At 44.1% G+C, this 115,343-nt stretch carries 110 protein-coding genes and 1 tRNA gene (1 of these 111 cut by a window edge); 41 read left to right on the top strand and 70 right to left on the bottom strand.

Annotated elements, in window-relative coordinates:
- The 4 genes from FLA_RS10465 to FLA_RS10450 form a co-directional block, all read right to left on the bottom strand.
- Window positions 1-2,241: the 5' end (the start) of a gliding motility-associated C-terminal domain-containing protein gene (locus tag FLA_RS10465; RefSeq protein ID WP_076380413.1), read on the bottom strand. Its footprint begins 3,630 nt before the window's first position; only the first 2,241 of its 5,871 coding nucleotides appear in the window; the start codon lies at window positions 2,239-2,241; its stop codon lies off the left edge, out of view.
- A 279-nt stretch (window positions 2,242-2,520) separates the two neighbouring features.
- Window positions 2,521-4,863: a T9SS type A sorting domain-containing protein gene (locus FLA_RS10460; protein WP_084206342.1), complete on the bottom strand. Its 2,343-nt coding sequence runs from the start codon at window positions 4,861-4,863 to the stop codon at window positions 2,521-2,523.
- Window positions 4,864-5,572: 709 nt separating this feature from the next.
- On the bottom strand, window positions 5,573-6,682 hold the full coding sequence (locus tag FLA_RS10455; protein WP_076380411.1) for an acyltransferase family protein: 1,110 nt from the start codon (window positions 6,680-6,682) through the stop codon (window positions 5,573-5,575).
- Between the two features lie 56 nt (window positions 6,683-6,738).
- Window positions 6,739-7,380 carry a hypothetical protein gene (locus FLA_RS10450; protein WP_076380410.1) on the bottom strand — a complete coding sequence of 214 codons (642 nt, stop codon included), beginning with the start codon at window positions 7,378-7,380 and terminating at the stop codon, window positions 6,739-6,741.
- Window positions 7,381-7,494: 114 nt separating this feature from the next.
- On the opposite strand from FLA_RS10450, the gene FLA_RS10445 reads away from it, so the two are divergent.
- Both FLA_RS10445 and FLA_RS10440 read left to right on the top strand, forming a co-directional pair.
- Window positions 7,495-7,568: transfer RNA gene (locus tag FLA_RS10445), tRNA-Pro, on the top strand.
- A gap of 143 nt (window positions 7,569-7,711) precedes the next feature.
- The gene (locus FLA_RS10440) at window positions 7,712-8,044 is read left to right on the top strand and encodes a hypothetical protein (RefSeq protein ID WP_076380409.1); all 333 of its coding nucleotides are present in this window, start codon (window positions 7,712-7,714) and stop codon (window positions 8,042-8,044) included.
- A gap of 132 nt (window positions 8,045-8,176) precedes the next feature.
- Here FLA_RS10440 and FLA_RS10435 read toward each other — a convergent pair whose 3' ends face one another.
- Window positions 8,177-8,857 (bottom strand): hypothetical protein, encoded by a 681-nt coding sequence (locus tag FLA_RS10435; protein ID WP_096510898.1) that lies wholly within the window; start codon window positions 8,855-8,857, stop codon window positions 8,177-8,179.
- A gap of 16 nt (window positions 8,858-8,873) precedes the next feature.
- Window positions 8,874-9,578, bottom strand: a complete 705-nt coding sequence (locus FLA_RS10430; protein ID WP_076380407.1) for a hypothetical protein — start codon at window positions 9,576-9,578, stop codon at window positions 8,874-8,876.
- Window positions 9,579-10,789: 1,211 nt separating this feature from the next.
- Here FLA_RS10430 and FLA_RS32120 point away from each other — a divergent pair.
- The 3 genes from FLA_RS32120 to FLA_RS10420 all read left to right on the top strand — a co-directional run bounded on the left by FLA_RS32120 (window position 10,790) and on the right by FLA_RS10420 (window position 12,123).
- Complete coding sequence (locus FLA_RS32120) at window positions 10,790-10,891, top strand: DUF7151 family protein (protein ID WP_449528471.1); 102 nt, start codon at window positions 10,790-10,792, stop codon at window positions 10,889-10,891.
- 79 nt (window positions 10,892-10,970) lie between these two features.
- Window positions 10,971-11,387: a hypothetical protein gene (locus FLA_RS10425; protein ID WP_076380406.1), complete on the top strand. Its 417-nt coding sequence runs from the start codon at window positions 10,971-10,973 to the stop codon at window positions 11,385-11,387.
- A gap of 358 nt (window positions 11,388-11,745) precedes the next feature.
- Window positions 11,746-12,123: a carboxypeptidase-like regulatory domain-containing protein gene (locus tag FLA_RS10420; protein WP_076380405.1), complete on the top strand. Its 378-nt coding sequence runs from the start codon at window positions 11,746-11,748 to the stop codon at window positions 12,121-12,123.
- A gap of 152 nt (window positions 12,124-12,275) precedes the next feature.
- On the opposite strand, the gene FLA_RS10415 is transcribed toward FLA_RS10420, so the two are convergent.
- The 4 genes from FLA_RS10415 to FLA_RS10400 form a co-directional block, all read right to left on the bottom strand.
- Entirely contained in the window at window positions 12,276-12,980 is a 705-nt protein-coding gene (locus FLA_RS10415; RefSeq protein ID WP_144264084.1) for a hypothetical protein, read from the bottom strand.
- A gap of 149 nt (window positions 12,981-13,129) precedes the next feature.
- Window positions 13,130-13,927 carry a hypothetical protein gene (locus FLA_RS10410; protein ID WP_076380403.1) on the bottom strand — a complete coding sequence of 266 codons (798 nt, stop codon included), beginning with the start codon at window positions 13,925-13,927 and terminating at the stop codon, window positions 13,130-13,132.
- Window positions 13,928-14,041: 114 nt separating this feature from the next.
- Window positions 14,042-14,644, bottom strand: coding sequence for a Crp/Fnr family transcriptional regulator (locus FLA_RS10405; RefSeq protein ID WP_076380402.1), 603 nt, complete (start codon window positions 14,642-14,644; stop codon window positions 14,042-14,044).
- A gap of 90 nt (window positions 14,645-14,734) precedes the next feature.
- Entirely contained in the window at window positions 14,735-15,232 is a 498-nt protein-coding gene (locus FLA_RS10400; protein ID WP_076380401.1) for a hypothetical protein, read from the bottom strand.
- A 994-nt stretch (window positions 15,233-16,226) separates the two neighbouring features.
- On the opposite strand from FLA_RS10400, the gene FLA_RS10395 reads away from it, so the two are divergent.
- A complete protein-coding gene (locus FLA_RS10395) occupies window positions 16,227-18,389 on the top strand; it encodes a DEAD/DEAH box helicase (protein ID WP_231940422.1) in 2,163 nt (720 codons plus the stop codon).
- 22 nt (window positions 18,390-18,411) lie between these two features.
- Here FLA_RS10395 and FLA_RS10390 read toward each other — a convergent pair whose 3' ends face one another.
- Complete coding sequence (locus FLA_RS10390; protein WP_076380399.1) at window positions 18,412-19,242, bottom strand: ankyrin repeat domain-containing protein; 831 nt, start codon at window positions 19,240-19,242, stop codon at window positions 18,412-18,414.
- A 408-nt stretch (window positions 19,243-19,650) separates the two neighbouring features.
- Between FLA_RS10390 and FLA_RS10385 the strand changes: the two genes are divergently transcribed.
- A complete protein-coding gene (locus FLA_RS10385; RefSeq protein WP_076380398.1) occupies window positions 19,651-20,649 on the top strand; it encodes a hypothetical protein in 999 nt (332 codons plus the stop codon).
- A 245-nt stretch (window positions 20,650-20,894) separates the two neighbouring features.
- Here the strand turns inward: FLA_RS10385 and FLA_RS10380 are convergent, their stop codons facing one another.
- Window positions 20,895-22,694: a LuxR C-terminal-related transcriptional regulator gene (locus FLA_RS10380; protein ID WP_197705884.1), complete on the bottom strand. Its 1,800-nt coding sequence runs from the start codon at window positions 22,692-22,694 to the stop codon at window positions 20,895-20,897.
- Between the two features lie 220 nt (window positions 22,695-22,914).
- Here FLA_RS10380 and FLA_RS10375 point away from each other — a divergent pair, with 220 nt between their 5' ends.
- Window positions 22,915-23,241: a DUF4870 domain-containing protein gene (locus FLA_RS10375; RefSeq protein WP_076380604.1), complete on the top strand. Its 327-nt coding sequence runs from the start codon at window positions 22,915-22,917 to the stop codon at window positions 23,239-23,241.
- Window positions 23,242-23,527: 286 nt separating this feature from the next.
- Here FLA_RS10375 and FLA_RS10370 read toward each other — a convergent pair whose 3' ends face one another.
- Window positions 23,528-24,103 carry a hypothetical protein gene (locus FLA_RS10370; RefSeq protein WP_076380397.1) on the bottom strand — a complete coding sequence of 192 codons (576 nt, stop codon included), beginning with the start codon at window positions 24,101-24,103 and terminating at the stop codon, window positions 23,528-23,530.
- A gap of 10 nt (window positions 24,104-24,113) precedes the next feature.
- Window positions 24,114-24,431, bottom strand: a complete 318-nt coding sequence (locus FLA_RS10365; RefSeq protein WP_076380396.1) for a hypothetical protein — start codon at window positions 24,429-24,431, stop codon at window positions 24,114-24,116.
- 42 nt (window positions 24,432-24,473) lie between these two features.
- Between FLA_RS10365 and FLA_RS10360 the strand changes: the two genes are divergently transcribed.
- Complete coding sequence (locus tag FLA_RS10360; protein WP_076380395.1) at window positions 24,474-25,061, top strand: hypothetical protein; 588 nt, start codon at window positions 24,474-24,476, stop codon at window positions 25,059-25,061.
- Between the two features lie 6 nt (window positions 25,062-25,067).
- Here FLA_RS10360 and FLA_RS10355 read toward each other — a convergent pair whose 3' ends face one another.
- Window positions 25,068-26,810 carry a peptidoglycan D,D-transpeptidase FtsI family protein gene (locus FLA_RS10355; RefSeq protein WP_159445137.1) on the bottom strand — a complete coding sequence of 581 codons (1,743 nt, stop codon included), beginning with the start codon at window positions 26,808-26,810 and terminating at the stop codon, window positions 25,068-25,070.
- A gap of 196 nt (window positions 26,811-27,006) precedes the next feature.
- Between FLA_RS10355 and FLA_RS10350 the strand changes: the two genes are divergently transcribed.
- Window positions 27,007-27,978, top strand: a complete 972-nt coding sequence (locus FLA_RS10350; RefSeq protein ID WP_076380603.1) for a glycoside hydrolase family 5 protein — start codon at window positions 27,007-27,009, stop codon at window positions 27,976-27,978.
- Here the strand turns inward: FLA_RS10350 and FLA_RS10345 are convergent.
- Window positions 27,938-28,747 (bottom strand): helix-turn-helix domain-containing protein, encoded by an 810-nt coding sequence (locus tag FLA_RS10345; RefSeq protein ID WP_076380393.1) that lies wholly within the window; start codon window positions 28,745-28,747, stop codon window positions 27,938-27,940. The two genes, FLA_RS10350 and FLA_RS10345, sit on opposite strands and share 41 nt — an antisense overlap.
- 18 nt (window positions 28,748-28,765) lie before the next feature.
- Window positions 28,766-29,737: an aldo/keto reductase gene (locus FLA_RS10340; protein WP_076380392.1), complete on the bottom strand. Its 972-nt coding sequence runs from the start codon at window positions 29,735-29,737 to the stop codon at window positions 28,766-28,768.
- 209 nt (window positions 29,738-29,946) lie between these two features.
- On the opposite strand from FLA_RS10340, the gene FLA_RS10335 reads away from it, so the two are divergent.
- The 4 genes from FLA_RS10335 (at window position 29,947) to FLA_RS10325 (ending at window position 33,335) form a co-directional block, all read left to right on the top strand.
- A complete protein-coding gene (locus FLA_RS10335; RefSeq protein WP_076380391.1) occupies window positions 29,947-31,344 on the top strand; it encodes a S41 family peptidase in 1,398 nt (465 codons plus the stop codon).
- Window positions 31,345-31,432: 88 nt separating this feature from the next.
- Complete coding sequence (locus FLA_RS10330) at window positions 31,433-31,846, top strand: group III truncated hemoglobin (protein ID WP_076380390.1); 414 nt, start codon at window positions 31,433-31,435, stop codon at window positions 31,844-31,846.
- Window positions 31,847-32,060: 214 nt separating this feature from the next.
- Window positions 32,061-32,198 (top strand): hypothetical protein, encoded by a 138-nt coding sequence (locus FLA_RS31460; RefSeq protein ID WP_159445136.1) that lies wholly within the window; start codon window positions 32,061-32,063, stop codon window positions 32,196-32,198.
- A gap of 33 nt (window positions 32,199-32,231) precedes the next feature.
- Window positions 32,232-33,335, top strand: a complete 1,104-nt coding sequence (locus FLA_RS10325; protein WP_076380389.1) for a pepsin/retropepsin-like aspartic protease family protein — start codon at window positions 32,232-32,234, stop codon at window positions 33,333-33,335.
- Between the two features lie 51 nt (window positions 33,336-33,386).
- Here the strand turns inward: FLA_RS10325 and FLA_RS10320 are convergent, their stop codons facing one another.
- Window positions 33,387-33,848 carry an energy transducer TonB gene (locus FLA_RS10320; protein WP_076380388.1) on the bottom strand — a complete coding sequence of 154 codons (462 nt, stop codon included), beginning with the start codon at window positions 33,846-33,848 and terminating at the stop codon, window positions 33,387-33,389.
- A gap of 153 nt (window positions 33,849-34,001) precedes the next feature.
- On the opposite strand from FLA_RS10320, the gene FLA_RS10310 reads away from it, so the two are divergent.
- A complete protein-coding gene (locus FLA_RS10310) occupies window positions 34,002-34,748 on the top strand; it encodes a hypothetical protein (RefSeq protein WP_144264083.1) in 747 nt (248 codons plus the stop codon).
- 63 nt (window positions 34,749-34,811) lie between these two features.
- On the opposite strand, the gene FLA_RS10305 is transcribed toward FLA_RS10310, so the two are convergent.
- Window positions 34,812-36,203: an MBL fold metallo-hydrolase gene (locus FLA_RS10305; RefSeq protein WP_076380602.1), complete on the bottom strand. Its 1,392-nt coding sequence runs from the start codon at window positions 36,201-36,203 to the stop codon at window positions 34,812-34,814.
- A 256-nt stretch (window positions 36,204-36,459) separates the two neighbouring features.
- On the opposite strand from FLA_RS10305, the gene FLA_RS10300 reads away from it, so the two are divergent.
- The 6 genes from FLA_RS10300 to FLA_RS10275 all read left to right on the top strand — a co-directional run bounded on the left by FLA_RS10300 (window position 36,460) and on the right by FLA_RS10275 (window position 42,062).
- Window positions 36,460-37,320 carry a hypothetical protein gene (locus tag FLA_RS10300; protein WP_076380386.1) on the top strand — a complete coding sequence of 287 codons (861 nt, stop codon included), beginning with the start codon at window positions 36,460-36,462 and terminating at the stop codon, window positions 37,318-37,320.
- Window positions 37,321-37,358: 38 nt separating this feature from the next.
- The gene (locus FLA_RS10295; RefSeq protein ID WP_144264082.1) at window positions 37,359-38,120 is read left to right on the top strand and encodes a hypothetical protein; all 762 of its coding nucleotides are present in this window, start codon (window positions 37,359-37,361) and stop codon (window positions 38,118-38,120) included.
- 161 nt (window positions 38,121-38,281) lie between these two features.
- A complete protein-coding gene (locus FLA_RS10290; RefSeq protein ID WP_076380384.1) occupies window positions 38,282-39,580 on the top strand; it encodes an amidohydrolase in 1,299 nt (432 codons plus the stop codon).
- Window positions 39,581-39,625: 45 nt separating this feature from the next.
- Entirely contained in the window at window positions 39,626-40,477 is an 852-nt protein-coding gene (locus tag FLA_RS10285) for an NAD(P)-dependent oxidoreductase (RefSeq protein ID WP_076380383.1), read from the top strand.
- A complete protein-coding gene (locus tag FLA_RS10280; protein WP_076380382.1) occupies window positions 40,474-41,391 on the top strand; it encodes a hypothetical protein in 918 nt (305 codons plus the stop codon). The genes FLA_RS10285 and FLA_RS10280 overlap by 4 nt, the downstream gene beginning before the upstream one ends.
- The gene (locus FLA_RS10275; protein WP_076380381.1) at window positions 41,388-42,062 is read left to right on the top strand and encodes an ATP-binding cassette domain-containing protein; all 675 of its coding nucleotides are present in this window, start codon (window positions 41,388-41,390) and stop codon (window positions 42,060-42,062) included. Before FLA_RS10280 ends, FLA_RS10275 begins: the two co-directional genes overlap by 4 nt.
- Window positions 42,063-42,142: 80 nt before the next feature.
- Here the strand turns inward: FLA_RS10275 and FLA_RS10270 are convergent, their stop codons facing one another.
- Together FLA_RS10270 and FLA_RS10265 are read right to left on the bottom strand one after the other, a co-directional pair.
- Window positions 42,143-42,805 (bottom strand): DUF1579 domain-containing protein, encoded by a 663-nt coding sequence (locus FLA_RS10270; RefSeq protein WP_076380380.1) that lies wholly within the window; start codon window positions 42,803-42,805, stop codon window positions 42,143-42,145.
- 79 nt (window positions 42,806-42,884) lie between these two features.
- A complete protein-coding gene (locus tag FLA_RS10265) occupies window positions 42,885-43,214 on the bottom strand; it encodes a DUF3574 domain-containing protein (RefSeq protein ID WP_231940421.1) in 330 nt (109 codons plus the stop codon).
- A 249-nt stretch (window positions 43,215-43,463) separates the two neighbouring features.
- On the opposite strand from FLA_RS10265, the gene FLA_RS10260 reads away from it, so the two are divergent.
- Entirely contained in the window at window positions 43,464-43,694 is a 231-nt protein-coding gene (locus FLA_RS10260; RefSeq protein WP_076380378.1) for a hypothetical protein, read from the top strand.
- Here FLA_RS10260 and FLA_RS10255 read toward each other — a convergent pair.
- The 3 genes from FLA_RS10255 to FLA_RS31825 form a co-directional block, all read right to left on the bottom strand.
- On the bottom strand, window positions 43,684-44,409 hold the full coding sequence (locus FLA_RS10255; RefSeq protein ID WP_076380601.1) for a phosphodiester glycosidase family protein: 726 nt from the start codon (window positions 44,407-44,409) through the stop codon (window positions 43,684-43,686). The two genes, FLA_RS10260 and FLA_RS10255, sit on opposite strands and share 11 nt — an antisense overlap.
- A 103-nt stretch (window positions 44,410-44,512) precedes the next feature.
- The gene (locus tag FLA_RS31455; protein ID WP_170022676.1) at window positions 44,513-44,674 is read right to left on the bottom strand and encodes a hypothetical protein; all 162 of its coding nucleotides are present in this window, start codon (window positions 44,672-44,674) and stop codon (window positions 44,513-44,515) included.
- Between the two features lie 298 nt (window positions 44,675-44,972).
- Entirely contained in the window at window positions 44,973-45,350 is a 378-nt protein-coding gene (locus FLA_RS31825; protein ID WP_231940420.1) for an alkylphosphonate utilization protein, read from the bottom strand.
- Window positions 45,351-45,765: 415 nt separating this feature from the next.
- Between FLA_RS31825 and FLA_RS10240 the strand changes: the two genes are divergently transcribed.
- On the top strand, window positions 45,766-47,301 hold the full coding sequence (locus tag FLA_RS10240; protein ID WP_084206340.1) for a carbohydrate-binding domain-containing protein: 1,536 nt from the start codon (window positions 45,766-45,768) through the stop codon (window positions 47,299-47,301).
- Window positions 47,302-47,383: 82 nt separating this feature from the next.
- Window positions 47,384-48,451: a saccharopine dehydrogenase family protein gene (locus FLA_RS10235; RefSeq protein WP_076380375.1), complete on the top strand. Its 1,068-nt coding sequence runs from the start codon at window positions 47,384-47,386 to the stop codon at window positions 48,449-48,451.
- 64 nt (window positions 48,452-48,515) lie between these two features.
- On the opposite strand, the gene FLA_RS10230 is transcribed toward FLA_RS10235, so the two are convergent.
- The 7 genes from FLA_RS10230 to acnA all read right to left on the bottom strand — a co-directional run bounded on the left by FLA_RS10230 (window position 48,516) and on the right by acnA (window position 61,564).
- Window positions 48,516-49,928: a SusD/RagB family nutrient-binding outer membrane lipoprotein gene (locus FLA_RS10230; protein WP_076380374.1), complete on the bottom strand. Its 1,413-nt coding sequence runs from the start codon at window positions 49,926-49,928 to the stop codon at window positions 48,516-48,518.
- A gap of 10 nt (window positions 49,929-49,938) precedes the next feature.
- A complete protein-coding gene (locus tag FLA_RS10225) occupies window positions 49,939-52,977 on the bottom strand; it encodes a SusC/RagA family TonB-linked outer membrane protein (RefSeq protein ID WP_076380373.1) in 3,039 nt (1,012 codons plus the stop codon).
- 284 nt (window positions 52,978-53,261) lie between these two features.
- On the bottom strand, window positions 53,262-54,242 hold the full coding sequence (locus FLA_RS10220; protein ID WP_076380372.1) for a YeiH family protein: 981 nt from the start codon (window positions 54,240-54,242) through the stop codon (window positions 53,262-53,264).
- An 84-nt stretch (window positions 54,243-54,326) separates the two neighbouring features.
- Window positions 54,327-55,220 carry a LysR family transcriptional regulator gene (locus FLA_RS10215; RefSeq protein ID WP_076380371.1) on the bottom strand — a complete coding sequence of 298 codons (894 nt, stop codon included), beginning with the start codon at window positions 55,218-55,220 and terminating at the stop codon, window positions 54,327-54,329.
- Window positions 55,221-55,256: 36 nt separating this feature from the next.
- Window positions 55,257-55,868, bottom strand: a complete 612-nt coding sequence (locus tag FLA_RS10210; protein WP_076380600.1) for an HAD family hydrolase — start codon at window positions 55,866-55,868, stop codon at window positions 55,257-55,259.
- Between the two features lie 59 nt (window positions 55,869-55,927).
- Entirely contained in the window at window positions 55,928-58,738 is a 2,811-nt protein-coding gene (locus FLA_RS10205; RefSeq protein ID WP_076380370.1) for a PAS domain-containing protein, read from the bottom strand.
- A gap of 96 nt (window positions 58,739-58,834) precedes the next feature.
- The gene (gene acnA / locus FLA_RS10200; protein WP_076380369.1) at window positions 58,835-61,564 is read right to left on the bottom strand and encodes an aconitate hydratase AcnA; all 2,730 of its coding nucleotides are present in this window, start codon (window positions 61,562-61,564) and stop codon (window positions 58,835-58,837) included.
- A 214-nt stretch (window positions 61,565-61,778) separates the two neighbouring features.
- Between acnA and FLA_RS10195 the strand changes: the two genes are divergently transcribed.
- Window positions 61,779-62,228, top strand: a complete 450-nt coding sequence (locus FLA_RS10195; RefSeq protein ID WP_076380368.1) for a pyridoxamine 5'-phosphate oxidase family protein — start codon at window positions 61,779-61,781, stop codon at window positions 62,226-62,228.
- Here the strand turns inward: FLA_RS10195 and FLA_RS10190 are convergent.
- The gene (locus FLA_RS10190) at window positions 62,225-62,737 is read right to left on the bottom strand and encodes a DinB family protein (RefSeq protein WP_076380367.1); all 513 of its coding nucleotides are present in this window, start codon (window positions 62,735-62,737) and stop codon (window positions 62,225-62,227) included. The two genes, FLA_RS10195 and FLA_RS10190, sit on opposite strands and share 4 nt — an antisense overlap.
- 80 nt (window positions 62,738-62,817) lie before the next feature.
- Between FLA_RS10190 and FLA_RS10185 the strand changes: the two genes are divergently transcribed.
- The gene (locus FLA_RS10185; protein WP_076380366.1) at window positions 62,818-64,332 is read left to right on the top strand and encodes a succinate CoA transferase; all 1,515 of its coding nucleotides are present in this window, start codon (window positions 62,818-62,820) and stop codon (window positions 64,330-64,332) included.
- Here FLA_RS10185 and FLA_RS10180 read toward each other — a convergent pair.
- The 3 genes from FLA_RS10180 to FLA_RS10170 all read right to left on the bottom strand — a co-directional run bounded on the left by FLA_RS10180 (window position 64,329) and on the right by FLA_RS10170 (window position 68,327).
- The gene (locus tag FLA_RS10180) at window positions 64,329-64,778 is read right to left on the bottom strand and encodes a response regulator (protein ID WP_076380365.1); all 450 of its coding nucleotides are present in this window, start codon (window positions 64,776-64,778) and stop codon (window positions 64,329-64,331) included. The genes FLA_RS10185 and FLA_RS10180 overlap by 4 nt on opposite strands.
- Window positions 64,779-64,937: 159 nt before the next feature.
- Complete coding sequence (locus FLA_RS10175) at window positions 64,938-66,626, bottom strand: glycoside hydrolase family 43 protein (protein WP_231940419.1); 1,689 nt, start codon at window positions 66,624-66,626, stop codon at window positions 64,938-64,940.
- A 30-nt stretch (window positions 66,627-66,656) separates the two neighbouring features.
- Entirely contained in the window at window positions 66,657-68,327 is a 1,671-nt protein-coding gene (locus tag FLA_RS10170; protein WP_076380364.1) for a glycoside hydrolase family 28 protein, read from the bottom strand.
- A gap of 151 nt (window positions 68,328-68,478) precedes the next feature.
- Here FLA_RS10170 and FLA_RS10165 point away from each other — a divergent pair, with 151 nt between their 5' ends.
- The gene (locus FLA_RS10165; protein WP_076380363.1) at window positions 68,479-68,688 is read left to right on the top strand and encodes a hypothetical protein; all 210 of its coding nucleotides are present in this window, start codon (window positions 68,479-68,481) and stop codon (window positions 68,686-68,688) included.
- 36 nt (window positions 68,689-68,724) lie between these two features.
- On the opposite strand, the gene FLA_RS10160 is transcribed toward FLA_RS10165, so the two are convergent.
- The 11 genes from FLA_RS10160 to FLA_RS10110 form a co-directional block, all read right to left on the bottom strand.
- Window positions 68,725-69,306 carry a chemotaxis protein CheB gene (locus FLA_RS10160; protein ID WP_076380598.1) on the bottom strand — a complete coding sequence of 194 codons (582 nt, stop codon included), beginning with the start codon at window positions 69,304-69,306 and terminating at the stop codon, window positions 68,725-68,727.
- A complete protein-coding gene (locus tag FLA_RS10155) occupies window positions 69,288-70,112 on the bottom strand; it encodes a CheR family methyltransferase (RefSeq protein ID WP_076380362.1) in 825 nt (274 codons plus the stop codon). The genes FLA_RS10160 and FLA_RS10155 overlap by 19 nt, the downstream gene beginning before the upstream one ends.
- A gap of 5 nt (window positions 70,113-70,117) precedes the next feature.
- Window positions 70,118-70,489 (bottom strand): response regulator, encoded by a 372-nt coding sequence (locus FLA_RS10150; RefSeq protein ID WP_076380361.1) that lies wholly within the window; start codon window positions 70,487-70,489, stop codon window positions 70,118-70,120.
- Window positions 70,490-70,520: 31 nt separating this feature from the next.
- Window positions 70,521-74,162: a response regulator gene (locus FLA_RS10145; RefSeq protein ID WP_231940418.1), complete on the bottom strand. Its 3,642-nt coding sequence runs from the start codon at window positions 74,160-74,162 to the stop codon at window positions 70,521-70,523.
- 9 nt (window positions 74,163-74,171) lie between these two features.
- Entirely contained in the window at window positions 74,172-75,755 is a 1,584-nt protein-coding gene (locus FLA_RS10140) for a response regulator (protein WP_076380360.1), read from the bottom strand.
- A 275-nt stretch (window positions 75,756-76,030) separates the two neighbouring features.
- On the bottom strand, window positions 76,031-77,305 hold the full coding sequence (locus FLA_RS10135) for an NAD(P)/FAD-dependent oxidoreductase (RefSeq protein ID WP_076380359.1): 1,275 nt from the start codon (window positions 77,303-77,305) through the stop codon (window positions 76,031-76,033).
- Between the two features lie 214 nt (window positions 77,306-77,519).
- On the bottom strand, window positions 77,520-78,857 hold the full coding sequence (locus FLA_RS10130) for a DUF58 domain-containing protein (RefSeq protein WP_076380358.1): 1,338 nt from the start codon (window positions 78,855-78,857) through the stop codon (window positions 77,520-77,522).
- A 2-nt stretch (window positions 78,858-78,859) separates the two neighbouring features.
- On the bottom strand, window positions 78,860-79,837 hold the full coding sequence (locus tag FLA_RS10125) for an AAA family ATPase (protein WP_076380357.1): 978 nt from the start codon (window positions 79,835-79,837) through the stop codon (window positions 78,860-78,862).
- Between the two features lie 2 nt (window positions 79,838-79,839).
- Entirely contained in the window at window positions 79,840-81,075 is a 1,236-nt protein-coding gene (locus tag FLA_RS10120; protein WP_076380356.1) for a DUF4350 domain-containing protein, read from the bottom strand.
- A 4-nt stretch (window positions 81,076-81,079) separates the two neighbouring features.
- Window positions 81,080-81,931 (bottom strand): DUF4129 domain-containing protein, encoded by an 852-nt coding sequence (locus tag FLA_RS10115; protein ID WP_076380355.1) that lies wholly within the window; start codon window positions 81,929-81,931, stop codon window positions 81,080-81,082.
- Window positions 81,928-82,869, bottom strand: coding sequence for a stage II sporulation protein M (locus FLA_RS10110; RefSeq protein ID WP_076380354.1), 942 nt, complete (start codon window positions 82,867-82,869; stop codon window positions 81,928-81,930). The genes FLA_RS10115 and FLA_RS10110 overlap by 4 nt, the downstream gene beginning before the upstream one ends.
- Before the next feature lie 65 nt (window positions 82,870-82,934).
- On the opposite strand from FLA_RS10110, the gene FLA_RS10105 reads away from it, so the two are divergent.
- The 3 genes from FLA_RS10105 to FLA_RS10095 all read left to right on the top strand — a co-directional run bounded on the left by FLA_RS10105 (window position 82,935) and on the right by FLA_RS10095 (window position 84,815).
- Complete coding sequence (locus FLA_RS10105) at window positions 82,935-83,669, top strand: RDD family protein (RefSeq protein WP_076380353.1); 735 nt, start codon at window positions 82,935-82,937, stop codon at window positions 83,667-83,669.
- Between the two features lie 24 nt (window positions 83,670-83,693).
- Complete coding sequence (locus tag FLA_RS10100; protein WP_076380352.1) at window positions 83,694-84,128, top strand: RDD family protein; 435 nt, start codon at window positions 83,694-83,696, stop codon at window positions 84,126-84,128.
- Window positions 84,129-84,275: 147 nt separating this feature from the next.
- Window positions 84,276-84,815 (top strand): hypothetical protein, encoded by a 540-nt coding sequence (locus FLA_RS10095; protein ID WP_076380596.1) that lies wholly within the window; start codon window positions 84,276-84,278, stop codon window positions 84,813-84,815.
- Between the two features lie 14 nt (window positions 84,816-84,829).
- Here the strand turns inward: FLA_RS10095 and serA are convergent, their stop codons facing one another.
- The 3 genes from serA to FLA_RS10080 form a co-directional block, all read right to left on the bottom strand.
- Window positions 84,830-86,065 carry a phosphoglycerate dehydrogenase gene (gene serA / locus FLA_RS10090; protein ID WP_076380351.1) on the bottom strand — a complete coding sequence of 412 codons (1,236 nt, stop codon included), beginning with the start codon at window positions 86,063-86,065 and terminating at the stop codon, window positions 84,830-84,832.
- Between the two features lie 108 nt (window positions 86,066-86,173).
- Window positions 86,174-86,422, bottom strand: coding sequence for a type B 50S ribosomal protein L31 (locus FLA_RS10085; protein ID WP_076380350.1), 249 nt, complete (start codon window positions 86,420-86,422; stop codon window positions 86,174-86,176).
- A 128-nt stretch (window positions 86,423-86,550) separates the two neighbouring features.
- Window positions 86,551-87,042: a YajQ family cyclic di-GMP-binding protein gene (locus tag FLA_RS10080; RefSeq protein WP_076380349.1), complete on the bottom strand. Its 492-nt coding sequence runs from the start codon at window positions 87,040-87,042 to the stop codon at window positions 86,551-86,553.
- Between the two features lie 69 nt (window positions 87,043-87,111).
- Here FLA_RS10080 and FLA_RS10075 point away from each other — a divergent pair, with 69 nt between their 5' ends.
- On the top strand, window positions 87,112-87,426 hold the full coding sequence (locus tag FLA_RS10075) for a hypothetical protein (RefSeq protein WP_144264081.1): 315 nt from the start codon (window positions 87,112-87,114) through the stop codon (window positions 87,424-87,426).
- A gap of 8 nt (window positions 87,427-87,434) precedes the next feature.
- Here FLA_RS10075 and FLA_RS10070 read toward each other — a convergent pair whose 3' ends face one another.
- From FLA_RS10070 to FLA_RS10060, 3 genes are all read right to left on the bottom strand, one after another.
- Entirely contained in the window at window positions 87,435-88,100 is a 666-nt protein-coding gene (locus tag FLA_RS10070) for an HAD family hydrolase (RefSeq protein ID WP_076380347.1), read from the bottom strand.
- 101 nt (window positions 88,101-88,201) lie between these two features.
- Window positions 88,202-89,350, bottom strand: coding sequence for an aldose epimerase family protein (locus FLA_RS10065; protein ID WP_076380346.1), 1,149 nt, complete (start codon window positions 89,348-89,350; stop codon window positions 88,202-88,204).
- 40 nt (window positions 89,351-89,390) lie between these two features.
- Window positions 89,391-90,953, bottom strand: coding sequence for an alpha-N-arabinofuranosidase (locus FLA_RS10060; protein WP_084206336.1), 1,563 nt, complete (start codon window positions 90,951-90,953; stop codon window positions 89,391-89,393).
- Between the two features lie 119 nt (window positions 90,954-91,072).
- Here FLA_RS10060 and FLA_RS10055 point away from each other — a divergent pair, with 119 nt between their 5' ends.
- Window positions 91,073-91,264: a hypothetical protein gene (locus tag FLA_RS10055; protein ID WP_076380345.1), complete on the top strand. Its 192-nt coding sequence runs from the start codon at window positions 91,073-91,075 to the stop codon at window positions 91,262-91,264.
- Window positions 91,265-91,283: 19 nt separating this feature from the next.
- On the opposite strand, the gene FLA_RS10050 is transcribed toward FLA_RS10055, so the two are convergent.
- Entirely contained in the window at window positions 91,284-91,640 is a 357-nt protein-coding gene (locus FLA_RS10050; protein ID WP_076380344.1) for a hypothetical protein, read from the bottom strand.
- A gap of 14 nt (window positions 91,641-91,654) precedes the next feature.
- Entirely contained in the window at window positions 91,655-92,083 is a 429-nt protein-coding gene (locus tag FLA_RS10045; protein ID WP_076380343.1) for a hypothetical protein, read from the bottom strand.
- 200 nt (window positions 92,084-92,283) lie between these two features.
- On the opposite strand from FLA_RS10045, the gene FLA_RS10040 reads away from it, so the two are divergent.
- Complete coding sequence (locus FLA_RS10040) at window positions 92,284-92,871, top strand: DUF4142 domain-containing protein (protein WP_076380342.1); 588 nt, start codon at window positions 92,284-92,286, stop codon at window positions 92,869-92,871.
- Window positions 92,872-92,951: 80 nt separating this feature from the next.
- Window positions 92,952-93,740, top strand: coding sequence for a non-homologous end joining protein Ku (ku, locus tag FLA_RS10035; RefSeq protein ID WP_076380341.1), 789 nt, complete (start codon window positions 92,952-92,954; stop codon window positions 93,738-93,740).
- On the opposite strand, the gene FLA_RS10030 is transcribed toward ku, so the two are convergent.
- Genes FLA_RS10030 through rpoN form a run of 4 tightly spaced genes read right to left on the bottom strand, consistent with a single transcriptional unit; the run spans window position 93,737 to window position 99,287 of the window.
- Window positions 93,737-95,194, bottom strand: coding sequence for a hybrid sensor histidine kinase/response regulator (locus FLA_RS10030; protein WP_076380340.1), 1,458 nt, complete (start codon window positions 95,192-95,194; stop codon window positions 93,737-93,739). The two genes, ku and FLA_RS10030, sit on opposite strands and share 4 nt — an antisense overlap.
- A 3-nt stretch (window positions 95,195-95,197) precedes the next feature.
- Window positions 95,198-96,397, bottom strand: coding sequence for a sensor histidine kinase (locus FLA_RS10025; protein ID WP_144264080.1), 1,200 nt, complete (start codon window positions 96,395-96,397; stop codon window positions 95,198-95,200).
- The gene (locus tag FLA_RS10020; RefSeq protein ID WP_076380338.1) at window positions 96,375-97,853 is read right to left on the bottom strand and encodes a sigma-54-dependent transcriptional regulator; all 1,479 of its coding nucleotides are present in this window, start codon (window positions 97,851-97,853) and stop codon (window positions 96,375-96,377) included. The genes FLA_RS10025 and FLA_RS10020 overlap by 23 nt, the downstream gene beginning before the upstream one ends.
- 9 nt (window positions 97,854-97,862) lie before the next feature.
- A complete protein-coding gene (gene rpoN / locus FLA_RS10015; protein ID WP_076380337.1) occupies window positions 97,863-99,287 on the bottom strand; it encodes an RNA polymerase factor sigma-54 in 1,425 nt (474 codons plus the stop codon).
- A 401-nt stretch (window positions 99,288-99,688) separates the two neighbouring features.
- Here rpoN and FLA_RS10010 point away from each other — a divergent pair, with 401 nt between their 5' ends.
- Complete coding sequence (locus tag FLA_RS10010; protein ID WP_076380336.1) at window positions 99,689-100,048, top strand: response regulator; 360 nt, start codon at window positions 99,689-99,691, stop codon at window positions 100,046-100,048.
- Window positions 100,049-100,124: 76 nt separating this feature from the next.
- On the opposite strand, the gene FLA_RS10005 is transcribed toward FLA_RS10010, so the two are convergent.
- A complete protein-coding gene (locus FLA_RS10005; protein ID WP_076380335.1) occupies window positions 100,125-100,424 on the bottom strand; it encodes a hypothetical protein in 300 nt (99 codons plus the stop codon).
- 171 nt (window positions 100,425-100,595) lie between these two features.
- On the opposite strand from FLA_RS10005, the gene FLA_RS10000 reads away from it, so the two are divergent.
- Complete coding sequence (locus FLA_RS10000) at window positions 100,596-101,399, top strand: type 1 glutamine amidotransferase (RefSeq protein WP_076380594.1); 804 nt, start codon at window positions 100,596-100,598, stop codon at window positions 101,397-101,399.
- A 31-nt stretch (window positions 101,400-101,430) separates the two neighbouring features.
- Here FLA_RS10000 and FLA_RS09995 read toward each other — a convergent pair whose 3' ends face one another.
- Together FLA_RS09995 and surE are read right to left on the bottom strand one after the other, a co-directional pair.
- The gene (locus FLA_RS09995; protein WP_076380334.1) at window positions 101,431-101,772 is read right to left on the bottom strand and encodes a hypothetical protein; all 342 of its coding nucleotides are present in this window, start codon (window positions 101,770-101,772) and stop codon (window positions 101,431-101,433) included.
- Between the two features lie 46 nt (window positions 101,773-101,818).
- Window positions 101,819-102,568, bottom strand: a complete 750-nt coding sequence (surE, locus tag FLA_RS09990; protein ID WP_076380333.1) for a 5'/3'-nucleotidase SurE — start codon at window positions 102,566-102,568, stop codon at window positions 101,819-101,821.
- A gap of 85 nt (window positions 102,569-102,653) precedes the next feature.
- On the opposite strand from surE, the gene FLA_RS09985 reads away from it, so the two are divergent.
- Entirely contained in the window at window positions 102,654-103,556 is a 903-nt protein-coding gene (locus FLA_RS09985; protein WP_076380332.1) for a diacylglycerol/lipid kinase family protein, read from the top strand.
- Between the two features lie 8 nt (window positions 103,557-103,564).
- Here the strand turns inward: FLA_RS09985 and FLA_RS09980 are convergent, their stop codons facing one another.
- Window positions 103,565-104,032 carry a hypothetical protein gene (locus tag FLA_RS09980; protein ID WP_076380331.1) on the bottom strand — a complete coding sequence of 156 codons (468 nt, stop codon included), beginning with the start codon at window positions 104,030-104,032 and terminating at the stop codon, window positions 103,565-103,567.
- A 161-nt stretch (window positions 104,033-104,193) separates the two neighbouring features.
- Here FLA_RS09980 and FLA_RS09975 point away from each other — a divergent pair, with 161 nt between their 5' ends.
- The 3 genes from FLA_RS09975 to FLA_RS09965 all read left to right on the top strand — a co-directional run bounded on the left by FLA_RS09975 (window position 104,194) and on the right by FLA_RS09965 (window position 107,535).
- Window positions 104,194-104,712, top strand: coding sequence for a hypothetical protein (locus FLA_RS09975; RefSeq protein WP_197705883.1), 519 nt, complete (start codon window positions 104,194-104,196; stop codon window positions 104,710-104,712).
- Window positions 104,713-104,825: 113 nt separating this feature from the next.
- Entirely contained in the window at window positions 104,826-105,434 is a 609-nt protein-coding gene (locus tag FLA_RS09970; protein ID WP_231940417.1) for a sterol desaturase family protein, read from the top strand.
- Between the two features lie 151 nt (window positions 105,435-105,585).
- Window positions 105,586-107,535, top strand: a complete 1,950-nt coding sequence (locus FLA_RS09965; RefSeq protein ID WP_076380330.1) for a KUP/HAK/KT family potassium transporter — start codon at window positions 105,586-105,588, stop codon at window positions 107,533-107,535.
- Window positions 107,536-107,608: 73 nt separating this feature from the next.
- Here the strand turns inward: FLA_RS09965 and FLA_RS09960 are convergent, their stop codons facing one another.
- From FLA_RS09960 to FLA_RS09930, 6 genes are all read right to left on the bottom strand, one after another.
- Window positions 107,609-108,283 carry a hypothetical protein gene (locus FLA_RS09960; RefSeq protein ID WP_076380329.1) on the bottom strand — a complete coding sequence of 225 codons (675 nt, stop codon included), beginning with the start codon at window positions 108,281-108,283 and terminating at the stop codon, window positions 107,609-107,611.
- Between the two features lie 74 nt (window positions 108,284-108,357).
- The gene (locus tag FLA_RS09955) at window positions 108,358-108,864 is read right to left on the bottom strand and encodes a hypothetical protein (RefSeq protein ID WP_076380328.1); all 507 of its coding nucleotides are present in this window, start codon (window positions 108,862-108,864) and stop codon (window positions 108,358-108,360) included.
- A gap of 117 nt (window positions 108,865-108,981) precedes the next feature.
- Window positions 108,982-109,989 carry an RNA ligase (ATP) gene (locus FLA_RS09950; protein WP_076380327.1) on the bottom strand — a complete coding sequence of 336 codons (1,008 nt, stop codon included), beginning with the start codon at window positions 109,987-109,989 and terminating at the stop codon, window positions 108,982-108,984.
- Window positions 109,990-110,075: 86 nt separating this feature from the next.
- Window positions 110,076-111,599 carry a malate:quinone oxidoreductase gene (locus FLA_RS09945; RefSeq protein WP_076380326.1) on the bottom strand — a complete coding sequence of 508 codons (1,524 nt, stop codon included), beginning with the start codon at window positions 111,597-111,599 and terminating at the stop codon, window positions 110,076-110,078.
- Window positions 111,600-111,927: 328 nt separating this feature from the next.
- Window positions 111,928-113,751 carry an ABC transporter ATP-binding protein gene (locus tag FLA_RS09935; RefSeq protein WP_084206332.1) on the bottom strand — a complete coding sequence of 608 codons (1,824 nt, stop codon included), beginning with the start codon at window positions 113,749-113,751 and terminating at the stop codon, window positions 111,928-111,930.
- Between the two features lie 204 nt (window positions 113,752-113,955).
- On the bottom strand, window positions 113,956-114,201 hold the full coding sequence (locus FLA_RS09930; protein ID WP_144264079.1) for an SDR family oxidoreductase: 246 nt from the start codon (window positions 114,199-114,201) through the stop codon (window positions 113,956-113,958).
- Between FLA_RS09930 and FLA_RS31820 the strand changes: the two genes are divergently transcribed.
- Window positions 114,176-114,331 (top strand): winged helix-turn-helix transcriptional regulator, encoded by a 156-nt coding sequence (locus FLA_RS31820; RefSeq protein ID WP_317043533.1) that lies wholly within the window; start codon window positions 114,176-114,178, stop codon window positions 114,329-114,331. The two genes, FLA_RS09930 and FLA_RS31820, sit on opposite strands and share 26 nt — an antisense overlap.
- 197 nt (window positions 114,332-114,528) lie before the next feature.
- On the opposite strand, the gene FLA_RS09920 is transcribed toward FLA_RS31820, so the two are convergent.
- Complete coding sequence (locus FLA_RS09920) at window positions 114,529-114,840, bottom strand: hypothetical protein (RefSeq protein WP_076380323.1); 312 nt, start codon at window positions 114,838-114,840, stop codon at window positions 114,529-114,531.
- Window positions 114,841-114,848: 8 nt separating this feature from the next.
- Window positions 114,849-115,175, bottom strand: a complete 327-nt coding sequence (locus tag FLA_RS09915; RefSeq protein ID WP_144264078.1) for an RpnC/YadD family protein — start codon at window positions 115,173-115,175, stop codon at window positions 114,849-114,851.
- Between the last annotated feature and the right edge of the window lie 168 nt (window positions 115,176-115,343).

Raw genomic sequence — 115,343 nt, 5'->3', positions numbered from 1 at the left:
AGTTCCGGCACTTTTGCCAGTAACCAAACCGCTGTTGCTTACCATGGCTATAGAAGAATCTTTCACACTCCATACACCGCCTGTAGTAATATGGGTAATCTGGGTAGTGCTACCTGCACAAATACTATGCGTGTACCCGTCAGCTGCCACATAAGGCCCCGCCAGGATAATCACATCGGCAGAAGTGGTATCTCCTGTACCATAACGGTAAACGACATGATAAGTTCCCGCTGTGCTTTGATTGGTATTGATCTGGCCGGAAGCAGTATCAATATTCAAACCGTAGGCAGCAGAATAACTACCACCAGTTACCCCCGTTTGTGTAACAGTAAGCAAACCGGCATTTTTACAGAAAGAAGTGCCACCGTAAGAAATAACAGGTTTATCTGAAGCGGTAATGGTTACCGTGGCACCAGTAGTATCCCCACAAATACCATTACCAAAAGAATACACTACATGATAAACACCAGGCGTACTAGCTGACAGGTTAATAGTTCCTGTAGACGCATCGATAGCCAAACCAACACGAACGGAGTATACACCACCAGTAGTACCCGTTTGGATTACGCTGGCAGTACCCGAAGCCGGGAATGAACTGCTGGCATAATTGATAGTAGCTACAGGCACATCTACCACTTTCAGCGTATCAAATATAATAGCAGAGCAACCATCACCATTGGTTACAGTATAAGATATTTGAGCAATGCCGGCTTCTTTTCCGGAGAACACACCATTAGGATAAATATTGGCAACAGTAGCGCTGTACAGTGACCAGTAGCCATTGGTGGTGGGTGTATGTGAAAAAGTGGCTGTTCCACCAACACAAACTGTTTTAGTGCTGCTGGCACCGGAAATAACAGGTAAAGCCTTTACCACAATGGCGGTATCCAGTTTATAAGTACAGGTACCGTCAGTTACTGTATAGCTGATAATAGCGTTGCCCGGATTACCACCATATACCACACCGGTTGTGGAGTTAACAGAAGCAATAGATGAATTACTGCTGCTGAAAATACCACCAGAAACATAGTTAGGAGTAAATGTGGCATCGCTTCCACTGCAAAGGCTATATGGCCCCGACAAGGAAGGGTAAGTGCCGGCAGGCTTGGATGCAATAGTTACATATGCAGAAGTAGTATCGGTGCAACCAGCTACATTGAAAAAAGTATATAACACCTTGTAGGTTCCTGCTGTACTCAATTGCGGCTTAATAGCGCCGGAGATTGCGTCCAGACTCAGGCCTGCCGGAGCAGAATAAATCCCCCCCGTTTGCCCAACTTGATTTACTGCCACCGTTCCCATCACATTACAAAAAGGGCTGCCGGGATAGGAAATAGTAGCTGCTGGGGCTGCCAGTATCCTTATAATAGTAGAGGCTGTATCACTACAGCCTGCTGCATTGGCAAAAGTATATAATACCCGGTATTGTCCGGGAGTACTTGTCATGGTATTGATCGTACCCGTTGCGGCATTCAGTACCAGGCCTGTTCCGGAAGTATAGGTGCCACCAGTTTGCCCGGTTACAGTTACGCTGATATTGCTGAATGATCTGCAAAAATCGCTGGCTCCATACGAAATGGTAGCTGTGGGTGCAGCATTAATCACTACATTGGTGCTGACAACAGCTTTGCAGGCTCCATACGTATAATTAACGGTATAGCTTCCCGGGATACTCTGTCCTGTACTGAAAATACCAGTGACATTATTGATATCCAGCCCTGAACTAGTAGAGGCAAATGTTCCCCCTTTAACACCGGTAACATTAGGGTAAACAGAGCTGCTAGAACCAGCTTTATTACAAAAAGGACCAGCTCCATAAGTAAAAGAAGTGGACGCAGTGGCCAACACATTTATATACACAGTCATGACTGAGGAGTCAATCCCTTCTTTATATTTCACTGTAAAAGTGTCCTGCCCTGTGTACCCTACATTAGGAGTATAACTGATATTAGCAGGATTGAGATAGGACGACGTTCCAACAACACCCGTATAAGGTAAATTAGAAAGGGTGCCGCCTGTTGGATTTTTTACAATACTCCACGAGTTAGCATTGCCCTGGATCCCTCCATAAACAGTAAGCACTGTATCCAAACTAAACGTGGTATTCTGGCACGCATCTACCATCCAACCAGGAGCATAGACAAATTTAGCCTGGGCAAACACCTGTGAAGTAGCCAGACAAAGCAAAATACCAAACAGCAGCATACAGTGCTTGCCTGTTTGACGTAACAATTTCATCATAAAATATAGAGGTAAATGGGTAAAAACTAAGGTTGAAAGGGGTTTACTGAAGGAAATAGCGATAGCTCGCTTATTTTGATAGCATAGGGCTCAGGAACGGAAATTATGTTCCACAACGCTGTTAAATTCATCATAGTTGCTTTTTACGGGTGGGTTTTCAAAACGAAAATAGTATAAAAAAGGGGGATACTAGCCAAATTTTCACACATAAGGGAGGAAACAGAAAACCCCGGCCACTGGCAAGCCAGCAACCGGGGTTTTGAAAATGGAAAGGTGATATTACTTCAGCACTACCAGTTTTTGCGTTCCATTCACGGCCGAGTTGGCCACTTTAATGAAATACACGCCTGGTGCCAGTGTTTTGGATTTGATAGTAGCTTGCTCTGTGTTAGAGGTTTGCTGTGACATTACATCGCCAGATACATTGTACACAGAAATAACGCTCTTCTCCGCTTTGGGGTTCACAAACCGGATGTTCACCTCATTAGAAGCTACTGCCGGGTTTGGAAACACATCAAAACGTGGGCCTGCACTTACAAAGTTTACCGTTTCGGTATGGGTTGGACCAGTGTATGGTTGCTGGCAATATAACGACCAGTCCATACCTGCTTCTGCATTGTCAGCATTCGCCATTCTGGCGCCTGACAACAATGCTGCCTGATACCACTTGGTGTTTACGCTGGCTGCGCCGGTAGCACCGGTAACCAGTTGTAAACGGTAGTCGTATTTCAGCTTACGGGTAGCTTCGCCATTATAAGTATAATCAGTGCTGGTGATAATAGCAATTACTACATTGCTGGCAGGTGTAGATGCCAGGTTTAGAGTACAGTTACCGGAAGATACCGCCTCGCTGTATACAGGCACGCCTGTGCTGGTCCAATAAGCCAGCTGACAGGTCATGTTAGCGCCTATCGGCTGGAAGTTAACGGTAACAGTGCTACCGGAAACGGTTAATGGAATCTGGTTAGCACCAGACCATCCTGGTAAGGTGGTAGTATCAGGTGTTAACAGACCACTGGCATTAGTAGTTTTTACATAAGGAGTAGCTATCCATGCAGCTGGGTTTAACCAGGAAGGTTGCCACTCTGCTGTAATAGACATACCAAATGAACTGTTCAACAATGCCACACAAGCGCTTTTCCATTTACCAAAATCCACCATCGCCTGTTTAGCGCGATACTCGCTGATGAGCCTGCGGGTAGGAGCATCACCCAGGCCACTGGCTAAACCTGCTAACACACGGGTAGAAGCATAACGCCAGATCCAGGGCACTGCGTTATTACCTAATATATTACCTACGAAGGTTGGGAAGGAAGAGCTGTATTGGTGACCACCCAGGAAAGTACGCCAGGTACAGATTTGCTGACTGCCGTTGAACATGTTTACACCTTCGGCAGAAGGACCGCCAAAGCTGCCATCCTGTAACCAGCCGGAATAACACTCAATAGGCATGAACGGCGCAATAAAATCTGTACCGTTTAAGAAGCCCATAGAGCTGTAATTGTTTTTACGTTTAGCATCAGCAGTTTGCTGAAACCATACGTTACCACCTTCGTGAAACCATGCCGCTTGTTTTACGCCAGGCAGATCGGCCAGCATAGCATGGATACCTTCATGCACCATAGCACTGCGTTGTGCTGCAGTATCACTGTAAGGGCAATTAGGATCGAAAGAATAAATAGGATAATAAGAAGCCAGTACCATTGGCCAGGTTGTACCATTATAGGTAATGGCACTTTGCCAGCCACCTAATGCGTTACTATCGGCCGCATCGGTACACAAACCTGAACCGTACAGGTATACTGCGCTTTTATAACCACTTCTGGCACGTAAGTCCGGAGGCCATCCCATGGTATCGCGGAAATAAGCAAACTCCGCATTCATGCGGGTTAGCAAAGGTGTAATAGCAGCGGTGGTCACCACTGATCTTTTCTTAGAGCCCCAGCGGAACGTCCACCAGTTGGAAGACTGCGTACCTACTACAGAGGAACAATCGTTCAGCACGTTAGCCGGAGTAGCTAAACTTGGATACTCAGAACGGAAATCGTAGCTGATAGTAGGTGAATAAGACGGCCAGGTATAAGCCGCGCCGGTACCAGCAGGTGTGCCAGGCCAGGAGCTGCCACCACCTGTAGAAGCCACTGTACCATATACACGCCACTCCAGTATACCGGTTGACTGCGTAGTGTTTAACATAGATAAACGCAGTTTGGTAGTGCTCACCGAACTAAAAGATAACGTGTTAAAAGCATCTTTTACCTTAGGAACGTTACCCAGGTTTACCCAGGCAGTGCCATTCCAGTATTCCAGGTAAGCAGTAGTGGGCGTAAGCACCCCACCTGCATCATCAAACCAGTACACCTGTACAGATGTAATAGTGGCGGTAGCAGTCCAGTCGTACTGCACCCATTGCGTAGAGTTAGGGTTGTTCCAGTTGCCATACGCTCCATGCGTTTTGTCATTGGAGTTGGCGGGCGTATAGCCATCATTTAAAGCAGCAATCGTTTCCCATGAAGAAACGTACGAGGTAGAAGATAGCGCCTGCGGTGCAATGTTTGTTTGCGCAACAGCAGCAGCCAGCACACCTACCATCAGAAGGGACGTTAGTGTAAACTTTAGCATAGCATAGTGTTTTAACTATTATTAAAAGAATGAGAAAACAATAGGCGGTTAACAATTTACAGTTCCATTAGGTACTGTTAAAGTAGCGCAGATACAGATGAGTGTCTTTCCATATTTTAACTTGTTCGGGCTGCATTTTACCTGTTAGCTAAGTAAGGCAACCATGATGGAACACTTAAAAGAATTAAAATTTAATAAATATTGGTTAATATCCGATGCAAGTTAAAATGCATGATTCATTTAATTTTACCCTTATATACAGTGTAGTATATATACGCACACAATGCAGCCAGATACAGCATTTCAACAAACTGTTGCCAACAAGTACCAGCATGCGGAACACCTGGTTTCTTATATCATTATTATGTTTAAAAGGAACACTTGATCAAACACACCTGCCCTTGACCGGGATAAGAGGATTTGCGCTTTTTTAGCAAAAGAGGTATCTATTATGGAGGGAGTTTTTTTTTCGCCGGATGTTCATTACTACCAGCCGATTGCCATACCATCCGGCCGGCTGCTCATTTCCATATGACTGGTCATCTCTCCGCCTGCACAGGCTGATACCTAATGTACACACCCGCCAACACAGGCATTACAAAGCCCGGGACACGAATTTTCATGCCTATCCATGTTAGGTACAGGCAAGTTTGAAAAATAGTCAGTAGCAAAAAAAGAAATTGGCCGGATAGCAGGATTTGTTCGGAGCCTATTTGCTTTTCTTAGTTAGCCAGGCACGCACCGGCTCATCATACCATTTCAGTGCAGCATACCCAACCAGTATGGTTCCGGCAAAGGTTAACAAAGCATTAGGCAATGCCTCCGTTACCGCAATGCCTTTATGGTTGCTTACCCAACCCGTGTAGATGTATATAAAAGGATAATGGGTGATATATAAGGGATAAGACAGATCGCCCAGCCATTTGCATAACTTAGACGGCTGCCCGCTTTGCCGTCCGCCTGCGCCCACGTATACGATCAATGGAAACAACAGGATAATACTGAGCGAATCGTACAGGCCGTTCATCCATAAATGTTCAAACCCACCTATACGGGGCATCGCCAGCACTATTATCAGCAACACACTGCTGATTAAAAAGGCATGCTTTCTTTCTACCGGCCGGGTAATCCTCGACAATAATAAACCTCCAAAAAAGGGAAATAGCACGCGGGTACAACCAATACGCAGCTGTTCTTCATTCAACGACCAGCCCCCTATTACATCACCCGTTTTACTGGTTACAGCATAATGTATCAATACACCTCCTGCTATGATCACCAATATAGATAACGCCGTTTTTGAGAGCTTACGCAACCCCAGTGCATAAAGGATGTTCACCACATACTCAAAAAATAGCGACCAGCCAGGACCATCCAGCGGATGCATCTCCTGCCAGCCCCTGATATCCATGGAAATAGGTATAGGAATTAACGTACAACCTATCAGCATTACCAGCAACAGCTTCCAAACCAGCACTGTATGAATCAGCGGAAAGGCAGCAGAGCCTGAAAAATAAAAACACACCGCGCCTACAAGCATACCCATTACCACCATGGGCTGCAAACGAATTAAACGACGTTTGAAAAAGCTGCCTATGGTAAGCTTGTGCCACCGGTCGTCATACGCATACCCCATCACAAAACCAGACAGCAGGAAAAAGAAATCTACTGCCAGGTAGCCGTGGTTAATCACCTGATCGATATGACTGGTAGCATGTGCTTCACAAATGTGAAACACTACCACAAGAATAGCGGCAACACCGCGCAAACCATCTAAAACAGGATAATGGGGTTTAGTAGCAAGACCGTTGGTTATCATGGCAAAGCATTAAGGATATGGAAACAAAAACGGAAGATAATTCATTGCGCTTAACATTAGTATGGAATAACATTTTCCAGGTGAAATTGAAAAGAAGTAGCAGTTGTTGACGAGCCACCTCCCGTCATAATGATATCTGCACTCCGTATAGTAGTCTCGGTTATCTCAATATCCAGTAACGATAAATCCGTATAATTACCGGCAAGCATGGCTGCATCTATTACGCGCCCCTCCTCTACCTCAGACAATACACCAATCCAAATGGATGGCTCAAATTGAAACACTACTTTTTTTCCGGGAGACACACCCTTTTGAACAAATAGCAACCTTCCATCCGTATAAATATTAGCGTCAATGGCGCCAAATTCCAAACGATTAACCACCTCTATTGCATAAGGACTGGCTGCTTGGGCTGAATATTTCAAAATGTCCCCGTCAATATCATTCTCTACACTAAATAGCTGACCGGGATAGGCATTTTTTTGGGGCGAATAATTACCCCAGCTATCACTCACACTTATAAATTTTTCCATAGGATATGAAAACGCAAAGTTTTCACCAGGTAACTGCGTATTAAATACCCTCCAGGCAATCACAGCCTGCCTTTCGGGCAAAGTTTTGTTGAATTGCCCTATTACAACCTGCACCTTGCCGGTGTGTTCAGAACGGTTAATTAGATTAAGTCTAACGTCAGGCATATTATTATGATTTGTAATGCAAATAAATTCTGTCTCCTTTTATAGAAAAAATTGGTTTTTTATAAAAAACTATTACATTTGCACCCCTGTTAATCACTTGATTAGCATTTTCGACGGGACGTAGCGCAGCCCGGTAGCGCGTTTGCATGGGGTGCAAGAGGTCGCTGGTTCGAATCCAGTCGTCCCGACAAGCTTTAAGCTCTGATTCATTTAGCAATAAAGGTTTCAGGGCTTTTTTGTTTTTGGTCGCTTCTGTTTCATTTCGCTGGATGATGACCAAAATTCGCCAAAGCGAATGCCCCCATTCTTTTTTATATTAACTCAATGCTAAATGGCAGAAGACGTAAATAAAGTAAAGTATCGTTATTTACTAGTGCATGACTCCTCATTCAACGGCGAACCTATTGGTCGTTTTAATGCGGTTGTATGCAAGGCGAATAGAAACGGAACGAAGAACGATCAATTTCCAGACTACATCCGCATCGAAGCCAACGGAAAGCAAGCAGTATTTAGGGTAAAAAAAGCGGATCAGGGAAAGAATAAAATATTTATACATCCTAAAACACTGCCAAGAGAATATCAGAGAAGTGAAATAGCATTTTACTTTACTCAATTGCTAAAAGTCAAATATCCTAGATTTCACATTCAGATCTCAGCCCGTTAACGGAGTAATTTCATGTCCGGATTTTTGCTCGACTACAACCTGCCAGTAAGCTAATATAAACTATGGCACATATAATAAAAAAGGCAGTATGACTACTACCTCTGTGTTATTAAAGATTTAATTATTACTAAATTAATTGCTACACTTAAATGACTGAAAAAAAGCCCATATAGGATTTCTCTTTTCTGATAATACAGAGTAACTAATCTTTGTTAATGATTCAGAGCCGTTGCTTCCTACCGCGGACATCCATTGAATGCGACGTTTGAATTTGCGTTCCAGATTATTAAAATAAACTCCATCATTTATTGGGTCACCCAGTACAATAGTAATGTTATTGTCTCGAACATTCTGATACCGAATCAGTTTTCTCTTAAATCCTTCAATCAATGTATCCTTTTCATGAAGGGCTTCATTGTTATACAGCGGATGATCTAACGTAATTCCCTCTCTTTTTGAAGTTAATGGAAACCACGATACGGCCATACTGTCTGTTGTTTTTGGCAAAGATTCCAGAAAGCGAAATCGCTGACGCTGCAGGTCAATCATATTGTACCCCTTAAAAATTTCAGTGACCTCTGAATTCTTTTCTGTAATCACCTGCTTGACGCTCACTACTTTTTCCATGATCCAGTTATTGCAAACAAATAAACTATCAGTTGGTACCACCTGCACGTAAGGGGATTCATGATTTTGGCGACCCAATGATTCTACAGCATAAACACTTACTTTTTTACCGGTCCCCAACCGCGTCTTATAAGACACAGACAACAAAAAGAGGCCAGCCAATAGTATAAAAGATAATTTTCTCATAGTAAATATTTCAACTCTATTGATAAAGATTGCCACCGGATTCATAAAATGTCCCGAAATTAATGATACGGTTTACCTCATAAGTAGTATATATGCCTGTAAGATTATAAGTAACTTTCCCAGACGTCTTTAACCAAGCGTCATAATCGGTATACGAATTATTGCTTCCCGTTTCTTGCCAGTAATACTCCGGACCGCCAGTTAGTCCCGAGCCCAAATGTGATAGGGCGACAATAAAGTATCTTCGAGACGGAGGAGTGGAAGTTTGTCCCATATTAATTAACCATACATCTTCATTCACCATTACTTGATAATATCCTGCTGGCGACCGCAGTCCCGTCCATCTATATTTATAATGTTCCCAACCGCTTGTCGGCCCCATATCTTCGAGCCAGTCCGAGAAATCCTCTCCGCTACCGATTAGGACAGGAGGCCCATCCTCTTCCGCTCCCAAAGTTGCTATGCTTTTTGCTTTGCTGCCTATGCTAAACAGACTATTAACCTTGTCGGAAATAATTTTAGAGGAAGAGTAAGAGCAAGTATCGAGGTAGGATAGAATTTGCCTTCTTTGCTCCGAGGACATCACATTTAAATCTTCATAACTTTTCAGCGATTTGATCTGCTCAATAACATCGATACTTTCAGGTATTGTTGTGTAATCAGTTTCCTTTTTGCAAGAAAACAAGAAAAAAACTGCGAGAGGCAGTAATAGTTTTTTCATTTATTAGGTTTTAGTTAATAAGCAATTGATTATGGTGTTTGTTACATTGAACCTCCGCAAAGCCTTTTGTAATCATTTATCAAAGATGACTGTTGGAGAACGGCTTTGATTATTGGTTTCGAAACTACTACATCACTTAGAGAATTGGATCATTGGGTGTATTATTAATATCATTATCTAGAATGCAAATGGTATTATAAATAAAGTAAGTGGTGATTTTACCACATTTTTAGTACACTACCGTCGTATGAATATACGCCATTTGTTGCCTATTGATTGATCTCGATCTAATTTTGGGACTGAGTTTCTTTCGCTGCATGACATAATATTTCAAGAAAGACGCCTTTGAATTAAAAATCACCCCATTACCAGCAATGTTTTTTAAAAAAATTCTGGACGATTATTTTGATAAAATGAACTGTAATGGTAACTCGTACTGAATTTCACTTTAGCACTTCTTTACTTTAGAGGAAGGAGTAAATTACCTTTTTCTTCCCGAGGACTCAAATGGCTGGGGGGGGAAGGTTATGTAACCAATCTGTACACCATCCGTGGCATGGATGATCTAGAGGGGGCATTGGTCATGGAATTAAGAAGCATGCACTATCATCCAGTTCCAGGTTAACTTATTGGTGTCACACGAGGAGAGAAAGGTACTTATATAGCTTATTGCGCCAGTCTCTGTTGAAGGTGCATCTGTGTGCACCTCCCGCGTTCCTCCGTCAGTTTTCGTCAAATTCCGTCAAATTCTTATCTTTAGAATAGCTCTTAACATTTTACCGGTCGAGGTGGCCATGCATTGTATCGTTCTGCCGGGCACAGTTCGGGAAAGCCTACGGGAGCCGCTTACCGGTTTTGGAACATATTAACAGGTCGGAAACGTGGTCTTAAAAGACCATTTTTGGATTGAGTCTTCGGTTAAGTTCTCCTATCAGGGATACCTCAAAGGTAGACAGATCAAGGATCTCAGGACCGAATTCGAATCCAGTCATCCCGACAAGCTTTAAGCTGGTTCAGCAATGGGCTGCCTTTTTTTATTATTATTCAATAACCTAAACTCTTTTCAAAATGAAATTGTACAAACCCCTGTTATTTGCTTCTATCATTGTTGCTATAGCTGCCTGTAAAAAGGGCGACAATGGCATAATGGCTTTAACACCCTAGTTAGTATTGATTCGTTTTCGGCAGGCATACAATGTAGCAACGGCGATTTGAGTATAAAGTCAGGTATTGATAAAAACGGAAATAATACACTGGACAGTAATGAGGAGACAGAGAGCCGTTATATTTGTAATGGCAGCGATGACCACTAAATCACAATGCTGCTGAACGCAACCACACTGGCTGCTTTATAACAGATATAATGGATGTTGCTCACATAAATAAGCTGTTATGAATAAAAATGCACTGCTCAGTTTTTTTAAAATACTCACTGTAGTACTGGCGCTTGTATTACCCTATCCTGTTTCCGGATTCCCTATTCCTTTAGGATTCGGATTTTATCTATTGGCACTTATGGGCTTCCCGACAATTATTTTTTTGATCTTATACTTTGGGGCCATCCTTTATTTTAGCGCATCTGAACTGGGACGGTATAGCAGCCGGGCAGATGCCTGTATTTGCATAGTTATTATTCTTATCAGTTTTATTCTACTGGCATTTTCTCTCGGTGATTTCATTTGCTATGCCAGTGCTTTAATCTGGGCTCTGTTGGCGGCTTATGTTTTAGTAACTGCTACTGTCTTCGCTATTACGCTGAGAAAGATACATACATTGCTGACGTTAAGGCTGATGAATAGCAAAGAATGATTACCCTATCTGTAATACCCGGTCAAAACTTTCCGACCAGTTTCCCTTAATATCCTAAACAAAGCATTACCTGCTGCTTTTTTAGCCAGGTTGTAAGATAGTAAACATTTATTATTCGGAGCTCAAGGCACAAAGTCTTCTTCCAGCCACAATGTTCTCCTGCGTCTGTACAGCCAGCTACGCCGTGCTTTTACAACCTGGTACACTAATACCATTAACAGGATCGTTGCCCCATCCGGCCATAGAATATACTTTATAGCGATAGCTGACAATAACAATTTAATTTATTTATGAGGTGATCAGAGAGATTTACTATATTTACCTACCAAATTAATAGACTTTATTAAACATCCCAAATATGATCCGTAAATACTTCCTTTTACTCCTGTTATTTTCTGCACTGTTCCTGCATAAAAACGAAGCAGCCGGCCAATCCGGCAAGCGTACTATTACAGGTTCGGTAACGAATGAAGGAACGCCTTTAGAAGGTGTACTGGTATTGATAAAAGGAAGCAGTTATTTCTCGGGTACACAACATGATGGCGTGTATTATATCCCGGTAGCAGACTCTGCTACTGTGCTGGTATTCAGCCTGGAAGGCTACCAGTCGAAGGAAGTAATGCTATCAGATAAGGATGAATATAATATTGAATTGAAAAAGAAATCCCCATCCCTCTCAGAGGATAACCGCATTACCGCTGCTACCCCTAAAAAAACGTTATACCCCCATCATTGATACCTTATGTTATTACTAATCATTATACTACTAAAGCATATAAAGCTTCGCCGGCAAAAGCAGGCTTTGAAGCTTTACCGGACAGCCACTTCCCTATAAGCACTGTTTAAGTTCTACAGAAGCCAGATACTCCTGTCATGGTATTGACTTTATCAATTCCCGGGTTCCTTAAAGAGAAAGGGATAAAGATGAAGCGCATAAGCCAGCTGCCTGATTCCGTTACACCCCCTGTCAAAATCCATTATTTCTTTCAAACCAGTCCGTTTATAATACTCCAAAGTACAATGATGCTGCAGATATTTAAACCGTTTTGCATCTGCAATCTCCAGCGTGTAACTATCACAGTCTGTAAAACCAATGCTGTCCGCGATTGGCAACTCACTTTGCGATTTCAACAACCAAAGACTATCACAATGCAATTGCGTAAAAGCTTTTTTATTCAACTGCATCGTAACAGAAAAAACACTGTCCACTTTCGGATCCTTCATAGGATCCCATCTATTGTCCTGGCTATTGTTATCAAAATTGTAAGGCCGGGGATATACCTTGTAATAAGAAAGAAAATAGCTGGTATCATATACTTTTATAGTAAACAGATCCTCAGTACTGTTAAAGGAAGAGCGATACCAAAGCCTTACTTCCAAGGTATCCACGCCTTGTAGCAAATCTGTCAGCCCTAACTGTTTTTCCAGCTTCGCCCTATACTGCCGATCTTTCCAATCCCATTGCGCATTCCTGTATTGATTGGTATCAGGAAGCAATATTTGTATTGCATTTACAGCAGTAGCTTTCTCCTTTTTTTGTTGGCAGGATAACAAGGCAATGGCCAGGGTTGTGATGATCAGAAAGAGACGCATAAAGACATATATCATTATCAAATATACAAAACTCCTGCCTGGCACTATTCACCCCCAACCTATACATCAGCGCTAGTGGTTTGATAATTCCAGTAGTAAAAGTTAGCTGAAGTGTGGATTGACTACTGAAAGCAAACATGTAAGCTGCCTTAGTCCGGTAACCGGTCCAATAGCTTTTGTACACGATCAGCTATTCTGGGACCGATATTTTTTGCCTTTTCGGCAAATCCACGTATAGCAATAAAGTCAGTAGTTGTTTTGTTATATTCTATATGGCTCAATACTACCAGCGTGTTATAAATACCATTCTGATTATCTAAATTCTTATTAGCGTAGTCTAATAACGCAGGAATAAGTTCAGGGGCGCCATCGTAGTATTTCATAATAACATTATAAGCGTTTCCCCTGACGGAAGCTTCGGTACTAAAAAGATCTTTTATGGCACCGCTCAAAGATTGCTTAGCTTCTGCATTTTGCTGGTTCGTTGTTGTAGAAGCCCGTAAATTGATCGCTGCCGCATTAATATCAGCTTTAATTAATTGAATGCTCTCGTTTCCGCCAGCCTGTAGCTTCGATAATTTATCATTTATCTGTTCTAACTCTTTAAGGGCAACCAATTTTGCAGCTTCCAACGAACTTATTTCAGTCCTTAACTGAGATGCCTGTTTATTGGCTGATTCTACTTTTTCGTTGGCTTCTATTAAATCCTTTTCTGCGTTGGCACTCTTAATCTGGTATAAAACTCCTTGCGCAACAATGCCGGTAACAGCCACAGCAATGGCTACAACACCCGTCCACGTACTTATCTTTTTATACTCCGGCTTTTCAAGCCCGGTAATTTTTAGTTCAAGTTCTTTTATCCGAAGCGCCTGTTCTTTTTCGTCCAGCGCCGGAGATTGTTTTATAGCAACCGTATCACCTGCTAATTTTTCATTTTGATCTGCCATACATACATATTTATAGTAGAATCAGGTCAACTACAATTTATCAGGTAGTTAATAACTTATCTACGATAAATATAACTTTTTCCGTCACCAATAGCTGCAAAATTTGCGTCGCATTTATTTCCGCCCCTCCTGTATCCTCTTTTTAATCCTGCTCAACGAGGGATTTTTAATACCCAGAAAAGAAGCGAGATGAAAAGATGCTACCCGTTGTACAATGTTAGGATGCTGCTTTAGCAGGTTCAGGTAACGCTGTTCGTGTGTGAGAAACAATAACTCTTCTGTACGTCCCTGCGACTGGTTAAAAAAATGCTCTGCCAGTATTCTGCCAAAGCGTTCCCAGGACTTATGATTTTTATAAAGGTTTTGCAGATCAGGGTAAGAAACATACAAGATCTCTGCATCTTCCAAAGCTTCAATATAATAGTTGCAGGGATATTCATAAATGAAGCTACGGAAGGATACAATAAACTGCCCTTCTGAAAAAAAGAACACATTCTTTTCCTCGCTTGTTTCCGGATCGTAGTAATATACCCGGAAAATACCTTTTACCACTATACCCAAATCCTTACAAACCACATTCTGTTTGTTGTAAAAGTCTCCTTTTATAATATCTCTTTTACGCCAGAAAGAAAGACTAACAGAAACATCCGCTTCCGTTAGTCCTGCAAAAGGGGCTACTATGCTTTTTAAATAACCAGCTGCATCTGTTGTTTCCATATTCAAATGTCTGAAAATTCCCGCACTTCGTCCAGGCCGGCATCCCCTGCCATAAAACCAGCCTGTAACTCCCCTTACTATCGTTGTTTTCTATTGAACAGGCACCTGATGATTGACTTTGCGCTGTCTTATAAACTGATAAACAGAGCCTACTATAAAAAGGATGAATAACAGCAATAATGTTCTGGTAATAACAGGATCAGCCGGGCCTGTTGCCAACGGATGGCTTAGCGGCAGCCGTGTAAAAGTTTCATTCACTGTAGGTACCCATGAAAAGAAAAAGGTAAATGAGAGCAAGAAGTTCTCAAAATAACGGGCAGTTTTACTATTCCCCAGTTGATAATGCAGGAACAAAGAAACCAGTAACAACAGGAAGACCACTACTGACAATCCATGCCCGGCATTAAAACCACCGTGTTTAGAAATGGCTAATGCCGTTAATGCAGTAATAGAAGTACCGTAAAAATAGATTTTACCCCAACTGGTCGACAAATTAATTCTACCCCACTGCACATAAGAAATGATTGCTGCAACTAGAGAACCCAAGCCAACGATGGTGTGAAATATCCCAATGGATGAAAGTGCCATATACTTAATTTTAAGACACCAAATTCCACCAAAAAACAACGGAAAATTTTCACTTAAGTTAAAATCTGTACAGCCAGATGTACCTTTAGTATATTTGGTATTGAAGTAAAACCAACACTCCTTGATTGCAAATGACGCTATGTACCTAAGAAAATGGCTAACTTATTGGAAAAAAAGTTTGTCAGATTCCCTTTTTGGAGACATTGACATTGACAAACTAAAACATTTCGAAATTGAAAACTTTTCGATAGATGCTATACAGATAGCAGACCTTACCCAGGTAAATAAACTAATTGATTTTGAAGAAGAACGGATCAATAAAAAGAAAGGGATTTTAAAAAAAGATAGTAAAAGCTGGACAAAACTGGATAGCGCCCTGCTACTAATTGCTCCTTTCAAATTGGTGCCAACACCCGAACGGCTGGTTTTCCTGAAGGACAAAAAAACTAAATTTCCTTTTTGGTATTATATCCATGTAAACAGGTCGGGCAAGACCTCTGTTCCTGAAGATTATTTTCCTGTCTTTCAAAGAAAGTTCCTGGAACCGCTTGCGGATGAAAAAACTGAATTCATATTTTCTACCGTAGAAAAAGTGGACATTGCCACTGCTCCCGGTAAAGAAAAGTATAAAATAGTACAAGAGTACATCGACTATCTCAGAACTGTTTTTACAATTGCAACAGATCAACTTATTGAGAATTATACTACAGAAGGTTATTCAACCCTATCCAATGCGATAGTGCTGCTACCGGATGAAGAAATAAACGCAGCAATAGGTATCATACAACTATATGAAAAAATAGTAAGCAGTCAAAACACCCCTCCTCTTCTTTCGCATTTTATCTCGCTTAAAAACGACATCTGCCGCCCTCCACTTTCAGCAGAAAAATTAATGGAAGCCAATTATCTGCATATAGGACAAATGGGCTTTAGCTTTCCGCTTTCTATTTCTCAAAGAAAAAGCCTGTATACTTTTCTTACATCAGACGATAAAGTGTTTGCTATTAACGGACCGCCAGGAACAGGTAAAACCACTTTATTGCAAAGCGTTGTAGCAAACATGATTGTTGACAGTGCTATTAAAGGTGGCGCCCCTGCCATTATATTAACATGCTCTACAAATAACCAGGCTGTTACAAATATCATTGACAGTTTTTCCAAATCCAATACCCAGGAGGGAGCATTACAAGGCAGATGGCTACCCGATATTCAGGGCTATGCCACCTATTTGCCATCTGCCCTGAAATCAGAACAGGAATTAAAAGGAATAAATTATAAGAAGCTGAATGGTGAGGGCATTTTCAGTAAAATAGAAAACCATACCTATTTAGGTGAAGCAAAAGACTATTTCCTTGAAAAAGGTAAAAACTACTTTAATGGTCCATTACAAAATACCCATGACATAATAAGTCTATTACAAGAAGAAATACAAAAAATACAAGCCTCCATAAAACTCGCCGGAGAGCTTTGGCAGAAGTTTACAGCAGTTGAAAGCGATTTCCATCACTTATACTGTCATGAAAACACTGAAAAGGACAGGTACTATAAAAGCGGTATTCTAGATGAAGCAGCTTTTGAAATAGATATACCGATCCTTACTACTTTAGAAAAAGAGGTGATCCATTATTTCAAAAACGAGTCATTCTTTCGTAAGCTTTTCTGCTTTTTAAATATAAAATCAGCATTAAGAAAGCGGGCCGCCGAGTTAAAGATCATTCTGCGGTACTCGCATATTCCCGTTATCAACAATTTCCAGTTTACTCAACATGAAATATTAGAACAGATAGGAGAAAAGATACGTTTTGCTAAAAGGGCAATCAAAGAGATGAAAGAATGGAAAAGCTGGAAACAACAACATCATATAAAAGGCGATCCTCCTGTAAATGAAAAGGCATATTGGGACAAAGAATATATTAAAATTGAAGGACTCCGAAAAAACGATCCGGTACAATCCAGACCGAACTGTTTTTTTGATGAATTGGACATTTCTTTAAGACATAAAGCATTTCAACTGGCGCTACATTATTGGGAAGGCAGATGGTTGCTAAAATTAGAAGAAGATTTAGCCTCTGATATTTTTACTGGTAACAATGAGGAGAAGGCCAGGAACAGATGGACGCGTCAAGCTATGATCACTCCCTGCTTTGTAAGCACTTTTTACATGGCGCCTAATTTTTTTACTTCTTCCAGGTTTCTTCAAAAGTCAGACAATGGTATTTCCCTATTCGACAATCCCCCACTTTACGAGTTTATTGACCTGTTGATTGTTGATGAAGCAGGACAGGTTTCGCCAGAAGTAGGCATAGCCACTTTTGCTTTAGCCCGAAAAGCAGCTATCGTAGGGGATGTAAAACAGATTGAACCTGTTTGGAACATCACAAACAAAATAGATGTTGGCAATCTAAAACGGGGCGGATTGATTAAAGATTACGATGACCTTATCTACGAAAAGGAATTCGACCCCAAAGGCTTCCTGGCCTCAACAGGCAGTATTATGAAAATGGCTCAAAATGCTTGTTGTTACCAGGAAGACGGGCTATCTGAAAAAGGAGTATTACTAATAGAACACAGGCGCTGTTATGATGAAATTATCAGTTACTGTAATGTACTTGCTTACAATGGCCTGCTAAAGCCACTCAAAGGCAAAAGCAGCAAGGCTAATTTATTCCCGCCTATGTATTGTATACATGTAGAAGGCCATTCCAATATTGCCGGCACCAGCAGAAGCAATATGAATGAAGTAAACGCCATTGTATACTGGTTAAATAAGAACAGGCAGATAATTGAGAATAAATATGGCAAACCGGAGCTGGCAATCGGCATTATCACACCATTCACAGGACAGAAGGCCGCTTTATCTAAAGCGCTGAAACAGGCAGGCTTTGATACATCATTAATAAAACTGGGAACAGTACATGCTCTCCAGGGAGCTGAACGGCCTGTCATTTTATTTTCGATGGTGTATGGTCCGGGAGATGCCGGCGTTATGTTTTTTGATCGTGATAATAAGCCTAATATGCTTAATGTAGCTGTATCAAGAGCACAGGATAGTTTTATTGTATTTGCAAATACAGCTATACTTAATAAAAGCGCCAGAACGCCATCTGGCATTCTGGCTAATCACCTGGTTTACTCAAATGCAAACAACCATTTATAAAGTGACAAATACTATATACCCCCTACTCCATACACAACCCATCATTACCAGGCAGGCGATTGTTATAAGAGCCCGTAGCAGACGTCCATCGCTCCAACGATTTACCTTTATGCAAGGTACGCGCACCATAGGGCCGCTGCATGGTTCTTAACCAGATGGCAAACGGATTATTGTTTACAAAAATGGCATGATCAGAGATCGTCCACTTTCTGTAATCAAGTACATTGATATCGGCTCCGGCTTCCAGCAACAGTTCGGCTTTCGCTATTATATCGGCCAGCTTATCCTGCTCCATTACCTTTTCTGTACGGGCCAGGCTTGTGAGGGGTGTCCAGCCTTTCTGGTTTTGTGCATGCACATCCGCTCCACTTTCCAGGCAATACTTCACCAGCTCATAGCTTCCATACATACTGTTATGCAATATGCTGTTGTGCTCATTATCACGTTCATTGATGTTCAACCCAAGATCCACCAACACTTTCGCTTCTTCTACGTCTGTAGCAAAATGTAGTGGCGTAGCTCCCTGATTGTTTTTCACTATTACATTGGCCTGGTTTGCCAGCAATAGCTGTAATACTTCGCCCCTGGCCAGGAACACCGGGGTGCAGCCATCTGCCCTGCGGCAATTGACATCAGCACCATAAGCAAGCAGTAATTCTACAATGGCAAGCCGGGTGTTGGTGTTGTTGGCCATAACAGAAAAAAGCACGTGCTGGCCGGTTTCATCTATTGCGTTAGCGCTATAACCGTTTTCCAGCAATTCTTTTGTCAGGTCGTTTTTTTCAGTAGCTATTGCTTGCAATAACTTACGAGCTGGCTTAGGTTGCAGTATTTTTTTAAGGAGGTCGATCATACGAAATCCAATTTAATACATTAATTGTTTCCATGTATTTATTTCATAATATCAATACAAAAAACCTCCCCCTTATTTTAATGTTCACGCTCCCTTAACCAGTTGATTGGCATCCGCTTGTAATTTTTTAATAATTTTGCCACGTAACTCAAAATGGACCAGATACTGGAAGTATATGACCGGATGCGCCAGGGCAAACTAAAAGGGCGTGCTGTAATGGTACCTTAATATATCCCTATTCAGAAGGCGCGGGTTTGCGCTTCTGAATAGGTTATCACGCTTCTTCATTTTCCCCGCCTTGTTTATCCTCTTCATCCAGCTTTATCATCAGATCGCGTGGATCAGATCGCGCTGTTTGCCACGAATATTTTCTATTTTTCCGTTCCATTAGCATTAAAAAGCGATAACATGTTCCATACCTTAAGCAACCTGATTGGCCTTCCCGTTAACGATAGCAGTATTGTTGATTTTATAGAAAAGCATGGCTTCAAATACCCTAAAAAACCTTTTATCTCCAACAGATCCAGTGATACCAGTTACTGGGTACAACATAAAAAGCTGGGAATAGACCTGCTATTTAAAGCAGAAACTTTCCTCAGCAGCTATCCACTGATAAAAGGCGATAAAAAAGGCATTTTTGTGCCGGTGCTGGCTAGTGTAAGGTGGTATAATAACACCTCTAAAAGTGACTTTCCTTTGCAGGTAGATTTTGATGACAATTACAACACCCTGCAACAAAAACTGGGCGATCCCACCTTAAAAAGCAGCGACATCTCTCCTACCTGGTTAAACGATGATGGCACCGAAAGCTTTTACAGATGGGAAAAGTGGCTGAACGAAGAAAAAAGCCAGGTATGGGGACTGGAGTATACCGACGATCATACTATCAAGTACGTTAGCCTGGGATTAAAGTATCATAACCCACTCTTCCAGCTGTATTACGAATGGCTCCATGAAACCTTTGAACATCTGTTGCAACGGAACGATTTTTACAATACCGCGCATTTGTTGTTCCTGCAATGGGCTATAGAAAACAACCTGGTCAAAACCAACGCAGCCACCGCCGGAATTATGCAGGACGTTAAAGCAGGTACACAACCCATAACAGCATGGGTTGAGTCCATTAACCGCGGCTATATTCTTGCAGATGATTTTGCAGCAGAAGAACGATTTGTGAGTGCCTATATTAATAACCTCAGCTCTTACGACATTCTTTACCCCCGAGATATTGCCTATACCTTTTTACCCACCAGTGAACTCAAAAACAATTACATGGGACAGGAAGCTACACAGTTGTTAAATCAAATACCCTGTAATGAAGTCACCTATGCACTGGTAAAACCTGTGCTGGATAAAAGGCTGGCCGAATACCAGGAGCACCGGTTTAAGAACAGTAAACAGTTATAATCTGCATCACCTGTCAACAATCTTCTTATACATTTAGCTATAGTGGTAGATGCCCATAAAAACTTTATAAACCATAGCGAAGTATTTGACGAATACGGCATAACATACAATGCTCATCAACTTCGGCAGCTGGCAGCTAAAGCCGGGTAACAATATAAATGATACATTCCCCTTCAGTTGTAAAGCTACAGGGGATGTATCCATAAGATATATCTACCGGGGTAATAGCAGCACCCATTTATATACTACCCTAACGCCCTGATAAAATGATCCAGACTATCCTCTTTCCCCAGCCCCAGCTTTTGCTTAATACGATACCTTGCCATCCGGATGCTTTTGGGCTCAATGCTTAACCGTACAGATATATCCTTATTAGAAAGCCCCATAAGTATATAAGCGCAGTATTTCATATCCAGCCTGGTGAGGGCATCACCCGACCGCTGCCGTAAACACTCGAAAAAGCTGGCGTGTACTTCTACAAAGTCGGTTTTCAAGCCTTCATATTCTTCATCCATTTGCTGTTGCCGCTTCACCAGGCGTTTTACCTGGTCGTCTTGTGGGGAGGTTTTATCTGCCAGTAGTTCCATCAGCTGGCTTTTCTCCTCTTTTTGCAATTGCTCGGCCAATAATTCTTTTTCCAGTCGTTGCTGCCGTTCGCGCAGTAATGCCTGTTCGGCCAATAGCTGGTTAGTTTCGGCTTCTTTCAGTCTTACTTTCAGCTCCGCTTCTTCCTTTTCTTTATCTGCCAGTTCGTGCTTACGCAGGGAAGCTTTTAATCGGTAGTTATAAGAAACAAGCAATAACGCCAAGGCAGCCAGCACCGCTATTCCCAGGCCGGTATATAACCAATTGCGTTTGCTGGCAAAAGCAGCTTCCTGTTGCAACAATACAATCTTTTGCTCCTGCTGTGCAGCACGGTAACGTGCATCTATCCGCTGGGCGTTGGCCATTCTTTCCTGACTGATGGCTTCTTCATTACTCGAGACATAGCTTTTAAGGTACCCTAATGCAGCTTTAGTATCATTGCGTTGTTCCGCCACCCTTTCCAGGGCTTTAAAAATGCGCGAACGGGTGAGCGGCATTTTTACTGTGGCTGCGTCTACCTGTAGTAAGGCTGTCAGCAACAACTGCTCAGCCCCGGCAGCGTCGCCGCTTTGCAAGGCATATTCACTGCGCATGCCATAGCAGTTCACCAGCACTTCGGTAAGATGCGTTTCTGTGGCTATTTGTTCGGCAATGGCTAAGTAATGGAACACACTGTCCCGGTCAGCGGCGGAAAAATGTTGAAAATAGATATTAGCCAGGTTCAGGGCAACCCCTGCCGTATTGCTGCGCACCAGCACCAGTCCTTTTTGCTGGTTGCTGATAGCGATGGACTGACGATAATAGTAGCACGCAGAATCCAGCAGATTACGCTGGCTGCTATGTAATTTATAAGCATCGTAAAAATGCTGCCCCATAGTATAATAAGCCGTGTTAAGTACATCCGGCTCACCACTTTGTTGCGCCAGCCGGTAACCTTGCAGGGCATATTCTGTTTGCCGTTTTTCATCGGCCCCATAACTGTAAATGCTGGCCAGATAGTGGCAGGTGATGGAAGCATAGCCATATTGCCGGTTAGCGGTAAACAACTCCAAAGCTTTCAGCAGCTTGGTTACCGCCATATCGTTTTCGTTCTCCACCAGGTCAAGCCAGCCATTCCTAAACCAGACCATCGCCCTGGCTACAGAATCGGTTGTTTTATTTATATATAGTAAAGCACTGTCCAACGCGGCGTAAGCGGCCGGTTTATTTTTCTGCTGCACCAGTAAATGTATGCGGGTAGCATACACCCAGGCTTTGGCGTTTGCCCCGGAAGCCTGCTGCCCACTACCCGTTAATGCCAGCGCTTTGTTGATATCCGTTTCAAAACAGGCCCGCGCCAGTTGGCAACGAAGTATTGTTTTCTCGTAATCAGGTAGCGCGCCCCTGCCTAAAAGCTGTTGTAAAGAGTCGATATAACGTTGCTGCGCAAAAGCAGATGGTGTACAAAAACAGAGGTGCAAGAATATGGTTAGTATATTTCGTAGCATCGGCGGAAGGAAAGAAAGAATCAGGCCAAAAAACGGCGCGCCCTGTAAAACATTCATTATCAAACATTACCCGTATACAGTAGACGCTTTGTAGACGCACATTTCCCCACCTGTAGACCCGTTGTAGCCGCCTGTTTTATGGTGTAGCGCCCTGCCTGTGCATATGTTTGCCCTGAACCAAAAATGTATTACTATGACAAATCGCACCATGGCTATTGTAGCCTACATTACGCTGATCGGCTGGATTATCTCCTACGTGAATTACCGCCAGTCTAACGAAAAAAGCGCCTTTGTGCAATATCACCTGACACAATCACTGGGCGTGATGATCCTTTCTATTATACTGAGTGTAGCCAGCGGCATACTGGTAGGTATACTACCTTCCTTAGCCACCCTATTCTATATCGTTTCCCTACTGCCACTGGTATTAATGCTCATGGGCATTATCACCGCCAGCAATAATGCAGAACGCCCCGTTCCCTTAATAGGCAAAATGGTGGAAGGCAAGTTTAGCCTGTAATCATTTTACAAAAAGATCTGCTCCGGCATCAACCGGGCAGATCTTTTATCAGGTTGTTTTGCACAACAAAAAGTATGTCTGATCACGCATCCTATTCTTCCTCCGGCAACGCAATGATAGCATTCGCTACAGTAACGTTACCATTTACTATAATTTCGGCACATCCTGCCGCTAGACTTGTACAGGTTAACGGATCCATATACTATTAAAAAGGCCGAATAAGTGTCCAGTTCAAAATCAATAACAGGAGCATGCACCGTAAGAGAGCCGTTAACGATAATGCCAACTATTTGTTCTTCGTATCTATAGAAGCATTCCTGTATTGTTCCCAGGAATCACAGGAATAACCTCCTCCCGCATCTCTCCACTCCACCATATTGCGCTCGGATAAATTCACACGAAAACGCAAAGTTCTAAGCCCCTCATGATGCCCGCCGTGATATATTTCAGTTTTCCACTCAGGAAAGTTGCTCTTAAAACAAATGCCTGCTATTATTTTCTGATGATTGCTATCTTTAAAAGGAAAGTATTGTCTTTTATACTTCACCAAATCAATCATCAAGCATTCCAAAGGCAGCACTTTATTAAACTCCTGGTAAAGCAATGGCGCTCTTTCTTTATTATGAAGCTTCACTTCTTCATCTACCAGGCTATCCACAATTCTAATATCATCATTCAGAAGCGGCAAAGGATCAGCACTCTTTGCAAAAACGTACATCGTTGTATCCCGGTTAAAAATGATAACATGGCCGGTATCGTAATGTAATGCACTATAATCCAATGTACCAGGATAATGTTGCTGGCAGCTTACACCAATAACAGCTATCAAAGAAGCCCAGTAAACGATGCTCTTTTTACGCATAAAACATTCCTTACATTGAACCGTAATAATCTATTTCCCCTTTGGCAGTTCTTGTAAATTGCACACCTTGCACCTGTTCAAATGTGATAGCGCAGTGTTGACTACAAAACCAACCTAAATTAGGCACAGGCACATTACCTGCTTCATAGCAGGCCTGTGCATCCGGTTGCATATCATTTTCCTTAACGGATGCTATCCATTTACCACAACAACTACAAATAATGGATTCATTATCAGAATGATTTTCAGAAGAATGTGCGGCTGAATACAAAACAGAAGATTTAATGGAAAGATAATCAACATCTACAGCTGCCGGAAAAATATTCACTATATTAGTGACTACAAATCCTCACTGTTTTAACCTTACCAGATGACGCCGGCAAGTGAACTTATAAAACAATATATAGCAGATGAAACTGCAGGGCTGAGCAAGCTTCAAAAGTTCTTTGGCGCTACTCCTAAGGTAATAGACACCCACGATATGGTAGCTGCCAGCTTTAAACCACCGCCCAACAACGAAACCGTTATTAAGCCCTCCGCATCCAACAAAATCTTTTCTGTTTTTATTATCCTATTCCTGCTTTTTTGGGCAAGCTCTATCTCCAAAACACTACTGGCGCAAAAAATACCTTTACCCATTGGCCTGATACTGATAACCTTAGCCGCTATTTTCATTTTTGTGGTGCTGAAATACAGCGCTTTTAATGAAAAGCTATGGTATAGTATTACACTAACTCCCACTGACATAGCCCTTGGCCAATCCCATATTTTATGGAAAGACATTGCCGCAACGGCTATCATGAGCCAAACAGAGGGCAAAAACACAGAATCCTACCTGCTTCTTTTTTTGCACGATGATACAGTGGAAAAGCTGGACCTGGCTAAATTTAACACCTCGGCCAAACAGCTGTCAGCGGCCATTGAGTATTACAAAAACACTCAGCCAGCTATTGTTTAATATCCCCTACCGGCCGCCCAGGTATTTACTAATCAACTGAGTTACCACAGGTGCTGCTACCGTAGCCCCAAAGCCCCCATTTTCAACAAGGCATACAATCGCAATGCGTGGGTGCGCACGCGGCGCAAAGGCTGCAAAAACCGCATGATCCTTTTCCCCTTTTCCATTTTCTACTGTACCGGTTTTACCGCAGATATCCAGGCCGTTGATGCGGGCGCTGTACGCTGTGCCATATTTAGCCTGTACTGCTTCGTACATGCCCTGATGTACCCTATTCCAGGAGCTGTCGGGTAAATCAAATGCTTTTATCCTGGTGTGTCGTTGTAAATAGCCGCTGTTGGTAATTCCGCCAATACTATCTGCTACGTGTGGCGGATAATACCAGCCTTTACCTGCAATGATATTGATAGCGTTAGCCAGTTGCAGTACCGTAGTACTTACTTCGCCCTGGCCTATGGCATTGGATAAAATAGTACACCGGTTCCATCCGGCTTTATATCGTTTGTTGATGAGCGAGGTATCCGGCACAACGCCTGCTTTCTCGGCCGGCAGGTCAATACCGGTTAAACGGCCAAAGCCAAATAGCTTTACCGATTCGGCCCAGGCAGTCAGCCCTGACTGCGGCAGCAAACCAATGACTTTCCGGTACACGTCTGCAAAATAGCTGTTACAACTAATAGCCAGCGCCCGCACCATATCGGGCTTATGCCAGCCCGTTACATGACACTTGGGTTTGGCCGGGGTGCCACACAATGTAAAACCTCCGTTACACACCAATGTGGTGCCGGGGTCGATAACACCTATCTGCAAGGCAATTAATGCCTGGAATAATTTAAATACCGAACCGGGCGCGTTGAAACTGGTAATGGTACGATTGAGAAAAGGACGATCCCGGTTATTACGTAAAGCCTGGTAATAGGTATTACGGTTCATAGCCAGCTCAGTGGGACTATATCCAGGACTGCTTACCATAGCCAGAATACCACCGGTTTCGGGATCAATAGCTACCAGGCTACCTCTTTTGCCTTTCATGAGTTTTTCGCCCAGTTGCTGCAAAGGAATGTCTATGGTAGTATACACATCGCGCCCTCTTTCCGGCAACACGTCCAGCGTTCCCCCCTTCCATCTTTTTACAGGCATGCTCTTGTGATCGCATTGAAAAAACTGTAAGCCGGTAACACCCCGCAACACCTTATCATAACTTTCTTCCAAACCGGTTTCTCCGGTATTACCTGTTTTTACATATCCCAGCACATGCCCGGCCGTATTGAAAGGATAACGCCTAACCGCCCGTTTTTCGAGCGTAAATGCAGGCTGTAGTTCCGCCATCCTCTTTAACAGGCTGGCGGTAATATCCCGGGATAGCAGGCCTTTAAACGGAGCAGGACTGTCGAATGTTTTTTTCGCGTTGGGATGCCAGGGATCAGACCAGTTCAGTGCATATTTCAACCTGTCGTGGTATTCCTTAGCAGTAATTTTCAGAATGCTGCAAATAATAGCTTCATCCTGCCGCTTTACCTTACCGGGACGCACCATCAGATCGTACAAAACAGAGTCCGATGCCAGCACCCTGCCCCTCCGGTCGTATATAGTGCCACGTTGCGGAAACACCTGTAATGCACACACACTATCCTGCTGGTTATGCTGCACATAGGGCAACAGATCTGTTATAGGAAAACTGTAGTTCTGGCCGGAAGCAGTAACAAACAATAATTGCAACAATATAAAAACACCTGTAATTTTTTTCATGCTTACTCCCCACATTACCCTGGCAATACGCCGCTAGTGATGATTGGTAAAGGGGCGAAGTTAAGGGGATTTACAGAAGCAGATATACCATGTGCAAAACAGCCATTTCCTTACCGGCAAAGCTAAAAAAGCACCACTATTGGCTGGTATTGTATTATTCCCGCTAGAACGATTCTGTTATTTTTACCCCGTTAATATGAAAAAGTACATTCTGACTATTGCCTGCCTTTACAGCCTGACGCTGTATGCTCAAACGGTTGCACCCTTACAGGTAACCGGCACACAACTATCCGACTCCACCAGCCAGCCGGTAACATTATATGGAATGAGTTTTGGCTGGAGCTGCTTTCACCCCCGGTTTTATACAGCCGAAACGGTGCAATGGTTGAAAAACGACTGGAAGGCAAATGTAGTAAGGGCAGCCATGGGCATAGAACCCGAAGATGGCTACCTGAAAAACCCGGAAGGCAATATTAAACGCATTACCACCGTAATAGATGCCGCTATTAAAACAGGTATTTATGTTATTATAGATTGGCACAGCCACAACATTTTCACCCGCGAGGCACAGGTATTCTTTGATAGCATGTCTGCCCGGTATGGGCATTATCCCAACGTGATTTACGAGGTGCTCAACGAACCCATGCACCAATCGTGGCAGGATATCAAACAATACTCCGCAACCATTATTGCCACCATCCGCAAAAACGATCCGGATAATATTATTCTGGTAGGCAATCCTGAATGGGATCAACGGATTGACCTGGTACAAAAAGATCCGATAAAGGGCTATTCCAACATCATGTACACCATGCACTTTTATGCCGGCACACACAAACAGTGGCTAAGAGACAGAACCGACGAAGCTATCAGAAATGGCATACCTGTATTCATTTCAGAATCAGCCGGCATGGAAGCCACGGGTGATGGCCCTATGGATTACCCCGAGTGGCAGCGCTATTATGAATGGATAGTAAAAAACAAACTCAGCTGGATCACCTGGTCTGTTTCAGATAAAAAAGAAACCTGCTCGGTATTACTGAAAAGCGCATCCTCTAAAGGCCAATGGAAACCCGGCGACCTGCGGGAGTCGGGCATAGCCACCCGAAACTATTTACGCCAGCTGGCTACCCCATCTCAGAAGGCGCCTTCCCAAACATCTTTTTAAAAGAATGGGAGAAATGCGAAAGGCTTTCAAAGCCTAAGTCGAGATAAATAGCAGAAGGCTTTTTGTTCTTATGTTCTATGAGGTGACGAGCTTCTGTCAATCGCCTTTCTTGCAACCATTGCCTGGGCGAAGCAGCGAACAAGGTTTTAAAGTCACGCTTAAACCCGGCCAGGCTTCTGCCGGTAAGCTGGGCAAACTTCTCTACCGGAACGTTGAAATGAAAGTTGCTAAGCATGAATTTTTCCAGGTCAATTTTATAAGGCTCTGAGAAGTCGAACAGTAAATCACGGAGTTCAGGCATAGTGTGCAGCAGCAGCTTCACCCCTTCTTTCACTTTTAACATGCCCATAGATGCTCTTATTTTTTCATCGGCATTGCGCACATAAGGTATCACCGATTGAAAATAACCCTGCAGGAAATCATTAGGTGGAATCAGCACATTGGGCAGGCCGGTATATTTATGCCGCGCCTCCATCTGCTCTTCCAACGCAATAGCCCGTAGTAAATCTTCCTGCAGGGCAATCACTATAGTTTCATAATCCTCACCAGGTAAAGGCGTTTTGGTCAGTTGCCCTAACTGGTTTTTACCAATCAGCAGCATCTGACCTCTCCGTGTTGAAATTTTCTGGCTGGCTGTTTCCAATGTCAGCTCACCCGCCACCTGCAACACCAGGGCGCTATGCGTAAGAAAAGCATGATGCTCTTTTCGCATAGTGGCGAGGTAAGAGAAAAAGATAACTCCTGGAATAATTTCGGTAGGATTTGTCATTACCTAAAATTACAATAATTAACGTTGCAGGTAAGTGCCACCCAGAATGGCTCCGGGTGCAAACTCCGTGTTCAACACCTTCATTTCCTCCGGTGTAAACACAATATCCATAGCCTGTATGTTTTCCGGCAACCTGGTTCTGCGACTCATGCTTACCAACGGCATTATATGTTCGCCCTGCGCGTTCACCCAGGCAATAGCCAGTTGCGTAGGAGTATATCCTTTTTCAACGGCCATTTTCTTTAACACATCTACCTTCTCCAGGTTTTTAATAAGGTTATCACCCTGGAAGCGGGAGAAGTGGGTATGGTAATCATTAGCCGCAAGCGGGGCTTTCATATCACCTGTCAACAGCCCCTCTGCAGTGTTGGCAAAAGCTACCACTCCAATACCCAGTTCCTTAGCAGTAGGCAGCAGCTCGCTTTCAATCTGGCGATCAGCCAAAGAATAGCCTATCTCCAGCGCACTTACCGGGTGCACGCTATGCGCCTTACGCAGTTGATCTGCCGTAATTTCCGATACACCCAGGTAACGCACCTTCCCTTCTTTAATCAAATCGGCTACCGTTCCTATTATATCTTCTACAGGCACACTATTATCCATCCGGCATGGCTGGTATAAATCGATGGTATCAATGCCAAGGCGCACCAGCGAATAGTTGATAAAGTTTTTTATAGCCATGGGACGCAGATCCAGTCCTAACCATTGGCCGCCATAGAAAATAGCTCCAAACTTTACACTGATAAAAGCATCATCCCTTCTGCCCTTAATAGCCTTACCCACCAGCAGCTCATTGTGGCCATGGCCATAGAAATCACCTGTATTTAAAAAATTGATGCCGCTATCTAATGCCTGCTGAATAGTAGCCACACTTTCGTTCTCATCATTGGTGGGCCCGCCCCAAACAGACGACATTCGCATGCAACCTAATCCCAGCTTCGACACCAGCGGGCCATTATTACCCAATGCTATTTTTGTTATTGCACTCATAGATCATTCATTTAATACTACAAAGCTCCCCATAATATAATAGCCTCGCATTTCCCTGATGGCTCAATTTACTTGTCTGTACGGCTCACTGTTTATCGGGAACCGGAAACAGATTAACATACCCTTAATAAGCTAACCTACGAGTATTACTTATTTTAGAAAAAAAGATGCGAGCAACCAGCTTCTGCCTTCTGTATTTACTACTCCCATTGGTAAATACAGCACAAACCACCACACCACGCTTTAGTGCTGACACTGTGATTCATCTGCTACAGGACACCTATCTCGAACTGGCAGCCAAACACCCGGGATTTTACCGGTATGTTTCCCGGCCTGAATATCAACAGTACATCGATTCTCTAAAAAAAACGATCACAGATTCTTTAACAGAAGTGGAAGTATATCAAAAATTAAAACCTTTTACCGCAAAGATGGGCTGCCTTCATACCGGAGTGAGCCTGCCGGCGGCTTATACAGATTCTATCAACCACCTGCCTAATTTATTCCCTTTCCAGGTAGCCATTCAAAACAACCGGATGTATGTGATACAAAACTTTTCAGGCGATACTGCTATTCATCCGGGCGATGAAATTGTTCAGATAAACAGCCACACCATCCCCCAACTGCTACAGGTAATACTACCTGCAATACCATCGGATGGCAACAACACCACTCTTAAATACCGGGCAGTGTATCATTTGTTTCCTACCCTGTACAGAAACCTGGTGCAAACCACCAACAGCTTCCAGGTGCAGGTGCTACATCAAAGCAACAGCCATACATTCACCCTACCTGCTAAAAGTTTTGATGCCATTGCCAGTAATGGCTTTTTAAAAGAAGTTAGCCCTGCACAACAACTCCATTTTTCTATTACTGACAGCATAGGCGTTTTAACCATCCATAGTTTTAGCGTATCGGATATAAAAAAAAGCAAGCAGCAATTTAGCAATTTCATCAACGCCGCCTTTCAAAACCTGAACCAGCAACATATTCCTCATTTAATAGTGGATCTGCGTAATAACACCGGCGGTTCGGATGGCAACGCTGCATTGTTGACCAGCTACTTTTTCGACACCGCTTACAGGTACTGGGATAGAATTGAGGTAACAGAAGCCATTGCCAAAGATATTAAAGGCGCCACTACCCTGTTTTATCGTAAACCCATACAAAAAGACAATACCTGGCTGTGGCAAAAAGCCAGAACAGTACGGGACTTTGATTATTACGAAACACAAAAACCGGCCAAAAACCATTACACAGGTAAAGTATACGTGCTTATCAACGGTTTTTGCATGTCGTCATGTGCCGATGTAACAGCTGTGCTGGCACACCACCAAAAAGCCACCTTTATAGGAGAAGAAACCGGCGGCGGATACCAGGGCAACAACAGCGGGCTCATGCCGGTTACTACTTTAGCCCCCACCCGGCTAAGGCTAACCGTGCCCTTACAAGCATACTACAATGCAGTAAACCCAGCCGTATACATGGGCAGAGGCACTATGCCCGATTATACCATTAACGAAACCATCAACGACTACATAACGGGCAACGACCCTGTTATGAAGGCAGCAATAGATACCATAAAAAAAACTCCGGCTGCATTATGATCCAGATCATAAAACAAAACCCAAACACTTTGTTCCTTTACCCTGTCGATCACCTCTTATTATATAACTTGCTACAATCTGATTGAAAATGAAAAAGGATATAGAAAATAGTGCAGACATTCAATTACTGGTAAATACCTTTTATGATAAAGTAAAAGAAGACCCCAATATTGGTTTCTTTTTCAGTGAGATAATACCTGTTAACTGGAATACCCACCTGCCACGTATGTATAGCTTCTGGGAATCTGTATTGCTGGGCGAAGCGTCTTATAAAGGCAACCCCGTGCTAAAGCATGTGGAAATAAACCAAAAGCACCCCTTGCAGCAAGCGCATTTTGGCAAATGGCTGGAATTGTGGAAACAGACTATTGATGAACTTTTTGAAGGCCCTACTGCTTTATGCGCGCAAAAGAAGCCGGAGCAGATGATTGCTATTATGATGAGCAAGATAAACCCGATTTCCATTTCTGTGCTTTCCGGTAACCGGCAAAATAGCCTGTAACTCCATTATATCCTCCCTTCCGGAGACAAAAAAGCCAACAGAAGACAGCCCTGCTGTATCTTGTTGGCTTTTTTGTCTCCGATATGTGCCGACGAAACCCATGCCGTGAAAGATGTCATGCTCCTGTTCATCGTTCTTTAGCCTGTCACCCGCAAAAGGGGCACAATTTTACGCTCTCCCGCTACGTTTCAATACCACATAAACTTGTTTATTTATGAAAATGGCAAAGGTCATCCTCCTGATGTTGCTGGTTAGCCAGGGCATCACTACCGTATCGGCACAAATGATACGCAACAAAGCTGTATTCTTTAAAAGACACCGGATTACCCATCACCATCACATTAAACACTAATCAGCTCCTTTTCCCTCACCACAATTACCCCTCATGAATATCCGTTTCCATATCCTGCTTAGCGCAGGTCTTCTGCTTTTATTCGCTTCCTGTAAAAAAACGGAAGTAAACAGTTCAGCCACTACCAGCAGCAACAGTGCCGTGAAGCTGGGACTGTACGAAGCAGATTCTTCCATTTACAAACTATTGTTTATCCCTGTGCCTAAAATAGGCACCCAAACGGTAAACGAATATTTGATATTTGATACCGGTTCGGGCGGCATGGTGATAGATGCGCACGAAGTATTGCCCGCTTCTATGATCACCAGCAGCGGGTTTAATTTCACCGGCGACTCTACGGTAGTCAACGGCATCACCATTACCAACCAAACCTCTTCCATTACCTATGGGGCCGATAACAGCACCACCGAAAAAGTATATGGCAACTTGGCTTATGCCAATGTTACCGTTGGCGATCATGGCAATACGGTTACCATACAACGGCTGCCTTTCTTTTTGTATTACAAAGGAGTAGACAATGCCGGCAACATGTTAAGCACCGGCTCCTTTGACATTTTTGGAGTGAATACAGAATATGATGTCACCTTTTCCAATGGGGGTTATGTAGCCAGCCCGTTCAGCACTTACACCCCTGCTGCGGGACTTACCAAAGGATTTAAGATGGAAGCATTGGGAACCAGTAATTTTTCGCTGGCAGGCACCTATGTGCCGGATGTGATTACACTGGGACTGAGCGCTACAGACCTGAATGAATCGGGCTTTACCCAGCATACCCTTACCCCCGTAAGCGGTTACGGGTATTCGGTCATCATTCCTTCCAGCTACACTTACGGCAGCAAAACAGTGAATACCGCTTATGCAGTATTTGACACCGGAACCGAACCTTATTCGTACATGGAAGACAACACCGCTTCCACCACCCCTACTTTATTACCGGTGAACACTGCAGTTTCGGTTACCACCAAATCGGCTGGTTTTAACTATAACTATAGCATTACCTCTTCCGATTACCTTACTTATATAGAAAACCCCATCGCATCGGGAAGTGATATTTCCATCATCAGCCTGGAGTATTTTTTAAAGAACGGCTATATGCTTGATTACGAAAATCACCGGCTGGGGCTACGCAATTATTAAATCCTTCCAACTATATCATAGCAAAACGGCCCCGATGGGGCCGTTTGTATATTAGTCTCTTTTTTTCTTTTTCACCGGCTCCACCTCTTCTTCTACAAAAAAGGTAATAGATTGCCTTTGCCGGTAAATGACAGGTTTATCATCAACTATGGCCGGGTTCCAACGGGGCGATTTTTTAAAAACCCGAAGCGCTTCGGCGGCTGTTCCAAAACCAGGGTCTTCTTCCACTTTCACTTCATACACCTTGCCATCTTTACCCACCAGAAAGCTCAATAACACTTTGTACAACCCTGCCGGGGCCTTTTTTCTCACCGGCACATCGCCATCGAGGTTATTTTCCAGGAACTTTCTCCAGGCATCATCTCCACCCGGAAAAGAAGCCTGCACCTGTACCGTATCAAATCTTTTAGGCCTGGTGGTATCCTTCGCCGGTGCAGCTACAGGCTGTTGGGCAAATAAGGAAGTGCAGCCGCAAAAAACAACTGCCAATACTAACTGTTTAGGGATTTTCATAGGGCTAATGTAATATGTATTATGCTATTATCAGCAGTAGCCTGGCAGTTTTCCCCCTCCTACACAGCTTTCTTGAGCTGTTTTTAATACATTTGAAAAACAAACATGTTTGTATACTGCAAACAGCCCCTTAACCAACCAATAATTCCGGCAATGAAGCTTTGCTTTCCTGTATTGTTACACATATGCCTGTTCCAGGTCGTCATTGCTCATGCCCAGATACGAAGGGATACCACCCGTCCCAATCCTTTCATCAATTATGCCAAGGTAAATATGCACCAGTGGGCCGGGTATAAACCTGAAAAGGCCGACCCCGGAAAAAACGCCCAAGAGCTCACTTTCTTTCAACGCATGTTTCATGGCCGCAATAATGGCCTGGATGGGAAAAAGGGATTTCGCGGCCCCGATCTGCTGGTAAAAATTGATGCTTTACGCTCTGGCGACTCCATTATCCTCCATTTTATAGTTGGAGTTCCCGGCGATGCACAAAGCACCATAGAGTATTTTGTAAACCCCCGTTACGGCAAAATTAAAATAGTATCGGATGGCGGTGATGGTGGCGACGGCGGCAAAGGCAGTAAAGGTAAAATAAAGGCCAGCTACCGCAACATGTGCGGGGGGAATGGTGGCGATGGAGGGGATGGTGGCGATGCCGGATATATTACCGTGCATGTTGACTCTACGGCTATCCCTTATGTCAATAACCGGTGCATGACCTTTTCCAACTTCGGTGGTATTGGCGGCCAGGGTGGCGACGGTGGCAAAGGCCGCTCTCTTACCGGCTATAAGAAAAAACCATTGCCACATGATGGCGAAGATGGCCTCGACGGTGTGGAAGGCAACAGCAGCAACCGTATAGTAATGATCGGTCCAAACGGTAACATGATTGGCTGGAAGTAGCACTAAAAAAAGGCATATGTAAAAACATATGCCCTCTTTCTGTACTCGTTCTTAAAACTATAATTATTGCAATGTAAACCTGTTGGTTGCTTTAATAGCTCCCATTCCGCCCTGAACGTCAATCAGGTTATGATATCCTCTCGCTTTTAAAATAGAGATGAAGATCATAGAGCGGTAACCGCCCTGGCAATGAACATAATATCCTTTGTCTTTATCTAACTGGTTCATGGTATCGTTGATGAAATCCAGCGGCATACTTTCTGCTGTAGGAATATGTCCGGAGTTATATTCATTCGGCTTTCTTACATCCAATATTGCAATACCACCATCTGCATCCAATGCATCCGCAAAAGAATCAGGGGTAATAGATACTACAGCGTCCACTTCTTTACCAGCTGCCTTCCATGCGGCCACACCGCCTTCCAGACAACCAATAGCGTTATCATAACCTACACGGGCTAAGCGGGTAACCACTTCTTCTTCCCTGCCTTCATCGGTAATTAATAAAACAGGGTGTTTCATATCCAGTAACAGCGCGCCTACCCATGGGGCAAAACTACCGTCAATACCTATGTTAATAGAGTTTGGCACATGCGCTGCTGCAAAGTCCTGCGCCTTACGGGTATCCAGTAATAACGCACCGGTTTCGTTGGCGGCTGTTTCAAACAGATCAGGACTTAATAAACGGGTGCCGTGTTGTACTACCACATCAATATTCTCATATCCCTCTTTGTTCATCATTACATTGATGGGGAAATAAGCAGGTGGCGGCATTAAACCGGTAGTTACTTCTTTAATAAACTCTTCCTGTGTCATATCCGCACGTAAAGCATAGTTGTTCTGCTTTTGACGGCCTAATGTATCAGAAGTTTCTTTACTCATGTTTTTGCCACAGGCGCTACCGGCACCGTGTGCAGGATAAACGATAATATCATCGTTCAAAGGCATAATTCTGTTACGTAAAGTAGTAAACATCAAACCAGCCAATTGCTCTTTGGAAGTACCGCCCATGTTCTGAGCCAGATCGGGGCGCCCCACATCGCCAATGAACAAGGTATCGCCGGAGAATAAAGCTTTAGGTGTACCATCAGCATCGCTTAACAGGTAACAGCTCGATTCCATAGTATGGCCAGGTGTATGTAATAAAGTAACGGTGATATCCCCTACTTTAAAAACTTCGTTATCTTTTCCAATGTACGAATCGAAGCTCGGCTTTGCTGTAGGGCCGTATACGATAGGTGCACCGGTTGCTTTACCTAAATCCACGTGACCTGAAACGAAGTCGGCATGGAAGTGAGTTTCAAATATATACTTGATAGTTGCCCCGTTAGCCTTTGCTTTGGCTATATAAGGTTTTACTTCACGCAATGGGTCAATAATTGCAGCTTCATTACCTGACTGTATGTAGTAAGCTCCCTGAGCTAAACAACCAGTGTATATTTGTTCAATAATCATAAGTCTGTTTTTTCCTGTTTTTAATCCGATGCAAATGTGATCTTTTGCATTTACATACACAGTGACATTTGTTACATTAGAAAAAAAACCGGTATTCACCGAACTCTACTACCACTTATCCGGCTTTTTACCGGTTTTAACAACATTTTTCCATAGTTCGTCGCCTTACTCACACATATTTATTTAATAAATACATTTACTTTGCGCCAATTCTAAACAGGTCAGCTAACGACTGGCAGCCTTAAAAACATTAAACATGAAGAACGTTTTCCTACCAGCCCTCCTGCTGGTAATGATGGCAATTGCCTGCACCAAAAAAGATAGCAGCCCTACTGATGAAAATGGTGGCACAGGCACCGACACAACAGCTACCCCAGGCACAAACAATCCCGGCAATACTGACACCATAAGCAAATTGTATCGCATTGTAAATACAGGTGAATATCCCTATGCAGAGATCTATAACTACGATGGAACGAAACTGCTGTCAGTTTTCGATTCTAGCTATAATGGCAATTATTTAGATACAGCTTATTACACCAACAACGTATTAACGCGGCTGGTTACCACCTACAATGGTAAAGTGGAAAGAGATTATACGTTTGAGTATAACAACAGCGGTAAAGTGGTGAAAGTAATTACCAACAACCAGGAAAGGAGATATGACTCGCTGGCCTACAACCAGGCAGGGCAACTCAGCACTATTTATATGTACACTTCATTTGTAGATACCGTTTACGAAACAGATGAATTCAAATGGGACGCCAACAACAACATTACCCAAAAAATAAGAAGGCAGGGCTCTTCTATGAATGGCGTTGCATCCAACTACTTCTATGATACAAATACTAACCCCCGGTATGAACTAAGCGCAAATATTGTATTCTGGCTATATGTACGCGATGCCTATTACGGAAGCAAAAACAATCTCACAAATGAAAACTTCACTCAGTTGCAAGATGGTGTGATGAGCACTCCTTCTTTCTTCTACCTGTATAACTATACTTATAACAAAGACAAGACTCCTACTACATGTGTATTTAAATCAGGAGAAATACAATCAGATTTAAAGTTGTGGGAGAACCTCACCTATCAGTATAAAACAACCACTAAATAAATCCATATTAAATCATTCAAAAAATAAAACAACACTATATGAAACGTTTCTTTGTCCCCGTATTAATGCTTGCAATAGCCACTACTTCCTGTTCTAAAAATGACAGCACACCGGAGACAGGCACTTCTGTGAACAAATTATACAGAGTGGTAAATTCAGGCCCTACAGGAGCATATGCACATACTTATAACTATGGCGCCAACAAAATGGTAATAAAAGATTCTACAGAAACAGGAACCTGGGCGGATTCTGTTGTTTTTACGAATAACAGGCCATCTGCACTTATTGGCGCAGATAAGAATTACACTTTTGAATACAACGCCAATGGCCAGGTACTGAAAGCTGTTTTATTTGAAGATCGCTATGACTCTTTAGTATACAACCAGGATGGCACAGTAGCCACTGTATTTGAATTCCAATACGGTACTGTTCGCGAATCCAGACAATTTACCTGGGCCAATGGCAACATTACCCAAATGATAAGATTGTATAATGGCAATACGCCTCAAACTATTTATAAGTACTCTTATGATGACAAAATCAATCCTTATTATAATGTAGCCAGTTCTTTATTATGGTATTACATTGACGACTTCTACTTTGGCAGCAAGAACAACATCACTAAAATAACATTATCTGATGCAAATACACCAAACGAGATTTACGAAGTGAATACCTACACCTATACTTACAACTCAGATAATCAACCTGCAACCTGTATTTTTAAAAATGGTGATACAGAAGCAGAAATGAATGTACTCGAAAACCTCGTTTACCAATATAAAACCTCTACCAACTAAAACAGATATTGATACCATTAAAAGGCGTTTAGTGACATTTGAACACTAAACGCCTTTTTTGTGCCTGCCACTTCCCTACTGCTCCGGCAAATGGATACTGCTTCCCATGCATACTATTTCCCACCTTTTTAGTATATTACTCCAAATTCAGAACTCCTCTTATGAACTACCGGCTTATGATACTGCTGGCAATGCTGCCTGTAATGGCTATTGCCCAACCAAAAGACTTAGAGAAAAATGTAGCCCACATTAAAGACTCCGTGATAGCCTGGCGTCGCCAGATACACCAGCACCCGGAACTATCTAACCGGGAATTCCATACCAGCGCCTTTATAGCCGCCCATTTGAAAAAACTGGGACTGGAAGTGCAAACCGGTATTGCCAAAACCGGCGTGGTTGCTATATTAAAAGGGGGGAAACCCGGCCCCGTGATAGCCCTGCGTGCCGATATAGATGCCCTGCCTGTGTACGAACGCGCCAACCTCTCTTTTAAATCGCTGGACTCGGCCGATTACCTGGGACAGAAAGTGCCGGTAATGCATGCCTGTGGCCACGACACCCATATAGCCATTCTATTAGGCACCGCCGAAGTATTAACCGCCATGAAAAAGGATATTCCCGGCACGGTGAAGTTCATTTTCCAACCTGCAGAAGAAGGCCCACCCGGCACGGAAGAAGGTGGCGCTCCGCTGATGATTAAAGAAGGCGTGATGGATAACCCGAAGGTGGATGCCATATTTGGTTTACACATCAATTCACAAACGCCTATAGGCCATATAAAATACAAATCGGGCAGTGTAATGGCTTCCAGCGACTGGTTTACCGTAAAGGTAAAAGGCAAACAATCGCATGGCTCACAGCCCTGGAGTGGCATTGACCCGGTGGTGGTGGCTGCACAGATCATACAGGGCTTTCAAACCATTGTAAGCCGGCAGAGCGAATTAACCAAAGCCCCGGTAGTAATTACCGTTGGCAAAATACACAGCGGTGTACGCAGTAACATTATTCCGGAAGAGCTGATTATGGAAGGCACCATACGCACACTGGACACTAAAATGCAAAAAGATGTACATGCCCGCATGAAGCTGACCGCCGAAAAAATAGCCGAAGCATCCGGTGCAACAGCCGAACTCAGCATTGATACCAAAACCAAGGTTACCTATAACAATCCTTCCCTGGTAAGCGCCATGCTGCCTTCTATTGAAGCGGCTGCCGGAAAGCAACAGGTAGCAGAAGCCGACTGGACCACCGGTGCCGAAGACTTTTCGTTCTATGGCGATAAAGCCCCGGCCTTTTTCTTTTTCCTGGGTGGCATGCCCCTGAACCAGGAGCCCTCCAAAGCAGCCGCCCACCATACACCGGATTTTTATATCGACGATTCCCGTTTGGATGTGGGCATCCAGGTGTTTTGCCAGCTGGTATTTGACTACGCAGGCAAAAGCGCGCTGGTAACCAAATAAATAGCTTTTTTCCTTTTCCTGTACCTTTATGCAAAAGGTATAACCATGATAGCATTTTTAGGTACAGGATTGCTGGGTGGCAATTTTGTAAGGGCGCTGATAAAGAAAGGAAATGAAGTACAGGTATGGAACCGCACTGCCGCCAAAGCTACTGCGCTGGAAGCAGATGGCGCTAAAGCATTTGAAAATGCTGCGGATGCCGTAAAAGGCGCAGCCAGAATACATATCACTTTAAAAGACGACGCATCGGTGAACGAGGTATTGGCTCAGGCCCTTCCTGGTTTACAACCGGGAGCTGTTATCATTGACCATACCACTACCTCTATAGAAGGTGCCGTGGAAAGAACACAACATTGGCAACAGCAGGGCTTCACCTATTTGCATGTTCCGGTGTTTATGGGCCCTGCTAACGCACTGGAAGGTACCGGCTTTATGCTGGTTTCGGGCAACCAGGAGGTGATACAGCAATGGGAGTCTACGCTGGCTGGCATGACGGGCAAGGTTTTGAACTTTGGCCCCGAAGAAGGTAAGGCAGCAGGGATGAAATTAACAGGCAACGCTTTCCTGGTAACACTTACGGGCGGCCTGGCCGACACTTTAACCCTGGCTAAAAGCATGGGTGTTTCCCTCAGCGAAGTAGCTACTTTATTTGATAACTGGAACCCCGGCGCATTGCTTCCGGCCCGTTTACAAAGAATGGGTGGCGGCAAGTACGATACACCTTCCTGGGAACTGAATATGGCCCGCAAAGACACACAGTTATTTCTTGATGCTGCACAGCAAGGTGGCGTAAACCTCACTGTGATACCCGCAGTAGCCGCTTTAATGGATCAATTCATCGCCCGTGGCCACGGCAATAACGACTGGACCGTGATTGGCAAAGACGCAGTTTCATGAAAACATATTTCACCCTACAATGGCTAAGAACCATACGGGGACTAAAAGCATTCGGACTACCTCCTTACCTGGGGGTAGCCCTGATTGTTTGCCTGTTTCCTGTATTATCCTGGATGCTGTTTAAAAGCTCGCCCTATGTCTCTTATGCCTATGCCGCTATACCTGCATTACTGGTATATCCATTAGGCAACAGCACACGTAATGATTTTTTACAGCAATTGTTCAACACCAGGCTATACCCGCGTGTAAGGTTAACAGAGAACCTGCTGGTAGCATTGCCCTTTGTAATACTATTACTTATCAGGCAATACTATATACCTGCTGCTATTGCATTAGTGCTAAGCGCAGCGCTATCCCTGTATAACAAAGCCGATAAGTCAGGTTTGGTTATCCCCTCCCCTTTCTCGGCCCGGCCTTTTGAGTTTACCACCGGTTTTAGAAAATCATATGGCCTGATACTAGCGCTATATGCGTTGTCTGGTATTGGCCTGTGCGTGCAAAATGGCAACCTGAGCCTGTTTGCACTGGCGGGAATATTTTTAACCTGTATTAATTTTTACAGCATTCCCGAACCGGAACTGTACGTTTGGGTATACGCATTAACACCACGTGCGTTTCTGTTGCAAAAGATAAAAACCGCTATCTGGCAAAGCTTTTTACTCACCTTTATACCGGCACTGGCCATCAGTATAATAAGCCCCTTGCCATGGTATATAGTTCCATTCATAATGCTGGCAGGCTTTGCAGTAATATCGCTTACGGTTGCTGGTAAATACAGCAGCTATCCACAAGTTCCTGGCCTGCCCGTGATCATTTGCCTGGTAGCGGGTGTTGTGTTTCCCCCGGCAGTATTGGTGCTGACTCCTTATCTGTTTAAAAAATCTGTTCAACAACTAACACCCTATCTTTCATGATACAGGTTCAGTCTTTATCCAAATCATACGGCAAGCACGCTGTGTTACAAAATATCAACCTCACCTTTAAACGGGGCGAGGTAAATGGCATTGCAGGCGAAAACGGAGCCGGTAAAACCACCCTGTTTAAATGTATTGCAGCGTTGGAAACCTACGAGGGGCAAGTGCAGTACGATGGTGGTGTGCTTAAAAACGTAACCGGCTTTTTACCCGCAACGCCTTTTTTCATGAGCCGCTTAACCGGCTATGAATACCTGAAACTGGTAAGCAATGCAAGGGGCGTTGATAAAAACATCAATGAAAGCAACCTGTTCGATCTGCCTTTGCAGGAATATGCCGAAAACTATTCTACCGGCATGCAAAAGAAACTGGCGTTGACCGGACTGCTGCTACAGCAAAACGAACTGTTTATACTGGACGAGCCTTTTAACGGAGTTGATATTCACAGCAACATTATTATCCGTGAAATTATAGAGCGCTTAAAACAGTTAAACAAAATTGTGATTATGAGCTCACACATTTTTTCTATGTTTAACGAGTCGTGCGACTATCTGCACCATTTAAAAGGTGGCGTAATTAAACAGAGTGTAAGCAAAGGCCAGTTTGCAAAAGTAGAAGAAGAAATGAAGGGCGAAGGCATTGGCAACCGGATAACACAATTATTGGGTTAATAGAAAATGCCCCTGACAGGCGTGCAACCTGTCAGGGGCATTTTCACTTGGCCGGCCACTCCCTGCACAGCCTTGTTTTGTTATTTCTTTTTGGTTAACACAATCTCCATGGTTTTATACTCCTTGCCTGTTTTAGAATCAGGCCCGTACATTTCCATTTTATGATTATTTTCGTCAACCATGGTAAACACTTCACGCATAGTATACTCTTTACCATTAGCCGGGTTGGTGCATTTGCCGGTAAAAGCAATGGTTTTGGTAGTGGCATCCCAGGTACCTTCCATATTCATAATACCGGTTCCCATATTGTCAATCCAGCTGCTGAGATATTTCTTTTTATAATTATCATAGCCAGTAATGCTCATACCTTCAAAAGGCATTCCCATAAAGTTACCGCTGTAAGTAGATTGCTGGTAACGGCCACCCATAATCATTTTATTTACCATAGTAGAAGTGGAAGTCATAGGCGGCGCATCCATCGACATCCACATAGTGGTTTGCCCTGTCCAGCTACCATCGGATTTAGCCATCTCTTTATGTGATTCACCCGGTGTGGAGTATTCCATCCAGGCTTTCATTTCGGTGGCAGAGTCAACCGGCTGCCAGGCTTCTTCTTTTTTCTCTACGGCCACGGGTGCCGCACTGGCAGTAGTATCTGTTTTGTTTTCGCTGGTAGAAGCCCCTCCACCACAGGAAGCTAATAACAATACAATAGCACTTAATGCAAACATTCTTTGTTTCATAAAACTCGCAATTTAAAATGAACGATAATACGATAGCTATTTTGTAAAGCCTTAGCAGCACTCACTCCCGCTACGGCTTTTATTTATTATAGAGAAACTGTACACCTGGCTTAGAACACAATTGCAGCACCGCCTGTTGTTGAAAGCGTTGCATATATGCCCGCACCACTGTATCTACAACTGCACGATGCGCTTTACCTCTTTTGCCAATAAACGTAACTACTTTGGTATCTTCTGCAATGGTTTGATGGGTTTGTGTATCCATCCATTTACCCTGGGCCGCCCACTCAGTATACCCATCCGGAAAACGGGGTGTAATAACACTGTCAGCGAAGTTTTTCCAATCTTTGTCAGATACATGGCCTCCGCCGGGAATATCTCTTCCCAAAAACAGATCGGTTCGTTGCATAACAGTACACGAACCCAGTATTACACAAGCAAGCAACAGCCCGAAGGCCCTGTTTATAGTTTTCATATGTACATACCAATAGCGCTGTGGCGCTATCTATCAGGAATATACATCCATATTTTCAAAAACCGCAACTGTCGCACTCAATTAAAAAATTACTATATATACATTATTACCTGCTAACACTTCATATAAACAAAAGGATGTGTATGTGTGCCCGGTGCCCTCCCGTTTTTGTACCTTAGTTGCATGAACCGTTCCCGTAAAACCATACCACCTTATATACGTAACCTGGCGCCTTCCATATCAAAACCCGGCTTGTTTGATATTACCTGGGAAGGCATTACCTATACCATGCCGCTGGCATTAGCCATGAAACTAGCGGAGTATTTTAAAGATGTTCGCAATAAAGAAGTATCGGTATCGCACTGGCGGCAGCAATTGCCGGCGGCCGAGCAGCAACAGGTGCTTATAAACTAACGCCTATCATCACTCCAAAGTCCCCATCTGTTTGTATCCAGTTTTGTGCGGGTAAATAAGTACGTGACACATAGCCATCCAGGTATAAAGCATGCACGCAGCCCAACGACTGAAAGAAAGCAGCAAAATCATAAAAATTAACGGGCTCTTTACTCATCACAAACACCAGCCTGTTATCTGGCAATATACCCACCCCGTTACGGATGTTTACATTTGCAGAGCCTTTGGTAAATACGGGTAGCATTTGCCGGTTCACAAGCAGCATAGGCCCTGACTGGGTGGCATACCGCACTTTTGCCTGCTTTGCAAAACTTTCTGTAGTACAAATGCCCGCTATGCTGTCTTTAGTGATATAAAACACGCCGTTAGGCCTGATATAAAAATTACCCGCTCCGGAAGCGGTATCCAATGGCGTTACCAGCTTAGCATCTTCTATATAAACACCTTTAGGAATGTTACCTGCAGCATACATGCCGCCATTCATGGCAAACAACAGGCGTTGATTTTTACCCTTTACAAAATCAGCCAGCCTTTGCAAGGTTTTCAGCGGCTTACCCGCATCATCTTTCCAATATAAGCGTATATCCTGTTTTTTAGTATCGGCGTAATAAGTAAGAAATCTGTTATCTCCATCCTGTTTACGGGAGAAACATACGGTTAACGCTGCCAATGCAAGCATTACCATGATGGGTGTTAGAAAGCGGTTATTGTTCATGTTGGGTTGAGTATTACTAAATATAGTTATTTCATACATAAAAAACATTGACAGCTTTGTTAATAAACTGCATGTTCCTGATCTATTTATAGAGCAAGGCATCTCATTTGTACACTGGTATGGTTACTTTGGCCAAACTGACCAATAGCCCATTCACAGACAAGTCTATTCCAGCCAGCCATACCAGCATACCGCCTGCCGGTATGTCTGGGTCAGTCAGACATGCCTGTTCTGCTCCATTCAACGGCTGTTCTGCCTGGTTCAATGATTTATCTGTTCCACTCAATAAATGCGCTGCACAGCTCCATAAACACTCAGCTCCGTTGAATAGAGGCGAATGTTTGCTTACCCTGATGGATGCTCCACTGAATGGGATAAAGACAAAGACGCATGCGGAAACACATACATTTCAACTAACAGGCATTCCCTTCCGGTTATTAGTACGCATCATAACTGTATAAAAACCTCCTGGCATTATGCCAACGCAATAACAGGCTATTTTGCCCATAAAAAACTGCCTGCAGTTGTTGCAGGCAGTTTTTTGTTCCAAAAGCAAAAGAAATTTATCCCTGCTTTCTTACATATTTAGTAAGAATTACAATTACCTGTCCTTCTATTTTACCTTCAATCTGCTCAGTATTTTCTTCTACCAGGCGAATATTTTTTACCACAGTGCCCAGTTTAGCATTCAGCGTAGTACCTTTTACATCCAGCGATTTGATTAACACTACGGTGTCGCCGGTTTGCAGCACAGTGCCATTGCTATCTTTATGTAGCGCTACCGCGTCATCGTTGTCATGGTCGCCGGTGGCTTTGGCCCAGGCGAGCATATCATCTTCCATGTATATCATGTCCAGGTTGTCTGCGGCCCAGCTTTCTTTTTGCAAACGGCTTAATAAACGCCAGGCCACTACCTTAATACCAGGCACTTCGCTCCACATAGCTTCCCCCAGGCAGGCTTGCCAATGAGCGCTATCCAGCTCTTCTTTTTTGTCAATCTGTGCACGACATTTATCGCAGATAGCTATTCAGTTATCTTCCGTAGTTCTGTCCACAGGTGGCACTTCATATATTTTTAAAGCACCGTTGGCTTTACACAATTCACACTGTCCTTCACTTCTTTGTAATACTTGTTCGTCCAGTTTCATATATATACTGTATAAAATGGCGGCGAATGTAACATTTTTATTTTCGATATATCCTACCCCTTTTCTGATAGCCTGATTTCTTAATGAAATGATAAAAGGATATTGACACCCTTTTCATCGATTCAAATCCCCCTTTCATCCTTACCTGGCTTATCATAGGCAACAAAACATCCACGTGTTATATCATTATTTTATAAAAGATCAGGACATGCGAAAGAAACAACACTGCACCCCATTGCTTAAAAACGGCCTGTTATTATTACTGGCTACCACATTCATTACAAGCTGTTCTAAATCAGACCAGCAGGCAGAAATAGTTACCAGCGGCTCCAGCGCTATTGACAGCACTTATACATCCGGTACGGCCGAAGGCAGCAAAGAAACCGGCTATGATGCAGATGACCTGGTAGAGAATAGTTCCTTTTCCAATACCGTTACCATCACATTCGGCACCACACTCAGCATCAGCAATCCGCTTGCTGCCAGTGGCGTTATCATTACAGAAAGCGGGGATGATGTAGTAATTACCTCTACTGCAAAAGCAGTAGAATATGTGCTGGCCGGCACCACCAGCAATGGCTCGGTAAAAATATACAGTGATAATAAATTCAAGGTAACCTTAAACGGTGCCAGCATCACCAACAGCGACGGACCTGCCTTAAACATTCAATCATCCAAGCGCGCCTTTATTGTGGTGGCAGATAATACTACCAACACCCTCACAGATGGCAGCAGTTATACGGCATCGGGCAGTGAGGATATGAAAGGCACCATCTTTAGCGAAGGGCAAATGATATTCAGTGGCACAGGCAGCCTTAGTGTAAAAGGTAATTACAAGCATGCCATTTGCAGCGATGATTATATACGCATACGTAGTGGCAACATTACCATTACGGGCAGCGCATCGGACGGCATTCACACCAATGACGGCTTTATTGCCGATGGCGGCACATTGGCCATTACTGCCGGCAGTGACGGCATTGAAGCAGAAGAAGGCTTTATCATTATCAACGATGGCACATTTACGTTGAATACTGCAGATGATGGTATTGCCGCTTCTTACGACGAAGATGATAGCACCATCACCCCCTATGTAACTATCAACGGCGGCACCATTACCGTAAAATCCACTGCCGGTGAAGGCATTGAAAGCAAAAGCGTACTAACTATTAATGGCGGGCGCATTCAAACCACCACAGCTGATGATGGGTTAAATGCAGGTACAGCTATTTACATTAATGGAGGTTATGTATATTCTTACAGTACCGGCAACGATGCTATGGACTCTAACGGTATATTCACCATTACCGGGGGCGCTGTAGTAGCCATAGGCGCTAAATCGCCGGAAGCCGGTATTGATTGTGATGCACGCACCTTAAAAATCACTGGTGGCACGGTAGTGGCTATTGGTGGTGCCACCAGCGGCCCCAGCAGCACACAAAGCACTATTCATTCTGTAATTATGGGCAGTGGAAGCGCCAACCAGGTAATACATATTCAAGCTACAGATGGTATAGAAGCCTTAACCTTCCTGGCTCCTGTTGCATACAGCACCCTGCTGTTCGCCAGTTCTAAACTGGAAGCCAATACCAGCTATGTGGTATATACCGGTGGCAGTGTGGCATCAGGCACCAGCTTTAACGGCCTGTATACCAGCGGCACTTACAGCAACGGCACCATTTCCAGCACCTTTACCACCAGCAGCATGGTAACTCAAATTGGCGGCACCATTAGCAAAGGATAATAGCACAGCACACATATCCCCGTAAACAGGCCCTCAGGGGCCTGTTTTTTTGCCTGTAACGCATTCTTTTGTACTTTACCCCATGCAACAGAATACTTTTTTGCTTTATGGTGCCAATGGCTATTCCGGTGAAATGATAGCCCGCTATGCCACGCAGTACGGTTTACAGCCCACTTTGGCCGGCAGGCGTAAAGAAGCCATTGAACCACTGGCTAAAGAATTGCAATTGCCTTACCATATTACAGACCTGGCAGATACAGCGACTTTAATTGCGCTGCTACAACAATTCCCACTGGTAGTGAATGCCGCCGGCCCTTACGATATTACCGCCCGGCCTATGATACAGGCCTGCATGCAAACGAACACCCATTACATGGATCTTAATGGCGACCTGGAAGTGTTTGAAATGCTGCACGCTTTTCACCAACAGGCACTGGACAAAAATATTATGCTATTACCCGGAGCAGGCTTTGATGTAGTACCCACCGACTGCCTGGCTCTCTGGTTAAAGAACCGCATGCCCGATGCACATTCACTTACCATTGCCTTTGCTATTGTAGGCAGCAGCCTGTCCCGCGGCACCTCTATTACTACTTTACAAAAACTGGGCTTACCCGGAGCGGTAAGGAAAGATGGGGTGATAACACCTGAACCGGTTGGTAAAAGAGGACGAAGCGTTCACTTTCCCGGGTTACCCAAACCCTTGTTTACCATGAGCATTCCCTGGGGCGATATCAGCACGGCTTATTACTCCACCGGCATTCCCAATATTGTTACTTATACCGGTATTCAAAAAGGCGTATGGTTGTTTTTGAAAACACAATTGCTGTTTAACTGGTTGCTGCGAAAACGCTTTGTACACAAATGGATCACCAGCATTATTCAACGCAAGCCTGCCGGACCAGATGCCCAAACACGCCAAAAAGCTTTTAGTGTGATACAGGCAGAGGTCACCAACCTCAAAGGCGAACAATTATCCGCTACCCTGCGCTGTGCCGAGGCTTATGAGCTTACCGCACATACCATGCTGCTGATAGCGCAAAAAATAGTGAATGGGCATTACAAGCCAGGCTACCAGACACCCGCCAGCGCTTATGGGGAAGATTTGATTATGGAGATACGCGGAGTATCCCGTAACACTCACTTGTAAAAAGCGTTTACAAAAAAGGCTGGCCTTAAAAAAGACCAGCCTTGTATTGAAACAGGAGAAAACATTATTTGGTATCCCACCACACGCGGTCGGATATTTTAGCACTTTGTACAGATTGTGGATTAGAAGCCAATTCCAGCAAAGGATATAAAAAGCGCCTGGGTATTTCAGTGATACCCGCTGCCGCCCCATTGGCCTGGCTAATTACGGTTAATGCAGGATACCCTGTTCTGCGCCAGTCTGTCCAGCCTTCCAGCGAAAAGAAATTAGCAGTGCTTTTCTCTTCCATAATGCGCTGTAAGGCAGTAGCAGCAGTAAGCGTGCCTCTGGCAGCCAGGTATGTTTGAGCTGCTGTACCATTGGTATCTATGCCATATTTCAACATATTATTAGTAATAGCATTGCGGTAGATAGGTGCCGCCGCCGCATAGCCCGATAAACGGTAAGTGGCTTCGGCTTTCAAAAACAGGGCTTCATCGGCATTAAAAACATACCCATTAGAAGCTGCATCCCCATAAAAGTTACCGGCAATAGAATAATCTTTTTGCGTACCAATGCCTGTACCGGGCACATATCCTGTATATAATCCTGTGTTTTCCGATTTGCTCAGCAAATAAGAGATCCGGGGGTCGTTACGCGCCTTTAAACTGTCCACATAATGAGATGCCATAATATTAGTGCTGGTAGGATAAAAGTTCCAGTACCAGGGAGCCGATGAAGTGTTTGCACCGGTGTAAGGAAACAAACAGTCATCTGCATAAGTCGTCATACCATTGGCCAATGCGGTCAGCGCCAGTTGGGCCTGCGTGGCTTCGCTATATCCTGTGGCTTTTACCAGGTGGATATAATAGCGGGCTTTCAGGCTGTAAGCCAATTTAATCCATTTAGTACCATCACCACTGTAAAAAAAATCATCCGATCCCGGCTTAAGGCCCGATGCGCGTGTTACCTGTGCAATACCGCTATCCAGTAATACCTGCAGCGTGGTATAAATATCAGCCTGCTTATCATAGACAGGCGTGGCATTGGTAGTGCCCTGGAAAGCCTGTGAATAAGGCACATCTCCCCACACATCGGTTGCAGCGCCTAAAGTATACGCCATTAATATTTTAGCGATGCCTGCATAAGTGCTGTTTCCGTTGGCAGTAGCTATTTTATTAAGTGTATACATATTGTTCATACACTTTACATAAAAGTTGTTCCAGGTATCGTTAAATGACGAGTTATATACCTGGTAGGTAACCTCGTTGGGTGCATTCTGGTTTAACGACATATTCTGCATCCAGTAATTGGATAAGATGGCGCAATAACCGCCTGCTACATAATTAGTAACAGATTCTTCCAGTGGCGCCAGTAACAGGTTTTCCGATGCATCACTTAAATTGTTGGGATTGGTGTTTACATCCAGGTATTTTTTACAACCGGAGAAAGAGGCTATCGCAACAAGTGATAATATAATGATGAAACTTTTCTTCATGACAGTAGATTTAAAAAACAAATTTTAATGAGCATCCATAAGAACGGGACGTAGGCGTTCCGAACGTGTACACACCCATGTTTCCATTACTGGTGCCGAAGGTGTTGGTTGATTCCGGATCCGATCCCGTAAAACCAGCTGCTTTATGAATCCATAAATTGCGACCGGTAAATGTAATAGTGGCCTCTTTAAAAGGTGTTTTCACCAGCAGGGATTTGTTGAGCGAATAACTGAAACTTACATTACGCAGTTTGATATAAGATGCTTTCTGCATCTGCGATTCGGTAATACCACTGATAGTGGTAAAATAGCTTTGTGCCGTAACAACAGTGGTATTAGCTGCACCTGTAGCCGCATCTATACCTTTAATAATTCTATCTGCCCTGTTTTCTGTGGCTTTAGATACGCCGTAGGTTAAGTTATAATATTCATCAACGTTTTGCAGCATACCTCCCTGCCTGGTATCAATGAAAAAGCTGAGTGCGAAGTTTTTATAGTGAAACTGGTTGGTAATACCACCTGTCCAGTCAGGAGTGGCCGTACCCAGGTAATCATTACTTTCGCTGTAAGGCAAACCATTCTTTAACAGCAGTTCGCCCTGTGCATTACGTGCATAAACCGATCCGTAAAACATACCATAAGGCATTCCTTTCACTGCATAGGTAAAACCAATCTGCGTTTCGTCCAGTTTACCCGGAGCCACTTCTTTTACCTTCGTGTTCAGCTTGGTAAAGTTTACCGTTACATCCCAGCTGAAATTGCGCGTTTTAACGGGTGTGCCATTCAGTAATAATTCAACGCCTTTTGTATTAATTTCTGCCGAGTTAATAGTAGTGGTGGAATAACCTGTAGAAGGCGCCAGCGAAATGCCGCTTACAAGCCCCTGGCTCATATTACGGTTAAAATAAGATGCTTCCAGCCCTAACCGGTTGCCCAATAACTTTGTTTCCAATCCTACTTCAAACTCTTTCTGCAGTTCGTTTTTCAACTGGCTGTTGCCCAGGTTGCTGCTTAATGCAAAACCGTTTACACCGGCGTAAGGAAAGGTAACATTGGCACCGGTATTAGCATTGGTAACCTGTACATAAGGCGTACTATTGGCATATACAGTTACGTTATCGTTTCCCACAGAAGCATAGGAAGCACGCAACTTACCAAAGTTGATAATCTTTTTGGTTTGCGCATCCAGCAGTTCTGAAAAGATAAAGCCTACAGCAGCCGAACCGTATGGGTAAAAGGCATTGCTGGTAGACAATACAGAACTGCCATCATACCTGCCGCTTAACGACAATATCAGCAAACGGTTATAATCCACTTCTGCCTGCGCATAAAAACCTACTTTACGCTGATCGTATTTAGATTCGGCATAAGACACCGAAGCGGCACTGGCCATATTATAATACCCGGCCTTAGACAACCCGGTACCAGTAGCGGACATATAATTGTAATAACGGCTCCATACGTTATTACCCAGCATCAGACTGGTGTTAAACTTACCAAACTGTTGCTTTAACTGCACTATCAGGTCGTGGTTAAACTGCTTAAAAGTAGTATTATTGGTATATACCTTGCCATCGCTGAATGAAATATCGCCTTTGTTGATATGATAGTTCAGCAGATCCATATAAATATCTGCGCCTACTCTTTCAGTAACCGATAACCAGCTGGCCGGTGTATATACCAGGTTTACCTGGGGCATAAACCTGTTTATGTTAGAATGGTTACCTATGTTATTGAGCACCCAATAAGGGTTATTCCTGTTATAACGGAATAAACGCTGCGTACCGTCTGCATTTAAATAGTTCTTTAAGTTGTAAGATACCGGTGATATATATACGTTGGTAATAGGGTTTTGCAAACCATACCCTTCATCAATAAAGTTTTTGGTAGCATTGGAATAGGTTAACTCAAAAGTGGCAGACAGCTTATCATATACCTGCGTATGATATTTGGTAAACAAGCTATGCCTGCTTAAGTCAGTGTTAGGCACTGTACCCTTCTGTTTAAAATAAGAATAGGATATAAAGTAGTCTGACTGGTTATTACCTCCTGCAACGCTGATGGTGTTATTGTTGGTAATACCTGTTTTAAAAAACTCTTTCATGGGATTATGAAACTGCACTTTATTGCCACTGGCATCGTGCAGGGTATCCATTCTGGCTCCCCAGGAATAACTGCTTTTCTGAGTTTCGCCATCTATGTACTGGCCATTGTTGCCTTGTGAATATAATAACTGGCGGGGCGCAAGATGTGGCGTTTCCAATGAAAGTGAAGAGGAAAGCGTTACAACAGGCTTTTTGCCTTTGCTGCCGCCTTTAGTGGTAATTAATACTACCCCCCTGGCTCCTGCCGAACCATACAGCGCAGTAGCTGCAGCACCTTTCAGAATGTTGATGTTATCGATAACAGAAGGGTCCAGATCGCTCAGGCGGTTACCGCCTGCCCCACCACCACCACCGCCATCGGTTTCATCGTTGTTCATTGGCACCCCATCCAGCACAATCAATGCCTGGTTGTCTCCACTTAGTGAAGTAACACCCCTGATAACAATTGCAGCACTGCTACCCGGTGCACCGGTAGTGCTGGTAATTTGCACACCTGCCGCCTTTCCGGTTAATGCATTCAGCACGTTGGGTTCCTGTGCTTTGTTCACTTCTGCTCCCTGTACTACCTGGCTGCTAAATGTAAGATTGCGCTTGTCACGCTTTACACCTAATGCAGTTACTACAATATCAGACAACTGTTCTGTTGAACGTTGCAGCATTACCACTACATTGGCTTTGCCTTGTACAGGTACTTCCTGTTCTTCATAACCAATACTGGAAATAATCAATACCGCGTTGCTACCCGAAACTGAGAGCAGAAAACTACCGTCATCTTTACTGGTAGTGCCTCGTTTTTGGTTTTTCTCTTTAATAGACACGTTGCCTATGGCAACACCTGTTGAATCTGTTATTTTACCTTTTACAGAAAATGTGCTCTGTGCAAGCACATTCACACCAGTACATAGCAATAACAGCAACATAAGCATGTTGGGGGACTTTCTCATAATTGTGCATTATTTAGTTTTCTCCTTAATAGAACCGCCTTCTCTGTAAAGTTAGAAGCCCTCTTAACAGCATCTTGCACGCATTTTAACGCGTTATGTTACGATATTAACAGTTGAATATTGTTTAATGTGTTGTCACAGTTACAACATTCATCCAATAACTACTGCACTCCAAATCCCTTACCAAATAAGGGCTTCAGCAACACAATGCTACCAAACTGTAAAACATATAGATGAAAGGAAGAAACTTATCGCTATACATCACATGCTTAAAAAATGCTTAATCATGGTAACATTACAATTATTACCCATAAGTTAACCAAAGCTATCATTACCCATAATATGCCCCCCTGTATAAAAGACTTTGCTCCTACCTTACGCAAGGTGGATACTGACAAGCCGCTACCTATTAAAAATAGTGTAAGGGTTAAGCCTGCTTTTGCTACATGTACAATATAACCTGCATACGGCTCTACCGCCGGAACATAGGTATGTATGATCATGGCAATGATAAACAAGGCAATAAACCAGGGAACGGTTACCTTGCCTGCCCCCTGTTTAAATACCAGGCCCGACAAAAAAGCTACTGGTATAATCCACAACGCCCTTGCCAGTTTTACAGTAGTAGCTATTTCCAGTGCATGTGTGCCATACCGGGCGGCTGCACCTGTTACCGAGCTGGTATCGTGTATAGCCACGGCACACCATACGCCAAACTGTGTTCCAGATAAATGAAGCAAATGTCCCACCACAGGAAACAGGTACAAGGCAACAGCATTTAAAACAAAAACCACACCCAGGGCTACTGAAATTTGTTTTTCTTCTGCTTTTATTACCGGGGCTATGGCAGCAATAGCACTGCCGCCGCATATAGCTGTGCCTGCTGCCACCAGAAAAGCGGTTTTCTTTTCTATAAGCAGCCATCGGCCTAGTAAAGTGCCCAATAATAAAGTAATGATGATGGAAACAATAGTGATTGCCAGGCTTTGTTTACCTGCCTGTAAGGCACTGGTAACTGTCATGCCAAACCCCAGCCCCACTACAGACAACTGCAACAACCAATGGGTGGCCTTATAAGCCTGCCTGGCAAAAGGCTGTCCGGATACCTGTGCCACTATAAGGCCCAGTAATAAAGCAACCGGAGGAGTAATAAAGGAAGTGCAGCATAAGGCTGCTAATAGTATAAAAATGGTTTTTTGTGCAAGGCTGTTCCTGATGAATAACTGCCTGCCTGTAATAGCTGTTGCCGCGTGTGTTGATTGCATAACCGGTTCGTTTCTTTGTTTGTGTTACCACACAAAGCTCCGGCTATCGGCAGCAATACTGTTATTGCTATTGGTAATGTGTCATTACCGGAAGTTATAACGCAGGGCAAATTGCATAAACAGTTCCTGTAAGGCATCCGCTTCGCCATGGGGGCGTATAAAGAAAAAATCCCGTTCAATGGCCAGCCCCTTTACATCAATAATGCAGCATTCATTATGTTCCAGCTCTTTTACCACAGAATGCACAGATAAGAAAGCCATACAATCGGAATGCATCACGTATTGCTTCGCGCTTTCGGTGCTTTCCAGCTGCATTTCCTTTTGCAGCTGTGCTATTTTAATACCCAATGGTTTTAAAGCATGTGCCATCACTTCCAGCGTGCCCGAACCCGGCTCGCGCAAGAGTAAGGGAATACGTAACAGCTCTTCGGGTTTAATCACACCTTTTTTGGCCAAAGGGTGTTTGGCTGCCGCAACCAGCACCAGTTCATCTTTAATAAAGGGCGTGTATTTAAATAAAGTGTTCTTGCTGCGGCCTTCAATAATACCCAGGTCAATCTGCTGGTTTTGTAAATCCTGCTCTACCTGCTCGGTATTTTTTACCGTAAGCAGCACTTTGGCCGCGGTGAATTTTTTATGAAAAGCAGCCAGCACGGGTGGCAGCACATATTGCGCCACGGTGGTGCTGGCTCCTATACGTATTTTACCGCTGTGCTTTTGCGCCAGGTTGCTCATTTCAAACTCCAGGTTGCGGTATATGCCAAATAGCTGCCCGGTATATTGCAATAATGTTTCGCCCGCTGCAGTTAACTGTATTTTAGTGCCGTTGCGGTGAAACAGCTGCACCTTAAAATGCTGTTCTATTTCGCGGATATGTTTGGTTACGGCCGGCTGTGTAATACACAACTCTTCGGCTGCACGCGTAAAGTTTAAACGCCTGGCTACCGTGTCAAATACCTGGAGTCGAAAATCAAACATGTGGTTGTTTCATTTTATAGTATACCGCCCCGCTGCTTATTTCAGACCCAGCCCCGCAAGATGGGCACGCGTGGCTTCGTAGGTCTGATGCTGTAAGCCGTTTATGCCTAAGCCTTCCGCTACCGACACAAACAAGGCACGGTCATCCACATACAATACTTCCTGTGGCTGCACCAATGCTATATCCAGCGCCATGCGAAAAATATCCGCATCCGGTTTACGAAAATGTACAAAGCAGGAGGAAATAAAAAAGTCAACAAACTTATCCAGCCCGAATGTTTTGATCCGATATTCATTCAACTCGCGACCTTCATTATTCACCACTGCCACCTTTAAGCCATAGGTGCTTTTTAGGTAACGTACCAGCTCCAGCATCTCGGGGTAAGGCGTGGTTTGGGCATACATGAAATGCTTGAAATCATCCCTGCTAAAAGAGCGTGGTTCGTAAAAAACAGTACGGTCTAAATATTCGTCTAAAGTAAGCTTACCTTCTTCGTAGGTATCAAAAGTGAGGTGATGACGTTCGTCCAGTTCGGCCAGGTCCAGTGCAAAGTCTGCTGCCGCTCTTCTCCGTGCATTCCTGTCCCATCCGTTCGTTAACAACACACCGCCAATGTCCAGGAAAAGTGTAGTAATTTTTTGTTCCATAGTATATAAAGCCTTATGGCCAAATATACCCAATAATATGCTTACATAGCCATCAGCAGCTATGCAGGCAATACCGAATCGGTTTGTGTTTCGGGTAATACAAAGGTGATAGTAGTGCCCACGCCTTCTTCGGACTGCACTTCCAGCCAGCCGTTGTGGTTTTGTACAATTTTACGGCACAGCGCCAGACCAATGCCAGAGCCGGGATAGCTTTCACGCGTGTGCAGGCGTTTAAATACTTCAAAAATCTGATCGGCATAACGGGCATCAAAGCCAATACCATTATCGGCAACCGAAATAGCGTAATATCGGATGTCCTGCCTTTTGACATCTATATGCCCCGCTACTTCTTCGCGGCTTAATTCACGGGCAGCAATGTTAATATGTGGCGATGCTTCTTTGCGGGTAAACTTTAGTGCGTTGCCCACCAGGTTAAAAATAAGCTGGTTCATTTGCAGGGGTTCTGCTTCCACAGCCGGCAAATCGTTATAGGTAACCACTGCCTGTTTTTCCTGGATAATCATTTCAAAGTCGCTGAGTATATTCAGCAGTATGGTGTTTAAATCCACCACCCCTAACGTTCTTTCATTACGCAGCAACCGCGAAAACTCCAGCAAGTCGCGAATAAGGATGCTCATACGCTCGCCCGAATGCATGATCTTGCCCAGCATGGTTTTGGCATCATCGGGCACATTGCTGTTATTGTGCATCATACCTGCATACAACCTTATTTTACGTAAAGGCTCCTGCAAATCGTGTGATGCCACAAAAGCATATTGTTCCAGCTCTTTATTAGAACGGTTTAATAACAGGTTGGCTTCATTCAACTCTTCATTGGTGGTGATCAGTTCTTCGTTGGTCGATTGCAGTTCTTCCATAGTAGCCTGCAACTCTTCTGTAGCAGCCTGCAATTCCTGTGTACGGTCATGCACCTGCAACTCCAAACGCACTTCGGCTTCGGCCAGTATCATTTTCGCCTGCACCACATCGGTAATTTCTACCGCTGTGTTCATAATGCCATATACCTTTCCCTGCTCATCCAGCAAAGGCGTGTAGGTAAAATGATAATAGGTAGGCGATAATATGCCCTTACGCATCAGGTATACCATCTGCTCCCTGGCCTCATACACTTTGCCTGTATCAAACACCTGCTGCAGTATGTGCACAAAAGGCTGCCCTTCCATTTCGGGTAAAGCCTGCAAAAAGGTTTTGCCTACTACGCTGCTATCTTTTTCCCAGGTGTTCAGTAAGGCCTGGTTTACCAACTCTATGCGCAATTCGCGGCCTATATATACAGCAATGGGTACCGGGCATGCCATTACCAGTGTTTTAAACCGGCGTTCGCTTTCTTCCAGCACGCGGCGGGCAGCCAGCTCTGGCCGCAGATCGCGCAGGGTGGCGCCCCAGCCTATAAAGGTTACCCCATCGTAAATTCGTCTTATTTCTGCATGGCAGGTAATGCGCTCCCCGTTTTGCAGGTGTTTAAAGATCATATAACCCGACCAGGATTCTTCGGTAAACACGGGATGGTCTTCTGCAAAAAACTGGTGCATATGAATAGGCGGCATAGAACCATCCAGGTGTACCCCGGTTAGTTTTTTACCCGCATTGTTCATGTAAATGATAGTGCCGCCGGCGTCAGATACTGCCTTGCAGTTTTCACTGTTTTCTACCAGTGACAGCAGTTTGCGCTGTTCACGTCTGCTTTCCATTTCGGGCGTGATGTCTTGTATAATGCCATAAAAATCCACTACCGCCCCCAAAGCATTATATCCATACATGCCTATTACCCTGGCAGCATGTACCGATCCATCATCCCATATAAAACGGCTATCGTATTGCACATACCCGGTTTCGTCTGCTTTTTCATAAGCCTGGTCGCGGAGGCTGCGATCATCGGGGTGCACATGCTGAATAAGTTTATCCCGGCTCATATGTAATACTTCCGAGCCGGTTAATATTCTGGCGCCTAAAGAAGAATAGGTCACCTGTTGTGTGCGCATATCTACATAAAACGTTCCCACACCCGACCTTTCCACGGCCAGCTTGGCTATACGTTCTACAGAAGCCACTTTCTCGCGTGCTGCTACCTGTTCAGTAATATCCTGCGCAGTACCTGCAAAGCGATAGGCCACGCCTTCCTTATTAAAATAGGTTTTGCCTTTACAATGCAGCCAGCGTAATATTTTATCTTCTGCCCCAACGGTTCTGAACTGTATATCGTAATCCCCACCGTTTATAGGGTCCAGCGCCGCCTGTATCGATGCATTCACTGCCAGCACATCCTCTTCATGTATATATTGCATCACCAGGTCGAACGATACAATGTCTGCTTTGGAAAAGCCGAACAGTTTTTTACAGCGGGCATCCCATTTTACCTGTCGGGTAAGCGGGTAAAACACCCAGGTGCCTACTTCTGCCGCTTCCAGGGCAAAACTGCGTTCCTGCTCCTGCTCGTGGCGCAACTTTTCTTCCTGTACCCGCTCGGTGATATCCTGCATATACCCCACCACACGCACCGCTTTGCCATTTTCGTATACGATGTGCCCGCGATCGTGCACATAGGCATATAAACCATCTTTACGTAAAAATCTATATTGTCCTTCCCAGGTGGTGGCACCGGAAGCCAGCACAACATCCATGTCCCGCATCAACCCTGTCATGTCATCAGGATGTACGCGTTCTTCCCAGGCGCTGAGCTGGTTGGTATCGGCTGCTGCCACACCCACCCATTCCCGGAAATTATTGTTCCACCATAATGTATTCTCCCTGATATTCCAATCCCAGATAAGGTCACAGGTGGCCTTAGCCGCCAGTTCATACCTTTCCAATGCCGCCTGATCGTTTGAAGAATACAGCTTTTCAGCCATTATAGTTTTCCCTCGTTTTAGTTATATGCAATATAACATTTGTACACTATGCTTGAAACTAAAAAAGGCCTGCTTTATAAGGCAGGCCCTGATTATTTATGCTTTTTTGAGAAAGTCGCGTACTACATACTGCAATATTCCACCATGCCGGTAATATTCCAGCTCAATAGCAGAGTCCAGCCGGGCTTTTACCTGGAAGAGAATGGCCTCCCCTTCATCCGGCTGCGCTTTTACCGACAACAGTTTGCCGGCCTTTAATTCCGAAGCAATGCCTTCGATGGTATAGGTTTCGTACCCGGTCAGGTGTAGCGATTCGGCATTCTGGCCATCCACATATTCCAGCGGAATAATACCCATACCCACCAGGTTGCTGCGGTGTATGCGCTCGTAGCTTTCGGCTATCACCGCCTTCACCCCCAGCAGGTTGGTGCCTTTGGCCGCCCAATCGCGCGACGAACCGCTGCCATACTCCTTACCAGCCAGCACCACCAACGGTACCTGGCGGGCTGCATATTCACGGGAAGCATCAAAAACAGATAACACCGTGCCGGTAGGAATAAAGGTGGTAAAACCACCTTCTTTGGGTGAAATCTGGTTTTTGATACGCACATTGGCAAAAGTGCCGCGCACCATCACCTCTTCATTACCCCGGCGCGAACCATAGCTATTGAACATTTTTGCATCAATAGCATGATCGGTCAGGTATTTACCGGCAGGCGTATCGGCCTTAAACGAGCCCGCAGGTGAAATATGATCGGTGGTAACAGAATCGCCCAGCTTCAGTAACACACGGCCATTCACTACATCCTGCAAGGCCGCCGGCTGCTCGGGCAGATTTTTAAAAAAGGAAGCTTCTTTAATATAAGTAGAGTCGTTGCTCCAATGGTAATCTTTGCCGGCAGGCGCATGCAGTCCCTTCCATTGTTCATCACCATCAAATATTACCTTGTATACTTCTTCGTAATCTTTTTGTTGTACGGCTTTCAGCACCGCTTCGTTAATCTCTTCCTGGGCAGGCCATATATCCCGCAGAAAAACCGGCTCGCCATTAGGGTCGTTACCCAACGGATCGGAAAACAGGTCTATATCCACCCTGCCGGCTATGGCATAGGCTACCACCAGCATGGGCGAAGCCAGGAAGTTCATTTTCACCTGCGGATGTACCCGGGCTTCAAAGTTACGGTTACCCGAAAGCACTGAAGCCACCACCAGCTTGCCTTTGTCTACCGCTTCGGCTATATGTGGCGGTAAGGGACCGCTGTTGCCAATACACGAGGTGCAACCATACCCCACGGTATGAAAACGCAAGGCTTCCAGGTCGCCCAGCAACTCGGCACGCTTCAGGTATTCCGTTACCACGCGCGAACCCGGGGCCAGGCTGGTTTTTACCCAGGGCTTTACATCCAGGCCGCGCTTAATGGCCTTTTTGGCCACCAGGCCCGCACCAATCATTACGGTGGGGTTAGAAGTGTTGGTACAACTGGTAATAGCGGCTATTACAATAGACCCATCGCTTAACACATACTCCTCATTCTTTAACTTTAAACGCACTGTTTGCAAACTATTTTCTACTTCTACAGCCACCTCCTCGCTTTGTTTGTTCACTTCATACGTGAACGTGCTGCCCGAGCCGCCTTCCGATAACCAGGCATTATCGCGTCTTTTACCTTCGGGCGTGTACATACGCTGGTATTCCTTATCCAATAGTTCACTAAACCGTGTGTGCAGTTCTTTTACCGGAATACGGTCCTGCGGACGCTTAGGGCCCGCCACCGAAGGTTTTACTGTATTCAAATCCAGCTCCAGTATATCAGAATAGGTGATCTGTTCCTCGCCCTGGCGCCACAGCATATTCTTTTTGCAATAATCTTCTACCATCGCGATTTGTTCGGCACTGCGGTTGGTGCGATGCATGTATTGCAGGGTTTGGCTGTCGATAGGGAAATAAGTGACCGTACAACCAAACTCGGGCGACATATTAGAGATGGTAGCCCTGTCGGGAACTGTTAAATGATCCAGCCCATCGCCAAACACTTCTACAAACTTGCCCACTACCCCGTATTTGCGCAGCACCTGGGTAATGGCCAGCACCATATCTGTAGCGGTAATGCCTTCTGTTAACTTTCCGGTAAGCTTCAACCCTATCACCTGCGGGCAGGTAAAATAAATAGGCTGTCCCAGCAAAGCGGCTTCTGCTTCTATACCGCCTACGCCCCAACCCAGCACGCCAATACCATTGACCATAGGCGTGTGCGAATCGGTGCCCACCAGCGTGTCCGGAAACCGCCAGCCATCCCTTTCAATTACCCCTTTTGCCAGGTATTCCAGGTTCACCTGGTGGCATATACCCATACCCGGCGGCACTACGGTAAAATTATCAAAAGCCTGCTGCGCCCATTTCAACAGCTGGTAGCGTTCTTTATTGCGCTCGTATTCGTAGGTAACGTTTTTGGTGTAGGCATAATCAGTGCCAAAAAAATCAACCTGCACACTATGATCTATCACCAGGTCAACGGGAATGGCGGGGTTAATTTTACTGCCGTCTTTTCCCCTGCGCACCACCTCGGCGCGAATGCTGGCAATGTCTACCACAGCAGGTACACCGGTAAAATCCTGCATCAGTACCCGGGCCGGTTTAAAGGGAATTTCCTTTTCCGTTCCCTCCGGGTTCCAGTTCACCAAAGTGTTCAAATGTTCTTCTGTAATAGCAAAATTATCCCGGTTACGCAGCACGTTTTCTAATAAAATTCTGATAGAAAACGGTAGCCGGGCTATGTTCTTTCCTTCCTCTTGTAGTTGTGTCAGTGAAGCGATGGTTGATGGCATGGTGTATTATTTTTATCATCAGTAATGGGATAGCACCTTGTTAGTGCATGTGACTACATCAATTTGTAATCCAAACTAATACACCGGCCCGTTAAAAACAATAGTCCCCCCGCGAACATACAATAGATTATTCCTGATATACAACAACAAACGGGCTGACCATCATCATGTTCCAGCCTTTTACCGGCTTTTAATTTTGTTGAAAAAGCAAGAAATGACAGGAATACTCAGTCAAATAGAAATAGACCAGGTATTAAACGGCCAGATACTGGGCCGCCTGGGTTGCCATGCAGATGGCTTAACCTATGTGGTGCCGATAAGTTATGCCTTTGATGGAACCTGGTTATATGGCCATTCGGGCGAGGGTATGAAAATAGCCATGATGCGTAAAAACCCGGAGGTATGTTTTCAGGCAGATGATATGCAAAACATGGGCAACTGGAAAAGCATTGTTTGCTGGGGACGTTTTGAGGAACTAACGGATGATGCCGACCGTAAAGTGGCCGTTCAGTATTTGATGGCGCGTAACTTTCCGTTTATTACCAGCAGCAATGTGCGGCTATCGCCCAGCTGGCCTTTCCAGTCGTCGGATATCAGTGATGTAAAAGGTATTTTATTTCGTATATTATTAACCCGCAAAACCGGCAAATACGAAGCCAGCTAAAGCTGCTGCAATACCCGAACGGTTACCAACAGCTGGCCATTATGGCGCATGGTATGCTCTGCTGCATGAAACAACAACCCGCACACAGTGGAAGGCAGTTGCTTGCGCCCTACTGCACGAAACTGTGTAAGGCTTTGCTCCGGCACCTGGTGTAATGCCGCCACAAAACTATGGATACGCTCCACCAACGTTGTTACCAGCATAGCCGTTGTTACGGTTACATCTTCCTTTCCTTCACTGCGCAAATAAGTAAATTGTGCTTCGGTAAGCGGTTGTTCATGAGCATAGCTGTACATGCGATCCAGCACACCGGTAATATGCTGCAGGTGAAAACCGGCAGAAGCCAGTTGCGCAGGCCGCTTCCATAACAATACATCCGGAAAATCTTTCATCATTGCCTGTATCTCTTCACTGGCCTGCAATAGTGCATGCGCTGCCGGTTGCAGCAAAGCAGGTATTCCGTTAATGGGCCCTCTGAGCCATATTTCAGGCAGTTGTTCCGTAGCCATATCTGTCAATTGTTTTGCTGATAATGATCATATTTTTTGTTAAGCATGCCTGGTAGCTTTGCCTGTATAACATACAATATATGTACAATCACAGAATAAAACATCCATCCTTACTAGATAAAATCATCACCGCCCCACAAGCGGCCGCTTATATACAAAACAACACCGTGGTAGGCTCCAGCGGCTTTACACAATCCGGCGATAGCAAGGCTGTGTTGCCGGCCCTGGCCGAGCGTGCCGCTACCGATCCTTTACAAATTACGTTAATAACCGGTGCATCGCTGGGACATGGTACGGATGGCTTACTGGCTAATGCACATGTATTAAAACGCCGCCTGCCTTTTCAGGTAGACCCTACTTTGCGTAAAGACATTAACAAGGGGGAAGTGCTGTTTATTGATCAGCATTTATCTGAAACAGCCGAGCAGTTAAAAAGCGGCCACTTTCCCGAAATGGATATTGCTATATTAGAAGCCGCCATGATTGAAGATGATGGCAGCATTATACCCACTACCTCTGTGGGCAATTCAGCCGCCTTTGCGCAACTGGCCAATAAAATTATCATAGAGCTGAACATGAGCGTGCACCCGAATGTAAAGGGTATACACGATATCTTTTTCACCGGCAACTTTCCCAATCACCGCATCATCCCCATTACCAGGCCGGATATGCGCATTGGCTACCATAGCATTCCTGTAGACCCCGATAAAGTCATTGGCATTGTGATTACTAATGAAAAAGACAGCCCGGCAGATATTGCGCCACCGGATACCTGCACTACTGCTATAGCCGGACACCTGTTGCAATTTTTTGATGACGAAATTAAAAAAGGACGCCTTACCCGCTCATTGTTACCCTTGCAGTGTGGTATTGGCAAGGTGGCCAATGCCGTGTTAAGCGGGTTGCTGGATAGCGACTATGAAAACCTGACCATGTATTCGGAAGTATTGCAGGATAGTACTTTTGACCTGATCGATGCCGGTAAAATGCGCTACGCTTCAGGCTCTTCCATTACCGTATCGGAAGCTTATTATGAAAAGATATTCAATAACATAGATCACTACAAACAACACATGGTGTTGCGTCCGCAGGACATTAGTAACGCCGCCGAAGTGATACGCCGCCTGGGTGTAATAGCTGTAAACACGGCGCTGGAATGTGATATTTATGGCAACGTAAACTCCACCCATGTAAGCGGTACCCATATGATGAATGGTATTGGCGGATCGGGCGATTTTGCCCGCAATGCTTACCTCAGCATTTTTGTAACCAGCTCTACTGCGAAACACAATGACGTTTCGTGCATAGTGCCGATGGTTTCGCATGTGGACCATAGCGAGCATGATGTAGATGTGATTATTACAGAAAACGGGCTGGCCGATTTGCGAAACCTGGCGCCCCGCGAAAGGGCCCGGTTAATGATAGAGCATTGCACGCATGGCGACTATAAAGAAGAGCTGATGGATTATTTTAAACAAGCCTGCAAAGCAGGTGGGCAAACCCCACACCTGCTGCACAAAGCATTTAGCTGGCACACCCGGTTTAAAAACACCGGCAGCATGAAAAGCGATGTGCTGCAACCGGAGATATACTAAACCGTTTCGGATTGTAACTCAAAAAACTGCTGCGCTAATTCTGCCACCATTTCAGGGCGCAGTGGTTTTTTCATAAATTGTATTACGTCCTGGCTTTTTAAAGCACGCAGTTCGTCATCGGGATTTAAAGAAGTGGTAAGCATTACTACAATAATACGGGCCTTTTGAACGGTGGTTAACCGGGCATACGCTTCCAGAAACTCCCAGCCATTCATACCCGGCATATTAATATCCAGCAGAATAATGCCCGGACGTGGCAAATCGCTTTCTTCTTCTGTGGAAAAAATACCGGAATTGGTTAAAAAAGCAAGGGCATCTGTAGCAGTTTCGGCTACCTGAACATGTGCAGCAATATTTGCACGGGCTATCGCCTTTGTGTGTATAAAATTAGTTACATGATCATCGTCAATGAGCAGTATACAATCTAAATCTTTAAATTTTTTCATAACGTAACCAGTCAAGACTGATTTCTTTGTTAGGGTAAACGGATAATTGTTTATAGAATTACCCTACAAAAATATAGAATTGGAAATTATCCCAACCAAAAGAGCCTGTATGTTTTAACAAAACAACAGGCTCTTCTTAACTATTTAAATGATAGCTGACTAACGCACCGCTTCTACCCTAAACCAGTCTACATCTACATAGCCTGCATCATTAATCTGGGTGGTTCGGGTGCAATACAATCCTACTTTAGCGCCTACCCAGCGACCTGGCTCTGCGGTAAACACTTCTCCGGCGTTAATAAACTGCTGTCCGTTAAGGCTGTAGCTAAAACGGCACTGTGCACCGCTGGTAACTGTAACACGAAAATACACTTCTTTACCGCTGAGCTTAGCTAGCTCAGTTTCCAGTTCAGGACGCTTTTTCTCCGCATCCTTGCAAGCGTTATATACCAGGTATAAACCGTCTTTTTTGCTTTTTACCGCCAGTCCGGCATAGCTATATCCCAACACTACCAATCCGGCTTTTTCGTTCACCAGTTTTTCGTTAGGCGTAAAGGTGAACTTAGTAGTAGCCATAAATGCATCTGCCGGCGTTTTCTGAAATAAGATATTCGGCACCTCCCACAAGTTCACAGCACTATCAGGCACTTTATCGGAGAATAAACGCAGGCTGCCTTTGGTGGGGTTTAAAAAGCTCCAGGTAGCCTTGGGATTGGCCTGCCATTGCCATTGCAAACCCAATGTGACATCATTGAATTCATCCGACTCAGCCGGTGTTTCAATAGGCCAGGTTTTACCTACGTTGGGCTTTTTATAGTTCAGTACCGGCTCGCCCTTGCCATCTAAATTGCGATCCAACCCAATTACCGGCCAGTCGTTCAGCCAACGCATCGGCTGCAAATGCACTACACGACCATAGGCTTCCTTATCCTGGAAATGTAAAAACCAGTCTTCCCCGGTTTGCGTGGTTACCCAGGCGCCCTGGTGCGGGCCATTGACTTTAGTAGTACCCTGGTCCATTACCACCCTGCGTTCGTAAGGGCCGTAAATGTTTTTACTCCGTAATACAATCTGCCAGCCGGTAGGCACGCCACCTGCGGGGGCAAATATGTAGTAATACCCTTTGCGTTTATACAGCTTAGGGCCTTCTACGGTAATATCTTCTGTACCATGCCCATCATACACCAGCACACCGGCCGAAGTAGTGGCGGTACCTTCTGCATTCATTTCCTTTACTACCAGCACACTTTTAATGCCGGCGCGGCTTCCTGCATACGCATGTACCAGGTATGCCTTACCATCCTCATCCCATAACGGGCAGGGATCTATCAGCCCCTTGCCGGCTTCTACCAGCACCGGATCGCTCCAGGGACCAGTAATGTTTTTGGCTTTGGTGAGATAGATACCAAAATCCGGATCGGGGTAATAAATATAGAATTCGCCATTGCGGTAACGGATAGAAGGCGCCCATACACCGTTACCATGTTGTGTTTTAGCAAAATGGTCAAAAGGGGGCTGGCGCAATAAAGCATGCCCGGCTATTTTCCAGTTCACCAGGTCTTTTGATTGCAGGATAGGCAAGCCTGGCACCGCATCAAAACTGCTGCTGATTAAATAATAATCATCCCCAACACGTATAGCATCCGGATCGGAGTAATCGGCATTCAGCACCGGGTTTTTAAAAGTACCATTGCCATTGTCGGGCACCCACACTTTGGATATACCAGAAGCCTGGTTATCCCTCACCGGCGGCCAACCTCTCAGAGGCTGTGCCTTTACCACTTCATAGGTAAGGCCAAGCAACATAGCACTACATAACAGGCCTTGTACAGCCAATCTATTCATCATATCGCAGCATTTTACAGTTAGATAAGTGGATTATTTTTTAGCAGTGTTCATCAGCAACGCCTTTTCGCTGGCATCGTGGCTGTATTCCACCGCTTTTTCTGCTTTAGTAGTATCAGTATTCAGTACACGCACATTCGCGGTTCTTTTGCCACTGATACCCAATAACACAGGCACCTGTGACTGATAAGTAATGTTATCAAATGTGATAGCATCACTGTTTTCAACATACATCACGGGGTTGTTGAGCGTGGTTTGCAGTTGAATGTTCTGTAAGCTGATGCCGCTGCTTTCAATCAGTTCAATCCCTTTCTTCACCTTTAGCACCATATTACTCAGCTGCACATTTTTTACATGCATCTCGGGCAGGCCCCGCATAAAAATGCCCTTGCTGGCACCATTGCACACAATGTTGCTGATATAAAAGTCTTTAAACTGTGGGGTGGCTTCTGTAACCGCAGGCACTTCCTCTGCCGAAACACCGGCCGGGGGCCTGGTAAAATAATACATATCAAAGAAGATGGCTTCTTCTACAATGTTGCGCATGCTAATGTTGCGGCAGTATATCTTTTCCACCACACCACCACGGCCACGGGCAGTTTTAAACCGCAAGCCTTTATCCGAACCTATAAAAGAGCAATTCTCTACAAAGATGTTACGTGCGCCGCCACTCATTTCGCTGCCTATCACCAGGCCGCCATGTGCATGATACACTATGTTATTACGAATGATCGCATTCTCTGTAGGCGCCCCTCTTTTGCGGCCTTCTTCATCCCTGCCCGATTTAATACAAATGCCATCATCGCCCACATCAAAAGTGCAGCCTTCCACCAGCACCTGGGCGCAGCTTTCCAGGTCTAACCCGTCGCCGTTGGGAGCAGTTTCGGGGTTTTTCGCAAATACGTTACGCAGAGTAATGTCTTTACATAATAAAGGGTGAATGCACCAGGCAGGGGAATTTTGAAAGGTAACTCCTTCCAGCAATACCTTTTTGCAGTTGGTAAGCACCACCATATTCGGACGCAGATAATCTTTCACGTCTTCAAAATCTGCCAGCGTTTTACCGTCTTTTAAAATACCGTTGTTTTTGGTTTCATGTCCCCTGCGGGTTTTCTCCGAAGGAAACCATATTCTGCCATCTTCACTTACCGAACCGCCGGCGGCAATTTTCTTCTTCCACTGTGCTTCGGTAAAGCGGTCGCGGTAGCCCATGTGCCAGGCAGCCCCATTGCCATCCAACACCCCGGTTCCGGTGATAGCCACATTTTCCAGGTTAGTGCCTGAAACGGGCGATTGGTTGCGCGCACTGCGTAAACCTTCATAATTACCTTCTACCAGGGGGTATTGGTTAAAATCGTCGGTAAACTGTATAATAGCAGCACGCTTTACATGCAGGTTCACATTGCTTTGCAAAACAATAGGCCCGGTAAGCCATAAGCCTTCCGGTACCAGCACTACGCCCCCACCCTTTTTGCTACAGGCGGCAATGGCTTTGTTAATACTCTCGGTGTTTAACGTAACGCCATCTGCTTTGGCTCCAAAAGCCACAATGCTCAGGGTATCTTTTTTAAACGCGGGTTGCGCCACTACCGGTAAATGATTCCACGAATACGCAGGAGAAGAAACTTTTTGCGCTTTTACATCTACATCGGCCCACAAGGCGCTTGCAATTCCTAATAGCCCTATCACAGATAATCTGTTCATGACAAGCAATTTATAAATCAGTCAATAAGCAATGCTATATCCTTTTTAGCAAACACTCCCCCCACCGGCTCCCTTTTTTTACGCAATCGTTTCCATACTGTTGCAGATGTCTGGCATGCGCCTTGAATTAGGGATAACAAAACCATTAATCATGAAAACACTGGGTATTGTATTGATTATTATTGGAATAGTCATGATTGTAATAAGAGGCTTTTCCGTAACCACGCAGGAAAAAGTGGCCGATATAGGCCCGGTAGAGATCAACAAAAAGGAAAACAAATGGATAGGCTGGCCTACTTATGCCGGTGCCGCTGTTGTAGTGGTAGGCGCTGTGCTGGTGGTAAGTGGCAAAAGAAAGTAACACAAGTGCGCGGCAGTGCTTATAACCGCGCACCTCTTAGCTAAACTGGTTAATGTATTCGGCCAGCCCCTCTGCATCCAGAATGGCATCCATAGGAATGGCAGTAATAGCAAACTGTGGCATATAAGGCGCTGTAGCAGTAGAAGGATCTTGCGCTATGGCTACTCCCTTATGTTCTTTTACCGCTTTTAAGCCCTCGGTACCATCTCCATTACCACCGGATAATATAACAGCTGTGAGTTGTGTGTTATAGGCAAGCGCCGCCGATTCAAAGGTGGCATCAATACTGGGACGGCTATAGTTGATTTTTTCGGAAGCATCGAGTGATAAGCCACCATTTTTCTCTATTAATAAATGATAGTCGGCTGGTGCTACATATACAATACCAGGGGTAATAATATCCCCGTCTTCCACTTCTTTTACGGGAAGTTTGGTTTTAGCGGCAAGCAATTCCACTAATATGTTGTCGTCACTGGTTTTGCGGTGCAATACTATGATAACAGGAATCAGCAATCTTTCACTTAACAATGGCAATACCTTTAAAATAACGTCCAGGCTACCGGCCGATCCTCCTACCACTACCAATCCGCTTCCCCGTGTTATTCTATTTTCCTCCATATCTTTTGTCTGTTATCCAGCTGGCGAAATTTTTTGCCAACCGGCGAAAACTTGAGATTTTCTTTTGAGCCCAATGCCAGAAAGCCCAGCTTTTCCAGGCTTTCTTCAAACAACTGAAAAGCTTTGTCTTTTAATGGCTTGTCAAAATAAATAAGCACATTCCGGCAAACAATTAACTGAAACTCGTTAAATGATCTGTCCGAAACCAGGTTATGGGTACTTACAATAATATTTTTACCCAGGTTGCTGTCAAACTTGGCCCGGTCGTAATTAGCAGTATAATAACTGCTAAATACTTCCTTACCTCCCGATGCAATATAGTTTTCAGAATATTGCTTCATCTGGCTAAGCGGAAAAATGCCTGCACGCAATTTTTCCAGCACCTTGGGGTTGATGTCAGTGGCGTATAACAACGATTTATGCAGCAGGTTAGCTTCCTGCAACAATATCGCCATAGAATATACCTCTTCCCCGGTAGAACAACCTGCATGCCATATCCTGATAAAAGGATGCGTTGCCAATACCGGCAACACTTCTTCCCGTAAAGCTTTATAAAACAACGGATCGCGAAACATCTCTGTTACATTCACCGTAATCTCTTCTACAAAATGACTAAAGTAGTCCGGGTCGGTTTTTACCCGGTAGCGCAGTTCTGCAAACGAAACAAATTTATCCAGCACAAACAACCTGTTTATGCGGCGACCTAAAGAAGCCCTGGCATATTCAGAAAAGTCGTACCCGTATAAACTGATGATATCGTTTAAAAGAATGTCAACTTCATTATCATTGATATATATGTGTTCCAATCCGGCTAATCAGTTAAAGCGTTCATTAATCGTATCAGTTCATCCACATTCACCGGTTTGCTTACATAGCCATCTGCACCTGCCCGCATGCAACGTTCCCTGTCGCCCGCCATGGCCTGTGCGGTAACCGCAATAATAGGTATGCCCTGGTATTCTGGCGCTGCCTTCATATCGGGTAAAGCTTCATAGCCATCCATATCCGGCAGCATCATATCCAGCAATACAACTTTTATGCCCTCCTGGGTGGTGATCTTTTGCATTGCTTCCTTTACATCGCCCGCAGCAATGCAGGTATAGCCCCTCGACTTTAATACCGCCGAAAGCGCAAAAATATTACGCGCATCATCATCTACAATTAACACCTTTCCTTTGTCCATAATCAAAGTTCTAGCCTTATAGGTAATACAGTTAATTCCTGTCGTACAACCATACCCTCAGCAACGATAACAACTGATCTATATCTACCGGCTTGGTAATATAATCCGATGCTCCTGCGCTGATACACTTGGCCCTGTCGCCCGTCATAGCTTTAGCCGTTACTGCTATAATCGGCAAGTTACGGAAAGCATGCGTTTCCCTGATAAGGCGGGTACTTTCATACCCATCCATTTCCGGCATCATCATATCCATCAACACAATATCTGTATCGGGATGTTGTTCCAGTTGCTTCAACGCTTCTTTGCCATCCATAGCCGAAATTACATTCATATGGAAAGTTTCCAGCGCTTTTGTAAGAGAATAGATGTTACGTACATCGTCATCGGCAATCAGCACCTTTTTACCTCTCAGCACATCCTGCAGTTGCCCCAGGTTACGGTATTGACGCGGATTTTCCCCATTCTCTTTTTTCTCTTCTACCAGGTGTAAGAACAGGGATACCTCATCCAGTATGCGCTTATAGGAATGGGCGGTTTTAATAACGATAGAATCTGCATACTTTTTAATGCGCAGCTCTTCCGATTTACTCAGGCTTTTACCAGTGAAAATGATAATAGGCAGGTTTTCCAGTCCGGGACGCTTTTTCACTTCTTCCAGCGTGTCGTAGGCATTCTGGTCGGGCACGCCCATATCCAGTATCACACAATTCACCTGTTGCTTGTTCAGCGCAGCTACACTATCATTTACATTGTCTTTGATCTCTGCATTTACCTGGTGGGTTTCCAGGAAGTAGGCCAGTGCTTTAGCATGCTTGGGGTTTTCTTCCACAATCAGCACCTTACGCGGGTTGGCCGTTAATACCTCTTCAATACGGTTAAAGATATCTTTCATCTGTTCAAAAGCCACCGGCTTATTGATAAAGTCTACCGCCCCCTTGCTTAAACTCTGGTAACGGAACTCATGCGACGACATAATATGCACCGGTATATGCCTGGTTAATGGCGAACCTTTCAACACTTCCATCACTTCCCAGCCATCCTGTACGGGCAGCTGAATATCCAGTAAAATACCTGCCGGCTGGTACAACGCAGCCAGCTCCAGCACCTCATCCCCCCGCACACACACAATGCCCTTATAGCCTTTTTTGCGGGTGTAGTCCAGCAGCGACTTGGCAAAGTTGATATCGTCTTCTACTATTAAGATACAGTTATCGCCTGGTGCTGTACTATCCCTGTCGTCCGGGATATTGTCCGGAATCACTTCTGAAATATAGCGTTGTGTATGGTTCGCTTCTACAGCAGGGTTTTCTTCGCTTACTACAATCGCATCTTCTATTTGCGACAACGATTTGGAGCTGTTTGCCTGTGTTGCCGAAGCTGCCGCTTTGCTCACGGGTATATACACCGTAAACTCGCTACCCTCGTTCACTATACTTTCCAGAGCTATTTCGCCACCCAGTAGTTTTACCAGTTCGCGGCTGATAGAAAGGCCCAGCCCCGTGCCGCCAAACTTGCGGCGCGTGCTGCCATCTGCCTGCTGAAAGGCTTCAAATATCAGCTGTTGTTTATCTTTTGAAATACCTATACCGGTATCTTTTACCGTAAAGGCCAGTTGCGATTTATTTTCTGTTACCACATGTACATCCATTCGTACATAGCCATGCGTGGTAAATTTCAGCGCGTTGGATAACAGGTTTTTCAATATCTGCTCTACCCGCATTTTATCTGTTTCGATAGATACAGGCACTTCCTGGTGTATGGTTACAATAAACTCTATACTTTTTTCTTTGGCCACCGGCATAAACAGGCTTCGCATATCCTGCGCCAGCTCTTCCAGCATTACCATCTGGTAATCCAGTTCCATTTTGCCCGCTTCAATCTTGCTCAAATCCAATATTTCGTCAATCAGCGCCAGCAAACCGTGGCCTGAGCTCATGATTACATTCGCGTATTCAATCTGCTCTTTGGACAGATTGCGGTCGTTGTTTTCCGACATCAGCCTGGATAATAACAAAATAGAGTTTAATGGTGTACGCAGTTCGTGCGACATATTGGCCAAAAACTCCGATTTGTATTTGGTACTTAACGCCAGTTGCTCAGCCTTCCGCTGTATTTCAATATTGCGTTCAAATATCAGGTTGTTTTTCTCTTCCAGTAAACGCGTTCTTTCTTCCAGTTCGGTATTGGCTTCTTTCAACTCTTCCTGCTGCACTTTCAGCTCTTCTTCCGATGCCTGCAGTTTTTGCGTTTGGGTTTCCAGCTCGGCGTTGATGTTTTCCAGCTCACTGTGCTGTGCCTGCAATTCTTCGGCCTGCGACTGGGTTTCTTCCAGCAGCTCCTGTAAACGCTTCCTGTTTTCAATGCTGTTGATCACCACCCCAATGTTGTGCGATACGGCTTCTACAAAAGCCAGATCGTTGGCTGTGTAGGGCGTTAACGAAGCCAGTTCTATTACGCCTACCACATTTTTCTCGAACATCAATGGAAAAGCCAGCACATCTACCGGACGCACTTCGCCTGTTGCATAACTGATAACCACCTGGCTGCCCGGCATATCTTTTAAACGGATGATAGACTTACTGGCAGCAGATTGCCCGGTAATGCCTTCGCCCACCACAATCACTTCCCTGTCTTTAGAAGCCGTGAAAGCATACCCGTTTACATAACGCAGGCGCTTATCATTCTCCTGCACATAAAAAGCGCCTACCTGGCTGGCGGTATATTGCGTAATAAACTCTATTACATTATAGGCCAGCAACTGCAGGTTATATTCGCCCAGCATTTTATCATTTAAAGTAGCGATACCTGTTTGCAGCCATTCTTTATCCGATAACGTAGTAAACGACACCTCCAGCGACTGCGCCATTTTGTTGATAGCAACAGACAGCTCTCCCAATCCATCCTTGCCTTCATCAGCTGCCCTTGTATTATATTCTCCATCAGAAATTTTATCGGCAATGCCGCTGATAATATTAATTCGCCGGGTAACATCTGCATCCTTCTCTTCCAGTGCCAGTTGCAATTCTGTGCGCTTTTCAAAATCACTATTTACTTTTATCAGCGATACTATAGTAATGATAAAAGCCAGCGCGGTAGCCACCAGTATAATATTAGGCGTATACTCAGCAAACCTTGTCATGCTACCGGTACGTTCTGCCAGCAGGCTTTGTTCCAGACGCCCCATCCTGTCAACCAGCCTACGGGCTTCATCCATCATTTTTTTGCCCATCTCCAGGTCTTCCATTCCAATAGTGTCATGGTTGGCCTTTTTATCAATCAGCACTTTCAGTTGTACCAGGCGGTTATCAATTAAATCCAGCAACAGGTCACAGTTCTTTTGCTGCTGGTCGTTATCAGCAGTTAATTCCTTTACCCGTCGTACACTGGCATGCGCACTGTCATAAGCGCCTTTATACGGACCTAAAAAGCTTTCCCTGCCAGTGAGTAAATAACCACGTTGGCTGGTTTCTGCATCTTTCAGGTAACTCATGCTTTTTTCCAGGTTTTCAATTACCCGGTGTGTATGTGTAACCCAGTTAGTGCTGCTGATTAATCCTGAAATGCTATTGTAACTCGCGATGGCGCTTACTATTAACAGCAATAAAGAAATACCGAAACCCACCAACATATTTCTTTTAAATGCCGATTTCATGGCCTTTGCTTTTTGTTGCATGAAACTGTATTATGATAAATGATGATCGTTCTGATGAACGGGTAAAACAATAACAAAGCGGCTACCTGCGCCTTCGGTGCTGGACGCGGTAATAATGCCCTTATGTGTGTCTACAATCTTTTTTACAATGGCAAGGCCAATACCCGTGCCTTCGTATTCTTCTTTGGAATTCAGGCGCTGAAATATCACAAAAATCTTATCCAGGTATTTTTCATTAAAGCCAATACCATTATCGGCTATTTCAATACGGCAATAACGCCCGTTTTCACAAGGCGGGCTATCTGCAGTTTTATCCGCTACCAGGCAGGCTTCCACGGTGATTAGTGGCGGCACATGAGGGCGGGAAAATTTGATGGCATTGCTTAATATATTCTGAAACACCTGCCGTATCTGGGCCGGGTTTACATCCAGCTGCGGAATATTTTGTACTTCAATCACCGCCTGTTTTTCTGTAATCAGCATTTCCATATCGGCCAGTATATCGTTGATAATACCGTTGATATTGGCAGGCTCAAAAGTGTCGGGTACCGATACTTTGGAATAATCCAGTATGTCCATAATTAAACTGCGCATCCGCTCAGAAGAACGGATGATCTTATCCATATCGGCTATGGCATCGGGATTCTCTTTTAAATGGCGCGTTTTAATAAGGTCGCTGAAAAAATGGATCTTACGCAGTGGCTCCTTTAAATCGTGTGAAGCCACATAAGCAAATTGCTGTAGCTCATGGTTGGTGGCTTCCAGCTCATTGTTCATATTCTGCAGCTGCACTGTTCTTTCGGTTACCCGTTGCTCCAGCAACTGGTTGGCCATTTTCTGTTCATGAATATCGGTAAACATGCCTACCCACTTCACTATTTGCCCGTTCTTGCGTATAGGCGTCATAGTAAGTGTATGAAAGCGGTATTGTTGCTGATCCAGTGCCCGGATGCTTATTTCCGACACAAAAGCATTGCCCGATGCAATGGCTTCGCGTATACAGTCGGCCACACTAACCTCGCCCGGCGCTGTTTTAGGCAGCACTTCCTTGCCACGGCTGTATTGATACCAGTGTTGGTTAATAAATTCTATTGCACCGCCTGCATTGGCGGTAAAAGCGATCTGGGGAATAGATTCCAGTATACTGCGAAGCTCGTCTACACTTTGGGAGAGGTCACTTTCGGCCTGCTTACGAAATTCAATTTCTTCGCGCAGGGTTTTGTGAATGGCGTTGAGTTCGTTGGTTTGCTGCTGTAAACGGCAAAAGGTTTTTACTTTCAGCAGTAATATATCGGGATCGAAAGGCTTGGCTATGTAATCAATACCGCCCGAGGTATAGCCTTTGGCTATAAACTTCTTTTCAATGTTTACGGCCGATAAAAAGATAATAGGCACATCCTTGCTGCGGCTATACCCTTTAATAGCTTCGGCTACTTCAAAACCATCCATGCCCGGCATTTGCACGTCGAGGATAATGAGTTCATAGGTATTCTTCAGTATCTTTTTCAACGCATCTTCACCCGAAGTAGCAGAATCAACCTCAAAATGGTTTAACTCAAGTATCTTCTGAAGTGAATAAATATTCTCCTGCCGGTCATCAACAATCAATATCATAGCACATCCTGGGGGTTGATGTTAAAAGAAAGGTGTACCCTGTGGAGGACACACCTTTTGCCCGGGTATCATCTTTGTTTTTTTACCTACCCATCACTAAGGACCGGTTAGTGGCAAAATTCTCAGAAGAATCAAATGACGGACTTGTGCATATATAGTAAAAAACTATGCCACGTTACAGCGTGTACTACAATAACATTAACCCCTACATTTTCAATTCTTTATCGCCCCAATAGTAGCAACAAACTCCACATATGCATAAAAAAAGCGGGGAGTTAATTCCCCGCTTTTCTATTCTTATAAAAATCCTGGAACAGTAATCGTAAGCTCTGGTCAAAAGTAAAATACTTGTAAATCCAGTTCAGGAAAATCTGCATCCGGTTTTTCACACCTAAAATCAATACTAAGTGCAAGCCCATCCACACCAGCCAGGCAAAGAAGCCGCCGAAGTGAATTTTGGGTTTTGGTAAATCAACTACCGCTTTGTTACGGCCTACAGTAGCCATATTGCCCTTGTCTTTGTATTCAAAGTCAATTAATGGCGCGTTAGGGTTTTTAACACGGTTGAGAATGTTGGTGGCCAGTGTTTTACCCTGGTTGATAGCTACGTTGGCTAATTGTGGATGCCCGTTAGGGTACTTAGGCGTTTCCATAGAAGCGATATCACCAATAGCGTACACATTGTAGTAGCCCAGCACCTTGTTCTGTCTGTCTACCTTAATACGGTTACCTCTTACCACCAGGTCAGGATCAATGCCCATAGGCACATTACCTTTAATACCGGCAGCCCAGATCACCGTTCTGGTAGAAATTCTTTCGCCATTGGTTAAGGTTACGTGACTGCCATCGTAGTCTTTTACAATGGTGTTCAGTTGCACGTTCACACCCAGTTGCTCCAGGTAGCGCTGACTTTGCTCTTTACTTTTGTCGCTCATGTTCAGCAACGTGTGGTTCGAGCCTTCCAGCAGGAATATCTGCATTTTGCTAAAGTCTATTTCAGGATAGTCTTTAGGTAAAATATCATTCTTCATCTCCGCCAGGGTACCGCTCACTTCCACACCGGTTGGGCCCGCGCCCACTACCACAATGTTTAAGATCTGCTGTAACTCATCAGGCGTAGCGTTTAATGCGTCTTCGAAGTTATGAATGAGATGGTGGCGTAATTGCAGCGCTTCGGTGGTAGATTTCATCGGATACGCATGCTTCTCCAGGTTGGAATTACCAAAGAAGTTGGTGCCTGCGCCCGTTGCCACTACCAGTGTGTCGTACTCAAAATCACCGATGTCTGTGTGAACAGTGTTGGTGTTGGGACTAATGTTTTTTACTTCAGCCAGCCTGATACGTACGTTCTTGCTGTTATGAAATACTTTGCGCAAGGGGAAGGATATGTTACTGGCATCTAAACCGCCGGTAGCTACCTGATAGAATAAGGGTTGAAACTGGTGATAATTAAATCTGTCAATCAGTAAAACCTCTACGCCCTCTTTGTTATTCAGACGACGGGCCAACTGTAAACCAGCAAACCCACCCCCTATAATTACCATTCTCATACAATACTTCCTGTTTTTTTCAGGGCGCAAAAGTAAACCAGATAAAGGGGAAACCAACATGAATTATAAGTTATTTTGACCAAAAACCCTTGAATAAGTGGCTTTTACAGGCAAAAACGCACAATATTCCATCAAAATCACTTTAAAACGGCACAATACAGCACTCACATTAAACATGCTTGTAGTAGCGGGTACTACACTACTGTAGTAGTATCTACATCACCTGCCGTGCCTTCAGTTCAAAATACTTGTTCAACGCATTTACGGTGAGTTTTTGCGGAGTGGTGAGCATAGCCATAATACCGTGTTTATTTAACTCGCGCACCATTTGTCTTTTTTCAAAAGCAAACTTGCTGGCAATGGTTTGCTGGTAAATCTCCTCCAGGTTTTGGGCCCGTTGGTTGATCAACTCGCCCAGCTCGGTGTTTTCAAAAAATATCACTAGTAAAGGATGGTTGGTAGATAGCTTTTTTAAATAAGGTAATTGCCTTTCCATACCATACATACTTTCAAAATTGGTAAACAAAAGCAACAAGCTTCGTTGCTTTACCCGGTATCGTATAGTGGAATACAGCGCTTCAAAATCGCTGTCCATAAAATTGGTTTCCTGACGGTACAGCGCTTCTAATATATAGCCCAGTTGCGTGGCTTTTTTATCGGGGGCTATATATTGATCAACCGTACTGCCGAACGTTAACAGGCCTGCTTTATCCTGCTTATGCAATACTACATTGCTTAACACCAGCGAAGCATTAATAGCATAGTCCAGCAGGCTCATACCTTCAAAAGGCATTTTCATGGTACGGCCCTTGTCAATAACACAAATCACCTGCTGGCTGCGCTCATCCATAAAGTTGTTCACCATTATGGCATTCTTGCGTGCCGAAGCCTTCCAGTTAATAGTGCGGTAATCATCGCCCAGCACGTATTCCCGTATCTGCTCAAACTCTAAGCTGTTACCCAGCTTACGCATTTGCCGCGAACCTGCTTCCTGTAACTGGTTGGTAGCCGCCATCAGTTGAAAGCGACGCATTTGCATATAAGAAGGATAGGTTGCCGCCTCTTTCTCCTCCCCGGTTCTGATATGGCGCACCACCATACGCAGCACGCCTGTTACAAACACGTTCACGATGCCAAATGTATATACCCCTCTTTCCAAAGGCTTGAGTGTATACTCAATAGCCGAGATGCCTGTTTCTGCTACTCCCCTTCGCTTCCAGTTACGTAGCTGAAATTGAAAAGGCAGCTCGTCAATAATTTCTAACGTTACCTTATAAGGCAAGTGGTTGTTTATTTCCAGCACCACCTTGTTTTCATCACCATTGCTAAACCGTTCGGCACATAACCGGTTCACCGTTACCGGTTGTTTTTTAGAATACACAATCACCAGATCCAGCAACACGGTAATACCTACACATAAAGCCGCTATACTACCCACCTGTTGCAGCTTCGGAAAAAAGAAAGCCAGGATGAACAGGCACACAATTACACCACAGACGATATAAAAAAGGCGGGTGAAATAAAAGGAAATGCGGTACAGCAGTTTTTTCATAATTAACGCGGAATCTCTATCGAATGAACAATCCTTTGTATCACCTCATCTTCCGTAACACCTTCCATTTCTTTTTCCGGTGTTAACACCAGGCGATGCCTTAATACAGGTTTGGATACATACACTATATCTTCCGGAGTAATAAAGTCGCGTCCCAGGATAGCCGCGGTAGCCCTGGCTGCATTCAGCAATGCCAGCGAAGCACGGGGCGATGCGCCCAGATATACCGCCTTATCGTTACGGGTGGCTACTACTATTTTAGCAATGAACGACAACAGCTTTTCATCGGCAATTACCTGTCGGGTTAAAGCACGCAGCTTTAACACATCGTCACCGCTGATAACAGGTTGCACACTCTGTACCTTTTCTTCGTTATCCATCTGCTGGAAACGTTGTAAAATGATGATCTCTTCCGCTTCTGACGGATACGGTACTTTTATCTTAAATAAAAAGCGGTCTAACTGTGCTTCGGGCAGGCGGTAGGTACCTTCCTGCTCAATGGGATTTTGTGTAGCCAGCACCATAAAAGGATGCAGCATTTTATGCGTTACCCCATCTATAGTCACCTGCCTTTCTTCCATTACCTCAAACAAAGCCGATTGCGTTTTTGCAGGGGCACGGTTCACCTCATCAATCAGCACTACCTGGCCAAAGATGGGGCCTTGTTTAAACTCAAAGCGTCCGCTGCCGGGATTGAATATATTGGTGCCCAGCACATCGCTCGGCATCAGATCGGGCGTAAACTGTATACGGCTAAAACCCACCTGGATACTTCTGGCCACCAGCTTTGCTGCCAGTGTTTTGGCTACGCCCGGCACGCCTTCAATCAGCACATGCCCGTCTGATAAAATAGCGGTGATCAGCAGCTGCACCATTTCATCCTGCCCCACTATCACCTTCTTAATCTCCTGCTGTAGCCTTTGTACGCCGGCGCTTAATTCGCTTAAATTCAGCCTTTGTTCAAATAAAATATCTTCCATAATCAGGTTGTTTTATAAAATGTATCTAATAGCCCGTAAAAAGATGCTAACCGGTCTGCTGTTATAGACCCCATCTGGGCTTCTGTAATATAATCTACCAGTTGTCCGGCCATTTCAGGAGTAATGCCTGCTTTAGCAGCCAGGTGCACCGCAAAGGAGCTGTTCACATACTGCGTATCAAGGTGATATTTGGTGCGTACATGCTCCAGGAAAAACTGCGCCAGCTTTAAACCCAGGTTGGCATGGTCGCCCTTCTCGTAATACAACTTACCTATCACCGATACAAACTCCAGCGATTCATTCACCGGTTTGGCCATTTGAGGAATCATGCGCTGCCGGCGTTGTATACCCGTTACCAGGTACAAGCCTATCACTATAATTGCCATCCAAAAGGCCCAGCGGAAGTTTTCATAACTCAACAGCACGCCTAACAGGTTGCCACCATTGTTGTGGCTATCCTTTTGCACATTGTTTAAAAAATATTCATCCCACACTATACGTGTAGGTTTAAACGGAGCTAACGACACCAACTGCTGCAGATACCTGTAATTACTTTCGTAGAGCAGGAAAAAATTAGAAAAAGTAAGCGGCGTGGAGTGCAGCAGTATCGAGCCTTTGGAAGCATGAATACCTACCAGGTTCACCTGAAAACTCGCAGTATAACCAAGGGCGTGGGCAATGCTGGTATCTATATCCTGGAACTCATTCCCATATTTCAACCCCGGATAAATAAACCAGCTGGCGCCGTGCACTACGTTAGTGTCCATGCTCACCCCAAACTGATGCGAAACATTCAACATAGGTTCATCTGCAATAGCCTTATCCCCCTTGTCCACATCCAGGAACTGCTCGTGTACTTTAAAAAACTTCTTGGCATCATAGCTCATTTCCACCGCACTAATCAGCACACAGTTACCCTTTTGCGCCAATGCAGTTAAATAATCCAGATCACTTTCCGAAGGGTCAAAGAATTTGGTTACAATCAGCAACACCTGTCCCGAAGAGTCCAGACTCACCTCTTTCCAGCTACCCGGCTCGTTACGGTTAAGCTCCACCTTTACACCCGGAAACAGATCGGGTAATAGATGATAAGAAGCATAACAGCCATAAGGAATTTTATCACGCACATTTAATGTTACCTTACCATCAAACTGTGGTTGCTTTTTACGGGCAGGCATCAGCACCAATACCAGCACTATCACTACAGCCCCTGCAATAAAAGGAATAAATTTCTTCATACCGTTAACCAATCTTGCTTTGAAGGGTGATGAAATCCTGGCTGATTCTTTCATACAACTCCTTACTCACTTCAAACTTACCATACCACACATATTCATAGTGACTGGTAACAAGTGAAAACAGCCGGGAACGGTCGCCCGGAGCATTGGACTGTACCTGTAGTAAATAATCAATATTGGTATAATCAGGTTGATACCTGATCAGGTCGCTATCGCTTAATTTCCGCAACGTTTGTAAAAACCATATACGTACGGCCAGCCTGTAGTTGCTTTCCTGCAAAGCTTTTTGCAGCCGTTCTTTAAATTGGATAGAGAACAGGTCTTCCTGCTCCTCCCCTGCACCTTCGCCTTCTACCAGTGCATTCTTAGGTGCAAAAAAGCCGATCTTATTAGCATACATGAAATACCCCAGCAACACCACAAAAACGATCACAATCACCATGGCAAAAGTCAGACTGCCACCCGCTATTGTTGGCACCTGGAATGTTCTGTCTATTACTTCATCGGGAGAAATCCTGCTTTTTACCTTTTTCTTCTTATTGGTCTTTACCATCGAATCAAGAAAATGGTTAAAGTCCTGGGCCTTGTTTACATACCAATAGTCCTCCTCACTACGCCATTGTTTCACCTGCTTATCGGCGTTATTGGCCGGCCACAGCAATGGGTTCGCCTTCCACGATTCAACCGACCATTGGTTAAAATAGCGCTCCGAAGAATCATAAATATGCTTTTCTTCAGCAGCTGGCGCCGCCACCTCTTCATCCACCACTGTCTGCGAACCACTGTCCTGTGCCATTGCACGGGACCCCATCAGGCAAACCAGTAACCATACAAATCTCACCAGGGTATGCCTCATTTTCTTCTTCTTAATATTATAGGATATACAACAAAATACCCCAGCATTAATGTAAGTGAAGCGCCTATTATCAATAGCTTCAGCCATATAGGCATACCAGCATGCCTGGTAACAAAGCCTTCGAAAAATGCAGCAATACACAACATCGGAAAGTTAGCCATAGCTATAATCACTCCCTCTTTAGCACCGGTTTTAAAAGCCTGTTTACGGCTTAACGTACCAGGAAACAGCCAGCTTTTGGCCAGTACCAGGCCCGATGTAGCCGCCACTACCAGTGTGCTTAATTCAATGGTGCCATGTATCATAATAGTTAACAAACTATCCGCCATTAACCCTTTGCTGTAAAACATATACTCAAACGCGCCCACCATAATACCATTGTACACGACCATGAATATAGTAGGAATGCCCAGCAGCAGGCCGCCGCCAAACGCACGCAGCCCCACTGATACGTTGTTCATAAACAACTCCAGAAATGACACCAGTTCATTGCCCTGGTCATATACCCCAAAAGGACGACCGCTTTCTATATTACGCTCCGTCATATTCACATAGCTATCTCCTAAAATCATTCGCACAAACGACTCGTCGCCTTTAGCCGAGAAAAAGCCGATCAATACAAACAATAAAAACAGGATAAAAGAGATCAGCAACATGCTATGGTGCTTGCCTACTATCAACGGCAGGTCGGTTTTGAAAAAACGCACCACACGTTTCCAGCTATGCTTCTGATTCACGTATATATGTAAATAGCGCTTGGTGGCTTCTGTGTTCAGGTATTTGACAACGCCGGTGGAGGGGTAAAAGGTTTTACTATACCCCAAATCTTCTACCAGTTGAATAAACTCGTTGGCAGTTTCATCAGGATGATTACTGGGATTATTCTGCATCTCCTGCCAGCGGTCTTTATTCTTTTTAATAAATTGCGCTTCTCTCAAGTTTGAGGGTTTTGATTTGGAAAATTATAATTACTTTACGTACAAAACAATATCTACTCCCCTAAATGCAAAAAATAACTGTTCCAACTGCTTTTAATATAGAGCTGGAATTTGAAACCGCTGAGTTATTGAACCGTTTTTGGGCCCTTCTGTTTGATTTTTTTGTTATGGGGGCTTATGTACTGGCCGTTATTATTATTCCCTTATCTAATGCTTCAGAAAGAGGGGAAACCTTCAAAGACAGTCTTACCGTTTTACAAATACTTCTTTTTATTCCTGTACTTACCTATAGCCTGTTATGCGAGGTGTTTTTGAACGGGCAAACATTAGGCAAAAAAGTAGCCCGCATTAAAGTCATCAGTGAAACCGGCGGCAAACCCCAGTTACACCAGTTTTTTATACGCTGGCTAACCCGATGGATCACCTACGCATTTCCTTTTACCATTGTAGACCTGGTAAGCTACCTGTCCACTAAAAAAAATCAACGCCTGGGCGATGTGGCTGCCGGCACTATGGTAATTAAAACAAGCCTGAGCAGCTCCTTAAGCACTACCGTATTCCAGGAAGTAGCGGATAACTACCAACCCCGCTATCAGTCGGCCCTGCAATTGAGCGACCGCGATATGAACACGATTAAAACCGCCCTGGTTAACTATCGTATAGGCAAGGCCTCCCTGCAACGTATTGACCGCATAGCGGATACCATACGCACCGCACTGCATATACAGGAGTATGAAGACAATATATACTTCCTCGAAACATTACTAAGAGACTACAACCACTTATCTAATCAATCCTAAACATACACACGTTAAACAAAGTTTATGCAACAGCAACAAGATATCCTTTCTGATTTTAATCAGGAGCAAACATCTGTCTATGGCGTAGATAAAGGTACCCGCTTCGTAAATGCACTCATCGATGGTGTTGTTTTACGATTTATAGATTGGATTCTATTGGGCATATTCAGTATCTCTTCTCCCACCAGCTTTCTTGATATGTGGCCCAGTATGCTGGCTGGCAGTGTTATTGCTATCGCTTACTATACTATTATGGAAGGCGCAACCGGCCAAACAGTGGGCAAAATGGTTACCCGCACCAAAGTAATCAGAACTGATCTGGACAGGCCTGTTAATTTCACGGATGCACTGGTAAGATCTATCATACGTACTATCCCTATCTTGGATGCCATCAGCATTTTCTGGGGCGAGATCTGGCACGATCAATTTTCCCGCACCCGTGTGGTGAAAAAGATTTAATCGATTATCCCCTTACAACCCTGGAACAACAACCAGACATTTTAAGCATGCTGGATGGCAGGTATAGCTAATCCATCAATTAGCATACGTTATATTTTATAAAAACAAGGTAAGGGAGTATCCTTTACCTTGTTTAATTTTAAGCCTATGTCGTACAAAGCGCTTGCAGCCAGTATCCTGGCCAATTCCGTTTTTTCCAAAGAAGCTTCGCGCGCTGTTGCCACTAAAGCCGCTTCTTCTGCCCAACAGTTTGCGTTATTAATGCAATGCTTTTTAAGTGAAGACAGCAGGTTGATACAACGATCGGCCTGGTGTGTGAGTCAGGCTGCACGCCTGGCGCCTGATTTAATCAAGCCTTACATCCCTCAATTGGTTCAACAGTTACAACGCCCCGATGCCTCCGGCACTGTTATACGTAATTGCGCGCGCATACTGGAAGAAACAGAGATACCTGAAGCTTTTCATGGGCCTGTTATGAACACCTGTTTTCAGCTGGTAACCACGCCGGGTACAGCAGTAGCCATCAAAGCTTTCAGCCTTACTATACTATATAACCTCAGTAGCGGATATCCCGATATATTGCCCGAGCTGCAATTGATTATAGAAGAACAATGGGAAACAGAAACGGCTGCATTCCGCAGCCGTGGTAAAAAAATATTAGCAGGCATTCAAAAGCAAAAGCGTTGAATGCCTGTATATCATTAATATAACATTCTCACTTTAATAGTGCCTTTCACCTCTTTCAGCAATTCAACCGCCTGACTGCTCAGCTTATTATCTACGTCTAATACCACATAACCAATTTCATCGTTGGTTTTCAGGTACTGGCCCAGGATGTTGATATTGTTTTGAGATAACTGAGTGTTGATAGCACTCAACACACCCGGTATGTTGCTGTGAATATGCAATATACGGTGTGCCCCTTCCATAGCCGGCAGGCTGATTCCCGGTAAGGTATGTGAACCGTTGGTAATACCTTTTTCCAGGTAGTAAAACAGTTTATTACTTACATCTTCGCCAATGTTCTGCTGTGCTTCTTCTGTACTGCCACCAATGTGCGGCGTAAGAATTACGTTGCCTAAACCTTGTAAAGGTGTTTCAAAACGATCACCGTTTTTCTCAGGCTCCCATGGGAACACGTCAATGGCTGCGCCACCCACGTCACCGCTTTTCAGCGCCTTAGCCAGTGCTTCCAGATCTACCACTTCTCCCCTGGCGTAGTTGATTAATAAAGCTCCCTTTTTAAAGTTTTTAATAACCGACTCGTTGATCAGGTTTTTAGTAGCAGCGGTTTCCGGCACATGCAGTGATATAATATCGGCTTCCCCTACCAGCTCATTGATCGTTTTGGCCGCAATGGCATTACCCAATGGCAGTTTGGTTTCTGCATCATAGAACATGACGCGCATACCTAACGATTCGGCCATTACACTCAACTGTGTACCAATGTTACCATAGCCAATAATACCTAATGTTTTACCACGCAGCTCAAAGCTACCTTTCGCGTCTTTTAACCAAATACCTTCATGAGCCGCTTTGTTCTTGTCCGGAATACGGCGAATAAGCATAATGCTTAAACCAATTACCAGTTCTGCCACGCTACGGGTGTTGCTGTAAGGGGCGTTAAACACCACCACACCGCCCTGCGTAGCAGCCGCTAAATCCACCTGGTTTACACCAATACAAAAACAACCAATGGCCTGCAGCTTGGTAGCATGCTTCAGTACCTCGGCGGTAACCTTGGTTTTGGATCGGATACCCAGCAAATGCACATCTTTAATTTCCTTAATCAGTTCCTCTTCACTAAGCGCCCCTGACAATTTAACTACGTTCACATAGCCGTTGTCTTTAAAACGGTTCACAGCTTTATCGCTGATGTTTTCTAAAAACAGAATCTTAATCTTCTCCTTGGGATAGCTGGTGGTAGCCTGGCTCATATGGTATTGCTTTTTATAAAAAATAACGAATGTACGTATGCCCTAAAACACAAATCCCTCCGAAGCTTTTGACACTGCGGAGGGATCGTTTGAATCACTTTCAAGAAACTATTTTTTCGCGTAACGTTTGTTGAATTTGTCAATACGACCGGCAGTATCAACTAACATGTTTTTACCGGTGTAGAAAGGATGTGAAGTGCTTGAAATCTCCAATTTGATTACTGGATATTCGTTACCATCTTCAAACACGATAGTTTCTTTAGAAGCTGCTGTAGAGCGGCCCAGGAAAGAATTACCGTTACTCATGTCCTTAAACACTACAAATCTGTAACTTTCTGGATGGATACCTTGTTTCATATAAGAAATTTTTTAGGCCGTACGGTTTTTGCCGTACTGTTTAATTTTTATGGAACTGCAAAGGTAAAGCATTCCATGTAAATTTCAAAGCAAGTTTGCAACACGTTTCTCCTATGAAAATCAATCTTTTAGCTTTTCATATTCACAAACTGCAGCGGCATGCCCAGGTTGCCCGCCTTACAGGCTGCAATCACATCCTGTAAATCGTCGATCTTTTTGCCGGTAACCCGTACAATATCGTCCATAATGGCCGCCTGCACCTTTAAACCGCTATCTTTTATCAGTTTTACTATTTTCTTGGCATCTTCCTGCTTCAGGCCGTTTTTTACCGACACTTCCTTTTTTACCACTTTTCCGCTGGGGTAAGCATCTTTTTCAAAATCAAACGCACTGGCATCAATGCCCTGTTTCATAGCACGGCTGATAATTACATCAATTACCTGCTTCATTTTCATGTCGCTTTCCACTTCCAGATTTACGACATAATCTTTTTTGTTCAATTCAATAGACACGGGCGAATCTTTGAAATCAAAACGGGTACTGATCTCTTTTTTCACCGTATTAATCGCATTATCCAATGTCTGGAGGTCAACTTTGCTGCTGATGTCGAAAGACGGCATAGGCTACAATTTTTTTTGCAAAGATATGTGATTAAATCCCTTACTTTTAAGGCTGTACAAAAGTGCTTTATGCAAAAAGTATACAACAACCTTATATCCTACGAACAGGAAATTGAAAAAGCGACGTATTCCTCTAAAGAATCCATTTTTGATCTGGTGTTTATTGCACGCCGGGTAGCGAATTATCTGCTTGACCAGCCTTTTACCGAACCGGACAAAGCCGTAACCGTTACTACTTTAAAAAAGCTGGCAGCCGATTTAAACGGCGTAACCAACACCACCACCAAAACCAAAGAACTGAAAGAGCATTTCGAGAAGAACAAACAGGAAATACGCACCGCCCTGCAGCAGTTTATTGCTATGCTACAGCCGGTAGTAGGCTAACCCCTGCTTTATTGTTGAAACAAGGCATTCAGTTTAGGATCAGTGTAATCAGCTACACAGGTGATCACATTTGGATAAGCAGCAAATTCATGTGCCGGGTGCATGGTGGTAATAACAACCGCCTTCATTCCGGCATTCAATGCCGCTTCTACCCCCTTAGGTGCATCTTCAAACACCACACAATCCAGGTAAGGTACTTTCAGTAAATCGGCACATTTGGTAAATGTTTCCGGGTGCGGCTTGCTGGTGCTTACATCATCTGCCGATACAATCACCTCAAAATACCGCCTGATATCCAGGTTATCCAGCGTAAAATCTACATTAAAAGAAATAGCAGCCGTGCCAATGGCCATAGCTATATCGTGCGCCTTTGCCTTTTTCAAAAAAGCATCCAGCCCGTTTATCAGTTTCAGATGCGGTTTGTAAGCCGCCTGGTATCTTTTTTCTTTTTCTACACTTAACGCACTTACCTCTTCGACACTAAAACGTCCTTTACCAAATAGCCGGTCTAATACTTCCTCGTTCTTGCCATACATCTGCTTATCCACCTCTGCCCTGGTAAAGTTGGCCTTTACATCATTCGTAAGCACATCAAACCAGGCAAGGCCATGATAAAACATATCATCAATCATCGTCCCGTTCATGTCAAACAAAAATGCCTTTGGTTGTATCATATCCTTGCTGTTTTAATGCTCAAATATAACACCCATAAAAAAAGGTAACAGCAATAGTTTGCTGTTACCCTCTGAAAAAAAAGAAGTATGGAAGGTATCCCCTATTGCTTGCCTAACACCAGTTTGTAAGTAGTGAAAGTATGATACTTCTCACCTGGCTTTAAGATAGTGGTAGGAAACTCAATTTTGTTAGGAGAATCCGGAAAATGTTGTGTTTCCAGGCATAAAGCAGTATGCTTGTTTATTTTGCTTCCGTTGGCAGCAGTAAAAGTGCCATCCAGGAAATTGCCTGAATAAAACTGCAGGCCAGGCTCAGTAGTGTATACCTCCAGGCTTCTGCCACTTAAACTGTCGCTTAAAATAGCAGCCAGTTGCAGCTGGGTGCTGTCGCCTTTCTTGTTCAGCACATAGTTGTGATCGTAACCACCTGGCACATCATTAATGCGGCCCCCGATCTTTTGCTTCACAGTAAAGTCGAAAGGAGTACCGGCTACCGGCTTAATTTCACCGGTGGTGATTAAGGTGCTGTCTACCGGAGTGTAGTTCGCAGCATCAATCTGCAAACCGTGGTTCTCGATAGTGTTCGCCACATCACCGCTCAGATTAAAGTAGCTGTGGTTGGTAAGGTTTACCGGGGTTGGTTTATCCGTATCGGCTGTATACTCAATTTTCAGCTCGTCATCGTCTGTCAGGGTATACTTCACAATTACTTTTAAGTTGCCTGGGTAACCTTCTTCACCATCCTTGCTTAAATAGGTTAATATTAAAGTAGGGATGCTGTCCGATATTACCGTACCAGTCCATACCACTTTATCAAAACCTTTATTGCCACCATGTAAATGGTTTTTACCATCGTTGGTAGCCAGCTTATAGGCATCACTGCCAATTTTAAACTGACCATTGGCTATACGGTTGCCATAACGGCCAATGATAGCGCCAAAATAAGGCGGCTTGGCCAGGTAACCCGATAAGCTGTCAAAACCCACCACTATGCTGGATTTGTTGCCGTTTTTATCCGGTGCTATCCAGGAGGTAACTGTTCCACCGTAGTTGGAAATTTTCACCTGCACCCCTTCCTTATTGGTAAGGGTATACAAGTATACAGGTGCACCATCCACCTGCCCCCAGTCTGCTTTGGCAATTCCTGCTTTAACACCTGATTCTTCTTTTTTACCAGCATCGCCACCGCATCCGGCTAATAAACCGGTAAATGCCAGCACGACAACTGATATACGAAATAGTTTCTTCATATAGCTTATTATTATTTAATGCTTCAAATTAACCTATTTTCTATTTCAATTCCAATACCACAGCAGATAATGCAGGCATTTGTACACTTACCGTGCTACCAGATACAGAGGCTCCTTTAAAAGCAACAGGCTTAATTTTATCCGGCTGGTCAAAAGAGTTGACATCTGTGTATTTGGCGGAAGTAAGGATACGACCGTCCACCGATTTAAAGCTATAACCGCTTAACTGAAGGTTCACGTCTATCTTTTTGGTAGGATCGCAGTTAGAAAGGGTTACATGCACCTTACCATCTTTGTCTTTAGAAGCAGAAATGCTGATAGCATCTACACGCTCTTTACCATTGCTATATTCAGGGCTTTTAAACTGCACCGGCAACAACATGGCATCGTGGTGCACCTTGTACATATCAAAGATGTGGTAAGTAGGTGTTAACAGCATCTTTTCTTTATCGGTCAAAATCAACGCCTGTAACACGTTAATAGTTTGCGCCAGGCAAGCCATACGCACACGATCACTATGGTTGTTGAAAATGTTCAGTGTGTTTGCCGCAATGATAGCATCACGCATACTGTTTTGCTGATACAGGAAACCAGGGTTGGTGCCAGGCTCCACATCCGTCCAGATACCCCACTCATCCACTACCAGGGCAACTCTTTTCTCCGGATCGTATTTGTCCATGATAGCACCATGGCGGTTGATCAGGGTTTCCATAAACTGGCAGCTTTTCATAGAACCGAAATACTGCTCTTCAGAAAAACCGGTAGCAGGGCCTTTTTTCCACCAGCCACCTGCCAGTGTATAATGGTGCAGGGTAATACCCCACATACCACGGGGACCAATATTGCGCATACAGGTTTCTGTCCAGTTATAATCGTCCACGTTAGCACCGCTGGCAATCTTTTTCAAAGGCGCATTCGGATAGCTTTTGGCAAAAGCAGAATAGCGCTTGTATTGATCGGAATAATAATCCGGGGTCATATTACCACCACAGCCCCAGCTTTCATTACCTACACCCCAGTAAGTTACTTTCCAGGCGCTGTCCCTGCCGTTTTGCTTACGCAGTTCGGTCATAGGACTTACACCATTGAAGTTCAGGTATTCAATCCATTTACTCATTTCTTCCACCGTGCCGCTACCTACGTTGCCCGCCACATAAGGCTCGCACCCCAGCAGGCTACAGAGTTCCAGAAATTCGTGTGTACCAAAGCTGTTGTCTTCTGTTACACCACCCCAGTTGGTATTCACCATTTTAGGACGCTGGTTGCGTGGCCCGATACCATCTCTCCAATGGTATTCATCGGCAAAACAACCGCCCGGCCAGCGCAGGTTGGGAATGTTGATCTTTTTCAGGGCATCCACTATATCCAGGCGGATACGGTCTTTTTTGGGCACATTCATCCCCTCATTTACCCAAAAGCCATCATAGATACATCTTCCCAGGTGTTCGGAAAAATGACCATAAATATGTCGGCTGATTTGTTGTGTTGGATTGTAGCCATTTACTACCACCTGTACCTGTGCAGAAGAATGGGTTGCACTAAAAGGTAAGGCTAACAGGCATAATGATAATTTGGAAATTACCCGTTGACAAGCTCGTTTCATTAAAGTTTCGTTTTAAAATGCTGGCGTAAATTAAAGTGTAATACTTACAATTAAAAGAAATGCGGCATGCTTTTTTTGTATATCTTTTTAATTAATCTGTAAACTGTAAAGCATAACGTATGAAAAATCCTAACAGTAAGAAAAAAGGCAACACCTATTTTGAAGGCACCGGAAAAGATAAAAGCAAGGAAATCAGCGCACAACGCCGCACGTATAACAAGGGAGGTTATAGTGAAGATGTAAAGGATGTAGTTCCGGAAAAAACAGAAGTAGCGGCCAGCAACACCATTAAGCAATCAGCAAAAAAATAAAATTCCAGGTGCAGCCCAACTACACCCGGTTTTTCTGGGGAGATATTGCATGTGCAATTTCTTCGCATGCATTAGAGCAGGCGCGGCAGGCAGCCGCGCAATCGGCACAATGCTGCATTCCATGAATAGCGTGCTTTTCACACTCTTCGGCGCAGGCAATGCACATATTACTGCACAACTTAGCCATAGTGGTAGCGTCCTCTCCCGGATAATTCAACAATTTAGCAGTTACTGTGCACACTTCGGCACAACGTATATCCAGCGATATGCAATAACGGAGATCAGCTATATTCTGTTCGTGTAAACAGGCTGCTGCACAGGCATTACATGCCGCTGCACATTTCAGGCACAGTTCAATACATTCAGATGGCGTCATAAGTAAAATTTAAATCAGGCGGCTACAGGTTCAGGTTTGAATAAAAAAGATACATTTTCACGCATCCATTGATTTACAGAGCCCCACCAGCCAGCTTTAACCATTTTAGAATAAGACAGTTCATAATCGCTCATTTCATGTTGAGTAACCTGTACTTTAATTACAGCAATATTACCTGGCAAATAAGCCAATTGCCCCACCCCCTCAATTTTAATGAAGTGTGGAATGCCTTTTTTGTAGTAATGTAATTTCACAGGAAACTTCTCATCTACGTTAGTCCAGCACTTTTTCACCATCAGCCACAAAGTGCCCCCTTCCTCATAACGTATGGTTTCAGCAATGTTAGTAGGCATGTCAATGTTTTCGCTTAACGAACTGTACATCAAAGCAGTGCGAATTTTTTCCACGCGCTCTTTCAGGTTCATTTCATAATTCTCTTCCATAGGTTCAAACTTTGGTTACACCTGATAAACCAAAGTTCGTTCCATTCTTCTTTATGGTTGTGCCATTACATTTACGCTGCTGTTTCCCCTCTTTTACAGCCTTCCTGTGCGGAAAACCTTCCACAAATACCCCTTAAAAGCAGGGAAAATATCCTATGGAATGGTTTTTCCTTATAATACATGGAACAAACAAGATAACTATGAAAACAACAACCGTATGTGTAGCGCTGCTATTGTTAGGTGGAACCATGCTATACACCTCGTGCGACAGCACACCCAAAGAGGAGAACAAAGACAGTAAAGAAGTAGCAGAAGACGCTAACAAGCAAAAGTTTACAGAGGATTCTACTAAAAAGAATGCGGAATTACTGGTAGATATTACCGCCGCCAACTATCACGAAGTAGCTTTGGCTTCTGTGGCAAAAGAAAAGAGCACAGATAAAAACATCAGAACGCTGGCCGACTCACTGATCTCTGATCATAAAAGGGTGATTTCCGATTTGCAATCCCTGGCAGCCGGTAAATCAGTAACCCTCCCCGCTGCTGAAACAGAAGACGCGATGAAGGATACAGAAAAGTTTAAAGCAAAAAACAATACAGAATTTAATAAAGATTGGACGGATGAGCTGGTAAGCCTGCATAAGAAAAGCATTTCTAAATTTGAAGATGCAGTGAACAACAATGATGTAAACAGCGACTTTAAAGCATGGGCAGGTGTTACCCTTCCTAAACTCAGGCACCACCTGGATATGCTGGAGGCATTGCAAGCCAGCTATGCTAAAAAATAATGTTGTTAGAGTGGACATATTCTACGGCCTGCCTGCGTCTGCAGGTGGCCTTTTTTATATAACACAAAACCCATGTAGTTATGAGATCTTTATGGAAAGGCGCTATTGGCTTTGGCCTGGTAAACATTCCCGTTAACCTGTACAGCGCTATCGAAAACAGTTCGTTAAACCTGGATATGCTGGATAAAAAAGACCATTCACGTATACACTTTAAAAGAGTGAATGACGCAGGAAAAGAGGTACCCTGGAAAAGTATCGTAAAAGGATATGAATTGAATGGTAAATATGTGATACTGGAGGATAAGGATTTTGAAAAAGCCAGTCCCGAAAAAACACAACTGATTCAGGTAAACGAATTTGCCAATCAGGAAGATATTGACCCAATGTTGTACGAAACACCTTATTACCTCGAGCCCCGCGCCGAAGGTAAAAAAGCCTATGTGTTACTACGTGATGCTATTAGCAAAACAGGCAAAATTGGCGTAGGCACCTTTGTGCTGCGCAATAAAGAACATTTATGCGCCCTCACTACCAGTGGCAATATTATGCTGTTATATACTTTACGTTTTCCCGAGGAGATAAGAGACTCCAGCGACATTAAGGTGCCGACATCTAAAACCACTGCTGCTGAAATGAAAATGGCTATGGCGCTTATCGCCAACCTTACTCCTTCTAAATTCAACATGAACAAGTATAAAGACACTTATACCGATGCCTTACTGGACATTATCAAAAAGAAACAAAAAGGGATAAAAACACCGCCTGCCAAATTGAAGGTGGTACATAGAAACACCAGCGACCTGGTTAGTCAGCTGAAGGCCAGCCTGAGTGGCAAAGCCAAATCTAAATCGCAGAAAAAAGCGTCTTAATTCTCTGCAGCTTCTACCGGCCAGGGAAACAGGATACTGAATGCAGTGCCTTTGCCTACTTCTGATTTCACCTCAATAGTAGCATTGTGCGCCTGTAGTATGTTTAAAGTAGCCACCATGCCCAGTCCCATACCATTGCGCTTAGTGGTATAATAAGGTTCAAACAGGCGCCCCAGGCTTTCGGTAGATATGCCCATGCCATTATCCTGTATTTTCACTAATACGCCATCCTTGCTTTTCTCAGAGCTTAAGGTAATAAGCCCTTCGTTATGCTCTATGGCTTCAATAGCATTGGTCAACAGGTTTAAAAAGGCAGAGTTCATTTTCTCCAGGTCAATCTGCACATGCAAATCTTCCTGTGGCAACAATACTTTTACCTGAATCTTCTTAATATCTAAACGGTCTTTTACCTTGGCAAGCGACAGGTAAAAAATATCATGCACCGGCCACTTCTGAATATTCATTTCTGTGTGCCGTAAGGAGTGCAACAGTTCTGTAATAAGTGAATTAATATACCCAGAATTGCGCTTTACAATTTCCAGGTAAATAGCCAGACCTTCATCGGTAAACATTTCCTCCATCTGGTCTACCGAAAGGTTTATATTATTCAGCGGGTTTCTAACCTCATGTGCCAACGTGCGCACCAGCCCTCCCATGGCATTCAGCTTCTCTATCTGAAACAGGTTACGTTCACTCTTTTTCAGCTCCGTAATATCATGTAAAAAACATTGAAAAAAGCTTTCGCCGTTTTCATTAGTGCTGCACGAAATACTTAACAGCCCTGTGCGAATGTCTTCACCCGCATACAGCAGTTCCGTTTCCATATCTTTTATCTCGCCACAATGCTCAATAACATTGGCCAGTATGTTTTTTTGCTGTTCCGAAGTAACCAGGTCGGTAAGATTTAAGGCAGGATTATCATCAATGGAAACACCCAGCAACTGGATAAACACCGTGTTGGTTTGTATAATGCGCCCGGTATGGTCTGCTATAAAAATACCATCTTTCGAGTTTTCAAATACATTGCGGTATTTGGTTTCACTTAAACGCAATGCGGCAATCACCTTGCTTCTTTCAATAGCATACCGGATACTTCTATCCAGTTTCTCTTCAGTCATCTCCCCTTTTACCAGGTAATCGGTAGCACCAGCTTTTAAAGCCAGCGCATCAATTTTGGCACTGCCTGCACCTGTTAAAAAAATAAAAGGCGTATCAAAATGAAACCGGGCCGCATCGGCCATTAAATCAATACCGGTTTTACGTCCCAGGCGGAAGTCTACAATAATAACATCGTATGCACCGGAACGGATATGCTCTAAGGCATCGTTATAAGAGTAAGACCAGGTAGCTTTTACAGGATGGGATATTGCCTGCAGCATGTCTTTTAAAATCAAAAAATCATCTTCATCATCATCTACTACCAATATCCTTACAGGCTGTTGAACACCACTCATAATCTACCTTATTTCGGGTATCAGTATAATGAAAGAAGCACCTTTACCAGGCTCGCTTTCAGCATAGATTACCCCGTTATGAACTTCTAAAATTCTTTTGCAAATAGAAAGACCAATTCCCGACCCCTTATATTCCGCCTTACCATGTAAACGCTGGAATATCTGGAAAATACGGATAGCATCTTCCTGGTCAAAGCCAATACCGTTGTCTTTGACCGTAATCTTATACACCGGCATATTGCTCAGCAAAGGCCATTGCAACAACTCTTCCGGCTGGGGCCTTCCGGCCTTTATCTGTATCAGCGGCGATGGCTGGTTATTACTGAACTTAATGGCGTTGGAAATAAGATTGGTGAAAAGCTGCTGCATTTGCAATGGAATAGCTTCTATCTCCGGCAAAGGCTCTACCTCTACTACGGCATTCGATTCTTCTATCTGTAATTCCAGGTTGCTTAACACATCGGCTATTACGCGGGGTAAGGATACACGGCTAAATTCGTGGTTATTACCACTAATGCGCGAGTAATCCAGCAGGTTATCTATCAGCTCGCGCATTACCTGCGCTGCCGCCATCATACGGTCCAGGTAAAAATTACCATCCTTTTCCAGTACGGCACTGTACTTTACCTGTAGCCGCTCGCCAAACGTATTAAACTTGCGCAAAGGCTCCTGCAAATCATGTGAAGCGATATAAGCAAACTCTTCCAGCTCTTTATTGCTACGGTTCAGCTCCTGTATTTTAGCTTCCAGCCCACGCTGGTAAGTACGCAAATCGGTAATATCACGCGTGGTGCCAACTACTTTCACCAGTACCCCGTTGGCATCCCGTATCATGCGCGCATTGCTTTCCAGCACCTTTATATTGCCCTGCCTGTCTTTAATGCGAAAATCCCATGAATAATATCCCGGAAAGCTTTCCCAGCTCTGCCGGATCTTCTGCGCCTGCTCCACATCCTCGGGATACATATGACTGTAGTAAAAATCAGTGGAAATATGCAACGTTTCTTTATCGGCAGGATCGTAGCCAAATAGTATATACATACCATTCGACCACCAGAAAGTTTGATTTTCCAGGTAATTTTCCCAGGTGCCATATTTCAGAAACACTTCTGTATCACGGCTTACTTCCGAAGCAGTGGAAACACGGGAGGTATTATCATTAAATACAGCAGGCATAGGGTTACCGGTTGTTATTCTCGTCAAATTGTTTAATCTTATTGTACAGGGTCTTCCTGTCTACGTTTAGTAATCGGGCTGCCTTGCTTTTATTAAAGTTTACTTCCTTCAACGCTTTTAAAATAGTAAGGTACTCTGCATCTGCTGCTGCATCTTTCAGGCTGTTTTCGCCCAGCGAATCTTCCCGCTTAGGCAACACAATACCTGCTTCTACCTTACTGGCTTTTTCTGCGGGCGCTTCTTCAGCCTCATCAAAATTCAGCTTGGAATAGTTGATAATTTCAAATGGCAGGGAGGTCACTTCAATCATATCACCATCCGTTAATAAAGAAGTACGCTTAATTACATTCTTCAATTCACGCAGGTTACCATGCCATACATATTTGCGGAAGATATCTTCCACCTCTGGCTGAAAGCCCTTGATATGTTTATTCAGTTCTTCATTGGCTTGTTGTAAAAAGTGTGTGGCAAACTGCATCACATCTTCCTTACGATCGCGCAATGGCGGTATTTTAATGCTGAACTCATTAAAGCGGTGAAACAGATCTTCTCTGAACTTACCTTTTTTCGCAGCTTCCCATAACTCTTCGTTACTGGCTACTATAATGCGCACATCAAAATCAATATCCTTGGTACCGCCTACCCTTCTTATTTTACGTTCCTGTACGGCACGCAACAGGCTTACCTGTATATCATAACTCAGGTTGGCTATTTCATCCAGGAACACTGTTCCGCCGTTGGCTACTTCAAATATGCCCGTCTTCTGGTTCAATGCACCTGTAAAAGCACCTTTCTCATGCCCGAACAGCTCACTGCCTGCCAACTCGCGCGATAAAGCGCCGCAATCCACAGCCACAAACGGATTTTTAGCACGCTTGCTTTGCATATGAATTTCATTGGCCAGCACTTCTTTACCACTACCACTTTCGCCATATATGATAACACTGTAGTCAGTAGGCGCTACACGTCGTATCTGTTCCAGTATATTCTTAAATAAAGGACTTTTGCCTGCTACAAACCTGTCGGAATGCAAAGCAATCTGCTTTTCTTTAACACTGCCATTCTGATGATCGGCTTTAGCGCCATCCACAACAGCACCGTTGGTATTGTGGGGTGCCACACCGCCACTCTTCAGCGCCTTTTCAATGGTCAGCAAAATCTCATCCGGGAACAAGGGTTTGGTTACATAATCAAACGCACCCTTTTTCATAGCATCAACCGCCGTTTTAATATCACTATAGGCCGTGATAATAATTACCGGCAAATCAGCATACTCTTTACGGATAGAAGTTAACAACTCCGCGCCGGTTACATCTTCCAGCTTGTAATCACAAAGCACCAGGTGCACATTGTTCCTGAACAGGCAGTTCAATGCCTCTTTTCCGGAATTAGCCACTACTACTTCATAATTCTTCTTCCTGAGAAATCTTTCCAGCAAAAGACACATGTCTTTATCATCATCAACGATGAGAATCTTAGGCATAGGTATTGTTTAATGTTGTATTTGAGCAGACAGCTTCCTTAAATGGGCAACAGGTATCTGCAGCTGTTCCCTGTACTTTGTTACCGTTCTTCTTGCAATCATTATTCCATTTTTTTTCAATGCGTCTGTTATCTGCTGGTCCGTAAACGGGTCCTTTCTGTCCTCTCCCGCAATAATGTCTTTAATATGATCGCGTATAATACGGTTGCTGATTGTTTCCCCTTCCGTATTATGCACACCTTCCGTAAACAACGCTTTCAAACTCACCATTCCAAATTCTGTTTCTGCGTATTTATTGGCAGTGGCACGCGATACAGTTGAAATATCCATGCCAGACAATTCTGCTACCTGCTTCAATATCATCGGTTTTATCTGTGCCGTATCCCCTTCTTCAAAATAAGCCCTTTGTAAATGCACAATGGCCTGCATAATTTTTACCAGGGTATGCTCCCGTTGCTGCACCGCCGATATAAACCAGTTGGCCGCAGTTGTTTTGCTTTTGATATACTTTTTAGCCTGCTTCTGTGCCCTGTCGGCCGCCCCTTCTACATGCAGTTCACTCCCGTAATTATTTATCATCAACCTGTCGGAATAAGCATTATTCAAAGTGATCACAAAACGCTCTCCTTCTTTTAACACAAACACATCAGGCACAATCACCTGCTGTTTTTCTTCTTCCGAATCTGTTACTATTACCGGGTGTGGACTCAGCTTGGCTATATAATGTATCACAGCCTGAAACTCTTCTTTATCCAGCTGCATCTGATCCATTATGCGGTCAAAACTGCCGGTGTACAGGTAATCATAATAATGCGTCATCAGCTCTATGGCCTTGCGGCAAACCGGACACTTCTTCTCTACCCGGTTCAACTGTGTGAGCAAACAATCTTTTACCGAAAAACTGGCAATACCAGGCGGGTCCAGCGTTTGCAACAGCTTTATCACCTGCTCCAGCTGCTCCGGCTCGGTAACACGCTGCTGATTAAAGGAATATTCTTCTGCCAGCGTGTCTATATCTGTATCCAGCATACCATAGTCATTCAGGCTGTCTATAATATACACCGCCAGATCATACATCCTGGCGTCAGTTTCCAGCAAGCCCAGCTGACGGCGTAAATCGGCCCTGAAATCAGGACGCTCTTCCAGCGGCCTGTCTACATGCGCGTTGTCAGGCAAATAATTATGATACTCATATTTATAGTCAGGTATATCGTCATACATGTATTCCTCTACCCCCTTAAAATCAGCTATCACCTCGTCATTCTCTTTCTCGCTCTCCCCGTTGTCTTTCAATTCCAGCAACGGGTTTTCAATTAATTCATTCTGTATGCGCATTTCCAGCTCCTGTCTGTTCAAATACAGAAAGTTGAGAAACTGTATTTTTTGCGGTAATACCTTTAACTGGCCCTTCTGTTCAATTCTTTGATTTATCATAGGTAAGACGGTTAAAAACGGACAATCACCTCCTATCTAGCAAACACCAAACCCAAAAAAAAATTATTTGAACCGTTTTCTATTCTCCGCCTGAACGCATGCGAAGAAAACAAATATGGGTATTAATTTCCACAATAACCGCTATTTTACGCAACTACTTGCCGTTTAACCATTGTTCAAAAGTGTTCCCTATTTCTCATTTTACCCGGCATTCCTCCTCCCGTTCGTGCAAATCCTTACCCGGTTACTAAAAAGCACCTTTGTGTAATTGCCCCCTTAATTGTAGGTATTTTTGACCTTTTTGCCCTTTAAAAGTCCATATTCAGTCGAATCTGGCATTATGGAATACATATTGTACAATACTTAAGAAGAATAGAAATTTATAATCAACTCTCTTGGTAATGAAAAACTACCGGATTTTAGTGATAGATGATGAAGCTGATTTTACCCTGTTGTTAAAGAATTACTTAACACGCTTAGGCCACACGGTATCTACAGCCGGTACAATTACCCAAGGTTTGGAAGAAGCTGAAGCTTTTAAACCAGAGGTCATTTTCCTGGATAACCACCTGCCCGATGGCTTAGGCTGGCAGCAGGTGCCTTTATTAAAAGAAAAATATCCCGATACCACCATTAATCTCATGAGCGCTTATTACACGCACCTGGCCCATTTGAAAGAATATCCGGATGTGCAATTTATTGAAAAGCCCCTGGGTTTAAAGGCTATTTCCAACTTACTGGCCAATCCCGCCAACGCTTAATATACGCGTTGCCTGAATATATGTATGCAAAAAGCCTCTGTAAAGAGGCTTTTGTTTTTTATCAACTGTACTACATCTATAAACTGCTTTGCTGTTGCCGGGCATGTGAATGAATGGCCTTACTGCACCATTCCTGCCATTCCTCTTCTACTATAGCCGGGCTGTTTTCATCCATTACATACGCTTCACTTCCTTTTTCCTTGTTCAGGTAAAAGGTTTGCAGCCCTTTATCAGGATGCAATAACACAACCAGGTACCTGCCGGTAACAGCATACTCCTGCTTGCTTATATCTACTTCGGGGTGAAGCCAGGCATACACTTCTTTGTTGTTGTGGGCTTTCACAACTTTAAACACATGGGTGGAATAGTTTATCATAGTGGTGTTTTATTATTACTGACTATAAAAGTTCAAAAACACTGCCATACCAGCGCAGCCGTAATCATACTTGTCTAATGGTAATATTCAGCCGTATTGCCTGTAGAATTACATCTACATTACCTAATATGAGCAGCTTTTTTTATGTTTGCGCAAAACGCAGCTGTATTCATGCAAATAAAAATAGCGATACTGGACTTGTACAACGGACAACCTAACGAAGGGATGCGCTGTTTGCAGGAAATTGTAACCAACTGGGCACAACAGCAACAGCATGCGCTTGTGCTGAATATATTTGAAGTTAGACAACAGGTTCAACTACCTGATTTATCTTACGACATCTATATATCCAGCGGTGGCCCCGGCTCGCCCCTTTCTGGTGCTGACAGCAAATGGGAAAATGCATGGATCAACTGGTTGCAAAAACTGGAAGCCTGGAACAACACTTCCGGCAACAAGCCCAAGCCCGTGTTCTTTATATGTCACAGTTTTCAGCTGGCTTGTAAATATTATAAGGTAGGCCAGGTGTGTAAAAGGCATTCTGCTGCTTTTGGCGCTTTTCCGGTGCACCAGCTTCAGGCAGGCAAACAGGAAACCCTGTTTCAGGGCCTGCATGACCCTTTTTATGCAGTAGACAGCCGCAACTACCAGGTAGTTCAGCCCGACTTAAACCGTATACAGGAAATAGGTGGCCAGTTACTGGCTATTGAAAAAGAGCGTCCGCACGTACCTTACGAACGGGCGATAATGGCTATACGCTTTAATAAGTACTTTATAGGCACCCAGTTTCATCCGGAAGCAGATGCCGAAGGCACCAGTAAACATTTACAACGGGAAGATAAAAAAGCAGCTATTATAGAAAGTTATGGCGAGGAGAAATGGCATAGTATGATGGAGGCCATGATAAACCCGGAAAAGATCAACCACACACAACAACATATTTTACCGGCATTTTTAAACAATGCGTTGCTGTAAACAGCAACGCATCTTGTTTTTTACATCAGGTTTATAATTCAAATAAAAGCTGTTCTTCATGCCCTTTTACCGACACCTGCCTGATAAAATTATCATACCCTGCTTCATGTTCGCTGTAGGTGCCATAAGCATCCAGGCTATAGCCCTGTAATCCATCCTTGGCTTCAATAATATATACAATAGACATATCGGAAGGGTCTGACGGACCTTCAAAGCGGAAGACCTTCGTTATTTCAAGGTCTTCGGGCTGGTACACCTTACCCTTGCCTGCGGTAAAGCCTTCTTCTGTATACCTGAACTCGTTGTCCATTTTTTTAACACGTAGCTTTTCCAATACCTGGGCTACTGTTGTCATTTCATGAGGAGTTTCCATACAAATGTGTTTTTAATAATGTTATTAATAGACATACAATGTTATATCACCTGGAAAGAGCCGCCTGTAATTGCTGTGCTTTAGCCAGTGCCTTTTCATCTGTTAAGTCTAAGCGCAAAGGAGTGATAGACACCAATCCCTGTTCTACTGCCCACCTGTCTGTTCCTTCTTCTGCTGCTTCCAATGGTATCACCGTATACCAGTAATGTTTACGGCCCATAGGGTCTGTACCCGGCACCACCTGGTTATCGTAAAACCGTACCGACTGGCGTGTCCATTTCATTCCTACCGGGTTAGGCGGCAGGTTAATATTAATCAAATGCAAATCCGGATCATCATGTTGTAAAGCCATCGTTAACGCTTCGGCTACAAAAGGCTCCAGCGTTGCAAAATCAGGCTCGGTTTTATCTGCTACCGTACTCACGGCTATTCCCCGGCACCCCAGCAATACAGCCTGTTTAGCCGCAGCCAGTGTACCTGAATGCCACATGGCATTCCCCAGATTGGTACCCATATTAATACCCGACAGCACTACATCAGTTGTAGCCCACAGGTGCATCCCTAATGCCACACAATCGGCCGGTGTTCCATTCACACGGTATGCCTGTAACCCATCAAAAGAAATGGGTGATGCTTTATAAGATAAAGGACGGGAAGCGGTGATGGCCTGCCCCATAGAACTCTGTTCCACATCAGGCGCCACTATCCTTACTTCTCCAAAGCGGGAGGCTACTTTTGCCAGGCACGCTATGCCCGGACTATAAATACCATCGTCGTTTGTTACCAGTATTCTCATATGGGAACAACTTCTATTATCATGCCACCAAAACTGGTACGTTTTTATACAGTATATCTATATGGCTCATCATAAACACCACCTAATGAAAACAGTAGAAATATTGCATAACCCCAACGCAGGCGAGGAAGAACACACTCAAAAGCAATTAGTTAAAAGCATTAAAGCCGCAGGTTTTAAATGTAGATATTTATCAACAAAAACCGATGACTGGAAGGATGCGGGTAAAGATGCGGCCTTTTATATTATTGCCGGCGGCGACGGCACCATACGTAAAGTAGCCAAAAGCATTAACTGTAACGAAACACCTAACCTGCCTATCGCTATCCTTCCATTAGGCACTGCTAATAACATTGCACAAACGATGGGGCTGATGCAATCTACCGAAGCCATTATTAACAGCTGGCACACATATCATATTAAACAAGTAGATACCGGCACGGTTACAGGATACACCAAACCCCTGTTTTTTTTAGAAGGATTTGGCTATGGTATTTTCCCTAAACTGATGCAGCAAATGGAGCCGTTTGATAAAGTCATAGACGGTGCAGAAGAAAGAATGCAAAAAGCATTGGAACTGTTATACAGCCTGATACTGGCCGCGCCTGCCGTTGATTACACTATCACCATTGATAATAAAGATTATTCCGGCAAATACCTGATGGCTGAAGTAATGAACATTCAATCCATTGGCCCAAATCTGCACCTGGCCCCACACGCCGATCCGGGCGATGGTTATTTAGACGTGATATTGATAACCGAAAACCAGCGCGGCACCTTGCTGGCTTACGTAGATCAGTTAAGGAATAATGCAACAGATGCCGTGTTTTCCTTGCACGCACTGGCTGCTCAACAGGTACAAATAAGTAGCAGTGAACTATACCTGCATGCGGATGATAAGCTGCTGATAGCAGAGCAACCGCTTACACTGGACATTACCTTGTCAGAAAGTAAACTACAATTCCTCATAACCCCGGCCACTGAATAATCCACTTATTATCGCTTATTCCTGTACTCTTTCTTTAAATAACAATTGTAGCAAATGTTCCTGGGCAAGTCAGGAGCCACTACAGGCAGAATTAATTTATTGCAATCGGCACAGGATACCCCCTTGTGCCTTTGCATCCAGCCGGGGCAGTTATCCTCCGGCTCTTTTTCTGAAGGGAAATAAAAGGTAAGATCATATTTTTCCGCCATTTGCCTGCCCAGTATAACGGCATAAGCTGCTTCGGGCCAGTCAGGAGTGGTACCGTTAAACTGGCTATGATCGCCATTAAAACGTATGACCCCTAAACGGTGAATGAGCATTTTGTTCCTGAAAAACTTTCTTTGCAGGGAATAAAGCGTAGCATACAAAAACCAGCCTTCCGAATCGCCATCCCACAACACTTCCAGCACCGCAGGTTTACCCGGCACTTTAGCAATCTCGGCTTCCAGCACATCATTGGATGATATAAGCAGCATATAGGGGTAGTCAAAGTGTTACAATTACAATATTATTCATTATATCCTTGCCGCCATAACCAGTGGTAAAAATTATTACAGAATATTTTATACCCGGCTTTCTCCACTGACATAGGGTTGTCACCCCGCCATTTTTACTTTGCCTGTACAAACCATCTATCATGCAGCAGCTATCGTTCAACACTACCGGCCAGCCGGTTATCGCCCCTTCTGCCAGCTCTTCGGCAACCGATTTTGACTTTATTGCAGGCAAATGGCAGGTACACAATAAAAAACTGGCTGCACGCCTCAGCAACAACCAGCAATGGCTGGAGTTTACCGCACAACAGGAAGCCTGGAAAGTATTACAGGGCATTGGCAATATCGATTCCTTTACTACCACCCTTGATGGTAAACCCTTTGAAGGGATGACGGTGCGCCTGTTTAACCCCGTTACCCGGTTATGGAGCATTTACTGGGCCGATAGCAACCACGGCAAATTAGATGCACCGGTGACAGGATCTTTTGAAAACCAGGTAGGCCGTTTTTACGGCAGGGATACCTGGGAGGGACAGAAAGTGCTGGTGCAATTCTGCTGGGATGTCACCAACCCGGAGCACCCCACCTGGAGCCAGGCTTTTTCTACCGATAATGGCTTAACGTGGGAATGGAACTGGTATATGTTCCTGCACCGGGAATAACTTGCCTGGTAAGGACTGCATTACAAAAGCTGATAAAAATCAAACACACTGCTGACATTTATCATTCCCTACCTATGCCGCTTTCCTCACCTTCGATGCCGAAAACAAGGAAAGTGAGGAACTATATTTCAAATTCACGGGAATCGGTACGGATGTTTAGCAACAACCTGCTGGAAGCCTTATCCAAAGTACACTATTCAGTGCCCCTGTTTGTGTATATACCGGTAATTGCCACCACCGCTTATTTGTCATATACACAAAGCAACCTGGCTGTTATTATCCAGGTAATACTGGCGCTTTCAGGACTGGCTTGCTGGACATTTACCGAATACATACTGCATCGCTTTGTGTTTCACTTTGTGCCCAAATCCAAAGCCGGGCAACGGCTGCATTTTATTATGCATGGGGTACATCACGATTACCCCAACGATGCCAAAAGGCTGGTAATGCCCCCTTCGGTAAGCATCCCCCTGGCCCTGTTATTTTATAGTTTGTTTTACCTGGTGTTGCCATCAGGCAGCAATAATGCCTTTTTCACCGGCTTTATTACCGGCTACCTGGTATATGATATGACGCATTATATCCTGCATCATTACAATTTTAAATCACGCCTTGGCAAAGCCCTGAAAAAACACCACATGATACATCATTATGCCAACCCCGATAAAGCGTTTGGCGTAAGTTCCACTATATGGGACAAGGTGTTTCATTCCGATAAATAGTTTTTGCTCCATTGATCCATAAATACGAAAAGGCGTCTCATTCATCCATGAGGCGCCTTCATTTTTTACAAACCGCCTGTAAAGAAATTTGGTAGCAACAACAATTCTGTCCTAAATTTCCGCCCTCAAAAATAGACTGACATACCCCAACATGAGCTCAATTTCACCCGCCCTGTTTAACAAGCGTGTTACCGCTGCAGGGTTATTAATTGCTATCGGTATTGTATTCGGAGACATAGGTACCTCACCCCTGTATACCCTCAATGCTGTTTTTCACGACAAGGTTATTACAGAAGACATCGCCCTGGGCGCGCTATCCGCTATCTTCTGGACGTTGTTTTTCCAAACCACTTTAAAGTATGTGATCATTACGCTGCAAGCCGATAACAAAGGCGAAGGCGGCATCTTTTCCCTGTACGCGCTTATCCGCCGCGTATCGGGCAAGTGGCTGCTGTTTCCTGCTATGGCAGGTGGTGCCTTCCTCATTGCAGATGGCATTATTACGCCCCCGATTTCGGTGGCTTCGGCTATTGAAGGGTTGCAAAAGATCAATCCGCACATCAACACCGTGCCTATTGTTATCGTTATCCTGGTTATCCTATTCCTGTTTCAGCAATTTGGTACAGAAAAGATCGGGAAGATCTTCGGCCCTGTAATGGTGATCTGGTTTACATTCATTGGTGTGTTAGGCCTGATGGCCATGCGCCAGGCACCCGGTGTGTTAAAAGCTTTGAACCCCTACTATGCTTATATAATGCTTACCAAAGCAAAAGGCGGCTTCTGGCTGCTGGGTAGCATTTTCCTGTGTACTACCGGTGCCGAAGCTTTATATAGCGATATGGGCCATTGCGGCAGAAACAACATTCGTGTAAGCTGGATTTATATTAAAGTAACCTTGATTCTCTGTTATGCTGGTCAAACTGCCTGGTTGCTCAATCACGTAGGCGAAACAACCGGCGTGGTAAGTCCTTTCTACCATATTGTACCGGACGCTATTTACCTGCCTTCTTTATGTATTGCCACTATGGCCACCATCATTGCCAGCCAGGCCCTTATCAGCGGTTGCTTCACCTTAATAAATGAAGCCATCCGCCTGGATATATGGCCACGCCACAGAGTATTATTTCCCGGTAATATGAAAGGACAGATTTACATTCCCTTTATCAATTGGGCGTTAATGGCAGGTTGTATAGCCATGGTACTGCATTTTGAAGAATCCAGCCGTATGGAAGCAGCCTTCGGTTTAAGCGTTACCCTCACCATGATCATGAGCACCGTGCTCATTAACTTTTACCTGCACTACAAGCGGGTAGCCATGGTATGGGTAGTGCTGATCACAGGCACTTTCCTGGCCATAGAACTATCTTTTTTGATAGCCAACTTTCAAAAGATAGCAGAAGGTGGCTGGATTACGTTGTTGATAGGTGGAGGTTTATTCCTGGTCATGTATATCTGGTATAAAGGCCGTAGCATTAAAAAGCTACTTACCAAACTGGTGCTGATAGATGACTATGTACCCCTGTTAATGAAGCTGAGTGCAGATGAAAGAATACCTAAATACGCTACTAACCTGGTATATCTTACCACCTCCGGTTCACCCCGTAAAGTAGAGAAAACCGCTATGGACTCTATATTGTCTAAAGCCCCCAAACGTGCAGATGTATATTGGTTTGTGCATGTAAACGTAGTAGACGAACCTTATGCCTTAACCTACCGTGCCGATACCATTGTACGTAACGATATTTATTTTATTGAGTTTAACCTGGGCTTTAGAGTAGAGCCTATGATTGATCATTACTTTGAACAGGTAGCCAATGAACTGGTAAAAACCAGTGAAGTAGATTTTTCAGATCGATACGAGCAATGCTACCAGGATACTAAGATTGGCGATTTCCGTTTCCTGCTGATGGACTCCTTCCTGTCTTTCCCGAAAGCCATGCCTTTCTGGAAATGTTTTATCATGAAAAGCTATTTCAACCTCAAAAACCTGAGCGTAAAAGAAATGGTCAACTTCGGCATCAACAAAAGCAACGTTACCATCGAGAAATACCCATTAATCGTAAGCCCCGCCGAGCATCCGCCGTTGGTGAGGGAGCAATAAAAAGGTGTCTAAAAAACAAAGGCTGTCTTTTCAGGACAGCCTTTGTTTTTTATAGGCATCATTGCGAATATCACTAACCATTCCACACCAATAATCTCCCAATATCCGGGATTCCTAACTGATGCGCTTGTTCCAGATTACTCAATCTTTCGGCAAATGCCTGCAATTTCTTCTTAGCCTGCACAATAGCTTCTCTCAATAATACCTTGTTCAATATTATTTTAGGAGAAGCAGTACCATGATAAGAGCTTTTTTCATCCGTTCTTGACAAATCAATGGTAACGGATTCAATATTCTGTGATACATAAGGTTCAGGATGACCATTAAAAAAACTATATCCTTCCTGGCAGTTTTCCAAATCTTCCCAGTCGTGTATGTTTAATAAATCAGAGCAGCACCCTGGAAATAAGCGATCTTCATTGCCTACCCTTAAAACAAATCCACCATTGAATACTCTTATATCATCCCATTCACCACCATCATCCAGCGTTTCGCCAATATGTTCCTGAATAAATTTGACAAGATTATTGTCCGTAAAATCCGAAAACCTGTATAAATGATGTCCTTCGCTATATGGCACCCATGGAGTTGTATAACCCGCTAGCACAGCTGCCTGCTGATTATATAGCTCCCACTTTGCCGGCACCTCAGAAAGGGAGCCATCAGGCGAAGTCAGTTGATCATTATGCCACCATTTTTCAATAACAGGAATAAGTTCTATAGTATGTGGGTTAGAGTATTCCATCATTAGGCATCATTAATCAAAACAGATAAAAATTCATATTATTTTGCACAATAGCTGCCCCTCCTGCTACTATCAGGCTACACTTGCAGTTTCATCATACAGGAACTCTGTCCCCGTTGCAATTCTCTGCTGTAATGTACTTTTGATACCTTTGCAAAAGGTATAACTGCTACGCGGTTATTAAACACGCTTTTCTTTCTCACACTTCGCCTGGCCTTCCCTGTTTTCAAACGCTGCGGCTGCAATACACTACGAATGTCCTCAGCCGCTTCCTGTAACAACACACGCACCTCCACTTCACTTTTACCCTCCTTTAACCATTGAATAGCCTTACCTGCCAGCTGTTGATAATGTGAGCGCTGACGGTTGGCTGGCAAAGCCTGGTGTACAGCTGATGCCAAAGGCGAAGCAATAGCTAATAATTGAGCATATTTACGGGTGCCGGCAAATTCCGGAGCGGTTTGCACACGTTTCCCGCACAAAGGGTTACGCACACGGGCAATGGTAACACCCTGGCGTTTATACACCTGGATGATACCATAATTACCGGGAACCGGTGGACTTTCACACACATATTTAGCCATAACTAATTGCTTCAGACTACGAATGTAAGCTTCCAACCCGCTGCCGCCACCTTAAAATTTGAACGCTTTAAATACGGCAGCACGGTATACCTTCAATGAAGACAACCACACCTGGCGCTATCCTTCGTTCAATAAAAACTTATTAGATATCGCTTTAAAGGAAATCTTCCTGTCCAGCGACCGTATTACCAACCCTTCCCTTTCCGCATTCTTTCCTTTAGGACTTAACACAGAAGCACCATCTGCCATGGTAAGCAACTCATCAATGGTAGCGGGCAGCGTAAAGCTGTTATCTAATACAGGAACCGTTTCCAGCCCAAGGCTTTCAATAAAAGGAACAAACTCTTCCATAGGCAGGTATTGATACTTGTCTATATCAAATACATTAAAGAAGCGAGCCGTTTGGCCCCTTAAACCGTACATATTCTTCTGTATTCCTTCTCCTATCATTTCGCCTTGTATAGCCAGGTTTCTGCCGGTTGCACGCAGCTTGTTTTCTATATCGTTTACTCTGGCTACTTTCCACAGCGTGTTGTCCTCTGTTTCCAGCAATTCCAGGTTGCGGGAACATACCCCAAACTCACCATTATTCAAGTAGTAGGTAACCGAGCTACCATCCAGCTTTTCGGTAATATAAAAAGTATGTTTTTTATATTCTTCGTATTGCTCACTCAGATTTTGAACGCGTTCTTCATCTGTTTTATGCATAAAGGAAGGGAACAGCCCTTTCACTAAACCTGCCAACGAAGCAGGTACAGGTGGTTCATATTTGATAATGCCCAGCCTTTCTGCCACGTTTTCGCCCAGGGTGTACTCGTAATCGCCAAGTACACGCACAGGCAGCAATAAACCTTGTGAAATTTGTCCACGCAGTTTAATGGTCTTCAAGCGGAAGCCTTCCTGCTCACCCATCTTCCGGAATGAGCTCTTTCTTAAAAATTCAAATTCTTCTTTTACAGGTAAAAAAGAATCGATTTCGCAGTAGACTGCATGGTCGCCCACACGAAATTCATCTTTCTTAATCACTAACTGCCAGCCCTTAACAGTAGCGAGCTGGATTAAATCTGCACCGGGAATGGGTTGTACGCCGTCAATGATTACAATTGAGGCTAGCTTTCTTTCCATTGTAATAAATTAATAATTGTTAAATAAGGGCAAATAAAAAAGGCTGCCTGGAAGGGGCAGCCTTTAGTTTTATCAGTAAGCAAACTTTACACAGTTTGCGCAACTTTCTCAGCATGTAAACCTAACACATCAGCTGACCAGTTTCTTACTTTTTCACAAAGTGCTGCGTCTTTATCCAGGGCGTGTCCATAAGAAGGTATCATTTGCTTCAGCTTGGATTGCCACTGTTCGCTTTTGACCTCTTTGGGGAAACATTTTTCGACCAGCTCCACCATAATGGAAACTGCAGTAGAAGCACCCGGAGAAGCACCTAATAAAGCGGCAATAGAACCATCTGCTGCACTTACCATTTCGGTACCGAATTGTAAGATACCACCATGTTCTTCATCTTTCTTAATCACCTGTACACGCTGACCTGCCACTTCCAGTTCCCAATCTTCTTTCTTCGCATCTGGTAAAAATTCGCGCAGTGCTTCCAAACGATCATCAGAGCTTTGACGCACTTGCTGAATCAGGTATTTGGTCAGCGATAAGTTATCCTTACCAACCGCCAGCATCGGGCGTATGTTATTGAACTTAATGCTTAATGGTAAATCCAGGTAACTTCCGTTTTTCAGAAATTTGGTGCTGAAGCCTGCATAAGGCCCAAACAGCAGGGCTTTCTTGCCATTGATCAAACGGGTATCCAAGTGAGGTACAGACATCGGCGGCGCACCAACAGAAGCCTTACCATATACTTTTACATCGTGTTTGGCTATCACTTCAGGGTTCACACATTTCAGCCACTGGCCGCTTACCGGGAAGCCACCAAAACCTTTTCCTTCTGGAATACCAGATTTCAGTAACAAGGGTAAAGAACCACCACCGGCACCTATAAATACAAACTTCGCTTTGATTTCATTTTTACGACGTGTTTCCAGGTTTTTCACCTTCACAATCCAGCGACCATCTTCGGCCCTGTCCAGGTCGCGAATGTCGTGATTCATGTGCATGGTAACACCAGGCTGCTGCACCAGGTTATGGAACAAAGTGCGGGTTAACGCACCAAAGTTTACATCAGTACCAATTTTCATGCGGGTAGCAGCTACCTTTTGATTAGGATCACGCCCTTCCATTACCAGTGGCATCCACTCTCTTAATACTGCATGATCTTCGGAATATTCCATCCCTTTGAAAAGATGGTTGCTGGTTAAAGCATCGAAACGTTTTTTCAGATACGCTACATTCTCTTCCCCCCACACAAAACTTAAATGAGGAGTCAGGTGAATAAAGTCTTCAGCGGCACCGGTTAAGTTGTGCTCCACCAGGTAAGCCCAAAACTGACGCGATTCTTCAAAAGAAGCAGCAATTTCAATGGCTTTTTTAGGACTGATAGTACCATCCGCTTTTTCCGGAGTGTAGTTCAGTTCACAAAAAGCCGAATGTCCTGTACCCGCGTTATTCCACGCGTCAGAACTTTCTGCAGCTACTTCATCAAGCCTTTCGTAAATGGCTATTGTTAATTCGGGTTGCAGCTCCTTTAATAAAACGCCCAGGGTAGCGCTCATGATACCTGCACCTATCAAAACTATATCCGGCTCCTGATTAGAGGAATTGGTACGCTTACTCATTGATTATCATCTTCTGTTTCCAGCCGCAAAATTACATGTAAAAAACATCATTCACATAATGCACATTAGTACATTAGTAAAATTTTTATATAGAAATCACGCTTACAAATGTTCATTTTTATAATCTCACCCTGTAAATCAGCGTTTTTTTGTCCCAAAACCCGCGAAAAAACCGCTATTTCTTCTGAAAAATTACATAAAAACGACAAAACTGCGGAAATCAGGCGGTCTGTTAAGATATGTTTAATATTTTCAGAATTTACAAAAACTCCTATACATATTACAAAATAAATAAGATTGTAGTCAGGGCAACTACGCAACAGAAGAACTATTCCATCGCATTATACCCCAAACCAGAATCAGAATCGCTTTTGGAGTTGTTATTCATTTCCGGAGAACCGGTAAGTAACGGTCGCCTTTCCCCAATCTGCTGCCGCCACATAGCATAATACAAACCTTTCTTCTCCACTAATTCCTGGTGCGTACCCGTTTCAGCAATGCTGCCTTTTTCCAGCACAATAATGCGATCGGCATGCATAATGGTAGACAAACGATGCGCAATCAGCAACGTTATCTGTTCCCTCCTTTCTGAAATAGTACGTATTGTATCTGATATTACTTCTTCGGTAAGTGAGTCCAGTGCAGAAGTGGCTTCATCAAATATCAGCAGCCTTGGATTCCTTATCAGGGCCCGTGCTATGGATATACGCTGCCGCTCCCCGCCAGACAGTTTCAACCCTCCCTCCCCCAAACGGGTATAAATTCCATTGGCCGATCTTGCCAGCAATGCATCACAGGAGGCTTTATGCAAGGCCGCTAACACTTCTTCATCAGTAGCATCCGGCTTTACAAACAATAGGTTATCCTTTATCGTACCAGCAAACAACTGGGTATCCTGTGTTACAAAACCTATTTGCCTTCGCAGGGGATTAAAACGAATATCTGCCGATGACACCTCATTAAAGTAAATGCCTCCGCTAACCGGTTTATACAACCCCACCAGCAGTTTCACCAATGTGGACTTGCCCGAACCAGACGGCCCTACAAAGGCAATGGTTTCCCCTGTTTTTACTTCAAACGAAATATCATCAATCGCATTTTGCATCGCCGTTTTATGGCGAAACACCACATTATTAAAACGTAGCACTTCCAGCGGCCCTATCTCCACTGGCTCTTCGGGCTTTTGCTCCACCGGTTGTTTCATCAGTTTATCAAACAGCTGCAACGAAGCTTCTGCTTCCCGGTATTGTAAAATGATATTACCTAAATCCTGCAATGGGCCGAAAATGGAGGTAGTGATAAACTGCATGGCTATCAGTTCGCCTGTTGAAAGCACATTGTGAAAAATTAGCCAGAGCAAGGCAAACAATATAGACTGCCTTAACACATTCAAAGTGGTGCCCTGTAAAAAGCTTAATGTACGCACCTGCCTGGTCTTTTGCATTTCCAGGTCGAATATCTTCTGTGTAAACAGGCGCAGTCTTTTAATCTCCGGGTAAGTAAGGCCCAGGCTTTTCACCAACTCAATATTACGTAGTGATTCAGTGATGGCGCCGGAAAGCTGCAGGGTTTCCCGGTTAATAGAACGCTGCACCGTTTTCATACGCTTGCTGAGCAAACCCGTTAAACCGCCCAACACAATAATGCCTATGATAAAAATGGGAATGAGCGCCCAGTGTTTGGTAATGGCGTACCAGATTAAAAAGGCCATGCCTACTATGGAGGTAAAAAGGATATTAATGAGCGCATTGATAAACTTCTCTGTATCCGTGCGCACCTTTTGCAACAAAGCCAATGTTTCGCCACTGCGCTGATCCTCATACTCCTGGAAAGTAAGCCGCAGGGTTTGCTTCAATCCATCATTAAACACCTGCATCCCAAACTTCTGCACAACCAACCGCATAGTATATTCCTGTATCGATTTGGCCAGCCGCGCCAGTAAAGCAATGCCAATGGCTATGCCCATCCATCCCAGCACACCTTGCACCAACTCCTGCGGCGTTTTACCATTTACATTATGGGCATAATTGTCTATAATCTTTCCAAATATCACCGGGTCCACCATCGTAAGCACCTGGCTAATACCAGCCAGCAGCAGCGATAACACTACCAGCCAGCGATGGGGTTTTAAATAAGTCCATAAAATGCGCATAGCGTCCAGCTCTTTATTGCCTCACCGTCTCACAAAGACTACGCCACTGTCCTGTACCCGGTACTGCTGGTCCCTCTGGCCCCTTTTAGTCTACATCTGAAATAGCTTGGCTGGTGAAAAAAAGGCACCAGCCAAGCGTTTATCCATGCACCCGACGCTTCGAAAAGCGCTCACCAGCCTGTCGGGAATCAGGGATATAGTTTATCAGGCATTTGCCCCGCCATCAATAGTAAAGGCTGCTCCTGTAACAAACCCGGATTCTTCCCCTGCCACCCAGGCTACCAGGGAAGCGATGTCTGCCCCTTTACCGTATCGGGGAATAGCCATACGACTACGCTGAAAATCGGCACTGGGACCATCAGCCGGATTCATATCGGTATTAGCGCTTCCAGGCTGTATCATATCAAGAGAAGTATATCCCGAAGTGCCGCCACGCGTGGAATATGCCATTACAGAAGAAGGTTTTGAACTGAAACCCGTATTGATAAGTATTTCTATGTGGGGCGCAAAGCATAAACAAAAACATACGGGCATAGTGATGGATATTGCCGCCTGTACTACACCGGTGGAAGTAAAGTAAATGCAGAAGGAACCTGGGGACCTTTGTTACCTAATGGGCATTGCACGTTGGTAATGGTAACGGATAATAACTTTAACCAGGAAGAGAAAACGCAGTTGTTTCTGTTTGAAGTGACACTATAATTTGCAAGAATTATCCTAACAAAAAGCCCCTGCTTCATTAGCAAGGGCTTTTTAATGATGTATCATCTATACTGATTAAGTGTGCAACTTGTTCTTAACTTCGATAACAAAGTCTACGGACTCGCCAACTAAAGAAGCAATAGTTTGAATGTCAAAATCTGTATTATTGAGAAGATTGGTTACTACTTCGGCTTTTCCTACTGCTTTTCCACGCTCCTCAGCATCCTCTTTATCAATCTGTAATATTTGCTCATATATTCCCATATGTGCCGGATTTTTAATAATGAGTTTAATCTCTTCCTCAAATTTATGAAATAGCTGAGAATCTCCCAAATAGACGTATGTTCTGATAAATCCAATGAGTCGGCCTATTTTTTCCTTTGGCATTTGCTTTTTCAATAATCGCCGGATAAGACCCAGAAAAGATTCAACCAATTGTTCGTACCACAACAATGATACTCAAATTTATTCGGGTGGTATTTTGCGTCATTATCTGTGAATATCGCCAGGGAAGTCACTTCTCTCTTATACCTATCTCGTATCTTGTAAAAATAAGTGAACATACGCTCAGCAAACTGACTATCTCTATACCACTGAACTTCTATATGAATCAGCAGCCAGCTTTCTGTTCCATCTTTATACCAGGCCTTAACCAATTTATCCACAAATCGTGGGTGCTGTATAATTTCACCAGGGGTAATTTCATGTAGTTCTTTATCCATAAACTCGAAGCCCCTTTCCATAAAATATCCCTTGCTTGTAAAGTAGGCTCAGTTGCAGGCAGCAATTCGTTCTCGTTCATAAGGTCTAAAATAAACAGGCTTTTTCAAACATATCTGTTCATTTTGTTCAGGACATATCATAAAAAAGACCGTTCCCCTTTATCAGAA

This window comes from Filimonas lacunae, from assembly GCF_002355595.1.
Classification (GTDB): domain Bacteria; phylum Bacteroidota; class Bacteroidia; order Chitinophagales; family Chitinophagaceae; genus Filimonas; species Filimonas lacunae.
Note: the sequence above shows the minus strand (reverse complement) of the source record. Positions and strands in the feature narration are given on the sequence as shown.

What these genes read in the sequence shown, in the direction of transcription:
- FLA_RS10460 (WP_084206342.1), bottom strand. Translation starts at nt 4,863, where the DNA reads ATGCTAAAGTTTACACTAACGTCCCTTCTGATGGTAGGTGTGCTGGCT.
- FLA_RS10455 (WP_076380411.1), bottom strand. Translation starts at nt 6,682, where the DNA reads ATGATAACCAACGGTCTTGCTACTAAACCCCATTATCCTGTTTTAGAT.
- FLA_RS10450 (WP_076380410.1), bottom strand. Translation starts at nt 7,380, where the DNA reads ATGCCTGACGTTAGACTTAATCTAATTAACCGTTCTGAACACACCGGC.
- FLA_RS10440 (WP_076380409.1), top strand. Translation starts at nt 7,712, where the DNA reads ATGGCAGAAGACGTAAATAAAGTAAAGTATCGTTATTTACTAGTGCAT.
- FLA_RS10435 (WP_096510898.1), bottom strand. Translation starts at nt 8,857, where the DNA reads ATGAGAAAATTATCTTTTATACTATTGGCTGGCCTCTTTTTGTTGTCT.
- FLA_RS10430 (WP_076380407.1), bottom strand. Translation starts at nt 9,578, where the DNA reads ATGAAAAAACTATTACTGCCTCTCGCAGTTTTTTTCTTGTTTTCTTGC.
- FLA_RS10425 (WP_076380406.1), top strand. Translation starts at nt 10,971, where the DNA reads ATGAATAAAAATGCACTGCTCAGTTTTTTTAAAATACTCACTGTAGTA.
- FLA_RS10420 (WP_076380405.1), top strand. Translation starts at nt 11,746, where the DNA reads ATGATCCGTAAATACTTCCTTTTACTCCTGTTATTTTCTGCACTGTTC.
- FLA_RS10415 (WP_144264084.1), bottom strand. Translation starts at nt 12,980, where the DNA reads ATGCGTCTCTTTCTGATCATCACAACCCTGGCCATTGCCTTGTTATCC.
- FLA_RS10410 (WP_076380403.1), bottom strand. Translation starts at nt 13,927, where the DNA reads ATGGCAGATCAAAATGAAAAATTAGCAGGTGATACGGTTGCTATAAAA.
- FLA_RS10405 (WP_076380402.1), bottom strand. Translation starts at nt 14,644, where the DNA reads ATGGAAACAACAGATGCAGCTGGTTATTTAAAAAGCATAGTAGCCCCT.
- FLA_RS10400 (WP_076380401.1), bottom strand. Translation starts at nt 15,232, where the DNA reads ATGGCACTTTCATCCATTGGGATATTTCACACCATCGTTGGCTTGGGT.
- FLA_RS10390 (WP_076380399.1), bottom strand. Translation starts at nt 19,242, where the DNA reads ATGATCGACCTCCTTAAAAAAATACTGCAACCTAAGCCAGCTCGTAAG.
- FLA_RS10385 (WP_076380398.1), top strand. Translation starts at nt 19,651, where the DNA reads ATGTTCCATACCTTAAGCAACCTGATTGGCCTTCCCGTTAACGATAGC.
- FLA_RS10375 (WP_076380604.1), top strand. Translation starts at nt 22,915, where the DNA reads ATGACAAATCGCACCATGGCTATTGTAGCCTACATTACGCTGATCGGC.
- FLA_RS10370 (WP_076380397.1), bottom strand. Translation starts at nt 24,103, where the DNA reads ATGCGTAAAAAGAGCATCGTTTACTGGGCTTCTTTGATAGCTGTTATT.
- FLA_RS10360 (WP_076380395.1), top strand. Translation starts at nt 24,474, where the DNA reads ATGACGCCGGCAAGTGAACTTATAAAACAATATATAGCAGATGAAACT.
- FLA_RS10355 (WP_159445137.1), bottom strand. Translation starts at nt 26,810, where the DNA reads ATGAAAAAAATTACAGGTGTTTTTATATTGTTGCAATTATTGTTTGTT.
- FLA_RS10350 (WP_076380603.1), top strand. Translation starts at nt 27,007, where the DNA reads ATGAAAAAGTACATTCTGACTATTGCCTGCCTTTACAGCCTGACGCTG.
- FLA_RS10345 (WP_076380393.1), bottom strand. Translation starts at nt 28,747, where the DNA reads ATGACAAATCCTACCGAAATTATTCCAGGAGTTATCTTTTTCTCTTAC.
- FLA_RS10340 (WP_076380392.1), bottom strand. Translation starts at nt 29,737, where the DNA reads ATGAGTGCAATAACAAAAATAGCATTGGGTAATAATGGCCCGCTGGTG.
- FLA_RS10330 (WP_076380390.1), top strand. Translation starts at nt 31,433, where the DNA reads ATGAAAAAGGATATAGAAAATAGTGCAGACATTCAATTACTGGTAAAT.
- FLA_RS31460 (WP_159445136.1), top strand. Translation starts at nt 32,061, where the DNA reads ATGAAAATGGCAAAGGTCATCCTCCTGATGTTGCTGGTTAGCCAGGGC.
- FLA_RS10325 (WP_076380389.1), top strand. Translation starts at nt 32,232, where the DNA reads ATGAATATCCGTTTCCATATCCTGCTTAGCGCAGGTCTTCTGCTTTTA.
- FLA_RS10320 (WP_076380388.1), bottom strand. Translation starts at nt 33,848, where the DNA reads ATGAAAATCCCTAAACAGTTAGTATTGGCAGTTGTTTTTTGCGGCTGC.
- FLA_RS10310 (WP_144264083.1), top strand. Translation starts at nt 34,002, where the DNA reads ATGAAGCTTTGCTTTCCTGTATTGTTACACATATGCCTGTTCCAGGTC.
- FLA_RS10305 (WP_076380602.1), bottom strand. Translation starts at nt 36,203, where the DNA reads ATGATTATTGAACAAATATACACTGGTTGTTTAGCTCAGGGAGCTTAC.
- FLA_RS10300 (WP_076380386.1), top strand. Translation starts at nt 36,460, where the DNA reads ATGAAGAACGTTTTCCTACCAGCCCTCCTGCTGGTAATGATGGCAATT.
- FLA_RS10295 (WP_144264082.1), top strand. Translation starts at nt 37,359, where the DNA reads ATGAAACGTTTCTTTGTCCCCGTATTAATGCTTGCAATAGCCACTACT.
- FLA_RS10290 (WP_076380384.1), top strand. Translation starts at nt 38,282, where the DNA reads ATGAACTACCGGCTTATGATACTGCTGGCAATGCTGCCTGTAATGGCT.
- FLA_RS10285 (WP_076380383.1), top strand. Translation starts at nt 39,626, where the DNA reads ATGATAGCATTTTTAGGTACAGGATTGCTGGGTGGCAATTTTGTAAGG.
- FLA_RS10280 (WP_076380382.1), top strand. Translation starts at nt 40,474, where the DNA reads ATGAAAACATATTTCACCCTACAATGGCTAAGAACCATACGGGGACTA.
- FLA_RS10275 (WP_076380381.1), top strand. Translation starts at nt 41,388, where the DNA reads ATGATACAGGTTCAGTCTTTATCCAAATCATACGGCAAGCACGCTGTG.
- FLA_RS10270 (WP_076380380.1), bottom strand. Translation starts at nt 42,805, where the DNA reads ATGAAACAAAGAATGTTTGCATTAAGTGCTATTGTATTGTTATTAGCT.
- FLA_RS10265 (WP_231940421.1), bottom strand. Translation starts at nt 43,214, where the DNA reads ATGCAACGAACCGATCTGTTTTTGGGAAGAGATATTCCCGGCGGAGGC.
- FLA_RS10260 (WP_076380378.1), top strand. Translation starts at nt 43,464, where the DNA reads ATGAACCGTTCCCGTAAAACCATACCACCTTATATACGTAACCTGGCG.
- FLA_RS10255 (WP_076380601.1), bottom strand. Translation starts at nt 44,409, where the DNA reads ATGAACAATAACCGCTTTCTAACACCCATCATGGTAATGCTTGCATTG.
- FLA_RS31825 (WP_231940420.1), bottom strand. Translation starts at nt 45,350, where the DNA reads ATGTGGAGCGAAGTGCCTGGTATTAAGGTAGTGGCCTGGCGTTTATTA.
- FLA_RS10240 (WP_084206340.1), top strand. Translation starts at nt 45,766, where the DNA reads ATGCGAAAGAAACAACACTGCACCCCATTGCTTAAAAACGGCCTGTTA.
- FLA_RS10235 (WP_076380375.1), top strand. Translation starts at nt 47,384, where the DNA reads ATGCAACAGAATACTTTTTTGCTTTATGGTGCCAATGGCTATTCCGGT.
- FLA_RS10230 (WP_076380374.1), bottom strand. Translation starts at nt 49,928, where the DNA reads ATGAAGAAAAGTTTCATCATTATATTATCACTTGTTGCGATAGCCTCT.
- FLA_RS10225 (WP_076380373.1), bottom strand. Translation starts at nt 52,977, where the DNA reads ATGAGAAAGTCCCCCAACATGCTTATGTTGCTGTTATTGCTATGTACT.
- FLA_RS10220 (WP_076380372.1), bottom strand. Translation starts at nt 54,242, where the DNA reads ATGCAATCAACACACGCGGCAACAGCTATTACAGGCAGGCAGTTATTC.
- FLA_RS10215 (WP_076380371.1), bottom strand. Translation starts at nt 55,220, where the DNA reads ATGTTTGATTTTCGACTCCAGGTATTTGACACGGTAGCCAGGCGTTTA.
- FLA_RS10210 (WP_076380600.1), bottom strand. Translation starts at nt 55,868, where the DNA reads ATGGAACAAAAAATTACTACACTTTTCCTGGACATTGGCGGTGTGTTG.
- FLA_RS10205 (WP_076380370.1), bottom strand. Translation starts at nt 58,738, where the DNA reads ATGGCTGAAAAGCTGTATTCTTCAAACGATCAGGCGGCATTGGAAAGG.
- acnA (WP_076380369.1), bottom strand. Translation starts at nt 61,564, where the DNA reads ATGCCATCAACCATCGCTTCACTGACACAACTACAAGAGGAAGGAAAG.
- FLA_RS10195 (WP_076380368.1), top strand. Translation starts at nt 61,779, where the DNA reads ATGACAGGAATACTCAGTCAAATAGAAATAGACCAGGTATTAAACGGC.
- FLA_RS10190 (WP_076380367.1), bottom strand. Translation starts at nt 62,737, where the DNA reads ATGGCTACGGAACAACTGCCTGAAATATGGCTCAGAGGGCCCATTAAC.
- FLA_RS10185 (WP_076380366.1), top strand. Translation starts at nt 62,818, where the DNA reads ATGTACAATCACAGAATAAAACATCCATCCTTACTAGATAAAATCATC.
- FLA_RS10180 (WP_076380365.1), bottom strand. Translation starts at nt 64,778, where the DNA reads ATGAAAAAATTTAAAGATTTAGATTGTATACTGCTCATTGACGATGAT.
- FLA_RS10175 (WP_231940419.1), bottom strand. Translation starts at nt 66,626, where the DNA reads ATGATGAATAGATTGGCTGTACAAGGCCTGTTATGTAGTGCTATGTTG.
- FLA_RS10170 (WP_076380364.1), bottom strand. Translation starts at nt 68,327, where the DNA reads ATGAACAGATTATCTGTGATAGGGCTATTAGGAATTGCAAGCGCCTTG.
- FLA_RS10165 (WP_076380363.1), top strand. Translation starts at nt 68,479, where the DNA reads ATGAAAACACTGGGTATTGTATTGATTATTATTGGAATAGTCATGATT.
- FLA_RS10160 (WP_076380598.1), bottom strand. Translation starts at nt 69,306, where the DNA reads ATGGAGGAAAATAGAATAACACGGGGAAGCGGATTGGTAGTGGTAGGA.
- FLA_RS10150 (WP_076380361.1), bottom strand. Translation starts at nt 70,489, where the DNA reads ATGGACAAAGGAAAGGTGTTAATTGTAGATGATGATGCGCGTAATATT.
- FLA_RS10145 (WP_231940418.1), bottom strand. Translation starts at nt 74,162, where the DNA reads ATGCAACAAAAAGCAAAGGCCATGAAATCGGCATTTAAAAGAAATATG.
- FLA_RS10140 (WP_076380360.1), bottom strand. Translation starts at nt 75,755, where the DNA reads ATGATATTGATTGTTGATGACCGGCAGGAGAATATTTATTCACTTCAG.
- FLA_RS10135 (WP_076380359.1), bottom strand. Translation starts at nt 77,305, where the DNA reads ATGAGAATGGTAATTATAGGGGGTGGGTTTGCTGGTTTACAGTTGGCC.
- FLA_RS10130 (WP_076380358.1), bottom strand. Translation starts at nt 78,857, where the DNA reads ATGAAAAAACTGCTGTACCGCATTTCCTTTTATTTCACCCGCCTTTTT.
- FLA_RS10125 (WP_076380357.1), bottom strand. Translation starts at nt 79,837, where the DNA reads ATGGAAGATATTTTATTTGAACAAAGGCTGAATTTAAGCGAATTAAGC.
- FLA_RS10120 (WP_076380356.1), bottom strand. Translation starts at nt 81,075, where the DNA reads ATGAAGAAATTTATTCCTTTTATTGCAGGGGCTGTAGTGATAGTGCTG.
- FLA_RS10115 (WP_076380355.1), bottom strand. Translation starts at nt 81,931, where the DNA reads ATGAGGCATACCCTGGTGAGATTTGTATGGTTACTGGTTTGCCTGATG.
- FLA_RS10105 (WP_076380353.1), top strand. Translation starts at nt 82,935, where the DNA reads ATGCAAAAAATAACTGTTCCAACTGCTTTTAATATAGAGCTGGAATTT.
- FLA_RS10100 (WP_076380352.1), top strand. Translation starts at nt 83,694, where the DNA reads ATGCAACAGCAACAAGATATCCTTTCTGATTTTAATCAGGAGCAAACA.
- FLA_RS10095 (WP_076380596.1), top strand. Translation starts at nt 84,276, where the DNA reads ATGTCGTACAAAGCGCTTGCAGCCAGTATCCTGGCCAATTCCGTTTTT.
- serA (WP_076380351.1), bottom strand. Translation starts at nt 86,065, where the DNA reads ATGAGCCAGGCTACCACCAGCTATCCCAAGGAGAAGATTAAGATTCTG.
- FLA_RS10085 (WP_076380350.1), bottom strand. Translation starts at nt 86,422, where the DNA reads ATGAAACAAGGTATCCATCCAGAAAGTTACAGATTTGTAGTGTTTAAG.
- FLA_RS10080 (WP_076380349.1), bottom strand. Translation starts at nt 87,042, where the DNA reads ATGCCGTCTTTCGACATCAGCAGCAAAGTTGACCTCCAGACATTGGAT.
- FLA_RS10075 (WP_144264081.1), top strand. Translation starts at nt 87,112, where the DNA reads ATGCAAAAAGTATACAACAACCTTATATCCTACGAACAGGAAATTGAA.
- FLA_RS10070 (WP_076380347.1), bottom strand. Translation starts at nt 88,100, where the DNA reads ATGATACAACCAAAGGCATTTTTGTTTGACATGAACGGGACGATGATT.
- FLA_RS10065 (WP_076380346.1), bottom strand. Translation starts at nt 89,350, where the DNA reads ATGAAGAAACTATTTCGTATATCAGTTGTCGTGCTGGCATTTACCGGT.
- FLA_RS10060 (WP_084206336.1), bottom strand. Translation starts at nt 90,953, where the DNA reads ATGAAACGAGCTTGTCAACGGGTAATTTCCAAATTATCATTATGCCTG.
- FLA_RS10055 (WP_076380345.1), top strand. Translation starts at nt 91,073, where the DNA reads ATGAAAAATCCTAACAGTAAGAAAAAAGGCAACACCTATTTTGAAGGC.
- FLA_RS10050 (WP_076380344.1), bottom strand. Translation starts at nt 91,640, where the DNA reads ATGACGCCATCTGAATGTATTGAACTGTGCCTGAAATGTGCAGCGGCA.
- FLA_RS10045 (WP_076380343.1), bottom strand. Translation starts at nt 92,083, where the DNA reads ATGGAAGAGAATTATGAAATGAACCTGAAAGAGCGCGTGGAAAAAATT.
- FLA_RS10040 (WP_076380342.1), top strand. Translation starts at nt 92,284, where the DNA reads ATGAAAACAACAACCGTATGTGTAGCGCTGCTATTGTTAGGTGGAACC.
- ku (WP_076380341.1), top strand. Translation starts at nt 92,952, where the DNA reads ATGAGATCTTTATGGAAAGGCGCTATTGGCTTTGGCCTGGTAAACATT.
- FLA_RS10030 (WP_076380340.1), bottom strand. Translation starts at nt 95,194, where the DNA reads ATGAGTGGTGTTCAACAGCCTGTAAGGATATTGGTAGTAGATGATGAT.
- FLA_RS10020 (WP_076380338.1), bottom strand. Translation starts at nt 97,853, where the DNA reads ATGCCTAAGATTCTCATCGTTGATGATGATAAAGACATGTGTCTTTTG.
- rpoN (WP_076380337.1), bottom strand. Translation starts at nt 99,287, where the DNA reads ATGATAAATCAAAGAATTGAACAGAAGGGCCAGTTAAAGGTATTACCG.
- FLA_RS10010 (WP_076380336.1), top strand. Translation starts at nt 99,689, where the DNA reads ATGAAAAACTACCGGATTTTAGTGATAGATGATGAAGCTGATTTTACC.
- FLA_RS10005 (WP_076380335.1), bottom strand. Translation starts at nt 100,424, where the DNA reads ATGATAAACTATTCCACCCATGTGTTTAAAGTTGTGAAAGCCCACAAC.
- FLA_RS10000 (WP_076380594.1), top strand. Translation starts at nt 100,596, where the DNA reads ATGCAAATAAAAATAGCGATACTGGACTTGTACAACGGACAACCTAAC.
- FLA_RS09995 (WP_076380334.1), bottom strand. Translation starts at nt 101,772, where the DNA reads ATGGAAACTCCTCATGAAATGACAACAGTAGCCCAGGTATTGGAAAAG.
- surE (WP_076380333.1), bottom strand. Translation starts at nt 102,568, where the DNA reads ATGAGAATACTGGTAACAAACGACGATGGTATTTATAGTCCGGGCATA.
- FLA_RS09985 (WP_076380332.1), top strand. Translation starts at nt 102,654, where the DNA reads ATGAAAACAGTAGAAATATTGCATAACCCCAACGCAGGCGAGGAAGAA.
- FLA_RS09980 (WP_076380331.1), bottom strand. Translation starts at nt 104,032, where the DNA reads ATGCTGCTTATATCATCCAATGATGTGCTGGAAGCCGAGATTGCTAAA.
- FLA_RS09975 (WP_197705883.1), top strand. Translation starts at nt 104,194, where the DNA reads ATGCAGCAGCTATCGTTCAACACTACCGGCCAGCCGGTTATCGCCCCT.
- FLA_RS09965 (WP_076380330.1), top strand. Translation starts at nt 105,586, where the DNA reads ATGAGCTCAATTTCACCCGCCCTGTTTAACAAGCGTGTTACCGCTGCA.
- FLA_RS09960 (WP_076380329.1), bottom strand. Translation starts at nt 108,283, where the DNA reads ATGATGGAATACTCTAACCCACATACTATAGAACTTATTCCTGTTATT.
- FLA_RS09955 (WP_076380328.1), bottom strand. Translation starts at nt 108,864, where the DNA reads ATGGCTAAATATGTGTGTGAAAGTCCACCGGTTCCCGGTAATTATGGT.
- FLA_RS09950 (WP_076380327.1), bottom strand. Translation starts at nt 109,989, where the DNA reads ATGGAAAGAAAGCTAGCCTCAATTGTAATCATTGACGGCGTACAACCC.
- FLA_RS09945 (WP_076380326.1), bottom strand. Translation starts at nt 111,599, where the DNA reads ATGAGTAAGCGTACCAATTCCTCTAATCAGGAGCCGGATATAGTTTTG.
- FLA_RS09935 (WP_084206332.1), bottom strand. Translation starts at nt 113,751, where the DNA reads ATGCGCATTTTATGGACTTATTTAAAACCCCATCGCTGGCTGGTAGTG.
- FLA_RS09930 (WP_144264079.1), bottom strand. Translation starts at nt 114,201, where the DNA reads ATGGCATATTCCACGCGTGGCGGCACTTCGGGATATACTTCTCTTGAT.
- FLA_RS09920 (WP_076380323.1), bottom strand. Translation starts at nt 114,840, where the DNA reads ATGCCAAAGGAAAAAATAGGCCGACTCATTGGATTTATCAGAACATAC.
- FLA_RS09915 (WP_144264078.1), bottom strand. Translation starts at nt 115,175, where the DNA reads ATGGATAAAGAACTACATGAAATTACCCCTGGTGAAATTATACAGCAC.